General features: G+C 43.3%; 75 protein-coding genes, 1 tRNA gene and 1 pseudogene (1 of these 77 running past the window's edge). 56 read left to right on the top strand and 21 right to left on the bottom strand.

What is annotated here, in order from left to right; all coding sequences use genetic code 11:
• Window positions 1-554: the 5' portion of an EndoS/ChiA family endoglycosidase gene (locus AC1DP6_RS07920; RefSeq protein ID WP_477054340.1), read on the bottom strand. Its footprint begins 733 nt before the window's first position; 554 of the gene's 1,287 nt are visible here — the first part of the coding sequence; the start codon lies at window positions 552-554; the stop codon falls past the left edge of the window.
• A gap of 746 nt (window positions 555-1,300) precedes the next feature.
• Between AC1DP6_RS07920 and AC1DP6_RS07915 the strand changes: the two genes are divergently transcribed.
• From AC1DP6_RS07915 to AC1DP6_RS07875, 9 genes are all read left to right on the top strand, one after another.
• Window positions 1,301-1,882, top strand: coding sequence for an RNA polymerase sigma-70 factor (locus tag AC1DP6_RS07915; protein WP_477054339.1), 582 nt, complete (start codon window positions 1,301-1,303; stop codon window positions 1,880-1,882).
• A gap of 165 nt (window positions 1,883-2,047) precedes the next feature.
• Complete coding sequence (locus AC1DP6_RS07910) at window positions 2,048-2,599, top strand: RNA polymerase sigma-70 factor (protein ID WP_477054338.1); 552 nt, start codon at window positions 2,048-2,050, stop codon at window positions 2,597-2,599.
• Window positions 2,600-2,706: 107 nt separating this feature from the next.
• Window positions 2,707-3,876 carry a FecR family protein gene (locus AC1DP6_RS07905; RefSeq protein WP_477054337.1) on the top strand — a complete coding sequence of 390 codons (1,170 nt, stop codon included), beginning with the start codon at window positions 2,707-2,709 and terminating at the stop codon, window positions 3,874-3,876.
• 146 nt (window positions 3,877-4,022) lie between these two features.
• Entirely contained in the window at window positions 4,023-7,454 is a 3,432-nt protein-coding gene (locus tag AC1DP6_RS07900; RefSeq protein WP_477054336.1) for a TonB-dependent receptor, read from the top strand.
• 12 nt (window positions 7,455-7,466) lie between these two features.
• Window positions 7,467-9,023: a RagB/SusD family nutrient uptake outer membrane protein gene (locus AC1DP6_RS07895; RefSeq protein WP_477054335.1), complete on the top strand. Its 1,557-nt coding sequence runs from the start codon at window positions 7,467-7,469 to the stop codon at window positions 9,021-9,023.
• 15 nt (window positions 9,024-9,038) lie between these two features.
• Window positions 9,039-10,151 (top strand): hypothetical protein, encoded by a 1,113-nt coding sequence (locus AC1DP6_RS07890; protein WP_477054334.1) that lies wholly within the window; start codon window positions 9,039-9,041, stop codon window positions 10,149-10,151.
• Between the two features lie 4 nt (window positions 10,152-10,155).
• Window positions 10,156-11,208 (top strand): DUF6528 family protein, encoded by a 1,053-nt coding sequence (locus AC1DP6_RS07885; RefSeq protein WP_477054333.1) that lies wholly within the window; start codon window positions 10,156-10,158, stop codon window positions 11,206-11,208.
• On the top strand, window positions 11,208-13,121 hold the full coding sequence (locus tag AC1DP6_RS07880; protein WP_477054332.1) for a beta-N-acetylhexosaminidase: 1,914 nt from the start codon (window positions 11,208-11,210) through the stop codon (window positions 13,119-13,121). The genes AC1DP6_RS07885 and AC1DP6_RS07880 overlap by 1 nt, the downstream gene beginning before the upstream one ends.
• Before the next feature lie 9 nt (window positions 13,122-13,130).
• A complete protein-coding gene (locus tag AC1DP6_RS07875) occupies window positions 13,131-16,268 on the top strand; it encodes a glycosyl hydrolase (protein WP_477054331.1) in 3,138 nt (1,045 codons plus the stop codon).
• 243 nt (window positions 16,269-16,511) lie between these two features.
• Here AC1DP6_RS07875 and AC1DP6_RS07870 read toward each other — a convergent pair whose 3' ends face one another.
• The gene (locus AC1DP6_RS07870; protein ID WP_477054330.1) at window positions 16,512-18,710 is read right to left on the bottom strand and encodes an alpha-galactosidase; all 2,199 of its coding nucleotides are present in this window, start codon (window positions 18,708-18,710) and stop codon (window positions 16,512-16,514) included.
• 278 nt (window positions 18,711-18,988) lie between these two features.
• Between AC1DP6_RS07870 and AC1DP6_RS07865 the strand changes: the two genes are divergently transcribed.
• Complete coding sequence (locus AC1DP6_RS07865; protein WP_477054329.1) at window positions 18,989-20,020, top strand: alpha/beta hydrolase family protein; 1,032 nt, start codon at window positions 18,989-18,991, stop codon at window positions 20,018-20,020.
• Window positions 20,021-20,199: 179 nt separating this feature from the next.
• Here the strand turns inward: AC1DP6_RS07865 and AC1DP6_RS07860 are convergent, their stop codons facing one another.
• The 6 genes from AC1DP6_RS07860 to AC1DP6_RS07835 all read right to left on the bottom strand — a co-directional run bounded on the left by AC1DP6_RS07860 (window position 20,200) and on the right by AC1DP6_RS07835 (window position 29,538).
• Window positions 20,200-21,729, bottom strand: a complete 1,530-nt coding sequence (locus AC1DP6_RS07860) for a sulfatase family protein (RefSeq protein WP_477054328.1) — start codon at window positions 21,727-21,729, stop codon at window positions 20,200-20,202.
• Window positions 21,730-21,773: 44 nt separating this feature from the next.
• Window positions 21,774-22,157: a BACON domain-containing protein gene (locus tag AC1DP6_RS07855; protein ID WP_477054327.1), complete on the bottom strand. Its 384-nt coding sequence runs from the start codon at window positions 22,155-22,157 to the stop codon at window positions 21,774-21,776.
• 24 nt (window positions 22,158-22,181) lie between these two features.
• Entirely contained in the window at window positions 22,182-24,023 is a 1,842-nt protein-coding gene (locus AC1DP6_RS07850; protein ID WP_477054326.1) for a RagB/SusD family nutrient uptake outer membrane protein, read from the bottom strand.
• A gap of 17 nt (window positions 24,024-24,040) precedes the next feature.
• Window positions 24,041-27,577, bottom strand: coding sequence for a TonB-dependent receptor (locus AC1DP6_RS07845; RefSeq protein ID WP_477054325.1), 3,537 nt, complete (start codon window positions 27,575-27,577; stop codon window positions 24,041-24,043).
• 112 nt (window positions 27,578-27,689) lie between these two features.
• Window positions 27,690-28,877, bottom strand: a complete 1,188-nt coding sequence (locus AC1DP6_RS07840) for a FecR family protein (protein ID WP_477054324.1) — start codon at window positions 28,875-28,877, stop codon at window positions 27,690-27,692.
• A gap of 61 nt (window positions 28,878-28,938) precedes the next feature.
• On the bottom strand, window positions 28,939-29,538 hold the full coding sequence (locus tag AC1DP6_RS07835; protein WP_477054323.1) for an RNA polymerase sigma factor: 600 nt from the start codon (window positions 29,536-29,538) through the stop codon (window positions 28,939-28,941).
• 357 nt (window positions 29,539-29,895) lie between these two features.
• Here AC1DP6_RS07835 and AC1DP6_RS07830 point away from each other — a divergent pair, with 357 nt between their 5' ends.
• The 18 genes from AC1DP6_RS07830 (at window position 29,896) to AC1DP6_RS07745 (ending at window position 64,880) form a co-directional block, all read left to right on the top strand.
• Complete coding sequence (locus AC1DP6_RS07830) at window positions 29,896-30,486, top strand: RNA polymerase sigma factor (protein WP_477054322.1); 591 nt, start codon at window positions 29,896-29,898, stop codon at window positions 30,484-30,486.
• A gap of 116 nt (window positions 30,487-30,602) precedes the next feature.
• Complete coding sequence (locus AC1DP6_RS07825; RefSeq protein WP_477054321.1) at window positions 30,603-31,766, top strand: FecR family protein; 1,164 nt, start codon at window positions 30,603-30,605, stop codon at window positions 31,764-31,766.
• Window positions 31,767-32,149: 383 nt separating this feature from the next.
• Window positions 32,150-35,497, top strand: a complete 3,348-nt coding sequence (locus tag AC1DP6_RS07820) for a SusC/RagA family TonB-linked outer membrane protein (RefSeq protein ID WP_477054320.1) — start codon at window positions 32,150-32,152, stop codon at window positions 35,495-35,497.
• 12 nt (window positions 35,498-35,509) lie between these two features.
• On the top strand, window positions 35,510-37,252 hold the full coding sequence (locus tag AC1DP6_RS07815) for a RagB/SusD family nutrient uptake outer membrane protein (RefSeq protein WP_477054319.1): 1,743 nt from the start codon (window positions 35,510-35,512) through the stop codon (window positions 37,250-37,252).
• A gap of 336 nt (window positions 37,253-37,588) precedes the next feature.
• Window positions 37,589-39,784, top strand: a complete 2,196-nt coding sequence (locus tag AC1DP6_RS07810; RefSeq protein WP_477054318.1) for a hypothetical protein — start codon at window positions 37,589-37,591, stop codon at window positions 39,782-39,784.
• A gap of 101 nt (window positions 39,785-39,885) precedes the next feature.
• A complete protein-coding gene (locus AC1DP6_RS07805; RefSeq protein ID WP_477054317.1) occupies window positions 39,886-42,396 on the top strand; it encodes a beta-galactosidase in 2,511 nt (836 codons plus the stop codon).
• Between the two features lie 31 nt (window positions 42,397-42,427).
• Window positions 42,428-44,923 carry a glycoside hydrolase family 2 TIM barrel-domain containing protein gene (locus tag AC1DP6_RS07800; RefSeq protein WP_477054316.1) on the top strand — a complete coding sequence of 832 codons (2,496 nt, stop codon included), beginning with the start codon at window positions 42,428-42,430 and terminating at the stop codon, window positions 44,921-44,923.
• Between the two features lie 48 nt (window positions 44,924-44,971).
• Window positions 44,972-47,506 carry a beta-galactosidase GalB gene (gene galB, locus AC1DP6_RS07795; protein ID WP_477054315.1) on the top strand — a complete coding sequence of 845 codons (2,535 nt, stop codon included), beginning with the start codon at window positions 44,972-44,974 and terminating at the stop codon, window positions 47,504-47,506.
• A gap of 968 nt (window positions 47,507-48,474) precedes the next feature.
• The gene (locus AC1DP6_RS07790) at window positions 48,475-51,453 is read left to right on the top strand and encodes a SusC/RagA family TonB-linked outer membrane protein (RefSeq protein WP_477054314.1); all 2,979 of its coding nucleotides are present in this window, start codon (window positions 48,475-48,477) and stop codon (window positions 51,451-51,453) included.
• 52 nt (window positions 51,454-51,505) lie between these two features.
• Window positions 51,506-53,029, top strand: a complete 1,524-nt coding sequence (locus tag AC1DP6_RS07785; protein ID WP_477054313.1) for a RagB/SusD family nutrient uptake outer membrane protein — start codon at window positions 51,506-51,508, stop codon at window positions 53,027-53,029.
• Window positions 53,030-53,041: 12 nt separating this feature from the next.
• Window positions 53,042-53,698 (top strand): fasciclin domain-containing protein, encoded by a 657-nt coding sequence (locus tag AC1DP6_RS07780; RefSeq protein ID WP_477054312.1) that lies wholly within the window; start codon window positions 53,042-53,044, stop codon window positions 53,696-53,698.
• 4 nt (window positions 53,699-53,702) lie between these two features.
• Complete coding sequence (locus AC1DP6_RS07775; protein WP_477054311.1) at window positions 53,703-54,737, top strand: DUF5007 domain-containing protein; 1,035 nt, start codon at window positions 53,703-53,705, stop codon at window positions 54,735-54,737.
• Between the two features lie 50 nt (window positions 54,738-54,787).
• Window positions 54,788-57,901, top strand: a complete 3,114-nt coding sequence (locus AC1DP6_RS07770; protein ID WP_477054310.1) for a SusC/RagA family TonB-linked outer membrane protein — start codon at window positions 54,788-54,790, stop codon at window positions 57,899-57,901.
• 38 nt (window positions 57,902-57,939) lie between these two features.
• A complete protein-coding gene (locus AC1DP6_RS07765) occupies window positions 57,940-59,454 on the top strand; it encodes a RagB/SusD family nutrient uptake outer membrane protein (protein ID WP_477054309.1) in 1,515 nt (504 codons plus the stop codon).
• Between the two features lie 5 nt (window positions 59,455-59,459).
• Window positions 59,460-60,167 (top strand): hypothetical protein, encoded by a 708-nt coding sequence (locus AC1DP6_RS07760; RefSeq protein WP_477054308.1) that lies wholly within the window; start codon window positions 59,460-59,462, stop codon window positions 60,165-60,167.
• Window positions 60,168-60,199: 32 nt separating this feature from the next.
• On the top strand, window positions 60,200-61,780 hold the full coding sequence (locus AC1DP6_RS07755) for a DUF5008 domain-containing protein (protein WP_477054307.1): 1,581 nt from the start codon (window positions 60,200-60,202) through the stop codon (window positions 61,778-61,780).
• A gap of 33 nt (window positions 61,781-61,813) precedes the next feature.
• Window positions 61,814-63,544, top strand: a complete 1,731-nt coding sequence (locus AC1DP6_RS07750) for a LamG-like jellyroll fold domain-containing protein (RefSeq protein WP_477054306.1) — start codon at window positions 61,814-61,816, stop codon at window positions 63,542-63,544.
• Between the two features lie 469 nt (window positions 63,545-64,013).
• Entirely contained in the window at window positions 64,014-64,880 is an 867-nt protein-coding gene (locus AC1DP6_RS07745; RefSeq protein WP_477054305.1) for a helix-turn-helix domain-containing protein, read from the top strand.
• Between the two features lie 43 nt (window positions 64,881-64,923).
• On the opposite strand, the gene AC1DP6_RS07740 is transcribed toward AC1DP6_RS07745, so the two are convergent.
• The gene (locus AC1DP6_RS07740) at window positions 64,924-67,245 is read right to left on the bottom strand and encodes a GH92 family glycosyl hydrolase (RefSeq protein WP_477054304.1); all 2,322 of its coding nucleotides are present in this window, start codon (window positions 67,243-67,245) and stop codon (window positions 64,924-64,926) included.
• A 969-nt stretch (window positions 67,246-68,214) separates the two neighbouring features.
• Complete coding sequence (locus AC1DP6_RS07735) at window positions 68,215-68,832, bottom strand: hypothetical protein (protein WP_477054303.1); 618 nt, start codon at window positions 68,830-68,832, stop codon at window positions 68,215-68,217.
• A 103-nt stretch (window positions 68,833-68,935) separates the two neighbouring features.
• Here AC1DP6_RS07735 and AC1DP6_RS07730 point away from each other — a divergent pair, with 103 nt between their 5' ends.
• The 7 genes and pseudogenes from AC1DP6_RS07730 (at window position 68,936) to AC1DP6_RS07700 (ending at window position 77,019) form a co-directional block, all read left to right on the top strand.
• On the top strand, window positions 68,936-69,823 hold the full coding sequence (locus tag AC1DP6_RS07730) for a winged helix-turn-helix domain-containing protein (RefSeq protein WP_477054302.1): 888 nt from the start codon (window positions 68,936-68,938) through the stop codon (window positions 69,821-69,823).
• A 310-nt stretch (window positions 69,824-70,133) separates the two neighbouring features.
• Window positions 70,134-71,069 (top strand): DUF2268 domain-containing putative Zn-dependent protease, encoded by a 936-nt coding sequence (locus AC1DP6_RS07725; protein ID WP_477054301.1) that lies wholly within the window; start codon window positions 70,134-70,136, stop codon window positions 71,067-71,069.
• Window positions 71,070-71,372: 303 nt separating this feature from the next.
• Window positions 71,373-71,807, top strand: a complete 435-nt coding sequence (locus tag AC1DP6_RS07720) for a hypothetical protein (RefSeq protein WP_477054300.1) — start codon at window positions 71,373-71,375, stop codon at window positions 71,805-71,807.
• Window positions 71,808-71,960: 153 nt separating this feature from the next.
• Window positions 71,961-72,266, top strand: a pseudogene (locus AC1DP6_RS07715) (transposase); the annotation flags it as partial.
• A 167-nt stretch (window positions 72,267-72,433) separates the two neighbouring features.
• Entirely contained in the window at window positions 72,434-72,742 is a 309-nt protein-coding gene (locus tag AC1DP6_RS07710) for an RNA recognition motif domain-containing protein (RefSeq protein ID WP_477054299.1), read from the top strand.
• 1,119 nt (window positions 72,743-73,861) lie between these two features.
• Window positions 73,862-75,283, top strand: a complete 1,422-nt coding sequence (locus AC1DP6_RS07705) for an AAA family ATPase (protein ID WP_133809273.1) — start codon at window positions 73,862-73,864, stop codon at window positions 75,281-75,283.
• A 14-nt stretch (window positions 75,284-75,297) separates the two neighbouring features.
• The gene (locus AC1DP6_RS07700; RefSeq protein ID WP_477054298.1) at window positions 75,298-77,019 is read left to right on the top strand and encodes an SWIM zinc finger family protein; all 1,722 of its coding nucleotides are present in this window, start codon (window positions 75,298-75,300) and stop codon (window positions 77,017-77,019) included.
• A gap of 173 nt (window positions 77,020-77,192) precedes the next feature.
• Here AC1DP6_RS07700 and AC1DP6_RS07695 read toward each other — a convergent pair.
• Together AC1DP6_RS07695 and nfi are read right to left on the bottom strand one after the other, a co-directional pair.
• Window positions 77,193-77,266 (bottom strand) — tRNA-Asp (locus AC1DP6_RS07695).
• Window positions 77,267-77,353: 87 nt separating this feature from the next.
• On the bottom strand, window positions 77,354-78,007 hold the full coding sequence (gene nfi, locus AC1DP6_RS07690) for a deoxyribonuclease V (protein WP_477054297.1): 654 nt from the start codon (window positions 78,005-78,007) through the stop codon (window positions 77,354-77,356).
• Between the two features lie 104 nt (window positions 78,008-78,111).
• On the opposite strand from nfi, the gene AC1DP6_RS07685 reads away from it, so the two are divergent.
• The 13 genes from AC1DP6_RS07685 to AC1DP6_RS07625 all read left to right on the top strand — a co-directional run bounded on the left by AC1DP6_RS07685 (window position 78,112) and on the right by AC1DP6_RS07625 (window position 96,244).
• Window positions 78,112-79,512, top strand: coding sequence for an ATP-binding protein (locus AC1DP6_RS07685; protein WP_477054296.1), 1,401 nt, complete (start codon window positions 78,112-78,114; stop codon window positions 79,510-79,512).
• Window positions 79,513-79,522: 10 nt separating this feature from the next.
• Complete coding sequence (locus AC1DP6_RS07680; RefSeq protein ID WP_477054295.1) at window positions 79,523-81,181, top strand: NAD(P)/FAD-dependent oxidoreductase; 1,659 nt, start codon at window positions 79,523-79,525, stop codon at window positions 81,179-81,181.
• A 9-nt stretch (window positions 81,182-81,190) separates the two neighbouring features.
• Window positions 81,191-81,454: a UBP-type zinc finger domain-containing protein gene (locus AC1DP6_RS07675; RefSeq protein ID WP_441573901.1), complete on the top strand. Its 264-nt coding sequence runs from the start codon at window positions 81,191-81,193 to the stop codon at window positions 81,452-81,454.
• A 382-nt stretch (window positions 81,455-81,836) separates the two neighbouring features.
• Complete coding sequence (locus tag AC1DP6_RS07670; RefSeq protein WP_477054294.1) at window positions 81,837-82,436, top strand: RNA polymerase sigma factor; 600 nt, start codon at window positions 81,837-81,839, stop codon at window positions 82,434-82,436.
• A 47-nt stretch (window positions 82,437-82,483) separates the two neighbouring features.
• Entirely contained in the window at window positions 82,484-83,440 is a 957-nt protein-coding gene (locus tag AC1DP6_RS07665; protein ID WP_477054293.1) for a FecR family protein, read from the top strand.
• A 33-nt stretch (window positions 83,441-83,473) separates the two neighbouring features.
• Window positions 83,474-86,863, top strand: coding sequence for a SusC/RagA family TonB-linked outer membrane protein (locus tag AC1DP6_RS07660; protein ID WP_477054292.1), 3,390 nt, complete (start codon window positions 83,474-83,476; stop codon window positions 86,861-86,863).
• A 20-nt stretch (window positions 86,864-86,883) separates the two neighbouring features.
• The gene (locus AC1DP6_RS07655) at window positions 86,884-88,479 is read left to right on the top strand and encodes a RagB/SusD family nutrient uptake outer membrane protein (protein WP_477054291.1); all 1,596 of its coding nucleotides are present in this window, start codon (window positions 86,884-86,886) and stop codon (window positions 88,477-88,479) included.
• A gap of 138 nt (window positions 88,480-88,617) precedes the next feature.
• The gene (locus tag AC1DP6_RS07650; protein WP_477054290.1) at window positions 88,618-90,045 is read left to right on the top strand and encodes a hypothetical protein; all 1,428 of its coding nucleotides are present in this window, start codon (window positions 88,618-88,620) and stop codon (window positions 90,043-90,045) included.
• Between the two features lie 39 nt (window positions 90,046-90,084).
• A complete protein-coding gene (locus AC1DP6_RS07645) occupies window positions 90,085-90,858 on the top strand; it encodes a patatin-like phospholipase family protein (protein ID WP_477054289.1) in 774 nt (257 codons plus the stop codon).
• 63 nt (window positions 90,859-90,921) lie between these two features.
• Complete coding sequence (locus AC1DP6_RS07640; protein ID WP_477054288.1) at window positions 90,922-92,097, top strand: sialidase family protein; 1,176 nt, start codon at window positions 90,922-90,924, stop codon at window positions 92,095-92,097.
• Window positions 92,098-92,308: 211 nt separating this feature from the next.
• Window positions 92,309-92,740 carry an SRPBCC family protein gene (locus AC1DP6_RS07635; RefSeq protein WP_477054287.1) on the top strand — a complete coding sequence of 144 codons (432 nt, stop codon included), beginning with the start codon at window positions 92,309-92,311 and terminating at the stop codon, window positions 92,738-92,740.
• A 10-nt stretch (window positions 92,741-92,750) separates the two neighbouring features.
• The gene (locus tag AC1DP6_RS07630) at window positions 92,751-93,620 is read left to right on the top strand and encodes an alpha/beta fold hydrolase (RefSeq protein ID WP_477054286.1); all 870 of its coding nucleotides are present in this window, start codon (window positions 92,751-92,753) and stop codon (window positions 93,618-93,620) included.
• A gap of 245 nt (window positions 93,621-93,865) precedes the next feature.
• On the top strand, window positions 93,866-96,244 hold the full coding sequence (locus AC1DP6_RS07625) for an ABC transporter permease (protein ID WP_477054285.1): 2,379 nt from the start codon (window positions 93,866-93,868) through the stop codon (window positions 96,242-96,244).
• A 3-nt stretch (window positions 96,245-96,247) separates the two neighbouring features.
• Here AC1DP6_RS07625 and AC1DP6_RS07620 read toward each other — a convergent pair whose 3' ends face one another.
• The 3 genes from AC1DP6_RS07620 to AC1DP6_RS07610 form a co-directional block, all read right to left on the bottom strand.
• Complete coding sequence (locus tag AC1DP6_RS07620; protein ID WP_477054284.1) at window positions 96,248-97,399, bottom strand: TlpA disulfide reductase family protein; 1,152 nt, start codon at window positions 97,397-97,399, stop codon at window positions 96,248-96,250.
• Between the two features lie 150 nt (window positions 97,400-97,549).
• Complete coding sequence (locus AC1DP6_RS07615) at window positions 97,550-98,455, bottom strand: metallophosphoesterase family protein (RefSeq protein ID WP_477054283.1); 906 nt, start codon at window positions 98,453-98,455, stop codon at window positions 97,550-97,552.
• 146 nt (window positions 98,456-98,601) lie between these two features.
• Window positions 98,602-99,357 (bottom strand): hypothetical protein, encoded by a 756-nt coding sequence (locus AC1DP6_RS07610; protein ID WP_477054282.1) that lies wholly within the window; start codon window positions 99,355-99,357, stop codon window positions 98,602-98,604.
• A 526-nt stretch (window positions 99,358-99,883) separates the two neighbouring features.
• Here AC1DP6_RS07610 and AC1DP6_RS07605 point away from each other — a divergent pair.
• The gene (locus AC1DP6_RS07605) at window positions 99,884-100,075 is read left to right on the top strand and encodes a cold-shock protein (RefSeq protein ID WP_133809298.1); all 192 of its coding nucleotides are present in this window, start codon (window positions 99,884-99,886) and stop codon (window positions 100,073-100,075) included.
• A gap of 114 nt (window positions 100,076-100,189) precedes the next feature.
• Here the strand turns inward: AC1DP6_RS07605 and AC1DP6_RS07600 are convergent, their stop codons facing one another.
• The 4 genes from AC1DP6_RS07600 to AC1DP6_RS07585 form a co-directional block, all read right to left on the bottom strand.
• Window positions 100,190-100,966: a hypothetical protein gene (locus AC1DP6_RS07600; RefSeq protein WP_477054281.1), complete on the bottom strand. Its 777-nt coding sequence runs from the start codon at window positions 100,964-100,966 to the stop codon at window positions 100,190-100,192.
• A gap of 182 nt (window positions 100,967-101,148) precedes the next feature.
• Window positions 101,149-101,799, bottom strand: coding sequence for an immunoglobulin-like domain-containing protein (locus AC1DP6_RS07595; protein ID WP_477054280.1), 651 nt, complete (start codon window positions 101,797-101,799; stop codon window positions 101,149-101,151).
• A gap of 71 nt (window positions 101,800-101,870) precedes the next feature.
• Entirely contained in the window at window positions 101,871-103,325 is a 1,455-nt protein-coding gene (locus tag AC1DP6_RS07590) for a SusD/RagB family nutrient-binding outer membrane lipoprotein (RefSeq protein WP_477054279.1), read from the bottom strand.
• Window positions 103,326-103,353: 28 nt separating this feature from the next.
• Window positions 103,354-106,614 carry a SusC/RagA family TonB-linked outer membrane protein gene (locus AC1DP6_RS07585; protein WP_477054278.1) on the bottom strand — a complete coding sequence of 1,087 codons (3,261 nt, stop codon included), beginning with the start codon at window positions 106,612-106,614 and terminating at the stop codon, window positions 103,354-103,356.
• 1,141 nt (window positions 106,615-107,755) lie between these two features.
• On the opposite strand from AC1DP6_RS07585, the gene AC1DP6_RS07580 reads away from it, so the two are divergent.
• Entirely contained in the window at window positions 107,756-108,694 is a 939-nt protein-coding gene (locus AC1DP6_RS07580) for an ADP-ribosylglycohydrolase family protein (protein ID WP_477054277.1), read from the top strand.
• Window positions 108,695-108,711: 17 nt separating this feature from the next.
• Here the strand turns inward: AC1DP6_RS07580 and AC1DP6_RS07575 are convergent, their stop codons facing one another.
• Together AC1DP6_RS07575 and AC1DP6_RS07570 are read right to left on the bottom strand one after the other, a co-directional pair.
• Window positions 108,712-109,665 (bottom strand): MvdC/MvdD family ATP grasp protein, encoded by a 954-nt coding sequence (locus AC1DP6_RS07575; RefSeq protein WP_477054276.1) that lies wholly within the window; start codon window positions 109,663-109,665, stop codon window positions 108,712-108,714.
• A 39-nt stretch (window positions 109,666-109,704) separates the two neighbouring features.
• A complete protein-coding gene (locus tag AC1DP6_RS07570) occupies window positions 109,705-109,905 on the bottom strand; it encodes a hypothetical protein (protein WP_477054275.1) in 201 nt (66 codons plus the stop codon).
• A gap of 267 nt (window positions 109,906-110,172) precedes the next feature.
• Here AC1DP6_RS07570 and AC1DP6_RS07565 point away from each other — a divergent pair, with 267 nt between their 5' ends.
• The 6 genes from AC1DP6_RS07565 (at window position 110,173) to AC1DP6_RS07540 (ending at window position 114,775) form a co-directional block, all read left to right on the top strand.
• A complete protein-coding gene (locus AC1DP6_RS07565; protein ID WP_477054274.1) occupies window positions 110,173-111,246 on the top strand; it encodes a heparin lyase I family protein in 1,074 nt (357 codons plus the stop codon).
• A gap of 138 nt (window positions 111,247-111,384) precedes the next feature.
• Complete coding sequence (locus AC1DP6_RS07560) at window positions 111,385-111,990, top strand: Crp/Fnr family transcriptional regulator (RefSeq protein ID WP_477054273.1); 606 nt, start codon at window positions 111,385-111,387, stop codon at window positions 111,988-111,990.
• Between the two features lie 79 nt (window positions 111,991-112,069).
• Window positions 112,070-112,438, top strand: coding sequence for an NAD-dependent epimerase/dehydratase family protein (locus tag AC1DP6_RS07555; RefSeq protein ID WP_477054272.1), 369 nt, complete (start codon window positions 112,070-112,072; stop codon window positions 112,436-112,438).
• A 153-nt stretch (window positions 112,439-112,591) separates the two neighbouring features.
• Window positions 112,592-113,002, top strand: a complete 411-nt coding sequence (locus AC1DP6_RS07550) for a YybH family protein (protein ID WP_477054271.1) — start codon at window positions 112,592-112,594, stop codon at window positions 113,000-113,002.
• A gap of 583 nt (window positions 113,003-113,585) precedes the next feature.
• Window positions 113,586-114,149 carry a Crp/Fnr family transcriptional regulator gene (locus tag AC1DP6_RS07545; protein ID WP_477054270.1) on the top strand — a complete coding sequence of 188 codons (564 nt, stop codon included), beginning with the start codon at window positions 113,586-113,588 and terminating at the stop codon, window positions 114,147-114,149.
• Window positions 114,150-114,217: 68 nt separating this feature from the next.
• Complete coding sequence (locus AC1DP6_RS07540) at window positions 114,218-114,775, top strand: YceI family protein (RefSeq protein WP_477054269.1); 558 nt, start codon at window positions 114,218-114,220, stop codon at window positions 114,773-114,775.
• The last annotated feature ends 568 nt before the right edge of the window (window positions 114,776-115,343 follow it).

The raw sequence follows: 115,343 nt of genomic DNA, 5'->3' as shown, positions 1-115,343 counted from the left end.
AGTGCTTTATATACGCCGGCCATATCTGTCAGGGTTTGTCCGGACGGATTATTTTCTATATCAATGTCATACCCGTCAAAGCCATATTTATTTACCGTGCTGTCCATGATATGTTTGGCAGTCATAGCATAACCAACAGAATCATGCGTAGCGTTCGGAACAAGGTCTAATCCGCCTGTCAGAATCACTTTGGTGCCTTTGGTATGTAGTGTATTGATCCATCCGGGTACCTGGCCTGCCACCGGAGAGCTGGAGGAGAAACAAAACAGGATTAATATATCCAGACTGTCGGGTACCTGGGAAAAATTGGTATTAAATGGGGCTGGACCATAACAGGGGCCTTCGAGGCGATAGAAAGCTGCATAAATTTCATGGGGGCGGCTTTTATATGCCAGCAGGCTGTCTGAGGCAACAGTGGCAACAGCTCCGGCAGCCATAGTAAATTCATTGTTGGGTAATACTTCTGAAGGACGTAATTCTTTTGTGCAGCTGGCACCGGAGAACAGGATAATAAATGCGGTTACTAATTTGGATGATAAACACTTCTGTTTCATTTGGATGAATTTTATGGTGAACAATAATGTCCTGCGGTAAAATCACAACCTAACATTGATCACTTCAACACCACTTCCTTTGTGTGCAGCATAACGGGTGTGATAATTAATTGTATTTATCTGGGTGACTGATACCACTGCTCAGACAACTTATTCGGGCAACATACCGGTTTACATAACAATTGGAATGACTGGTTCAGGGTGGCACTTCAGAGATGTTTATATTGTTGTTTCTGAATGTGTTACTACCAGCCAGTGATAATGCATTGCGCTTTAATAGTGAGATAAAGCATAACAATGGCGGGTTAGGCTATACTTCATTATTCATGGAATTAATTTTACGATAACGGTTCTCTTTAAGATAGATAAAATGGGTTCGACAGATAACTGTAATTTACGTTAAAATCATATGCAACTGTTGGATTATATTGTGAATGAAGTAAGATAAGCACTCGGTAATAATATTAATTTTCAGTCGAATTAAAAAAACGATAATTCGGTAGGAGAAAAATAGTTTAAATAAAGAGAACGTCTGTTAACGGGATTTTACCTGAAGGGTCTACTAAAACATTTTGCAGAACGGAAATAATGCCATATTGTACAGCAACTGTATTTTTCCAGTATTTAAGGTCGCTTACGTGAATCCAGGGTAAGCCATTAGGTATTATTTTTCTCAATATTATTATTCCGTGTACTGATATAAAAGCTCGATTTATTTTTATATTCTTGTGTACCATACTAATTGCATGAATCGGTACCAGCAACAAACTGATGCAGACTTAATAATGCTCCTTCGTGAGGATAAGAGGGATGTTTTTGCTGAAATTTACAACCGCTATTGGAAGAAGTTACTGGCTGTGGCATATCATCATTGCAAGGATAAAATGATTGCGGAGGAAATTGTGCAGGAGGTCCTTATCGGCCTTTGGAACAGGCGGAAGGAGCTTTATATTGAGAATGTAAATGCTTATCTTGCTACCGCAGTGAGGTTATCTGTCTTTAAACAATATGTGCGACAGAAGCGGAGAGAGCAGATAACAGCGGAAGTAGCCGATCCAGTAATAACTTCCTGGGAGGAGGAAAAGATCTATGCCAGATTTCTGCAGCAGCATATTAATGGCATAGTGGAAATTTTGCCGGAGAAATGTCGCCTGGTATTTAAACTAAGTAGGAACGAAGGCCTAAGTATACCGGTAATCGCCCAAAGAATAGGTGTTGCCGAGAAAACGGCAGAGGCACATCTTACCAAAGCATTGAAAATACTGAAAAACAAATTGAATCGCCCCTTTTTATGGGTGATCGTCATTTTTCAAATGCTGACTTCTTAAGAGTTTTAAAAAAAATTATTCCGTCACTAAGGGTAAAGGTGATCCTTATGGTACATATCTGTGTAACCATAATATCCATGTTATGATGAGCAATGTATTGGATGGGGTCGAAGAAGGTTTGCGTACGGCTGCAGACAAAGCAGGTAGTGGAAACTTACCCGTTGTATGAGCCGGTACCAGCAACAAACAGATGCTGACTTAATGGTGTCCTTGTGCGAGGGCAATGGTCATACTTTTGCCGAAATTTATGACCGTTACTGGAAAAAATTATTGGCCATCGCGTATGCTCATTGCAGGAATAAAATAATTGCGGAGGAAATTGTACAGGAAGTTTTTATCAGCCTTTGGAACAGGCGCAAAGAGCTTTGTATCGATAACATCGACGCTTATCTCGCTACGGCAGTTAGATTGTCCGTTTTTAAACAGTACCTGCGGCAGAAGAGGAGAGACCAGATAATTGAACAGACTGCCGATCGGGTGATAGCTGCCTGGGACGAAGAAAAGATTTATACCAGGTTTCTGCAGCAACAAATTAATGGTATCGTGGAAACATTACCGGATCAATGTCGCTTGGTATTCAAATTAAGCAGAGTGGAAGGTCTCACCATACCGGAAGTTGYGCGAAAAATGGGTATTGCTGAGAAAACGGCAGAAGCGCATCTTACCAAAGCATTGAAAGTACTGAAACTTAAATTGAATCGTCCCTGCTTATGGTGAACATTTTACCTAGGTACGAATGCTATAAATCCGGCCAATAAAATATTCAATTCCATTAAGGGCAAACAGAAAGTTATGGTACATATCTATATAACGATAAAACCTACATGTTGAAGGACAATCTATATCACCTGATCGGGAAATACCTGGATGGCACGATTACGCCGGCTGAAGAGGAGAAGTTAATGGCCTGGTACCAGGATCATAACCAAGCCGATATTGAATGGCTGTCAGATAATGTTGATGAAGAAGAGGAGGTACGACTGCGTATGTTCACGCGCCTGCAGCAACAAATTAATTTACCGGTGACGAGGGCGATCAACATAAGGCGCCGTTGGTACTACCTGTCGGCGGCCGCATCCGTTTTGTTCATACTTGGATTGGCCGCATATTTTTATTACCCACAGCTACATCGGCCGCCGCAGCAAACCAATATTGTTCAAACCCTTAAAGAGATTGTCCCTGGAGGCAACAAAGCGATATTAACATTGGATAACGGTGATAAGGTGGTGTTGGAAGATGCCCAAAACGGCGTTATCACGCAGCAAGGCAACGCTTTGGTGAATAAGACGGACAGCGGCAGCCTGTTATATGATAATGTGACCAGTAATACAGCAGCCACCATTGCTTATAATACCCTGAGCACGCCCTACGGAGGCCAGTATCAAATGACTTTGCAGGATGGGACCAAAGTGTGGCTCAACGCAGGTTCTTCCCTGCGTTTCCCTGCATCTTTCCCCGGAAATGAAAGAAAGGTGACACTTACAGGCGAAGCATATTTTGAGGTGGCGAAAGATATAGCCAGGCCTTTTTGGGTAACGGTAAATGAAGGATCAGGTACCCCCATGACGGTAAGGGTAATAGGGACACATTTTAACATTAATGCTTACCCCGATGAACAGCACAATGTTGTTACGCTGCTGGAAGGTTCCGTAAAGGTAGGCTGTGGTCCCGCAAATGCCCTGCTGGTTCCTGGTAAGGAAGCCACACTAAATAGAGCTGCTGGCAAAATCAGTATAAAAAATGGAGACACGGAAGCAGCTGTTGCATGGAAAAATGGCTACTTCTTATTTGATAATGAAAAGGTAGAAAGTATCATGAGGCAAATCAGTCGGTGGTATGATGTAGAAATCAGTTATCAGGGTGATGTTTCCGGAAAAGCTATTGGCGGTAGTTTATCGAGGTCGAAAAACGTTGCTGAAGTATTAAATATGCTGGAATTAACAGGTACCGTACACTTTAAAATAAACGGAAGGAGGATTACAGTTATGCCATAAAAAGTATCTGCAAAAAACAGGGAACAATAAAAAACCGGGAGCGTTGCTGCGCCCCCGGACAGTTTGAGCTTACCCTGTGAAAAACAAATTTCGAAAGCTATTGTAGTCACAGTTATCTGATTATTAAACCCAAACATCCAAATGTAATGAAATTTTACATACCTGACGTGTGCCAGGTACAAGCCGGCACTATGTATAAAAAAATCCTGTTGATGATGAAACTGACCTTTGTTTTAATGATCGCAGCGTTAATGGAAGTCAGCGCCTCAGGCTATGCCCAAAAGGTAACGTTATCATCTGAACAAATTACGCTTAAAGAGGTATTCCGTCAGATCCGCAAACAAACCGGTTACAATGTTTTGTGGGATGCTGAAATTTTAAAAGATGCCAAACCGGTAGCCATACAAGTAAACAATGCAACAGTGGAAGAAGTATTGCGGAAAAGTTTCGTCAGTCAACCTTTTACTTACACAATTCATCAAAACACTATCGTGGTGACGCGGAATCCCGAACCAACGATAGTTACTGTTACCGTTAAAGGACGCGTTACCGATATCAATAATCATCCGTTGCCTGGGGTGGCAGTAAGGCTCAGGGATTCACAAATCGGAACAGCCACACAAACTGATGGCATGTATACGCTCAATATACCGGATGCCGGCGGAGTACTGTCATTCAAATACCTTGGTTATACACCTAAAGAAGTACCTATCAATGGTCAGACTGTTATCAACGTGCAGCTGGAACAAACATCTTCGCAATTGAACGAAGTAGTAGTGGCGTACGGCAAACAAAGTTCGCGTGAAATTGTGGGCTCGGTGGCAACGTTATCTTCTGTTGATATTAAAGATCAACCCACCGGTACCTTCGCGGAAAGATTACAGGGCAAGCTGCCAGGCGCCCAGGTGGCGCAAACCAGCGGACGGCCCGGACAAGGAATGGACCTGCGCATACGGGGCGCCGCCTCACTCACCTCCAATGTACGACCATTGGTGGTAGTAGACGGGCAGCCCATGCCCGGCAACCCCGATAATATTAACAACATTAACCCCGATGAAATCGAGTCCTTTACTCTTCTGAAAGATGCCGCGTCCACCGCTTTATACGGTTCCCGTGCTGCCAATGGCGTAGTTATCATTACCACGAAAAGAGGAAAATCCGGTGCTACGCAGATAAACTTTAATTCCTACTATGGAAGCGCCTCATTAATGCGCGAACTGATACCACCAGTCATGAATGCCACTCAACTGGCTACTTACATGAAAGGGTTTTATGAAGATAAGATCAAATACGAAGGCTATACCGGTGGTATACCTGCTGTATATCAAAACCCGGAACAATATGGCGAAGGTACCGACTGGTTCAGTGTACTGACGAGGAATGCACCTGTGCAAAACTATAGCCTCTCTATCAATGGAGGCAATGATAAGGCGGCTTTCAGTGTTGTAGGGGGCTATTTTAATCAGCAAGGTATTCTTGTAAATACCGGCTATAAGCGTTTTTCCTTGCGCGCAAACGGTGATTTCAACCTTGGTAAACGTGTAAAGGTGGGCGTTAGCGTTGCGCCATCCCTGCAGATGGAGCACAACAACAGGCAGGGGACTGGATTTAATGTGGATGGTCAGCGCGCCATTTTTGCCGCTGCCTCTATGATGCCTACCATGGGCTCACCTTATAATCCGGACGGATCATTGGCGCTTGGTATTTCAGGATTTACCAATCAGTTTGTATGGGCGAATCCATTAAGACAACTGCTTGAAGTGAAGGACGATGCTAACCGGTTACGTGTATTGGCAAATGTGTTTGCAGAAATAAAACTCACAGATCATCTGACTTTCCGCACATCCGGAAGCACGGATGTCGGCAACATGACCCGCAACAGGTTTATTCCATCTACTTCCGTGGGTGGATTTAACGCGTTGCCGATGGAAAATCCTCCGCCTGGAAATAATACTGCTTTAGGCCAGACAACGGTTAATAATGATTATACCTGGCTGAATGAAAATACGCTTAATTACCAGCAACAATTTGGCAAAGATCATTCGCTGGGATTACTGGGTGGCTTTACCCTGCAGCGATCTACAGGTTTTTCGAGCGACATGGTGGGCCGCGATTTTCCCGATAACAGCGTCACCTATTTAAGTGCGGCTACCCGTTTTACTACCAATACATCCGGCTTCAATGCCTGGACAATGGCGTCACTACTGGGTCGTTTAAATTATAGTTACAAGGACCGTTACCTGCTGCAGGCCACTATAAGACGGGATGGATCGTCACGTTTCGGAGACAAAAATAAATGGGGTACTTTCCCCTCTATAGGTGCAGGATGGGTAGCGAGTGATGAAGCCTTCCTCAGGAACGTATCACAAATAAGTTTACTGAAACTAAGGGCCACCTTTGGTTTAACGGGTATGGCCGAAATAGATAATTATACTACGGCAGCAGGTATTGGTAATGCCAGTTATTCTTTTTCAGGTAGTCTGGCTCCGGGAAAAGTACAAAATTCATTGGGGAATCAGCGCTTGGCCTGGGAGCGTAACCGGCAATTTGATGCTGGCGTTGACCTGGGACTGTTTGACAACCGGATTAATTTATCTTACGATTATTACAATAAACAAACAACAGGATTGTTGTTTATATTACCTGTTCCGCAATCTTCGGGTTTCTCTACTGTGCAGGATAACCTTGGTGACATCAGTCAATGGGGGCATGAAATTACAATCAGCACTAAAAACCTGGTTAGAAAGCTTAAATGGAACACAGACTTTAATATCTCGCTCAACAGAAACCTTGTTAAACGGATCGGTTTAAATAATATTTCCTTTGCAGACAATCCCACCATAACGTTATCTGAATTCACCGACTACCGGACACTTGTTAATAAACCTGTTGGGCAGTTTTATGGTTATGTGTTTGATGGTATATTCAAAACGCAGGCGGAAGCCGATGCCGGACCTAAATATTATGGAACCGGTTCCACCACACTTTCTCAGGCAGGAACAGTCAGGTTCAAAGATTTAAATGGTGATGGCAAAATCACCTTCCCCGATGATCAAACCGTGATCGGAGATCCTAACCCCACATTTATATTTGGTCTAAGCAATACGTTTCAGTACAAAAACTTCGATATGAACATTGCCGTGTCAGGGACTTACGGCAACAAGCTGAAAAATGGTATGCAGGAAAGTACTTACAACCTGGATGGTGTGTTCAACGGCCCTCCGGAGTTGCTCGATCGCTGGCGTTCTGAGACCAATCCGGGCAACGGACGGGTGGCACGTACTCTGGCTAACACCACTGCGGCCTACCGTACCGACAATACACTGTTTATCCATGATGCTTCACATCTCACTATCAACAATATCACACTTGGGTATATGCTGAGGAAATTCAGAACACCTTATATCAAGAGCTTCAGAGTGTATGCATCTGCACAAAACGTATATATTTTTACCAGCTACCCGGGCAATCCTGAGGTAAGTGCCGGCGGACTGGCACGTGTAACACAACAGGGACAGGACCTGGGCGCTTATCCCCTACAAAGAACATTTACGTTTGGCTTGAACCTTGGCCTTTAAAAATCAGTAAAAATGAAAAAGATTTCCTGTTTAATATTAGTGATACTGAGTCTGACCGAGATATCCTGTAAAAAGTTTCTGACCGAAGACAATCCCAACAATGTAACGTTGGGAAGCTACTTTAAAACCCAGAGTGATTTTGATCTTGCGGTGAACGGCGCCTATAACCAGTTGCGCGGGTTTTATAATAACAAAAGTGCCTGGATCATGGGGGAGATGCGTTCAGATAACACGCATTATGACTATAAATCATCAGACCAGGCAGTAGCTACTGTAAACCGTTATGCAGTCGCTGATTTTCTGGACGATAAATATAATAACCAGACGCCTGCAAAGTGGAATGCTGGTTTTAACGCAATATCGGCAGCGAATGTGATCATAGATCATATCGATGATATCAGGTTGTCCGATGCCAGCCGCAACGCTATTCTGGGCGAGGTAAAGTTCATCCGCGCGCTTGTGTACTTCGACCTGGTGCGTTTTTATGGCGGATTGCCCATCTATAAGCATGCACCACTTACGCGTGACGAGACCTATATCCCGCGTTCTTCCGTGCAGGAAGTATATGATCTCGTCATAGCCGATGCCACCGATGCTGTAGCCAAACTGGACGCACCTGCTTTTCCGCAAACGGGGCGCGCTACAAAAGGCGCAGCGTTGACACTGTTGGGCGATGTATACCTGACCCTGAAAAAATACGACCTCGCGGAAACTGCCTTAAAACAGGTAACAGCAATGGGTTACACGCTGTTCCCGAACTATAGCGATGCGTTTCAACTGAGTAACAAAAACGGAAAGGAGTCTGTATTTGAGATTCAGTTCAACACCGGCTTATCCGTGCCACAGGCTAATACAGATGCTTCTATTTACAATTTCTTGCCGCGTATGGCCAACACCACGGTGGTAACAGGTGTAAACTTCAACAACATTACAACAGTGGGTGGTTTTAATACCCCTACACAGGATCTGATCAATGCATATGAAACAGGTGATCTGCGACTCGACGCATCTATTGCTATTGCAGAGGGTACATTTAATGCGACGGATGATTTTACGGCAACGGCAGTTAAATCAGCCGTAGGTTATACGGCACCGGCAGGCAAGGTGGGCCGGCCATTTCCCAGGAAATACCTGCATACGCATGCTATCGGTAATCAAACCAATGATGACTGGCCGGTATACCGCTATTCAGAAGTTTTATTGCTGCTGGCAGAAAGCCTGAATCAACAAGGGAAATCAGGTGATGCATTGCTTTATCTGAACACTGTGAGAGCAAGGGCCTTCGGCGATGCATTACATAATATCATCACCACTGATCAGGCGGCACTGCAAGCAATTATTTTAAAAGAAAGAAGAGTGGAACTGGCTTTTGAAAATAAGCGCTGGCTCGACCTGGTGCGCACCGGTAATGCCATTAAAGTAATGACCGACTTTGGTGTCAAACAAAAGGCGCAGTACCCTTATCTGCAGGCAGGAAGCTATAATGTTACACAAGACAGGCTGCTGTTTCCGATACCTAACGCTGAAATATTGTTGAATGATAAACTTACCCCTAACCCAGGATACTAACTAAAATTCACCATCATGAAAAATATCAGAAGCATAGCAGGTATTTCCTGCTTACGGGCTACCCGTGTTAATTTGATAGCATTTGTATGTTTGGTATTGGCAGCTTCCTGCAGCCGGCAGGACGAACAAAAAATGCCAGTAAAAGATAAAACACCCGAAAGCCGGCAGGTAAAAACAGAACTGGCTACCTGTTGCTGGGTTGCTATTACCAATCAATCCACGCAGAAAATTGAGGTATACGATCCGGCGGATGCTTCCTGGACTACGCCTAAATGGAGCTGGATGCCAACTACCGCATTGTCGTACAATGCTACCAGTGAAATACCTCTTTGGGAAACGCCTACGGATATCAAGGTCCGGAATAACACCGTATTTGCAAACACCGCGCAGGTAATCACCGCCACCTCGTACAGATTGGCCACCATTGCACGTTATACAGGCACGGGGACCAAGGGGCAGAAGTTGTGGGTAATGGGTTTTAACGATACTACAAGTCTGCATGCGATGGAAATATTACCTGATGGCAATTGTGTGGTAGCCAGTGCGGGAGAGGATTGGCCACAGGGGTATATCCGTGTATATTCATCGTCACAGCCTTCACCCAATCATGGTGTAAATACACAATACCATTTTACCTCTGTTCATGCGGTACTTTGGGATGACACACACCAGGTTCTTTGGGCGCTGGGAAATGAGCTGAGAAAATACACTTATAATGCTGCTATCTCGGGAGGCACTATCACTAATCCCAAGCTGCATTTAGAGGCTACTTATTCACCTTTGCCGGCAGCCTGGGGACACGACCTTTCTGCTGATGTGAATAATCCGGATCAGTTGCTGCTCTCCACCAATGGCGGTGTTCATATTTTCCATATATCCACCGGTACCTTCAGTGATATGCCAGGAGCAGCATACCGAACCTTTGTAAAAGCCATCAGTAGTCAACCCGGTCAGAATACCCTTGTGGAAACACAGCCCAGCACGGGTTGTCCGTTGTATCCTGCCAACAAGTGGTGTACCTCAGTCGTCAATTTTTATAATGCTGCCACTGGTGCCGCTACTGGCTCCCGTACGGTGAGCGGGGCTGCTATTTATAAAGGAAAAACATTTGATCCTAACTATTATTGATCCTATGAGAAGAATAATGCTGATGGGGACTGTCATCTCTTTGATCATTTTTCAAATAGCCTGCAGTAAAAAACCGGGAGCAGATTCAGCTCCCGGCCCCAACACTAATCCACTGGCGGTGCAGTCCTATCCGGGGTTTCAGTTGGCGTTAACCAACGATGCGAGTAAGCAGATAGAGCTCTATGATCCCATGATAACAGACTGGAATTCCAGCAATGCAAAAAAGTGGAGTTGGTCACCAACCACTACGCTGGGTTTCAGTACAAACGATATCAAGACATTTGGTGGCGGCACTGATTTCAAAGTGCGGAAGATGAAAATCCGCGAGGATGCCAGCTATGCGGCTATCAGCGATAATAGTTTTGCAGCTGTGATTGCTTATCCATCCGGACAGCGTGTATGGTCGAAAATAATCAATGGGAATCTGCATGCTGCAGAACTGATACCCAACGGTAACATCGCCCTGGCTGCATCTGATGGTAATTGGATCAGGGTGTACGCGTCCTCGCAGGGCGCTGATAACAACACCTATGCGGAGTTTTCTTTAGGCGCAGCACATGCCGTATTATGGGATCCGGTCATTAATGGCTTGTGGGTTACCGGCCAGGATTTATCCAACAATGCGCACATCCTGACAGCCCTGGCGATTGGTGGAGGCGATGCTAACCCTGAGTTAACAGAATTAAAGCAGTACCGGGTTACACTGCCTACTGTCTGGGGCCATGAAATAAGCGCATACTATGGCAACAGTAACCTGCTGTGGGTAACTACTAATGGAGGAGAATATGTGTTCAATAAAACGACAAAAACGTTTTCTATTTCACCTACCAACAACCTGACCTTTGTAAAAGGAATGGGGAATCAACCAAGCGGACAAATTGTATTAGTGCGTCCCGATGCTAATAAAAACCCGCGTCCTGCAGTCAACTGCCCGCTCAACAGCTGGTCTACCAGTACTGTTGATTTCTATACATCAGGTGGGCAATGGCAGGGATCGAGAATAGTAAATGATGCCTGTTTTTATAAAGTAAAAATAGTTTACGACAATTATCAGTAATGTACTTTAACAAATACGTAAAAATATATACCTGTTGCCTGGCCTTACTGGGTCTTGGTGTGGAGAATACTACCGGGCAGCAAAATACACCGGCGCTGATCCCCATGCCGCGTTCACTAAAGATGGATACAGGCAACTTTGTTTTCGATTCGAATACGGTGATCCGGACTGATGTCAGGGAAAAGCGTGTTGTTGAGTATTTCACGGATCGTTTGTTCTGCACCGGGAAGTTTAGGAACAAGATGATAACAGGTGCTGCAAAAGCATCGGAGCTACTCATTACTACCAGCGGTGCAGAACACCTCCCAAAGGAAGGATATCGGCTGTCAGTAACACCTGCCCGCATCACCCTAACCGGCAATAACGCAGGGTTGTTCTATGGTATGCAAACCTTATTGCAGTTGTTGTCTGCACCTGAAAACGAAGCGGCTACGATTCCCTGTCTCACCATAGAAGACGCTCCTCGTTTTGGCTATCGTGGACTCATGCTGGATGTTTCCCGGCATTTTTTTACAGTCGCACAGATTAAAGACTTGCTCGACCTGATGGCTTACTATAAACTGAACCGTTTCCATTGGCACCTTACTGATGACCAGGGGTGGCGTCTGGAAATCAAAAGCTGTTCTGCACTAACGAAGGTAGGCGCCTGGCGTGTACCACGGATCGAGTTCAGTGGCAATACTTTGCCACCGCAACCTGGTGAACCCGCTACAGATGGCGGCTTCTACACCCAGGAGCAGGTGAAGGAAGTAATTCGCTACGCTGCTGAAAGATATATCGAAATATTACCCGAAATAGATGTGCCGGGACATTCTATGGCCGCCATAGCAGCATATCCTGAGCTGTGTGTTACGCACAATGCGGATACGAGGGTGAATCCGGGAAGCCCCTTTGCCAAATGGTTCTCCACAGGTGGTTTTGAAATGTATGTAGACAATTCACTCAATCCCACTGATGAATGGGTTTACCAATTTCTTGATAAAGTATTTGGAGAAGTAGCCACCTTGTTTCCATACCCCTACATTCATATAGGTGGTGACGAATGCTACAAAGGCTATTGGGAAAAGGATTCCGCTGTGCAGACTTTCATGAAGCAACATCAAATCCATGACACTCACGAGCTGCAAAGTTATTTCATTTCAAGGGTGAACAAGATCATACTGTCTAAACAGAAAAAGCTGATCGCCTGGGATGAGGTAGCAGCAGGCAATATCAGGGAGCCAATCACGGTGATGAGCCGGTTTGGTGAAAAGGCCGCTATCGAACAAATTGGAAAAGGACTGGAAATTATATTGGCTCCTGGTAATAACGGGCTGTATTTTGATTATGCTCAAAGCACTTCAGATCAGGAACCATCCAGCCATGGCGGCGATCAGCCGGCACAGAATGCCTATCAGTATAACCCGGAATACCCTGCATTATCTGCAGGAGAGCATAAACACATTATGGGCGTGGAAGCTTGTATATGGACAGAAAACATCCCCGATGTTTCCAAACTCCAATATATGATGCTGCCGCGTATGCTGGCGCTGGCTGAAACAGGATGGTCAGATGAAACGGCCAAAGATTATCCACGTTTCGCCGGCACAGCATTACCATTACATCTGGAACGATTCGACAAAGCTGGTATTAACTACCGTGTGCCTACGGTTTTTGATTACACGGATACAACACTTCTAACTGATACTTTCAGATTTGAAGTAGCACAGCCTTCTGTGAGGGGAGCCAGAATATTTTATACGCTGAACAACCGACCGCCGGGAGACTATGATCACGAATATAAAGGACCCGTAACCATTACAATTCCCAGAGGGAAGATAATCAACCTGAAAACAATTGTTATCACTCGTGCAGGGCGCAGAAGTATCATCACGCGCACGGTACTGGATAATAGTAAAAAATCTGAAAATTAATATTCACCTATGCAGAAAAGCATCTGCCAATTCTTTTATTGCGCTTTGATTCCCGCTGTTGTATTTGTTGCTTCCAATGTAAAGGCACAACAGCCATTGGAACGTTTTGAAGAGGTGGCTGCCGGGTTTAAAAAACCCGGCCGGGATTATGGAACGGTACCTTTCTGGGTATGGAATACGAAAGTTTCCAAAAGCAATATCGATTCTATGTTGAATGATTACCGGAAAAATGATTTCGGTGGCGTAATCATTCATCCTCGCCCGGGCCTAATTACTGAATACTTATCAAAAGAGTGGTTCGATTTATTTGAATATGCTCTTCAGAAAGGAAAAAAACTGGGACTGAATATCTGGATATATGACGAAAACTCTTACCCTACAGGTTTTGCTGGTGGGTTGGTAGGTGAGCAAATGCCGGAAGCGTACAACCAGGGACAAATGTTGTATATGGAAGAAGTAACCCAACTTCCTGGCGATCTTGCTGCATTCTTTTTATACCTTAAAGAAGAAAACGGAGTTTATAAAGACATCACCAAGCAGGTGCAGGAGGAAGCATGTAAAAGTGGACGTTATCAGTTATTCAGAAAAGTAAATTATCAAAGGTCGGACCGTGGCTCGGTGGCCGGCCCTATAGGGGTGTCTTATGTAGATCTGATGGCTAAAGGAGTTACCGATAAGTTCATTGACATTACCTATAAAGGTTATGAAAAAGCGGTAGGCAAGGAATTTGGCAAAACAATTAAAGGCGTTTTTTCTGACGAACCGACCATCATCAATGAAGGGCACAACTGTGTACGCTGGACTCCTGATTTATTCGATAGTTTTTATAAGAACTGGGGATACGATCTCCGGTTACATCTGCCATCCCTGTTTAAAGAAGTCGGCGATTGGAAGCGGGTTCGTCATAATTATTATCAGGTCTTGCTGGAATTATTTATTGCACGGTGGTCGAAACCTGTATCTGCGTATATGAGCGACCATCAACTTACCTGGACCGGGCATTATTGGGAACATGGTTGGCCAAGTCCCTACCATGGACCAGATAATATGGCCATGTATGCATGGCATCAAATGCCGGGTATTGATATGCTCTTCAACCAGTTTAATGAAGATAAACCTGTGCAGTTTGGTAATATACGCGCTGTTCGGGAATTAGGGAGTGTGGCCAATCAATTGGGTAAAACACGTAGGCTGTCTGAAACTTATGGTGGTGCCGGTTGGGAGCTTACTTTTAAGGATATGAAACGTCTGGCCGATTGGGAATTTGTTTTAGGGATTAATTTTTTGAATCAGCATTTATCGTTTATGACGTTGACGGGAGCACGTAAATATGATTATCCGCCAAGTTTCTCTTATCATGAACCCTGGTGGCCCTATTACCGTTTCATGAATCATTACTTCACACGGCTGTCTTACCTGTTATCCAAAGGGCAGCAGTATAACAATATCCTCGTAATTGAACCCACCACCTCGGCCTGGATGTATTACGCCAGGGACGGTGAGAACAAGCGTTTTTTCGATATCACCAAAAGGTTTAATGATTTTGTGACCATGGTGCAAAGAACGTATCTGGAATATGATTTAGGTTCAGAGAATGTGATCAAAGAGAATGGCCGTGTTGATGGGAAGAGCTTTGTTGTTGGAAAGCGGGCATATCGGGTGGTAGTGATACCGCCAGGCATGGAGAATATAAATAGTGCTACGTTTCGTTTGCTGAAAGAATATATCGCAGCAGGGGGACAAGTGATCTGTTTTGAACAATTGCGATTAGTTGATGGTGCTACCAGCAGGGAGCTTTCCACCATCGTCCAAAAGATTCATGAGGTAAACCGGGATGTCTTGCCGCATCTGTTCCACAATGAAGGGTTTAATATATCCGGGGGAAAAGGCGACAGCATCGGCGGTAACATTTATCACCAACGCCGCAAACTGGCTGACGGTGAGTTATTGCTATTAACCAATGCCAGCATGAATGAGGCATCTTCGGGCAGGATCAACATGCAGGGGCGGGATGTGTTACAGATGGATATGAATTCGGGAAGTATTTCCCGCATTAACTATTCGCTGCTTAATCAGGAGGTGCATTTCGACTTTGATATTCCTCCTGCCGGAAGCCTGATGCTGTTTATTGCTGATAAAAAAATGCCCCTATATAAAACGGCGGTCCGACCAACGGAGTGGGCTACCGTGAACGCCTCAACGGCAGAAGTAAGCAGACTTTCAGATAACACGCTGACGATTGATTTCTGTGATCTTCATTTACATCAGCCGGATTCAAACTATACCAACATACATGTAGGAGTAGCTTCCAATACGGCATTCAAACACCACGGATTTACAGATGGCGTGGGCAACCCATGGAATAACCGTACCCAGTTTAAAGATGCCATCATTAAGCGTGATACTTTTTCTACCCGAACCGGGTACACGGTTGTCTATCATTTTACGGTAAAGGATAGCGTTGATTTCCGGAGCATTAAAGCGGTGATAGAGCAACCAGGGCTTTGGCATGATGTGAAAATTAATGGCATAGACGTTAAAAATGAACCAGGGCAATGGTGGCTGGACCGCTCGTTTGGGGTGTATCGGATTGGCCGCTATTTAAAAGCGGGCGATAATAAATTGGCCGTAAGCGTTTCTCCTATGAGCGTTTATGCGGAAATTGAGCCGGTTTATATTTTAGGCGATTTTAGCCTGGAAGCAACACCATGTGGCTGGAGTATTGTAAAGTCGCAACCATTGCAACTTGGCTATTGGAGCAAGCAGGGATTGCCGCTATATGGTCACGGTATCACCTATACGAAGACATTTATAGTGGCTGCTCCCACCAAATCATATGCGGTAGAATTAGGTAAATGGAACGGTACTGTGGTCGCTGTAAAGGTCAATGATGTATTTGCGGGCATCATCCTGTCCGAGCCTAATAGACTACCTATCGGTGAATTCGTTAAAAAAGGCAATAATAAGATTGAAGTAACAGTAATCGGCAGTTTGAAGAATATTTTAGGACCATTTTACAACAAGCCGGCTCCTGGATTGGTTGATCCGGGTAAATGGTATAATATTAAAACGCAGCCGTCAGGGAATGAATACGATATTTATGATTATGGATTGACTACCGATTATGAAATTAAGGTGATGCGCTAATCTAAATTGCAAAATCACATGACTATTTACTGCGTTATTTTGAATGATATTTCTTTTGCTGCCGGAAGGGAAGAAGGGAAAATCTCAAATTGTAATCCTATCTCAGTAAACGATAGTTAGCCTAAATAAAGCATCATAAAGAAACCCGCTTGATTAATCGGTTCCGATTAGTCAAGCGGGCAGCACAGGATTCGAACCTATCGGCAAATGTATTGCTCTATAGGGTCTGTCGTAATTATTATTTTAAAGTGCCTCCAGTTCCAGTACAGAGCTGGTTTCTATTTTCTTCATATACCATTTCAGTCCCTGGTACATCAGTGCCTCACCGCTGAATACTTTACCACTTTCGGGAAACTGAGGCGGGGCGTCTTTCAATAAATTTATTTCTGTAACCCTGTAGTTTTTCTTTGGATCCAGGCCATTGAATTTCCATTCCGGCCAGGTATCCTGCTGCATTGTTTCCATGTTATAGGCAAATACTACGGCTTTGTTTTTTGCGCTGTCTACATACATCAACGATGAGAAATTAGTAGTATACGGAGATACGAGCCGGTACAGGGAGCCATAATTGATTACATTTTGCAGCCGGTGATAATTATCCACCGTTGTGTGGGCCAGTGCCAGCTCCTGATCATTCAGCTTTTTTACAACAATATCAAAACCAAGCTTACCCGCCATTGCCACATCCATTTTATATTTCAGTGATTCACGGCCGGCAGCGGTTACGTGTGCGCATACGGTGAGGGCAGGATAAAAATAGGAAGTGGCCCATTGCAAACGTATCCGGTCTACAGGATAAGTATTATCACTTGGCCAAAACTCCTGGAAGTACTTCATAGCACCGTATTCTACCCGACCGCCACCACTGGCACAAAGCATCATATCGAGATCGGGATACTTATTGCGGATACGTTCCAGTATGTTGTACCAGGCTTGTGTGTAACGTATATACAAACTGTTTTGATCCTTTTTTAAATAGGGGCTATAAGCATTATCCATAGAACGGTTACAATCCCATTTTATATAAGCAATTCCCGGTGCTTCTTTCATCAGGTTGTCAACTACGTCAAATACATAATCCTGTACCCTGGGATTAATCAGGTCCAGTAACAACTGTGTACGGTACAAATGCTGCGGGCGGTTAGGTGCTATCATCAGCCAGTCCGGATGCTGCTCATACAATTCGCTCTTCGGATTTACCATTTCAGGCTCTATCCATATGCCAAACTGAAGTCCTTTGCTTGTTGCTTCTTTTACCAGGTGCCCGATACCTCCTGGTAATTTCTTTTTGTTAACCTGCCAGTCACCCAGCCCGGCGCGGGAATGATCACGTGGATATTTGTTTCCAAACCAGCCGTCATCCAGCAAAAACAGGTCAACACCTAATTTAGTGGCGTCGTCAAAAAGATTTACAATCGTATCCTGGTTGAAGGCAAAATAAGTTGCCTCCCAATTATTAAGAAGTGTTAATCGTTTTTGCCGTCCGTTCCAGATGCCATAGTCGATCGCCCAGCGATGAAAATTGCGACTTACCTGGCCGGTACCGCTATTGGAATAGGTAAAAATGAAGTGTGGCGTTTCGAATTGTTCCTTTGGTTTTAGCGCGTAGGAAGAAGCATACGCATTGATTCCCGGTATAATTTTTAATGTATTGCCCATATCAATATTCAGTTTCAGCGTTTCAAACTGTATATTGAAATTTCCGCTATAGGCAAGCGTTCCGGCGAAAACTTCACCGGTATTTTCTGTAACATCTTTTGTCGGCGAAATAAGAAATGATGGATTGTAGTTGCAAGCGGTACGTACTCCCAACTTGGATTGTATGCTAAATATGCCGGGTTGCAGCAACGACTGGTTCATTTCCATTTCTTTTTCGTACTCACCATAGAAATAGGTGAGATGGTTTTGAGGCCATAGAATGTTGATAAAAGCAGAGGCGTACCGGTTTAGCACCACCTTGTCTTCTTCACCATGTGAAATAGTCGTCCAGGTATCGATAATATCTTCTGCCTGGAACGATTTATAGTGCAGGGTTACGAAGAATGGGTAAGCGGGATCCCGCAGTTGTATATCTGTTTGGATAATGTCCGGCGATAAATTTTTAGATTGGTGTGAAACATAATTTAATACCAATGACATGTTTCCGTCTACATGCGTCACTTCAATAGCTGGTTCGTTCAGGTAGGTGGAACCGCCGGTGGCATAGGCCGTATTCAATGTCGCATTTTCATTGCGGTAGTCCGGATTTACATCCCGATATACTGATGTATTGCTTAACCTGGGGCCAAGGTATATTTGCTGTACCTGTTTATTGGTATCTACTTCAAAAACAATGGCCGTGTGATTAGTTGTAATGGCAATGGTTTGGGCTGGACTTATTTTAAAGGAACAGATGGCCAGGATAAGAAACAAATATTGTTTTGCTACTGCTGAAATGTGCATATGATTTGTTGTATAAAATAAACAGTAACGAAAATATGCAAAGGGAATAGCATTTTCACTTATGGGGTTAAGAATTGCATAGAATTGGTGAAAATGTAATGAATCAGCGGCATTAGCTGTCTTGCATAGCGCAGATACATTGGTAAACAGGCGTTTAAAACCCTGATAAAATTAAGCGGTATAATTCCATAAATTTGCGGGGAATCCTAAGGCTACCAGAAAAAAATACAAGGCGGAGAGAAAGGCTCTAAAAATGTACTAATTTCATTTATAGCATTATGATGCATAGAAAAATTCTCACTATACTATTACTACTTATTCACCTGAGTATTTTTGGGCAGAACCCACAGTCCTTTAATATAGGCCAGCGTACTTTTCATTTTAAAGATGAAAAACGTAACCGGCCTATAGTTACGGAAGTATGGTATTCAACAACGGATACACTTAGAATAAGTGATAAAAAGTATTCTCCCTTCTTACGCAACTACACCGTACGCGATGGAAGTCTGCCAACAGGTAAGTTGCCCCTCATTATGGTTTCACACGGAACCGGTGGGAACCGGTTTTCTTTAGAATGGTTAGTACAAAGGTTGGTTCAATCCGGTTTTATTGTAGCTGCTGTCGATCACTGGGGTAATACGGCAGATAATAAAATCGCGGTTGAATTTTTAAAGCCATGGGAAAGGCCGCAGGATATCAGCTTTGCGCTTACTCAGTTGCTGAAAGACAAAGATTTTGGTACAGTAATAGATTCACAAAAAATTGGTGCATTGGGTTTTTCATTTGGGGGTTATACCGTGATCGCTTTGGCTGGTGGAATAATTGATTATCCAGTCATGTTACATTATTACCGCACCATAGGTCGTCGGGAGGTTGAGGTTCCCGAATATCCAGGGTTGGCCCGCTTACTGTACGACAGTACTTTGCTTGACGCCACTAAACACGTTCCCAATTTAAAAGATAGCCGCATTAAAGCCTTCTTCGCCTTATCTCCAGGTACGGGACCGGGCTTTATCCGTGAGCAGCAGTTTAAAAATGTTCAGGGACCTGTTTTTATCACCGGCTCACTGGCAGATAGTATGGCACCTGTTAAGAGTAATGCGAGGGTATATCATAAGCTGATCAAAGGTTCCGGTTATTATGAGTTCGGTGGTAAAGTTGGGCATTATGTAATGTTGGGCGAAGCAGATGAGGAATTGAAGCAAGAGGCGCCGATTCCATTTGTAGATGATCCTTCTGTAAGCAGGCACCAGGTACATTTAAAAATAGACAGCCTCGCTACTGATTTTTTTAAGAGAAATTTGAAATGATGTTTATAAGATAGCATATTAGCATTGGGTGGATTGCTGTAATAATGGATACTGAAGAACACTATTTTTAAGTACCGCTTAATTTATCCTTAATCACATACCTTTGAATCTGTTTTCTAAACAAAATGCCTCCGGGAATAACATCCCCGGAGGCATTTTTCATATATCCGTTCCAGTTGTTACGGCTCTACCTTCATCAGCTCCTCAGCTTCCACATCTTCATACTTTTTAATCAATGCCGACAACTGCTTTTTCAATTGCGCTGTAATGGCTTCATAGCCCTTTTGGCCGTATATGTTGTTTATCTCAGACTTATCATTATCAAGATCGAATAACTCCCATGCCTCTATGCGTTTGTAATAACGAATCAGCTTATAACGCCGCGTTCTGATACCGAATTGAGGAGATACCGAATGTTCACCATTTTCATAGTAATGATAATACATTGCTTCTCTTCCCTTTTGCCTGGTATTTTTCAGCAACGGCAGGAAGGACTCCCCCTGCATATCTGCAGGTATTTTAGCACCAGCAGCATCCAGCAGGGTAGGTGCTATATCTACATTCATTACAAAATCACGGTTAACGGTGCCTGGTTTTAACACGCCAGGATAACGCATCACCATTGGCGTTCTGAACGACTCCTCATACATCCAGCGCTTGTCGAACCAGCCATGTTCTCCCATGTAGAAACCCTGATCTGAAAGGTAAATCACGATGGTGTTTTTTGCCAAGTGGTGCTTATCCAGGTAGTCCAGTGTGCGGCCAATATTACGATCCAGCGATGCTGCTGTACTCAGGTAATCACGCATATAGCGCTGATATTTCCATTCTGTAAGCGCATTACCGGAAAGATGCTGTGCGTTCAGGTTGGCATGGATTGCCTTGTAATAGCTATCAAAACGCGCGCGCTGCGCAGGATTCATGCGATTGATATTATCATCTTTGCTGGCCGCCTGATCAGAATCAAACATCTTTAAATCATACCCCATGATCATGGTTTTGGCAATAGACATATCCTGTACTGCCGCCGCCTTTCTCGTATTGTAATCATCGTAGAAATTAGCTGGCAGCGGAAACCTGATATTGTCGTACATACCCATATCGCAGGTGTCTGGCAGCCACACGCGGTGCGTTGCCTTATGGCCAATTACCAGGCAAAATGGTTTGGAAGTATCACGCTGATCGAGCCAGTTTTCAGCCAGATCTTCTATGACATTGGTAGCATAACCCTGGATTCTTATCCTGGAGCTATCCATTTGTATGAAATCAGGATTGTAATACTGCCCCTGACCGGGTAGTATCTCCCAGAAAGTAAAACCCTGTGGCTTGGTTTCAAGATGCCATTTGCCAATCCAGGCTGTCTGATAACCGCTCTTTGCAAGCTCTTTGATGAACGAGTTCTGAGAGCCATCAAAACGGGAATGTTCATTATCGGTAAACCCGTTTTTGTTGGAATATTTACCGGTCAATATTACTGCTCTACTCGGTCCGCAAATTGAATTGGTTACATAGGCCCGATCAAATCTCGCTCCTTCCCTGGCGATTCTATCAATGTTGGGCGTTCTGGTCAGTTTATTGCCGTAAGCACTTATGGCCTGATACGCGTGGTCATCAGAAACGATAATGATTACATTGGGTTTTTTCTGCGCTAAGGCCGTCACAGAAAACGTCAGCGAAAATAACACGCCCATCCAATTTCGTAGTCTCATACTTAGTGTTTTATAGCTTGATTGTTGTTTTTGACGTAGGAAACTTAGTTCAACTGATTCAGTGTTATATTTACCTTAGGTAAATTATAACTGGGATTCAAAGTAATGACTACCTGCCTGGGAACTCCGGTTGTATTGACGCCTATTGTTACGGGTAGCAGGAAATCTCCAGCTCCATATGTTTGCGTAACAGTGCACCATGATGTACTGCTACCCTGGATTGTTACCCACCAGCCATCTGTTCCGGCCGTGATGACAACCGTATCTTTACCTCCGCTTGCAGGGAAGCTGGTGTTTTGCTTCATTGTTGCCGTAAACGGTGCAGGCACCGGTTTTACCGGCTGGTTATCTTTCTTGCAGGCAGTAGCCAGGCAAAACACTAATCCGACTATAACTGCTGCCTTTGAATATCTTTTCAAGTTATACATAATGATCTTTTTAAAGTTTAGAAATTACCAACCGGGATTCTGCACCCATTTAAAACCGGTCAGCTGCAATTGCCGCTGCTGAATTGGCAGGAGGTAATCCCTTTTGAGATTAAATCCAAAACCATTTGGCGCCGATGCCTTGTATGGATCAATATATCGTAAAGCATCACCCGGATTCCCTGAAAGGTATAGATTGACTTTTTTGCCCGCAGATGGTGTATCATAAATCAGCAAAGAAGAACCGTAAAAGCCGGTAGGTGTATTTTGCTGAACGAGGTCACTTCCGGTAAATAACGCGCCCAAAGGTCTTTTGCCCTTCACCAGTACATCAGCTGCACACCAGCGCATAATGTCGTCTAAACGGAATCCCTCACATGCCAGCTCTACTCTTCTCTCTCTCCTGATAGCCTGTAGTAGGGGACTTAAATCATGGAATGGATAATTTACGTCTCCATTAAATTCAGTCGCGACATTCATAACAGGCATGCCTACCCTATCGCGCAGGGGTTTTAAAACAGCAGCAATGGATGCTGGATCATCTCCCAGTTCTGCTGCTGCTTCTGCGTAATTCAGCAATACCTCTGCATACCTGAAGGCAATGGCAGGCGTTTGATCTTTGTTATCGTCTGTATAGGCCACGGGATCATTGTACGCTAAAAACTTAGCCAGCGGATAACCGGTGGTATTCATATTAAAGCTCGTACCATTCAACGCGGGATATGCCGGCGCTATCGTTCCTGGCTTCAATTGCTGCACACGTGGCACTACGACCGTTTGTGATAAACGGGGGTCCCTTATTGTTGGCAGTAATTCTGTTCCATACACCGCCTGTGCATTCGCTCTGGCTGTGGCGGTGAAAGGTGTTCCATTGATCGTAAGATAATCATCTACGAGTGAAAGACTAATTCCCATATTTCCACCGCCGGTAGATACATACTTAGCGATACTGTTACCAATAAGATCACCGACGTTGTATTTTCTCCATAGCAGTACTTCGCTATTGGCAGATAGATCATTGCTGATGAATAAGTTCTGGTAGTCGTTCAGCGGTTTACCGGTATTGAAAATCTTCCAGCGGCCGCTGCTGATAATAGCATTGGCAGCATCTTTTGCCTGTTGGAAGTAATCCCGGATTTTATCACTGGTAATACCCGCAGTAAAGAAAGGATCGTTTTTCGCGCTGTGATATTTCTCCCAGCTTGCTTCATACAATGCTACTCTCGACTTAAGCGCCAGTGCTACATCTTTGTGAATGCGCATGGTGCTGCTGTTGCCTTGCACCGGCAATAGCGCCGCCGCCTGGTCCAGATCAGCCAGAATTGAGTCTACTACCAGCGTGCGCGGATCGCGGGGGACCTCCATCAGGTTCACATCCGCAGGTAATACCTTATTTACCCAGGTCAGATCTCCGTAGTTCTTTACCATACCGAAATAGGTAATTGCACGAAAAAACTTTGCCTCGCCTAAATAATTATTGATTAAGGTCTGATCTCCCTGGGCATTCGTGTAATGCTCCAGGAAATAGTTGATACTTCGTATATTGGAATAGCCGGAAATAGCTACACCGTTAGGCGACAAAGCTCCATTCATCCTGGAATCCGGTGTATTGCCAAAGCCCATATTATCGGTTCCAAAGCCATCGTCAAAAGCAATACCACCACCATTTACATTACCCGGCTGCGCAGGTAGCAGGGCACTATAAAACTGATCTACGTATAGTCGTAGTTCATTGGTGGATGCTAAGGGATTGTCGGTACTCAGGGTATCTAGAGGTGCTTTGTTAAGAAAGTCTTTGTTGCAGCTTATCGACGTGAATACTGTCAGCACCGCCGCCAGCTGCAGGTATCTATATGTTGAAATAGTCATCGTTGAAAATTTGGTAATTAAAAAATGACATTCATACCAGCAGAATAAACCTGCGTTAATGGATATGATTTACCTGTGCCTACCGCAGAGATATTCAGTGTTTCGGGATCGAATATTTTGCTGAGCTTCGTAAATGTCAGCAGGTTTTCACCGGACATAAACACGGAGACCTTTGACAAATGGGCTCTGCTGATTAGTCGTGTCGGCAGGGAATAATTTAGCGTCACGTTTTTCAGTCGCAGGTAAGCTGCATTCTGCAGATACCTGTCAGATACCTGCTGACTTTTGTTTTGGAATGGCCCTACCGCACCTGACGAGTTGGTATACGGCGCAGGATAATATGCTTTGGGATTATCCGGTGTCCAGTAGTCCAAATGCTGCTTAAACACTGTCACCTGCGCATAGGAGCCATAACCCCAGAAATATACATCACCGGATGATGGGGCATAATTTCGTTTGGCTATACCCTGTAGTACAAAAGACAATGTCAACCCTTTCCAATCCACGTCGCCCGTGAATGCATATGCATAGCGGGGATTTGAGTTACCGATAACGGTCATGTCGCCCATACTGTCCAGGCGGTTGGCGCCATTGCTGATTTTCTTATCTCCGTTGAGGTCAATATATTTCACATCACCTGGTTTCCATGATTGCGTACTGACAAATGAATGATCCAGCGCATTAAATGCTGCAGCTTCATCTTCGTTCTGAATCAGGCCGGAAGCACGGTATCCCCAGATTTCTCCCAGATGTTTACCCTCATAAAAAGTGGCGGAAGGATTGAAGAAAGTCGGATTCTGATATTTGGTTACTACTGATTTGTTATCGGAAAGTACGGCGCCTACATTGAATTTCACTTCTTTACTTATATTTCCTTTATAGGAAAGAGATAACTCCCAGCCATTGGTACGCAGATTGGCATTATTACTGGAAGGTACTGCGGCGCCAAACATGTCAGCGATATCGAAAGACGGGCCTAACATATCTTTGGTGTCACGTTGATATATTTCAATGGTACCTGACAGGCGGCTTTGCAGCAGCGCGAAGTCGAGGCCAAGATTTTTTACCTGCACTTTTTCCCAGGTGTTAGATGCGTTATACGCTGCGGGGGCAAAGATATTAGCTTCGCGGCCATTCTGGAAATACCATTTCGGACCAGCACCGTTTATTCCTACATTGGATATACCCATCGTTTGTAGGTAAGAATACATTCCCGCACCGGATTGATTGCCCAGTAAACCATAGGAAGCACGGATTTTAAGGTTGTCAAATACCTTGCTTAGTCCCTTCATGAAGTCTTCCTTCACGATATTATAACCAACAGACGCCGACGGGAAGAAGCCCCAGCGGCGCGATGGCGCAAATCGGGAAGAACCGTCATAGCGGCCATTAAATTCAACAAGATATTTTTCTTTATAGTTATAGTTGATGCGACCAAAGTAACCGCGGGTAGACCAGTGATAGCGGCTTTCAGAAGTGGTTGCCGGCACTCCGGATAAATTGATGCCCGGAGTATTGAGGCTGATCAGCGGCGTAGCAGCAGCGTTCAAGGAACTGAAGTCATAGGACTCTTGCTGAAACCCTGCGAGGAAATTAAACTCATGATCCTCCGTTGGCATATAGTGGTAAGAGGTATAGATATTGGGTGAGATATAAACATTTGTGGCGAGGCCTCTGCCGTAACTACCACTGAGGGGGATACCAAACTCCGAACGATTCACATACTTCTGTTTACCATCAATACCATACTGCTTGCCTGGCAGCAACGTGTTGATACTATCATAGGAACCCCTGTTGATGTTCAGATCGGCAGTTATCTTCCAGTTTTTAATCGGTTCCAGTTCAATGCTCGGCTGCACTATTAATGTAAACACCTTGCCAGTATAAGCGCTTCCTGATTGCAGGTATGGAACCAGGGAGAGCTCATTATAATTCCCATTTAAATCATATGGAGAAACATTTGGTCTGAAGCGGGCGAGGTCATGAAAGAAGTTTAATTCAAATGTACCACCTGGCGTAAAAGGTGCCTGGTATTGATCTGCGGTTACCTTGCTGTTCAGTTTAAGCTTAAACCAGTCATTTACCTGTGATGTTATTGTACTGTTTAAATTATACCGATGGTAATTAATATCTGCAAAACGCATGACACCACCTTCGCCATAGTAGCCACCAGAAACAAAATACTGGGTTGTTTTATTGCCGCCGCTGACGCTCAGGTTATGTTGCTGGCGGAAGGAAGAAGGTTTGTAATTAAAGGCAAACCAATCCGTACTGGCGATACCGTTAGGTGTATTTTCAAAATTGAGGAGATAATTATCCTTCGCCTCAGGGAATGGATTCACATGAACACCGGGATTTGCTACGTAAGCTTTTAGTTGTGCCAGCTTTGCATCTGAATACTGAAGCGCTACACCTGCGTTGGCACATGCTGCATTGAAATAAACTGCGAAGTCGTATGCATTGGCCATTTGCGGCAGGTTTACCGGCCGGGTTACGCCAAAGTTATTGGAGTAATTAATCACCGTTTTATCTGCCTTACCTTTTTGGGTAGTCACCAAGATGACGCCGTAAGGCGCGCGGGCACCGTATATAGACGAAGCGGCCGCATCTTTCAAAACGGAAATAGATTCGATGTCGTTAGGATTGACAGATGCAAGGTCCATTGGGATTCCATCCACCAATACCAGGGGTCCGTCGCCGCCGGCAAGGTTTCCAGCACCGCGGATATTCAGGTTGTAACTTTGACCAGGCTTGGTATTGGAGCCTACTGATACATTCAGTCCGGGTACCAGCCCTTCCAGGCTTTGTGTGGCATTCAGCACTGGCCGGCGTTCCAGCTCTCCTCCTTTGATAGAAGACACAGCACCGGTCTGATTTACTTTTTTCTGGACACCATAGCCTACCACCACTACTTCCCCTGCGGAAACAACATCAAGATCCAACGAGATCGTAAGAAAGTTATCATCTCCAACGGTGATACTTTTTTTCTTATACCCGAGGATAGAAAATACCAGGACATCTCCCCGGGTTACATTGACTACAAACTCACCTTTTTCATTGGTGATAGCACCTTTGGCGGTACCACTAACGCTAATGGTTACACCCACCAGTGGTAATCCTTTTTCGTCTTTGACCACCCCCTTCATAATGATGGGGGCATTTTGCTCCGTGCCCGCCTGCTTTAGGTCGGTAGGTTGCTTTTCCCTGATGATGATATTTTTATCCGATACCGTGTAGGATAATGGCAGATTCTTAAAGCAGATAGAGAGCACCTGCTCCAGTCGCATATTCTCTACATCGATAGAGATTTTCCCTGCGTTATCCAGCAGCCAGTCTTTATAAAATATCTGGTAACCGGTTTGCTCATGAATCTTTAGAAAAAGTTTCTGGAGCGAAACTTTCTTTTCATGTAATGTGACTATTTGTCCATAGCTGTAGGCACTTACCTGGAGACAACTGGCTAATAGCAAGCCTGCGGTTAGTTTCATGGTAATAAATGTGTTAATCACACGTTTTTTCCAGGGAATGGAAAGCGTGACATCCTGTAAATTCATAACTTTGATTTGTAGGAATGAAAAATTGACAATACTTAGGCGTTGTAAAATCAGACCTGCGTTTTAACAGGAAGTGCTGAACCCACTTCCTGTTTTTTTATGGTCTGCCTGTTTACAGTATGATGATGGTTTTATTTTCTATTTTGAATTTAAGTCCGTTGGCTTCCATAATTTTCAAGACCTGCGTCACATCGCTGTTGCGGCTGACTACCCCCGAAAAAGTTTCCCCGGCATGGGTATTATTGTACACCACTTCCACATCATACCAGCGGCTGATCTGCTGCATGATCATGCGGATATCTTCGTGATTGAAGATGAACACGCCATTGATCCATGACATGACCTGGTCCGGATCAACGTTGTTATTGATGGCAATCTGTTCGGTGGTGCCTATAATTGCCTGCTGACCGGGAACGAGCAGCTTGGAGGCATTTCCGCTCACTACCCTGATGCGGCCTTCCAGCAGCGTGGTTTTAGCCGTTGCTTCGTCGTCATAGGCGTGTACGTTGAAGTGTGTTCCGAGCACCTCTACTTCGCTTTGGCCTTTCGCAGAAAGGATTTTTACACGGAAAGGCTTATTGGGATTGCTGGCCACCTCAAAGTATGCTTCCCCTTTAACTTCCACTTTTCTTTCTGCCGGGGAGAAATTTGCAGGGAAACGGATAGAGGAGGCGGCATTCAGCCAAACCTTAGTGCCGTCTGACAGCACCAACTGGTAATGATTACCTCGCTGTGTTGCCACCTGGTTGATAAGCTCCTTATTTACGGGAGTGGCTGCCTGCTCATAGGTAATTGCCCCATTTGACTTTGTGATGCTGGCCCCGTTTTGATGTGCAATCAGGCCATTGGCAGCGCTGTCGAGCACGAGGGTGTTGCCATCTGCGAGCGTTAGTGTGGCCCCAAACTGAGCAGGCTTGATGACGTGTGTGTGTTGATCATTTTTAGCGAGCAGCGTATGTTGCCCGGATCTGTAAGTGAGGAACGCTGTAGTAATGATAATACCCAGAACGGCCGCCGCAGCGGAATAACGGAACCACCGGCGGTGGTATAAATGTATAGGCGCAGCCGTTGGGAAAAGTTTGGACAGTGTTTTTTCATGCATCAGATCGGCTGTTTCCAGCAGGTGTTCCGGAACATTGTCGGGCTCACCCGCTAACAGGAAGTTGCTGATCTGGATTTTCATTTCATCTTCCATTTCCCCTGCCTGGAAATATTCCAGTAGCTGCCGGATTTCTTCCGGGCTGCATTCATTTCTCAGGTATCGTTCGAATAGATCTTTGGTTGAATCAGGCGCTTTCACATGCGTTGTTTCATGCTAATACGGATGGAAATAAAAAAGTCCCTGCTCTGTTGAAAAAAAATCAGGAAAAAAAACGCGAGGCCCAGATAAGGAGGATAATATCGGTAGATTTTATTGCCCGTAACCGTTGCTGGATATACTTGTTAGCTTTCTGAATATGGTCGCTGACTGTGGAGCTGGAGATATTTAATTCCTGCCCGATTTCGTGGTACGATTTGCCTGCCAGCTTTTGCAGCTTATAAACCTGGCGGCGTATGGGTGGCAATTCTTCGATGACATTATGCAGTAATAGCCGTTCTTCCTTGCCAATAACGTCTTCTTCCACGTGCCTATAGTTGGAACTGGCGATGGCCACCAGCTTTGTTTGTAGTTTTTTGTCGCGGGCAATTTTCCGATAGTAGTCATACACTACATTTTCGGTTATACGGAATATATACGATTTAAATGATAAGTTTTCATCAATTGATTCCCGATGTGTCCATATCTTAATAAACACATCCTRCAAAATCTCACAGGCTATGTCATCGATCTTTACCAGCTTCAGAATAAAGCCCAGCAGCCGTTCTTTATATAATTCATATATTTTCTCAAAAGCAGCCTGTTGGCCGGCCCGGAGCAGGGCCACCATTACCTTCTCATCAAGATGATTACTGTCTGTCAATGCAAGCTTTTTACAGGGAGTGCGTGGTAAGTTAAACAAGAATTTATAAAGATGCAAACATAATCGTTTCCGCCAAAAGCGAAACCTTATCAGTTACCGCAACAGCAACAAATCATTAAATGTCTGTTGTAAAATTGGGAGCACCATTGGAGAATATAGTACCATTTGATGGTAAAATTGACTTTGTTTTTCATTTTTAACGGCTCGATATTTACGCACTTAATCCTTATCGGATATTTGCATGTCTTGTTTTTTTAAATGCCTGCTTATTTTAGAAATACCATTTATTAAAATAGAACAATCAGTGTTTAGTCCCATTTTATTACCTTCATAATATCAGTGAACTCAAATTTTAAGATGGACCAGGTACTTGAAAATGAGGAGTTGATAGTGAAAGAAGTCGCCGCAGGTAACAGGGTGGCCTACTCCAGTTTGTATCGACATTATTTCTTCCGGTTAAATCGGTTTGTACAATTTTTTTGCCAGAATCAGGAAGATGCAGAAGAGATCATACAGGATTGCTTTTTAAAGATCTGGGAAAGGAGAGAAACTTTAGTAAATATCCAGTCTTTCGAGAACTACGTGTTCCGTATGGCCCAAAACAGGATATTTGATATTGCAAAGCAGAAAGAGAGACGTCGTGAAGTAATTAAACATGCGTCTTTAAATATACATAATGAAGATAATGTGGTAGAGAAGGAGGTTATTTTTAACCAGTACCACCAATTAAGCCAGAAGGCCATTGAGCAATTGTCTCCCAGGAAAAAAGAAATTTTTCTTTTGAGTACACAGAAGGGGCTATCGTTGGATGAAATAGCAGTCATAACTGATTTGTCAAGGGCCGCCGTAAAGAAGAACCTCTATTCTTCCATTCATTTTATTAAGTCTTACCTGCGGTCATATGCTGACTGGCCGCTGATATTCCTTATATTATCTCTCTTTTTATAATTTTTTTTCAGGAAATGGTATCCAGATTTAACTGAGAACAGTCTTACTCATGTGGGAACGTTTTGAAAGCATAATCTGGAGGTATTGTTTTCACTTTTTCAACTGTCTATTTTACGATGATGGAGCAAAAGAAAGTAATAACGCTTTTAAGAAAATATGAGGCTGGTGTCCTGACTCCGGAAGAAAGGAGGATGTTAAGAGTATGGTTGGAAGAAGTAGATGCCAATACCTTTTATAAAGCATTGGACGAAAGTGGTGTTGGGGAAATGGAGCCTGCTCCTGATCTCGATGCTTTTTCTGCAAGGTTGGAGCACCGGCTGGATGAAATGGATCATCCACGTGTAGGATTATTTGCATGGAAACGCTGGACTTCAGCGGCAGCGGCTATTCTCCTGCTGCTCGCAGTGGGTTATTATTTTGCAGGTAGGGTTAATAAGCAGGAAAAAATTGTAACGATTGCTAAAACCGATCATCAGCCCGGCTCCAATAAAGCAATACTGAAACTTTCCAACGGAAGTGAATTGCCTTTAGATGAGAGTGGAGATCATGTGACCGGTAAACAAACAGAAAATGCTGTTATCGGCAGAGACAGTGGAACGGTGGAATATGCAGCTGGTCAGCCGGCATCGGGAACAGTAGCGTATCATACCCTGATTACGCCAAAAGGTGGACAGTATAAGGTCATCCTGCCTGACGGAACAAAAGTACAGCTGAATGCGGCCTCCTCTTTATATTATCCCACTGCATTTACCGGCGCCGAAAGAGAAGTAGTCCTGACAGGAGAAGCTTATTTTGAGGTAGCACAACAGGTGGCCCAGCCTTTCAAAGTAAGAGTAGGAGAGATGGTAGTAAATGTTTTAGGTACCAGTTTCAATATTTGTGCTTATAAGGAAGAGAAACAGATCCTGACTACATTGGTGAGTGGTGCTGTTAAACTACAGTCTGATCAGGCAGAAGTAACCCTCAAACAGGGACAGGAAGCCAGTTTTGAGGAAGGAACAAATGAATTCATGAAAAAAAGTGTAGATACCGATATAGCTATCGCATGGACGAAGGGGTTATTTAGATTTGAGAATGATGATATAGCCACTATTACCAGGAAAATGGCCAGGTGGTATGATATGGAAGTGCAATTTGAGGGCAAAATGCCCGCCCGGAAGTTTATCGGAGTGCTGAGTCGTCAGGAATCTTTGTCATCTGTATTAAAAATATTGGAAGGAGCAGATGTTCATTTCCGTCAGGAGGGTAAAAAACTGATTGTAACATCTGTACCTCATTAAATTATAGTATTCCGCCAATTTAAAACCGCCACTGTTATGACTATTAAACAAAACCAAAATTTATGATCTAGTAAAAAGCATCTGATTACAAGTAACAAAAAAACCGGAAGCGGCCTAATGCTCCCGGTTAGTTTTGTAATATTTCACAATCGCTCTAACAATTGTTTTCAATTACCTAACAATGCAAATTTATGTTATTTATTGATTTTCGCAAGGGCACGCGAACAGGCTCCCTATGCTTCTCCCTTCCAGGTAATACAGGCGATCAATTTACAACAGGTAGCTCCACGATTAAGACAACCAGGGAAATGAAGAAAGATGATTGGAGAGGAACAAGTAATGTACGTTGTATAAGCCCTTGCATAGCCAAAATCTTTTCAGTAATGAAATGGACAGCTGTTATTATGTTGGCCGCCTGTTTACAGGTCAGCGCGAAGGGCTTTTCACAGGAAATATCTCTGTCTGTAGACAAGGTACCGCTCAAAAAGGTATTCCTGCAGTTGCAGCAACAAACCGGATATTATTTTCTGTGCGATCTTGATCTGCTTTCCAAGGAGGATCTGGTATCGATTCATGTAGAAAAAAGCAGCATTGATAAGGTCCTTAATCTTTGTTTTCCATCAAATAACTATACCTATTCGGTGGTGGAAAAAACGATTCTTATCAAAAAGAAAGAAGCATCTGTAACAACAAATCCCAGAGATTCAGTACCTACATTACGGGGTATCGTTACCGGAGCAAAAGGTGCGCCACTGCCAGGCGTTACAGTAAAGGTCAAAGGGTCCTCTAAAGGTACGGTGACCAATGCAAGTGGTGAATATCTTTTATCAGGTGTATCGCCTGAAAGCGTGATCACCTTTACTTTCATTGGTATGAAAACGGTAGAAGAGAAGTTGGCCGGTAAACGGACACTGGATATCGCCATGGAAGAAGGGGTAGTGGGCATGGATGAAATAGTGGCAGTGGGATATGGTACCCAGAAGAAGATTTCAATGACAGGTGCTATATCTACTATCCAGGCAAAAGACATGGACAAAATACCGACATCTAGTCTGTCTAATGTATTGGCAGGAAGGCTTGCCGGTATGTATGTAAGGTCTTCCACCGGCGCACCTGGTACCGGGTCCAATGTCCGGATACGCGCCTCTGCCTCCTGGAATGCCAGCGATCCCTTATATGTTATTGACGGTATTGTCAGAGATAAAACCAGTTTCGATGCATTAGATCCAAATGAGGTAGATCAGATCAGTGTACTGAAGGATGCTGCTTCTGCTGCAGTATATGGCTCGAGGGCTGCAAACGGTGTTATACTCGTCACTACCAAAAAAGGGACACCAGGCAAAATGCGGGTTGACTACAACTCTGTTTTCAGTATGGAAAGAACGTCCAGCTATCCAAAATACATGGATATGAAAACGGCGCTGAAAACCACGCAGGCAACCCTGGGCGGTATTTCTGATGAAGAAATTGATTGGGTACAGAAAGCCAATCCGGGTGGAATGGCCAACTTTGATGCCGTATACAAGAACCCTAACAGCCAAAAGCATGCATTGAGCTTATCTGGTGGGAGCGATAAGTTTACCTACTATTTCGGAGGATCATTCTTCAATGAAAATGGATTCCTGCCTAATGTCTGGTATAAAAAATATAATCTCCGTTCCAATATTTCTGCTAAAATAACGAAAGACCTTACGGTCAGTTTGAATCTGGCGAATAATTACGGAACCAGTAACCGGTTTAATTTTCTTGACGATAAAAGCGATGATATAAGTGGGCTATGGGGAAAGCTGTTGTATTGGGACGTGTTTGCTATCCCTTACATGGACGGAAAGCCCGTTAACCCGGGATGGGTAGGGAATCTGCCTGAAATGATCAAAAACAGTGGTTATATGAGAAATAATAACCAACAGGTAGATGCCCTGATCAAAGTAGACTATAACGTACCTTTTGTGCAGGGGCTTTCCTTACACTCCTCTTACAGCAGGAATATCAATAATAACTTTCAGAAGGAATTCGGACAGAAACAGACCCTTTATAACTTCAAACGTACCGGTCCAAACAGCCTGATTGTGACAGATGAGATACTTGGAACGGTGAAAAGCGGTAATCCGGTTCTGGAGTATATCAGTAATGAATATACGAAATCAGATGCTTACCAGTTTAATGCACAAATCAATTATGACAAACATATTGGCAAACATTATATAGGGGCCACCGCTGTTTATGAGCAATATGAATATCAGAGTTATTATTTTGGTGCATCCAGGAATAATTTCCCGCTTTTTCCTGTGGACCAGTTCTTTGCAGCCAGCAAAAATAACAGTGATTGGGGAACAGCCGGGGAGGAAAAGCAGGATGCCCGGTTATCATATATAGGAAGATTGATTTATGAGTACGGCGGGAAATACTTTTTCTCCAGCTCCGTTAGAAGAGATGGTTCCATCAAGTTCTCCCCTGATCAGCGTTGGGGATGGTTCCCTTCTGTTTCCGGTGGCTGGCTGGCTTCAGAAGAAAACTGGTATAGGTCTTCCAACCTGTACAAAACTATTAATATGATCAAGCTCCGTGGTTCCTATGGTATTACGGGCGATGATGGTATTGGTGGATGGAAATGGGTGGAGCAATATAACATCGACAAAAATATCTTTTACGTTGGTAATCCTGCCAGTGCCGTGCCACGACTTACCTACGGCGGTATTCCCACCTCTTCTCTTACCTGGGAAAAATCAAAATCAGTAAATATTGGTGTAGATCTGAGAATCCGGGATCAGTTTAGTTTCACGACTGAATTATGGAAAAAGCATACCTATGATATCCTTGGGGAACGTGAAAAGGTGCTACCATCAGAATTTGGCAGTAAGTTACCTGCGAGTAATTACGGAATAGGTGATGCCAAAGGTATTGAATTTGAATTGGGCTATAATAGTATCCCGTCAAAGGCATTTACTTATAACATCAAGGGAACATTTGGTTTGGCTACTACTAAAGTCATTCTTAAAGACCATGCTACCAATGCCCAGCCTTTTGATAACCCGGAAGGCAAAACGTCTTCTTATAGCACCGGGTACCAGGCAACTGGCATTCTGCGGTCTCAGGCCGATATTGATAAATTGCCGGCGGATTACACCATACTGGGAGCCAAACCTGAACTGGGCATGATGAATTTTGAAGATATCAGTGGACCCAATGGAAAGCCTGATGGGAAAATAGATTCCTATGATAAAAAAGTGATCGGCAATTACACGGACCTTAATAAGGCACCGGTGTCTTTTGGACTCATGCTGAACTTCAACTATAAGGGATTTACCCTGGATATGCTTTTTGCAGGCATGGCAGGATTTGACCTCACTTATAATGATTCCTGGGGCAGAAACTTTGGAGGTGGCGGAAAAATTCCGATTTATCATGAAGACTCCTGGTCACCCGCCAACCCCGGAGGCAGCACGCCGAAACTGTATGCCTGGGGAGATTCGCGTGCCAATGGTTATACGGAAACATCCACCTACAATACTTATCGGGCTGATTTTGTAAGAATGAAGTACCTGAACCTGGGTTATAATATTCCCAAATCAGTGTTGAAGATTACGGGTATCAGCAATATCCAGGTGTACGCTTCTGGTACCAACCTTTTCTATCTGTCCAAATTCAAATTCTATGATCCTGAAATAGGCGGCTTTACCAGCTACCCTATCATGAAGAATTTTGTATTAGGATTTAATGTTCAGTTCTAACAATTGTCAAAGATGAGAAGATTATTCATACTACCTATCATAATAGCAACTGCCGGTTGCTTTAGCGGATGCACAAAAATTCTGGATAAACAGAACCTCACAGCAGTTAATCCTTCCGATGTATGGACCAACTCCAGCATTGCCCGCGCGTACCTGGATGATGTCTATGCTAATTTAATGCCGGGTAATCCTTCTGGCAGTGCTAATGGCACCGATGAAGGTGTTGCCTATCAGAAGCAAACAGACCAGTGGTTATCCGGAACGGCTACCTTCGATTCCAACGACGATAGTTACGGCGTGTATGACAAGATCCGCACGGTCAATATGCTGCTGGACAATATTGACAAGGCAACTTTCGATCAGACTTCCCGCAACCAGATCAAGGCACAGTCGCTTTTTTGGCGGGCATGGGCCTATTATGGCCTGGTGAAAAATTATGGAGGTGTGCCATTGATCCTGACAGCACAGGCGCCTACTCAGGATCTGACAGCACTGGCCATACCAAGAAGTAAAACGTCTGAATGCATTACGCAGGTTATTAAAGACCTGGACGATGCTATTGCGCTCCTTCCCGATGCATGGACCAGCGGAGATATTGGCAGGATCGACAAAGGTGCGGCTATGGCATTCAAAGGCCGTGTGCTCCTGTTCTTTGCCAGCCCGCTGTTTAATCCCTCCAATGATCCCGCAAAATGGCAGAAAGCTTACGATGCTAATAAAGCAGCTAAAGAATACCTGGAAGGAAAAGGAAAGGGATTATATGGTGATTATAGCAAAATCTGGGATGATGAACTCAACAAAGAAGTGGTGATGGTAAGAAGATACCATTATCCGGAAGCCGCTTATAGTCAGGCCGGCCTTATCCCTCTTGATTTTTCCGGTGGAAGTGTGGGAGCAGACCGCCCTTCCCTGGAGCTGGTAAACAGCTTTCCTATGAAAGATGGCAGTGCCTGGAATCCGGCAAGCATGTCGTATGATACGTTATTCCGTAACCGGGATGACAGATTTTACGCTAGCATATATTACAATGGCTCGTCTAACCAATACCTGAAGGGTATGAGAGACCATAGCACTTATCTGTGGACTTATTTTTTAAGCATCAGCAATTACTCGGGTAATACCGGCCTGGAAGGATCACATAACCAGATTACTCCGGATCCCCTCTGGTCAAATTCCAGCTTTTACAGAGTGAAAGCGGTTGATAAAACAATCGATAAAGATAACGTAGGGAATTCCGGATTAGACTGGCCGGAAATAAGATTTGCGGAAGTGCTGATGAACTATGGTGAATGTGCCAACGAATTGAATAAATCCAATGAAGCCCTGGATGTATTGTATAAAATCCGTGCCCGGGCAAATATACTGCCAGGCACAAGCGGCCGTTATGGAATCACCGCTGTTGGGCAGGATGACATCAGAACAGCCTACAAAAATGAACGCCTCGTTGAATTCTGCTTTGAAGGAAAAAGATGGGATGATCTCAGACGCTGGAAAATGTTTGGATACCTGCGTAACCTCCATCAACGCCATGGATTAGCCTATCTGCTAAAACCAGGTGAAAAAGATGTACAGCCTATGGATGATATCAATCAGGTGTATAAGAAATTTATCATCACCGTAATAGCAACTGATAAAATGGATATTGCTATTAAGGATCAATACTATATCTACGGCATTCCTAAATCCCGTTTGGATAGAAACGCAAAACTGCAACAGAATAATAGCTGGGGCGGTACTTTTGATCCGTTATTGTAAACTTGTTGTGCAGGGGTGAAAGCCCCTGCATGACTAAGTTGGCTTTGCGATGATCCTCCTCATATGTGTTCATTCCTATAAATTACAGCGCTATAGCTATATCGCCCTGCCTTATAGGTCGTCAATATAACATCAATGGAGGGCAAATTTGAGGTTGTTTTTCCTTTTTAACAATTGGATATTTACATGTTTAGTTTTAGTTGAATATTTTGCCTTGATCCATTGTTGTAAGTTTGAAGGTAATGGTGAATCCCTGATATTATAAAGTATCGTCACCCTTTTTTACTATATATTATTTAGCACATTGCAATGAAAAAAATTAATTGCAGGAAACAGATGCCGATAGCATTAGGATTCCTCTTTTCTTCGCTGATACTCGCAAAGAGTACCATGGCTCAGGATATCAGGCTGTCTACAAAGTACGCAGCATTGGTGGTTAACAAAGACGGTTACATTGTCAGCATTAAAGACCGCATTACCAACAAGGACTACAATCCGGCCGGACTTAGCTCCCCATTGCTTGCATTGGAAAAAGATAAACATACGATTTATCCTTCCGGGGCAAAGTGGCTGAAAAAAGAAAACCATTTACAACTGACTTACCCCAATGGATCTGTAGCGATATTAAAAGCAGACTCCAAAGGAGATTATTTCCGCTTTGAATTGTTGTCACTTACCCCTGCTAACGGAGTGGATAATGTGGTGTGGGGGCCTTACAAAACCAGCATAAAGAAATATATTGGAGAAATCATTTCAGTGGCAAGAGATGATAATTTTGCTATTGGGATGCTGGGCCTGGATGATAATACAACCAGTGGACTTCCCTGCGATGGTGATATGTCTCAGTCGAGTTATATTATTCATACCCCGGATCCTGTGAAATATCCTTTGCCTGCCGATCTGAAGGAAGGGCAGCGGTTCCGCATCGGAGGCGATGGTAATAATGATGTGGCATTCTATTCCCACCCGGAAGAGTATTACAGGTACATGAACGGAAACGGTGCGCAACTGGATCCTGCCTATGGTATCTCCATCGCCATGCATGCCCGCAATCGTAAGAAACCATTTACCATTTTCTATCCGCTTTTCAACGACTTCCCGGGTATTAAGGCGCCCCGGCATATGGAGGTGACTCCGGTAGATGTAGATTATATTGGTTCTTCCATCGCATTATATGCCTGCCCCGATTCACTGGGCCTGAAAGTAATAGAAAAAGTAGTGAAGAATGAAGGGTTGCCTTATGTTACCCGGAACGGTAAATGGGTAAAAGATCCTGCCAATTTTGAAATTGATCTGGCCTGGTCCGGCCCGCACGACAGCCTTGTATCCTATGCGAATCAGCTAGGGCTGAAAGCGGTACAGGATGAAGGAATGGGAGAATATTATGTTAACCCTGCAGACAGATGGGATGGCAAATTTGTGCGGCTCAATAACGAAAAACGTCCTATTAAGGATTTAACAGACCTTACCAATAAATACGGTATTGCTTATGGTTTGCATACACTAACGGAGTTTGTACAGCCTCACAGCAGTGATGTTCACCCGGTACCTAATGCGGGATTATGTACCGTATTGACCACACAGATAGTTAATCCGGTGTCAGCAGTTGATACTATTATACAAGTGGCCGATACCAGCTACCTGAATGAACGGGGTGGCTGGGATCAGAATACCGTGAATGCGCTGAGGGTTGGTCAGGAACTGATTGAATACAAGGGCGTCACTGCCACCAGACCGTATACCTTAACCGGTGTTAAGAGAGGTGCATTTAAAACCAATGCGGCAGCTCATCAGGCTGGCGATAAAATAGCGAAACTCCAGGTGAACTGTTACTCCGGCTTCATTCCGGATGCACAATTCGGCGATGAATATGCCCGGTTTTATGCGCGGCTGCTTCACGATGGAGGTATGAATTTTATTGACTTCGATGGTTTCGAGAGTTTTACCTACCAGGGGCATGGCCAATATCCATTCAAAAGATTTCTGCGTATCCTTTTCGGAGACCTTAAGCAAATGGGTGTGCCCTATCTGAGAGTAATGGGCTCCTGCGTATTTGAAGGCAACTGGCATTACATGAGCGTTTGCAATGTGGGCGGAGGAAATAATATGTTTGATCCTGTGCATAATAAGTGGGGTATTGAAGGAAAGGATATCCGTTATTCATTTAACAGTAATTACTTCCCTTGCACATTTGGTATTCAGAATATACAGAAAGACTGGAATGTACAGGTGATAGAGAATCTGCAGGCCAAGTCAGTTGCCTGGGACGCTACTTATATGTTAGGTATCAGCCAGGGCAGTATAGAACACAGAGCGGATAAAAAAGAACTGTTTACAACCTTCCGGGTATGGGAAGAAGCGAGGAAGGCCGGTGTTTTCAGCCCACGGTTGAAAGAAGAAATGAAATTGGAGGAAAACAAATATCACCTGGAGCAAAAAGATCAAAATACCTGGTGGATGTATGTTGTTAATACAGATGGTTCCTTAGGTAAGAAGAGAATTCTAAAACGTACCAGGACAAGTTTAATATAAGCGTTTTGTTAGATCGGTTAATTTTTGATGGCAGCTTACCCACGTTATTATAACTGGGTAAGTTTTTTTTATGATCCCGGTAATCGTTTCAAATGCGGTTTATGTCAATTATTATTTATACCACGGCGCTGCTACGGCGTATTATTACAACATCGGTTCTTGTCGTAAGCCTGTTTTTGAGCGCTTATGTATTAGCTCCTTTGCAGGGAAATGCCCAGGGCCTTCCTCCTGTAAAGAATTTCCCTCATCCGGAAAGGATCCGTTATGATGGAGATTGTATGACGATTGAAAATAAGGATGTATTTATATATAGCGCGGCTTTCCATTATTTCAGGACCCCTAAGGAATTATGGCGCGACCGGTTCCGCAAAATTAAAGCGGCAGGTTTCAATACAGTAGAAACCTATATTCCCTGGAACTGGCATGAGCGGGTGGCACCGGCTTCTATTGCGGATCAGTCAAAGTTTGATTTCTCTGATCTAAGCGCCTGGTTAAAGATGGCACATGAAGAGTTTGGATTTTATACTATCGTTAGGCCGGGGCCATTTATTTGTGCGGAATGGTCAGGGGGCGCATATCCACGCTGGTTGGCGATGCATGGCCCTGGTAAAGGCGATTTTTGGTTAAGAAGTGCTGACCCGGAACATATTAAATGGTGCATTCACTGGTTTGATGCAGTCTGTAAATTTGTGGCCAAAGACCAATTGACGCGGAAGCCCAAAGGCAGTAAGGGAATCATTATGCTGCAAATCGAAAATGAATATGATGCCGATGGCAGCAAGGATAAAGAAGTTTTCCTGAAGGCCCTGTATCATTCTGCAAAACGCAATGGCATAGAAGTACCGGTATTTACTTGTCTTACGAGTCAATGCCGTGGCAGTAAAGATCCGGAGCTTTCGCAGGTATTTGATTGTGATAATTATTATACTGATCAGAGCGGGGCTGCGGGATGCGCACATAGAATGGTATCTCTCAGGAAAAGACAACCGGATGCTCCGGGTTTTGTAACGGAGATGCAGGGTGGCTGGTTTTCAACGGTAACCGGCAGGCTCAGCGAAGAACATTTTTCCGATGCAAGACATTTTAACGCTATTTCTTTAATGACACTGTTAGGTGGGGGCACGGGCATCAACTATTATATGTTTGTTGGCGGTACCCACTTTGCCGGCTGGGGTGCCAGGGGAATGACCACCACCTATGATTATAACGCTGCCATTGGTGAGAGTGGCATCTGTAGTCCCAAATATTATGCGGCTACCTCCATTGGAAATTTCATTCACCGGTACGAACAACCATTGCTCAGATCCAAAGGAGGTCCTTGCAATATACAGGGTGTTCCTAAAAATATTACGGGGGGTGTCCGTATCGCGCCGGATGGTACAAAATTCATCTTCCTGAATAACAGTGATGCCAAAGTTGGTTACAACGGACAGGCAGACATTGCCCCCGGCAGCATTGCGAAAGCAACCGAACCTATTTATAACATTGATCAGAACGGACAGCATGTGCGGATGAAAACAGCGGATGGTAATCCCGTTGCTGACAGTCTGAAACTGGACAATATATCTATCGCCTGCCACCTGGAACCGCTTGGAGCGAAGGTATTGGTAATTCCTCCCGGCGCTGCTCCTCAGGACGGTGTGTGGTATCCGGAAGCGTTATCCACTACCGCTTCTCAACTGCCTTCCCCGGCAACGATAAGAATTGATGTTGCGCGGAAAATCGAGGATCCGCTCGCTATGGCCAGGTGGAAAGCTTTACCGGAAGGCGCATCATTAACACAGTTGGGTGTCAACGATTTCAGGTATAGTCTTTACCGATCTAAAGTAAAGCTGGATGATCAGCAGGTAAAAAATGAGCGATATCTTCTCTTTAATATGTTCACCCGTGATATTGTCAGTGTTTCGGTAAATGGCATACCGGCCAAACGTTTGTTCCCGGAAAAAGCCGATGCGCAAACGTGGCTAACCCGTGGCTGTTACGACAGGATAAAGCCTGATGAATATGATAATCGCTTTGATGTATCAGGTCTTCTGAAAGCGGGAAATAATGAAATAAATGTGGTGTATGAAGATCTGGGACATGCACATGGTTACGTACCTATGGAGGAATTGGCAGGCATTCGAAAAGCCGGGTTGTCATTAACAGATACAATGCTTACGCATCCATTGAACTGGGAATATGCAGCAGATGCAGCGGGTATTTCACTGGGTTACCAGCTACCAGCTCATGTTCCTGCGGGCTGGAAAATAGTTTTGTTGGATGCTGCCACAGAGATCCCGCGCAAAGGCAATTTTATTCAGCCAAGAGAACCAATGAACGGACTCTTTACCTGGTATAGGGTTGAATTTTCATTACCTGCGGATAAGGCGGCGCTGGAAAGTTCCTGGCTGGCCCGCATCAGTGCTTCGGGCAACGGGTATATGTGGCTCAACGGTCACAATATCGGCAGGCATTGGGAGGCCGGGCCGCAGCATGAATTCTACCTGCCTGAGTGCTGGCTGAATTTCGGGACTGCCCGTAAAAATGTGCTGGTGATGGGATTGCGGCAAACTGAAAGTGGCGCGTTTCTGAAAGCCATGGAAATTCGCCCCTATGCCGCAAATAAATAATTGCAAATTCAATCCGTGGAAATTATAAAGTATGGTTAAAAATATAATCGGCCTATCCTTCTTACTCCTGGTATCAGGAGTGCAGCGCAGTTGGGGACAAGTCACGAAGTTTAATGACAACTGGCAGTTTAAGGGCGTTGAATTTATGGATAAGAACCGGGTAGATTCTTTCCGTAAGCTGGGCGTAAACTGGAGTGACCAGTTTAAGATTGAAAAGGAAAATGTGGAAGGAGCATCGTTGTCATCAAAAGATACGATGCTGTCGGCGGTGTTGGAAACCGTGGAGAAAATGGAATGGCAGTCTATACGGCTCCCTCATACTGCTTTTCCTGAACCACTGGTTATTGTAAAGCCACGTGAAGGGGTGGCCTTTTACAGGAAACGTTTTTTTCTCGACAAAAAATTAACTGATAAAGATATTAGTATTGAATTCGAGGGTGTAATGCAGGTAAGTGATATCTGGGTAAATGGCAGGTATGCAGGCCGCCATGAAGGCGGATATTTGCCATTTGTGATAGAGCTGTCCGGCATGGCTGTCTACGGGCGTGAAAATGAAATCGTGCTGCGGGTGAACAATCAGGCGAATCCGATAGTGCCGCCGGGTAAACCCGTTCAGAAGCTTGATTTTGTTTATTATTCAGGTATTTACAGAGATGTATTTCTGCAAGTAAAAAACCGGCTGCATGTTACGAATGCCGTCAATGCTGGTAAGCCGGCGGGTGGAGGCATTTTTGTCACCTACCCCCTTGTGACAAAGGAAAAAGCGGTGGTGGAAGTACAAACAGACGTGCAAAATAATTATCAGCAAGGGAAGCGGTTCATTATTCAGCAGGAGATTTTAGACAAGAACGGAAAGCGGGTTGTTTTGGTAAAGAGTGATCCATTACAATTGGAGCCGAAAGGAGATAAGCAATATGTGCAATCCCTGAAGATGGATCAGCCCTCCCTGTGGCATCCTGATCATCCTGTGTTGTACACGCTTAAAACAAGTATTTTATCAGATGGTGTGGTAACGGATTCCCGGATCACGAAAATAGGTATCCGGTCATTTGAAATAACAAAGGAGAAGGGGTTGCTGATTAATGGGGAACCCTACCGGCTGGTAGGTACCAACAGGCATCAGAACTATCCGTATATAGGCAATGCGTTGTCTAATGAAGCTTCCTACAGGGATGCATGGCTGATAAAATCAGCCGGGATGAACGCTGTCAGATTGGCCCATTATCCGCAGGGGGCGGCGTTTCTGGACGCAGCAGATGAACTGGGAATATTAATCATCGATTGTATTCCAGGCTGGCAGTTTTTTAACAAGCATCCATCGTTTGAAGCGAATGTGATGAAGGATATCCGGCAGATGGTCAGGACGGATCGCAATCATCCTTCTATCCTGTTATGGGAAACGAGTCTGAATGAAACTTACCCGGACTCCGCTTTCAGATGCAAACAGGCAGAAGTAGCCCGTGAAGAATGGCGGGGCACCGCCAACTTTTTCACCAGCGGAGATTCCTATTTTACAAAAGCTTGTTGGGATGTACCATACGACGACTGGAACGGAGATCCGGGGAATAGAAATAACACTACTTACAAAGACAACGCCTTTCTGATCAGGGAGTATGGAGACTATGAATTTGGCGGAGGAAATAGTTCTACCCGGCAACTGAGAGGAGCAGGCGAAAATGGCATGCTGGAACAGGCGTGGAACCTGCAATGGGAGCATAATAAAAACAGGAAAAGTTATCCCCATTCAATTGGTGACCTGACCTGGGCTTTCTATGATGGATTGGCCGGCTGCGTAGTAGGTATCGAAGGCTGGGGAGTAGCGGATATTTTCAGAATTCCTAAATACAGTTATTATTTTTTTAAAAGTCAGCAACCACCTGTGGTTAATAAAGATGTAACCACTTCCACCGGCCCGGTGATTTTCATTGCCAGCAATTGGGATCAGCCTACAGCTGATTCTAAAGTGATTGTTTATAGCAATTGTGATTCGGTTACGTTGTTACTGAATGGCCGGAAGCTGCGCTCTCAAAAGCCTGACGGCGGACCGGAAACATCACATGAAGGCCGTGGCAATAGACAGGGGTTATATTTTAACGGTGGTAACGCCAATAACCTGGAGCATCCTCCATTTACTTTTGGTAATATCGCGTATGCTCCGGGAACCCTTACTGCTGTGGGATTCCGGTCAGGGAAAGTAATCGCGCAGCAAAGTGTAACTACACCGGGAAAAGCATACAAGGCTGTACTGGAAACAGGAATTAACGGAAAAGCTTTTAATGCCAATGGAGATGTGATCTTTGTATACGTGAAGCTGGTAGATGAACATAATAACATGGTATCTGTTGCTGATCTTCCTGTGACGCTGCATGTGTCTGGAGATGCGGAATTAGTGAGCCCGGAAAGTGTTAAAGCAGAGGCAGGAATTGCTACATTCCTGCTCCGGTCAGGGCATAAAAAAGGGACGGTAACATTGAATGCGGTGGCTCCGGGAATAAATTCGGGCCATCTGAATGTTATTGTTAATTGATTTTTTATATAACAGTATCCGGTATAATAGAACGAAATATTATTTCTTATGATAAACAGGTGGAGAATAGCACAGATAATTGTGTGTCTGGCCTTGTGTACACTTCACGCATCCGCACAGTCTTCTTTCATCCGGGAAGGAAATGAAGACGTGACACTTTTTGATGCTAACTGGCGTTTTGCCCGGTTTGGTACGCAAACAGATGGTACTGTCAAAACAGAAACTGCCGGATTGGAACAATCAGGCTTTGCAGATGGAGCATGGGAGCAGTTGGATCTTCCACATGATTGGGCAATAGCGGGTCCTTTTAGAATTGAATTAAGTGGGAATACAGGAAAACTGCCCTGGAAAGGAATAGGCTGGTACCGGAAGCAGTTTGATATACCAGAGAAAGATAAGAATAAAAAGATCTTCCTGGATTTTGATGGAGCGATGGCATATGCTAAAGTTTGGGTGAACGGTCATTATGTGGGAACATGGCCATACGGCTATAATTCATTTCGCATGGACATTACACCGTACCTGCATTTCGGAGAAAAGAATATAGTAGCGGTAAGACTTGATACAGAAAGCTGGGATTCCAGATGGTATCCGGGCGGTGGATTGTACCGGCATGTGTGGCTGGTGAAAACGGCTCCTGTACATATTGCGCATTGGGGTACATACATCACTACCAGTAACATTTCTGATAACCAGGCCAATGTAAAATTGGATGTCAGGGTAGAAAACCAGGGAGAGGTACCTGTAAAGACTTTTGTAAGTACGGTTATTTATACTTCGCCCGATGGAAAAAAGATAGGAAAGAAGATAGCAGCTATCAGTTCACAATCATTTGAACTGTCTCCTGACAGCTTCAGGAATACCGGTGCTGAACTGACTTTAGACCATCCGGTGCTTTGGTCTTTGGAACATCCTGCATTATACATCGCACAAACAACGGTGTATACACCGGATGGACAGAAGGATATCTATAACACCGTTTTTGGTATCCGAAAAGTGGATTTCACTGCCAGGAACGGATTCCAGCTGAATGGTRAACGTATCGATATTAAAGGGGTATGTATGCATAGCGATATGGGCGCGATCGGCACGGCTATTAACATCACCGCACTTCGCCGCCAGTTGGAGATCATGAAAAGCATGGGCTGTAATGCCATACGTACTTCTCATAACCCTCCTGCTCCGGAGTTATTGGAACTGGCAGACGAGATGGGATTACTGGTATGGGATGAGTCATTTGATGCATGGAAGCATGGTAAGCGTAAGAATGATTATAACAAGCTGTTCCCGGAATGGCATGAAAAAGATCTGGTAGCTTTGGTACATAGAGACAGGAATCATCCTTCTGTTATCATGTGGTCTATTGGCAATGAAGTAATAGATCAGCAGGATGTTGCCCTGACGAAGGAGCTGGCAGATATTGTTCATAGAGAAGATCCGACAAGGCCGGTTTCAAATGCGTATAACGATCCCGATGGAGGAAGGGCGAGTGGTGCAGCAATGGCACTGGATGTAATGGGCGTTAACTATTTCTTCTCTCAACAAGGGAAATGGGATCATGACGAAAGATATAAGAACAAACCCACTATGGGAAGTGAAACCTCTTCCTGTGTAAGCTCCAGAGGCGAATATTTTTTTGGTGAAAATTATAGCAATTACCAGGTAACATCTTATGATGTAGCATGGCCGGGGTGGGGTTGCTCGCCGGATGAACAATTCCGCATTAATGCAAAATATCCACATTTGTTAGGAGAATTTGTATGGACCGGATTCGATTACCTGGGAGAACCTACACCATTTAATTCTGATGAAACGAATTTACTAAACTTCAGAACAGATACGGCCAAGCGGGCGGAACTGGAAAAAGCGCTGGCAGAAATACGGAAGAAAAATCCACCATCCAGAAGCAGCTATTTCGGGATAGTAGATTTATGTGGCTTTCCTAAAGACAGGTTTTATAACTATCAGGCGCATTGGCGTCCCGAACATCCCATGGCGCATATTATGCCCCACTGGAACTGGCCCGGAAGAGTGGATTCTTTGGTGCCCGTGCACGTGTATACTTCGGGTGATAAGGCGGAGTTGTTTTTAAATGGGAAAAGTCTGGGCATGAAAACTAAAACGCCGGGAATAGATTTCCGCCTGGTATGGGACAGTGTAAGATATCAGCCGGGAGAATTAAAAGTGGTGGCTTATAAAGACGGAAAGTATTGGGCTACTGATATAGTGAAAACTACCGGAGAGGCCAATGGTTTGTTGCTGAAGCCAGAATCGGAAACGGTATCAGGAGATGGAACCGCATTATGTTATATCACCTTGCTGGTGGTGGATAAAAATAAGATGATGGTTCCCGGATCTCATCCTCTGGTGAAATTTTCCATAGAAGGCCCGGGAGAGATCGTGGCCACTGATAATGGTGATGCCACCTCGCTGGTATCTTTTAAGAGCAAGGAACGCGCGGCCTACAATGGAATGGCACAGGTGATCATCCATGCGAAAAAAGGTGCTGCAGGTGTTATAAAAGTGACGGCAGAAAGTGATGGGAATTTAAGGAAGGCCGTAACGACGGTGAAAATCAAATAAAGGATATTTACCCCGACGGGGTTTCTATACAACTAAGAGATCACACCCTGGAGATATACTTTTCTACATAATAAACTTTATTGCAAAATTTCACGAATAGCCGGAGCTGATTTTAGCTCCGGCTTTTTTGTGTACTATACATGTGATAACAAACCGTTGGATACCGAACGGTACGTGCCGTTTTTGTGATATCATCAACATGCAATCGATGGTTGAAAAGTTGATCGTTTTATTAAAGAAATAATTTTACATCAAAGCAAAAAAAACATATGTTTCTGTTAAGATGTTGTGAGTGGTGATTGTTTTAATAACATAATTTTATGTCATTGTAATTCCCGTTATGTACGTGTTTAATATCAGCTGTAGTAGTCAGGGTAGGAAAGGGTGTATTGAGCCTGATGTTAAAGCCGGGCGATTTTTTTTTCATTAATTCCAGTTTGATTATTGTTAGGAATAGTAATTTTTTGCCTTGTTCATTTATTAACTATGAGAAACCAATGTTGATTATAGTTTGTTTATTAGTGTACGCGAGGATAGATGTTTCAATAGTGCACTTTGCAGGATGTATTCCTGAAGTGTTGGATGAGTCAACCATATCAGAAAGAAAGTTACGGATCATAATCAATTGCCGCCCAACAATGTTCATTTTTCAGTGAAGTAAAGTAACTGAACCAAAATTTTTATTGCGAATGACAGGTTATTACATTGTTAGATGTGCTGGCAGTCGCTGCTTTTTTATGTGAATTAATGAAAAAATAATCTATGAAGATCAATTGTACACAATTTCATCATCCCGATGAACAACTAATCTTATTGGTAAATAGTAATTCCCGATGTCTGTTTCCCTGGCAATGCCATTAGGTATCATATTTTTCTGACTCCAGGGTCCTTTTTTTAAGGGGATAGTTTTTTATGCAGGTTGCCGTCTACTGCTGCGGTGCCCGTATTAATTTAATTAAATATTGTTTATGCTTTTATCTGTACGTATTTCTTTTACGTGCCTGCTATCGCTATGTCTGCAAAGTACCTCATATGGATGGAGTGGCGGTTCGAGTATGATACCGGGCATCAGGGACTCTGTACCTGCTTTAATGGATACTGTAAATGTGCCAACATTAACAGATCACCGGCCCATAAAAACTTCTTCATCAAAAGTCATCAGGTTAGACAGCACCGATTCCAGGTTAAATTGCCTCCCTTTTCCGGCAATACAACAATTGCTGAAGGGAAATGTCGCAGGGCTGTATGTGCGGGAGTCTTCCGGAGAGCCTGGAACAGCCATTGATATGCTGATACGGGGAAGTGCCGTTCCCTTTATCAATCCTAAGGACGTTTATGAATCTCAGCCGCTGGTGGTATTGGATGGCATACCATTAGTATCGCCTCATCCTTTCGTGTACGATATTCAGAAATACAATTATGTAAGACTGGGTACGGCAACAGATATGCTGAATCGTATAGACGTGAACGATATCGCATCTGTAAGAGTTATTAAAGATGCCGCCGATGCCGCCATTTACGGGCCAAGGGCAGTGAATGGTGTAATAGAAATTAATACCAGGCAGGCATCTTTACAGCGTAGTAGTATTTCCATTAATAGTTGGTTCGGTTTTGCGCAGAAGCCGCATACCAATACGATGAATGCCGCATCTGAAAACAGTTTCCGCAGCACGTTTTATAACAAATATGGTAGCGCCGCAGATTTGAAAAAGTATCCATCTTACCTGCGTGATTCTACGAATCCTGCATACTATGGTCCTGCGGACTGGACAGACCTGTATTATCATAATGCGGCGGTTCGCGGTATTAATGCCAATATCAGCGGCGGTTATCCCCGTGCCAATTTCCGGTTCAGTATAGGCAACGTGCGGAATGCAAATCCGGCAGATAATACCCGGATGGACAGGTATACGGCAAATTTTTCTATTAACATGATGCCGCTGAAGTGGCTGACGATGTCGACGATGCTGAATGGTGCCATGCTGGAGCGAAAAAGAAACACTTACCTGCGCGACAGGTTCGCAGAAATGAGGTACCTGCCGGATCTGACAAACCCATTGTCCCCCAATAAAGAAAATTACGGCGCCTATCTGACGGAAATGAACAAGTCGTACGATAATAACAAGGCAAACGCTTTCGCCGGATTCTTCAGACTAAAAGCCGATGTTATCAAAGGCTTTAATTTTACTTCACAGCTGTCTTTTGATTACAATGAAGATATGAGAGATGTCTTCTATCCGGGAACATTGCTGGAGACCAATAACTTTGCGTCCAATTTTGTAGGATACGGACAGCGTATTATCTTCGACAACGCGATTCACTTTGTTACTCCGTGGACAAAACAGCACTCACTAAAGTTCGATGCCGGATATTCCCTGCAGTTTGATCAGAACAAGTACGACTATATCTATGCTTATAAAGGTCCCAATGACCTGATCAAGATTAATCAGCTTACGCAGAATGATGATGGGTCCCTGACGCCAAAGGCATTCCTGTATCAGTTAACCTACAAATACCTGGATAAGGAAAGACAAAGACTGGCATCACTGTATGGTCGCCTGAGCTATAGTTTTATGCAGCAGTTGGAAGTGTCACTGTTATTGCGTTCTGATGCTTCGTCCAATATGCAGGTGCCCTCCCGGTGGTTTGTGTCGCCTACTGCCAGCGTGAAATGGGAAATGAAGCCGGCATTGCTTGGTAGCTGTTCGTTGATAGACCATGCTGCCCTTTCCGCCGGGTGGGGCCGGATGGGCCGGTTGCTCACTTACGACAGATTTGCCCAGGGGCCACAGTATACCGTTGATATGGGCTGGACAAACGAACCAGTCATTAGTTCTTACGGCGGCATCTCCGCTTTGATGCGTCCCTATACCTATGGTTATATCGGCAATGGCATTTCCTGGCCCTATAGCGACCAGTTTAATGCCGGGCTGGATGTTACCCTTGCCGGTGGGAAAATATCCCTTAATATCAGCGCATATAGCAGAACCGACAAAAATATGCTGATTGGTGTACCAGCCTTCTCTGATTATGGATATACCAGTGAGTTTAAAAATGGAATGGTGGTGAGAAATGCAGGCATTGACCTCACCGTAGCTTACCGGCCATTGAACCCCGGTAGCAGATTGCAGTGGAATACTTCATTTAACGCCGGTTTTAACCACAATAAATTACTGGCCCTGCCGGGAGAATTGCAGCAAATAACCATTGGTGATCGCCACCTGGAGGTGGGAAAAGCGATCGACCAGTTTTGGGTGCTGAAGAACGAGGGTATCTACAATGATAAAAATGAAGTACCTGTAAACCCGAAAACCGGTCAACCGCTGAGTTATCAGGGGGTTCCACTGACTAAAGGTGATCCGAAATGGAAAGATGTGGATGGAGATTTTACGATCGATGATAAAGACAAAACCCTTACCGGCCATTACCTGCCCGTCTTCACCGGTGGATGGAGTAACGATTTTACCTATGGCAACTTCAGCTTCGGCTGCTCCCTATACGCCGTATTGGGTAGAACTATCCTCAACAAGAATATGTCCGACAAGTTTGATTTTATCAACAGGGAAAGTACGCTCGACATGAATGCCGTGAAGGAAATTACTTCCTGGTCCAAAACCGGTAATTATTCGAAGTACCCGGTTTATAATCCCTGGAGCAGTGTGGTGCCTTACAGAACAGATCAGGATCTTTTTCTTGAAAACGGTTCCTTCATAAAGCTCCGTAATGTAATGCTGGGATATGATCTCACCGGTACCGGATGGTGGAAACGCCGTAAACGGCTGGCTGGAATCAGAAAATTATACGTGTATGGTAACGCTGCCAATCTGCTTACAATTACCCGCTATTCCGGACGGGATCCTGAACTGATCAACTTCAACGGGTATGATACGGGCTATGGCCTGCCTATTCCCAGGACTTACACAATAGGACTGAAAGTCGAATTGTAAAGTGTACGCCGGTTTTATTAAAACTGATTAATAGAGATAAATGATTATTCGGATGAAAATACGTAACAAGACGCTGTTTACCGGACTATTAATAATGTGCCTGCTATGTGCTTGTACAAAGAAACTGGATATTGACTCCACTAAAGCTGTTGGAGACAAGAATTTCTGGACCTCTTATAAAGACACACGCGCTGCATTGATGGGTACCTATGGCTTATTAAGAGCCGCATTGTCTGATAATGGCTGTTTCTGGATGTATGGAGAACTGCGGAATGGAGATTTCGTTTCCGTACAGCGACCAGATCTCGATGCCATCATCAAGGGCAAACTAAATGCTGCTTATCCTCTTTTCAACGCATTAACCAACTGGAGAAGATTTTATGCCGTCATTAATGCATCCAATATTTTCCTGGAAAGAGTGGGAGATGTTAAAAAGAACGATCCTAAATACTCTGATCAGAATATGCGTGTAGATATAGCGCAGATAAGGTTTCTAAGGGCCTTTACCTATTTTTATCTGGTTACGGTATGGGGTGATGTTCCTTTTGTTCAGCAGTCGCATGACGGGTCGTTTGAAAACAGGCCAAGAGAAGATAAAGATAAAATACTTGCTTTTGCAGAGAGTGAAATGCTGGCAGCTGCAGCAGATCTGCCATATAATTACAGCTCGGGCGATCCGCAACAGCTGGGCGACTATTACAACGAACCTGGCTCCAGATGGGTGAGCGTGCTGGCGAGGAAATTATCCGTATATGGTGTTTTGGCCCACCTGGCTGCCTGGAAAGGAGATTACAGATCGGCAGCTACTTACAGCAAATTTGTGCTGGACAATTACAACAAGAGCGGAATGTATTTTGAACCGGATACTTATTGGATTTCTGCTCCCAATGGGATGTTCCAGGGGCACAAAACCAATCAGCTTTTCGGTCTTAATTTTGAATTTGATAACCAGGACGCCACCTTCGAAGGTCATATAGAAGATTTTACACTGGCAGAACCTTTTGTGAGGAAAGCATTGCCGGATATATTTGTTCCGAGGGATTCTATTTTATCTGTTTTTTCCGCGCCCTCAGACCTACGGTTTTCACTCGATACACTTACCGGAAAGCCTAACTATACTGACAGATGGTTTTCTAATTTCAATAGCGACATTCCCATCTTCTGCAAGATCAAAGTGATACAGAAAGGTGGAACAGATCCTTCCTTCCGCTTGTATTCCAGTTGTCTTATTTACACCAGGCTGGAGGAAATAGTTTTGTTATATGCGGAATCGCTGGCTGTAACAGGTGATACCAGCGGAGCCATAGACGCCCTGAATAGTATGAGAAGAATTCGAAACGTAAGCAGTTTCAAAGCAGGCGGCAACGAGGACCTGATCGATGCAATTTTCCTGGAACGACGGAAGGAAATGATGGGGGAAGCACACCGATGGTTTGACCTGGTAAGGTATAACAAGATCAAACGTAATAATCCTGCCTTTATGAAACAGATCAGCGAAGGTGGCATTTATTGGCCGGCAGCTGCTGACATCCTTCGTCAGAATCCACTCATTAAGCAAAACCCATATTGGAAATAATTAATCGGAGCTATGATGACAATTAAAAATCCATATCTGCTGATATTGGCAATCGTGCTGCTGACAGCTTCCTGTAGAAAGGATGGTGGCGACTATAGCTACAGTAAAACGCAGCAATTATTCCCGGGAAATACATACGAATATCTGAAAAGCAACGCCGGCCGGTTTGATTCTTTACTGCTGGTGCTGGACAGACTTCATTTGTCGGATACACTGAAAACCGGAAAGTATACGCTGTTTGCACCCACCAATACAAGTTTCAGATTTGTATTGCAGAACCTCAACGCCATCCGGAAATCCAAACAGCTTCCGCCGGTTTATTTACAACAGGCCGATGCTGCGCAGCTGGACACGATGATGACAAGGTATATCCTCCGGAAGGTCTTCAACACAGACGATATGAATTATTCGGATGGTATTACTATGTATACAGTAAGATATAACTACCCCATGAACGGGCGCCGGAGAACCACCAACGCGGAAGGGTTGATAGGTGGAGGACCCTCCTACCTGGAGTATAGTGATACCAGGAACTCAAAGTACAACCGTGATTGGGTAACGACTACCACTCAATCTGTTAACCTTGCCACTACCACCGGTATGGTGCATGTGCTCAGAGAGGATCACGCTTTTGGATTTGACGAATTCGTTCTACGCTTAAATAAATAATAAAATGCCAGTTAATAAATACTTATATGGTTTTTGGTATGCAGCGTTTCTTTTACTGCTGGTATCCTGTAAAAAAAATCTGCCGGAAGATCTTGATTACCTGAGCGACAAGGCGATCTATACTACTACCACATTTAACCCGGTATTGGGTAGAACCACATTTTATGGGAACATCTTTAACCCGGGACAATCTTCGCTTCCGTTGAATTTCAGCGTTGTAAATGTACGCACCAGTAGTGGAAAACTCACCGATGTGTTTAGGGATAGTGTAGATGTATTAGCCTGGAAGAGAGGGTATACGGGCCTGGAGAAGACGTTGGATGAGATTCAACAGAAGAGAGGTCCGGAGAAACACCGACTATGGGAGGTAAGACCCCATTCAGGAGAATTTGTATTGTGGGCAGCAGCAACAGATCAGTTGTTGGCACATTTGCCTGATTCAGGATATATTTTCGATGTAGAAGTAAGTAATTCCGGTGGCCACCGCACTTATAAAGATCTGCGACTGATCCCCTACCGGCAACGGGCATACGAACCTAATCAATTAGACCCGGTTACCGGTGAGATTAAAAAAGATGGCAGTGGTAACTTACTATATGTTAACCCCACTGTCACTAATATTATCGGAGATATCAGCGGGAAGTCATTGTCCTCCTCGCAGGTGAGGGTTTATTTTACGAAGAAGGGAGCAGGCAATAGTCTGACTTTCCGTTTTTTCGACAAAGATTCCCTGCCAATAGATCCGGCAAAGTTTAACCGCACGGTGTGGGATTCCATTGTCCACGGTTTTAATCCCAGAAAAACGACAACAGGTGTAACGTATGACGTAGCTTATCCTGTTCCACTGGTGAAGTTGAAAACACGGTTTACGAACAATGATGGTTCCCAGGCTTCGGTGACATTCACCTATGACCGGCTTGGTATAGGCGGCATCCGGTCTGTATCTTCTTTGTTACTCAATTTTAATCTTTACGAAAAAGGTGATTGGGAAATAGCCTTTCATTTTTATAACGATACCCCCAGGTTCAGGGATGAGTAACATCGGGCCGCATCAGATCATATTTTCTAAAACTTAAATGATTTCGTCAGATGAAATTTATCTATACCCGGTTAATGCTGGCCTGCTGCCTTTTGATGTTAGGGCAGATACTTGCCGCGCAGAATAAGGTGGCCATCAAAGGAGTGGTCAGAGAAGCCACTACAAATGAGAGAATGGTGGGGGTGAGCATTTTGGGCGGTGCCCCTCTCAAACCAATAGGTGTTACCGGCAGCAGCGGAGAATTCTCCGTACTGGTGGATCCCGGTACCGCGTTAGTATTTCGCTTTTTGGGATACTCCGATTTTAAAATAAAGCCGGGTTCCCGGAGGGAGATATCCGTGCAAATGAGCGTGAATGAAAATAAACTGAATGAAGCAGTCATTGTAGGGTACCAGAAGAAAACACGTGAATCGGTAACCGGTGCCGCGGTAATTGTAAGTGGTAAAGACCTGCAGGATATACCGGTGTCGAATGTGGAACAGCTACTGCAGGGTAAAGTGGCGGGTCTTAATATCCAGAATAATACAGGCGCACCCGGAGCCCGTGGTTCCGTAATGCTGCGCGGCTTGTCTACCATTAATGTAACAGGGAAAGGAGATGATGCATTTCTTACACCTACTTCTCCGCTTTACATTGTAGATGGCGTGCCGATCCAGGCAAATACGAATTTTGATTATGGATTTCAAACAGCCGGTCCCGGTGTAAGTCCGCTGTCGCTTATTCCCCCTGAGGACATTGAAAGCATAGAAGTGCTCAAAGATGCACAGGCCACTTCATTATATGGTTCGCGTGGCGCATATGGTGTGATCATTATTAATACGCATCGTGGTAATTCACCGGTGCCTGTTGTAAGATACACCGGGAATTTTTTCCTGAACGCGGTACCTAAGCTGCGGCCAACCATGGGTGGAAAATCGGAGCGGGATTTTCGCCTGGCCGAAATATTCAATTATGGTACGCTGAACGATATATACAGCATTGCCTACACACCGCTCCTGGCAGATAGTCTGAATCCCTATTATAATAACAGTACAGATTGGCAAGGGGTTTTCTACCGGAATACATTTAATCAGACACATAATGTGGGAATCAGTGGAGGAGATCCTACGTTCAACTATAAAGTTAATCTTGGTTACTACAATGAATCCGGGGTGATCAAAAATACCGGCTTTAGCAGGTACTCGCTGAACACCAACATGGAATATAAACCAACGAAGAAGCTCCGCGTTTTTGCCGCCTTGTCTTCTTCTCTTGGCCTGAGAAATAAAGGGTCGGGATCAGGGCTGTTGCAGAAGGGAGTGGCTACAGATGGTAAGTCATCTTCTTTGCTGCCGCCACCCAGTTATTTCCTTAGTACCAGCAGCGCTTTATCATCGCTTAACACAAAGAATGATAACAAAAGCGGCAATTATCACATTAATCTGGATGTGAATTACGAATTGTACAAAGGACTATCGCTGTCGTCCAGCCTGGGCTACGATTATGGTACTAATACGGAAGATAACTTTACACCCGCAGCTGCGAACAATGATTTTTCACAGGCATATGGCTATAACGATCGCTCATTTACGCTTTTTAACAGGAATGCGGTGTCTTACTATAAATCTGTTCATACAACACATAATTTTTTCCTGTCTTTTTCCAACGAAATATATTCTTCCGCTTCCCAACAGGCAGTGATCAGGCAGGAAAAAACACCGAACGATCAGTTCCAGGGGCCATTGGGTGCTGATGGTCTTACCTCCAGGGGAGGCTTGCTGGGGTATAATAAAAGTCATGTGGCGTCTTTTGCAGGTATTTTCAGTTACGACTTTAAGAAGAAATATATTTTTGATTTTAGTTACCGTATGGATGGATCTTCCGCCAGTGGACTGTCTAACAGGTACTCTGCCAACCCGGCCATGGGATTACGCTGGAACTTCAACAAAGAGCAGTTTGCAAAAGACCTGTCATGGCTCACATTTGGCTCGCTTCGTTTTAGCTGGGGAAGAAACATTGTGCCCAATGGCGATATTTTTTCCTCTTCGGGCCAGTATGACCTCAGGCAAACGTATAATAATGTGCCAAGAATTGGTATCAATTTCGGGACTTTACCTAATCCTTCCCTGAAACCAACTACAACCAGTCAATACGATATAGGCATAGAGGCCGGCTTTTTCGACAGTCGTATAGAGCTCATATTCGATACCTACTACAAGCAGGTGGATTTTCTCACACGGGGCAAACCGTTGCCTGATATCGCCGGATTCGATCAGGTGATCACTAATGAAGTAGGGATGGTCAATTATGGATATGAGCTGAGTCTTACTTTCCGCCCTTTACCAAAGAGTAGCGCTTTTCAGTGGACTTTTTCCGTCAACGGAGCGTTGAATAAAGACGTGTTAACGCGGTTACCTGGCAATGAACGTCAATTTCTGGCCGCTGATAATATTTATCTCCGGGTAGGGCGTAATACCTTCAGCAATTACCTGTATCAGAATCAGGGTGTTTACGGCACAAACGACGATGTGCCTTTGGACCCCGCCACTGGTATCTATCTCCATACTCCGGATGGTGTTCCTTTCCGCGCAGGAGATGCTAAATTCCGCGACGTGGATGGCAACTATATTATTTCAGACAATGACCGTGTTATTATGGGAAATAGTATGCCATTGATCACCGGTGGTTTTAGTTCTTATTTCAAGTATAAAAGTGTTTCACTGAATATAAATGGCTCATTCACGCTCATCAGAGATGTTATCAACAGCGCGTTGGTGGAGCGGATGCAGTTTTTACAGGATCCGTTCAACGGGAAAGCCATTACGGTGCTGCCACCGGATGTAACCTACTGGCAAAAGAATGGCGACAATGCTGGCTTTGCCAATGTTTATGATTGGAAGCGTGCACCGCTCACCAAGCCTTACAGGTCTGATCAGAGTCTTTTTCAGGAAAGAGGCAGTTATTATAAACTGAATACCGCCTCTTTGTCCTATACTTTCAACAGGGAAATGACAAAGCGTATCGGCTTGAGTTCCGTCAGGGTATATGGTTCTGTCAATAACCTGTTTACCTGGTCAAAATACCGCGGCCCTAACCCGGAGAATGTAACGGATCTGGGACGTGACCGGTCGGATGGATATCCTGTACCACATACTTATAACCTGGGCCTGAACGTAGATTTTTGAGTGGAGAGTTGATCATATGTTCCTTCAATTTTTTAATTATGAAACTGAAATTAACTGCTGTTATATTCCTGAATTTGACATTGTTTTCCTCGGGATGCAAGAAGTTCCTTACTGTTCAACCGGTGGATAAATTATCCGGAAATGCTTACTGGAAGTCAACTTCGGACGTTGAGTCTTTTGTTAGTGATATTTATGGCCAGTTCCGCGATAAGCTTCAGAGCACTTCTTTTATTGCCGCTTCCGGAGAACTGAGAGCAGGCCAGGTGAAAATGTCGCCTGAAACGGATCAGAATGGCCGTGCCTACATAGATATGTGCGGACAAAACAACCTGCTGGGCCTGATCGCTGACAATGCGCCGTGGAACGGGGGATTTAAATTTGCCACCATGACCCAATGGAAAGATTTTTACCGGGTCATTCAATCGGCAAATATCCTGGAAATAGAACTCGGCAGAAACCCTATCCCGGGACTATCAACTAACGATCTCCGTCAGTATGAAGCGGAAGCGGTGTTCATCAGATGTCTCACCTATCTGTTCCTGGTAAGGCTGTATGGAGACGTACCCTACTATACAGAGGCTTATTTAAGTACTCCTTTACCCCGGATGGATATGGTGATGGTCATCAATAATTGTATTGCAGAACTGGACAACGTGAAAGATGATCTTCCATGGACGTACAAAGATCCCGCTAAAAGAGCTGTCAGGGCTACTAAAGGAGGAGCACTGGCATTGCTGATGTACATGCATTTGTGGAATGCCGGATTTGATAAAGCGAATAAACAGGATCATTTCGGGAAAACGGTCGCATATGGTAAAGAGCTCATTCAAAGTGCTTCCTACAAGTTGCTGCCGATAGATAATTCCCAGCTTATCTTCAAAGGAAGGAGCGAAGAAGGATTGGTGGAAATTGCACAGAATTTCAATTATGGTGAAACGTTGACCGCCTATGCCCCGTTTTCGGATATGGTGCAGCACTACCCCTACAAGCAACCACGGTCCGGACATGAATATAGTTTTGGCTTTTTTCGTGCCTCGTTTCTTCACATGCTTTATCCCGATGGCCAGACGGATCGCCGGAAGGATGTTTGGTTCGACCAGTCGATGTTTGCAGATAACGGACAATTTCAGTTTATCAAATTTTCGAGCGTTTTTTCGCATGGTGAGGACGTGAACCCCGACAACAATATCATCATCTTCCGGTATGCCACCGCATTACTGATGACTGCCGAAGCAATGGTGGAAACCGGGCAGACAAATGAAGCAACGGGCCTCATGAATATGGTCCGGGACAGAGCTGGCGCACCAAGATATAACGGGCCTGGCGGAGATGACCTGCGGCAGGCAGTATACCAGGAACAAGCTAAAGAACTCATGGGAGAAGGACTGTACTATTTTGATCTCGTTAGAACAGGCCGTGTAATGGATCAGAAATGGTGTTATACCCCCCTGACCGTTGATCAGTTCGCACGTGGCGGATGGACCTGGCCACTTGCCAAGTCTGTGATGGACAACAACCCTTTGATGACACTGAATAATTACTGGACAAACTGATTTCCATGAAGAAGACTAATATCCTGAGATATTTTGGCGGATTAATGCTGATGACATTGATGGCTATATCCTGTAAGAAAGACAATTATTATAAAGACGGAGGAGTTACTTCGCCGGTGTTTAATGGAACGGTCATGGACTATTTACATGCAAAACCATTTTATTTTGACTCCGTCGAAACAATTGTCAAACTTGCCGGGCTTGATTCCATACTGAACAAGGACTCCCTGACATTTTTTGCACCTACCAACCGGGGTGTTTCTAACCTGGTTAGACTACTTAACAGCAATCTTTACCTGTTGGGAAAAGATACGATTAAAACGCTTGCGGACGTGCCTCCGGTAGTCTGGAAGAAATATATGTCTATGTATATTTTCAGAGGAATAAACCTGCTGAAAGATTACCCGCAGATTGATTTTGATTTATTGCAGGTGTATGGAGGACAGAATTATCTTTCTATCAATAACACTGTCATGAATATCGGTGTTACTTATGCCACATCCGGTGGCGTTAAGTATGTTGGTTATCGCCAGTTGAATCTATCGTATCAGCCGGATCCTTCCGGCACAGGGAATTATTTTACCCGGGTGATGGTGGCTTCCTGCAATATTCAGCCTAATCATGCTGCCGTTCATGTACTGGCAGATAACGACCGGTACTTTTCATTTGATATGGGAAATTTTTTCAACGACTACCTGCATTACAAGCAATAACAATATCAGCAGACCCTTAGAAGCATCAATATATGAAGAAACATCTCTGTTATATACTGCTCCTGCTGTTGGCATATAGTTGCCGTCAGAAGGACGAAACATTCCAGAACCCTTATGAGGGAGGTAAATCGCCTTTGGGCATAAAATTTTCGAATGAGCCGCCCGCTGTGACGACGGCGCCACCAGGTACGATTGTAAGCTTTAAAATTACCGGGTTGCAGCCTTACAGGAACCAGGCGGTATTTTCCTTCAATGGGCAACCCGCACAGGTAATGGAGCTCGACAGCCAGCATATTAATGTGAAGGTGCCCGATCTGGCAAGTACTGGCAATGTGCAGGTGGTAGTAGGAGACCAGATTTTTTACGGACCAGTTTTTAATGTAGCCGGTAAAATTGAAAAGGATATTACCTTCCACGTTACCACAGGTACTAATGGCCCAGTAAACAAAATGGAGGAACTCCCGGATGGCCGTTTTTTAATGGTAGGTGGGTTCACTAATTATGAAAATAAAGGCGTCGTGAATCCACTGAACGGGATTATTGTTATCAGCCGCAGTGGGGAGCTGGATCGTTCTATGCTTTTTGGCAGGGGCGTTAACGGATCCATATCGGATGTAGTGATGCAACCAGACGGTAAGATGATGATTGCCGGCGGATTTTCTGCATTCGATAAACAGAGAGGTGGCGTACACGGGATGTTTAATATTTGCCGCCTTAATGCTAACGGATCTCCAGACACCATCACCGTGCAGTCATTCACTAAAAAGGATACCGTACCTGCTTTTAACGGAGGAACGGACGACTATATTCAGGCGTTGTTCCAGGATGCGCAGGGAGGAAGCATTGCTGTGGGCAACTTTAAGTACTATCTACGGAAAAGATACGGCGTTTCCACATCAGATCACCTGAAAGACTCACTGGTTGTTGACAGTATTGAAGCAGGGCAATTGATCCGGTTCAAACAGGATGGCGCCATCGATTCATCTTATCACTATGATCTTATCGCGCATAAGGGGCGGCCTGCTACCAATGGTTACATCTCGGGCGCAGTGATGCAGCCGGATGGTAAGATCATCCTGTTTGGCAGATTCAGTAAATATGATGGTATGTCTGTTTTAAATATAGCCCGTATCAACGTGGACGGAAGTCTGGATCCTTCCTTTACCGCCGGCGCTGATAATGCGGTTACCTGTATTACCTATAATGTCACAACAAAGCAATACGTTGTTACCGGCGGCTTTATCAATTATAACAACAAGAAATTTAACGGGATAGTGTTGGTCGATGACTCTTTCAATCCGGTTAATGGCTTTTCAACCGGCGTCCTGGAGGATGGTGGCATCAGTTATGGGTTCCAGTTAAATAATGGGTTGATCATTGCTGCTGGCTACTTTGGCCGCTATGATAATGTACAGCGTAATGGCTTTATGGTAATAGACAACAAAGGGAAATTAGTTCCCGGCTATAATTCTACCGGTAAATTTCAGGGCAGTATATCAAATATGCTGGAAACAAAAACAACTAATGGTGATATACAGTTAACGCTGATGGGCTTCATTACTACATTTAATGGACAGGCTATCGGAAATATTACCCGCTTGCTGCTAAAATAACCCGTATCGTTTCATTGCTAATATGCTATATACATGAATCAATATAAAAAAATAAGCAGACTGCTTTTACTGGTGATCTTCATCGTCATTGCAGCATGTAACAAAGACGCAAAAATAATGCGTCAGACACCTGGAGGTAATGATATTATTGCAAATGATCCGCTTCCCAAAGTGCTTTATGTGATTGTTGATGGAGCCAGAGGGGCATCTGTAAATAAGGTGGCTCCTCCATTTCTGACGTCCATGACGAGTAATGCCATTTACTCCTGGAATTCGCTTACAGATACCTCCGCGGTGCAGGCAACTTCCTGGGCGGATATGCTGACCGGCGTTAGCCGGCAGCGGCATGGGGTCAGCACCAATGATTTTTCGGGTAATAACCTGGCCGCTTATCCGCCGGTTACAAAACTGATCAAATCCCGTTTGCCCAACTATCCTATTAATTTTTTCTGTGCGAAAAAATCACTGGCGGATTATCTTTCTTCCGGTGCAGATAAAACCGGGTATTTTGAAAATGATGATAGGGCAGTTAAGAATGCCGCACTGGAGGCATTGGGGAAAGACACTGCCGGATTAATTATTGCGCACTTCGGAAATGTGGATGCAGCGGGTGCCGCTTATGGTTATGATGCCACTGTTCCGCAATACCGCGATGCTATTAATAACATGGATCAATATCTGGGAGAGATGCTGGGGAAACTGCGGCAGCGGAAGAATTTTGCTGGTGAAAAATGGCTGGTAGTGGTTACGTCCAGTATGGGAGGCCCATACCCTATTGATCCGCAACAGGATGATAATACGGTATTCAGCAACCCCCGGTTAAATACATTTACTATTGTTTATGCTCCCACCTTCCAGCCGTTTTTCCTTGACCGGCCGTTTAATGGTACCAGGTTTTCCGGAAGTACTGTTCGCCTGTTTGGTAAGGATAGTGCCGTTTTTGCCACAGTGCCTGATGCCATTGATGCCTATAATTTTGGCGATACCACTTCTTTTACGGTGGAGTTGAATATTAAAGTAAACCAGCGCGCAGATGGAAGCTATAATTACACCTGGCCTTCCATACTTGGCAAACGTGCTTCTTTCGATGGTGGCGTGCCGGGATGGGTTATGTTCCTGGAACAGAATTACTGGCAGATAAATTTTGGCCAGTCAGGCAAAGGAAATATCCAGGCCAGAGGCGCTGTTATCGGGGATGGAAAATGGCATAACATTGCCGCGGTGATACTTTCCAGGAATGGAAAGAGATATGTCAGAACCTATACGGACGGCAAGTTCGGTGAGGAAAAGGAAATAACCGGCCATGGTAATATCAATAGCCCGGCCCCGCTGAGAATGGGATATCTGCCCGGCTCCGTTAATCAACCGGCCGATGTATATATGGCGGCAGTAAGAATATTTAAATGCGCTATAGATGACGCAACAATAGCCAAAGATGCGGCTGCCATAAGAGTAGACGATAATCATCCTTTCGTTGATTTCCTGTTGGGGTACTGGCCGGCTACTGATGGTGCGGGTGGCATATTTAAAGATAAATCTGCTCTGGGGCACCCTTTCATATTGCAGGGTGTACCCTCTGGCAATTATAGCTGGGATCCGTTTGCAACGGTGTTGCTTCCTCCATCTTCTGCCAATATACAGACCCTGGTGCCTGCCGGTAAAGATATTCCTTTACTTGTATTGACCTGGCTGAATGTTATTCCCGATCCGGCATGGCAACTGGAAAGCAAGGTATGGACTACAGGACAAATAAATGTAAAATAGCTACACCAGTATATCGCTGAAATTATAAACGGAAATAGCAGTATAAATAGCCTGACATAAGCCGACCAGAAATGTGCCCGCATTCCTGGTCGCATATTTTATAAAAAAAGCAGGCAAAGGGTATCCAATTTCATTCGCCGGCAGTCTTATACCATATACTATGGCAATATTGATGGGACACCTGAGGGGGCCAACAGTTTATGATCATAGCAAAGGGTAGGAAATCCTTGAATGATATCATTAAGAGAGTGAAAATCAATGGTGTTGATTTGCCTGATTTCCGGATCAATCATAATATGTTAACCAAGAGCGAAATACTGGAACTGTTTTACTGATGCATATTTATTTAATATAAATGGGGTAGTACAGGTTGGGTATCTTACATCATCTGCAGAGGCGGTGTAAGACATACCTGTTTATGTCCCTGTGATTACTATATCCATGTTCGTTAATCTCTAAGATCTGAACAATGAAATATTTATATGAGAATTTCACATTCCCTGCCGATCAATCGTTTACAATCAGGAAAGAGGTATTGGAAATGGAGGAGTATAATACATTTAAAAGTCACGTCAATTTTGAAATTGCGCTACTGGAAAATTGCCTGGGGAAAAGGTTTATCGGAGATCACATCGCTGATTTTGATGGGCCGGAGCTGGTACTTTTAGGGAGCTATCTGCCGCACTGCTGGCAGTACCAGGACGTACAGGATTTCAGGCAGCCCCCCATGGCTTATATAGTGCACTTTTTCCCGGATTTTATAGGTACTGCGATCCTGGAAAGACCGGAGGCAAAAGAATTGAATATTTTGTTCAGCAGAGCAGCAAGAGGTATTTTATTTTCAGGAGATACGATTATCCAGGCCCGGTTTATTTTAGAACAGATGCTGGGTGCGAAGGGACTCCGGAAAATTGCCTGGATGATAGAATTGCTGGATGTACTCGCTCATTCAGAAGAAAGCACGGTGCTGGCTTCCCCTTATTTCAACATTATGGGAACATCAACCCAGGAGCAGCGGATCACACAGATATTTGACCATATATATAAGAATTTCAAGCAGGACATAACCCTGGAGGAGACGGCGGCAGTCATTCATATGTCCCCCAGCGGTTTTTGCCGTTACTTTAAACAAAAAACAAACAAAACATTTATCGAAATTTTAAAAGAGATAAGAATTGGTCATGCTGCCAAACTATTGCTGGCAGGTACCCATAACATATCTGCTGCCTGTTATGAAAGCGGGTATAATAACCTCTCTAATTTTAATAAACACTTTAAAGAAGTAGAGGGACTATCTCCCAGTAATTTTTTGAAACAATATCGTGTACATTACTAGAGAGCTGTGATTAGAAGTACGAAGTTGTAAAACCAGGGGGTATTTAATTTTCCATACCCCAGTTTTCCTTCGGCTTATCACCCATATAAAGTTCGAGTGTATCGCCGTTGATGATATTCGTATAATTAATATAACACTTGTTATACACCTTGCCGTTTAACCTGGCCGATTGTATGTACCTGTTCGTAGCCGAATTATTATGCGCTATAATGGTAAATTTCCTGCCATTGGCATATCCGGCATCTGTTTGTATTGTTATAGTACGAAACAACGGGCTGAATATTTCGAACCTGTTTTCCCCGGGACAGGAAGGGTGCAATCCACTTGCAGCCAGTACATACCAGGCTGACATTTGCCCAACATCTTCATTGCCTACTAATCCTTCCACCGAGTTATGATAGGCCCTGTTACATATTTCTCTCACCCATTTTTGGGTGAGGTAAGGCTTTCCTAATTTATTAAACATAAACGGAACAAGGTGTACGGGCTCGTTAGCATGGTTATAAAAATTATTCCACTTCATAGATGCCGGCGTTTTCTCAAAAAAGGACTGGAGTTCCTTTACTGTGTTTTCACGACCACCTAGTAATTCTGACAACCCTTTAATATCATGTGGTACAAACCAACCTTGCTGATAAGGATTACTTTCTGTACACCCAAATCCCATGGCCAGTATGCTGTCTTTAGGAAGCGGAACCCATCGCCCTTCATCGGTTTTGGGCCTGAACCAATGGATCGAAGTATCAAAAATATTCCGATAGCTTTTTGAGCGATTGAAATATAGCGCGGCGTCCTCTTTTTTACCCAGACTGTCTGCCAACATAGACAGGCTCCATTCAAAATAAGCATGTTCCAATGTTTCAGAAATATTATTGGAATGTCCTTTGTCACCGTTGCCAAACCTTTCGCAGGAATTTCTTGCATAACGGTATGCCTTATCAATATTGAATTGCCGGATACCTTTATTATACGCATCCACCAGCACAGATACTGCCGGATTGCCGTTCATACAACCACTATACGCATTTAAAAATTCCCAGCGTTCCAGGTATTGCTTGCCACTTTCGTCAGCCAGTTCCACCAGTGAATTAATCATATCATTTACAACGGAGGGGTTAATGATATTCTGTAAGGGGAATTGACTCCTGTATACATCCCATCCGCTGAAAATAGTGCGTTTTACAAATTTGCTGGTTTGGTGAATTTCATTATCGCCTCCCACATAACGCCCATCTACATCGGTATAGCAACGTGGATCAATCATCGTATGATACAGTGCTGTATAAAAAATTGTTTTTTCATCTTCAGTACCACCGTCTACCTTTATTTTATCCATGGCCTTTGYCCAAAGTGCTTTTGCCTGGTGATTAACGGCGTCAAAGTCGAAATCTTTTATTTCAGTCTTCAGATTCTTCTCCGCGCCCTCCATGCTTACAAATGAAATACCTGCTTTTAGAAATACTTGTTCATCCTTGCTGGTTTCGAATTCAGAGAAAAATCCAAGGTGCTTTCCCTGCATTTTTTTTGCTCCATATACTACTTTAGCATTTGCCACCATGTCCTGGTATGCATCGCTGGTAACATCTTCTCTTTTTCGCTTCATGCCTTCTGGAATATCAGCTGTCCATACTCCAAATTTTTTGAGTGGCTTACTCATCACAGCAAAGAAGTAAACGGTATAGTTTGGCTTTCCATCTCCATTTCCCCAGCCTCCGCCTTCGGGAGTGCATTTCATCCAGCCGCGGATAGTATGTTCGTTCACGACCTCCATATATTGCTCTGTAGATGTACCTCCTACGCGGCGGGCCAGATCGATCTGTATACGTGACTGTTTACCCGCCGGATAGGTAAACCGGAGTATACCACTATGTGGAGCGGCTGTAGCTTCCGCTCGTATGGAGTAATCTGTTAAGGTAGCGGCGTAATATCCGGCCTCCGATCTCTCACTGTGTTTATCGAAATGAGAACGATATCCCTTCTTTTCACCATTTTCTTTGCCGGAAAAAGTTTTCAAAGGCCCGTTAGCAGGCATCACCAGGAAGTTGCCAAGGTCTCCATACCAGCCAACACCACTCATTTGAGTGAAAGCAAAGCCTTCTATTGTTGTATGCTCATAACTGTAGCCACTACCGTTATCGCCTCCTGTAATGGTATTGGGACTTAATTGAACCAACCCAAATGGAGTTGCTGCACCGGGAAATGTTTTACCAAGGCCGGCGCCATCTCCGGCTTTGGCAATGCTGGTGCTGGCGCCAATAAATGGATTAATATAGTCTACCGGTTTTTTTTGGGCAGCAACGAAACCGCTTACAGCAGTCAAAAAGCCTCCCAGGAGATATTTCTTTAACGATCCGTTCTTTAGCATTATATCATTAATTATTTTGCAACTTAAGCCTGTTCAAGGTTTGATATGTTGAGGGAATCTACAAATGTCTACATTCTGTATTCATTGAATGACAGTTAATTTAGCCAATTTTGGTGTTATTTTGACTTTTATCGCTTCCTCCACCTCGTTATTATCACACGCAAAATAATAGACTGTTGTTACCTGTCTTTTGGTGTCAATAACGGAAGGAAATCAGGAGGGAAAGATATTTATGGACATTTCATCAACATGAAAAAACTATCTGACATAAAGCGATTTGAGTGCCAGCTGCCCGAAAGCCTTCATCACGGATATTTTAGAAGGAATTTTATCTTCATTGTCGCTAAATACTCTTTTAAGATATAGTGCCTTAAGACCCCCCATTATTATAGTCAGCATTACCTTTTCATTATGTAGGCTCCGTCGAGCACCCGCTAAGTACCTATAGAAACAGTGCAGGAAAGGTGGCCTTGATGCGGGGGTGAGTTTCGGATGTATAACCGGGATGAAATTGAATCAGCAGATGGATGGAGGTGAGAAGTGGCCATAGCAGGGCTGCTTCAGTACCAGGGGGGAGCATAAACTGATCGGGGAAAATTAACTCGACAAGCTAATCGACCATAAAAGAGAAACCCGCGCATTGCGCGGGTTTCTGGTGATCCTTGCGGACTACCGGGGACAAAGTTCGAACCAGTTTATAGATGATTTATCTGATATTCAGACATTTATTAAGCAAACTGGTTTCTAAACATGCTACTACTGTGTAAAAATAGATGATCAGAATATAATTTAAATAGCGATAAAATGATTCCCTACTTTTATATTATATAAATTGAATATATGAAATACATTACCCTATATTTATTACTGTTTGCCAGTATCTTATTTTCAGCATGTGGTAAAACAGACTCCGTTTCTCTTAATATCAATAAGCAGGACTCCACTATACGTATTTCATAATTTATTTGCTCAGCAGCCGCCTTTGCGAGGGACACGTTTAAAAATTACTTTACTATCTCGTTCTACATATTCGCCCGATACTATTGGGTATGAATACTTGGGCGCGTACGATACGTAATGGCTTCTTATAATTATCTTGTCGTTAACTTTCAGGCTATGCAATTGCTCAAGTTGAGACTTTTCCGGCTCAAATTTTACAATGTAATCGACACCATTAATCCTGGCCATCACACCGAAACCTAATCTTGATCCTGGCGGAAGAGAAAGAGAGGTTATAACAGCCTCCATATTGGTAAAATCACTTAAATGCTTACTTATTTTAGCAGCACCGGCATATACTTTTTTACCTGCGGGAGACGCTTCCCATTTTTTGAACTTTACACCCTCAGGGGTAGCCTCCCATTTTTTCAGTTCGGCTTCCCTTTCAGCAGCTGAGAGTGGTTTTTGGGTTGGCCTTTTAGAAGTTTCATTTTTAATTTCGCGATTAGCAAATACTAGTCCGCTTACCACAACCAGCAGTAAGATCAGCGCATAAATAACTTTTTTCATATTTTTTGTGGGTTTAATTAACATAGATCTATCTGTTGATAAATCAGATCCATTTAAGGCATTTTTTTTATTTTTCATATTCTTTTAGAATTGGTGCAACAAAAATACTTTGATATGTTTCAGCCTGAGGAATTTGCATTGTAAATAAAAATGTAACCTTTGTAAATAAATTGTAAATGGTATGTTTTATGGCCGAAATCTACTTTCCGGGAGACGCGAGTACCTGTGGGGAGTGATATTACTCTCATTTATCTCTGTGATTTGCGCGGCATTCAGTATGACTGGCAGTGACGATTTTGATATCGCCAGGAGAGAAGTTTTGCTTCGGAGGATAGGAGATGAACTACTCACCGAGTCGGGCGACAGTAAATCAAGGGTTCTTCCGGTAAAAAAGATCGCGGAAAATGAGTACCAGATCAGGTTTGAGAATGAGCTTACTTTTCAACCGGACTCGCTGGTGAATACTACCCGGCGTTTGTTGGCCAAAGACCCTCTCGCAAGTGACTATGTAGTTAACGTTCTGAACTGTGGCAACTCCAGTGTAGCCTATGGATACGCTATATCCAACAATAAAAAAGATGATATTATAGCTTGTAGAGGAAGGGTGCAACCCAAAGGATGTTACATGGTCAACATTAAATTTAAACCGACAGGAATAAATACAGCAAATGGGTATCTTCTGGGCAGCCTGTCGGTTTTAGCATTTGTTGGTTTTATTTTTTTTAGGTCGGTTAAACCGCGAAGCGCCGCGCCTGTAGATCAAAATACTGGCATTTTAACTTTGGGCGCGGTGTTGTTCGATGCGAAGAATCGGCAATTGACAATAAATGGGAAAACCATAGATCTGACAGGAACTGAAACACGTCTGCTGCTTATTTTTGCGTTGTCTCCTAACCAGACTATAGAGAGAAGCCGGCTGCAAAAAGAGATATGGGAGGATGAAGGTGTTATTGTAGGGCGTAGCCTGGATATGTTCATATCAAAACTTAGAAAAAAACTGGAATTTGATCCGAATATCAAAATTGCTGTTGTACGCGGCAAAGGATATAAGCTTGAGATTAGTTCTTAAGAAGCATCTCCTCGCCAAAACTGATCTTATTAGGCTTCAATCTAGCCTTTGTAAAATTCTATCGTGAACTACTGGTACTGTATCATTAAAGAATTACCCTTACCGGGCCAGGGGGAATCAAACTTTTGGGTTTTAGTAACAATCTCATTTACAATAACTTGAAATTTTAAAATAGCTGTTGAAGAAAATTTCAGATTAGTTTTTATACAATTTCCCAATTGCTATCAAATGCTATTACGTAGCAAATCAGGCATCATTGCTTCTTCTCTTTTTTTAGGTATATTTATATACTCCCTTAACCCATTATTACATGCACTTTTTCAAAAGTTCCATCATTTTATCGCTAACATTATTTGTTACAACAGCTATCCGCGCACAAACGAATATTTACTATTCAGACATAGACCTGTTTTGGAAAACATTCGATAGCATACATACTGTTAATGACGCTGCACAGCAAATACGACTGATACAGACCATGTATCTTGATAAGGGGACCAAAGGATTAAAAGAACTGGCCCGCATCAGAAACTGGACACCCTCGAAATTTCATAAAAGCATTTTTGCTCATCCCGATTTCTGGGCATCTATCAGACCTAACACACTGAAAGTAAAAGAGAGCAAAGCAGATATCGAAAAATTAATAACGGCATATAAAAAACTATACCCCCCATTTAAAACACCAGCAATTTATTTTACTATTGGATATATTGGAACAGGAGGAACTACTACACAAACGGAGGTACTAATAGGAACGGAGATTGGGGCATCAGACAGCACCACCAACTCAGCGGGACTTAACCCTTTTTTACAAGGTTATTTTAAAGACAATAAGGGTATTTTGCAGATTGTGGCACATGAACTCTCCCATACACAACATAAAGGAGGGGACATGGAGGACAAAGCCCACACAAACCTGCTTGGATTTTGTATTGCGGAAGGCTTATGCGATTTTATCGCAGAGTTGTTGTTACAGCACCCGTTAAAAACGCCATACATGCATTATGGTAAGGAACATGAAAAAGGAATATGGCAAAAATTTAAACAGGAAATGCATGGGACTGAGTTAAAAGACTGGTTATATAATGGTATTGATCTGGGATATTTTGTAGGATACGCCATTTGTAAGTCTTATTATGAGCATGCCACAGATAAGGCTAAAGCGATCGGGTATATGATAAATATAGATAATGAACAGATTGCAGATTTAGATAGGTTTTTGGCTGCTTCCGGGTACATGCAGTAGGTCCTGATCTGTAATTATAATCCTATCTCAGTAAGTTATAGTTAACCTTAATGAAGAACGATAAGCAATGAGAGAGAATTAATTGGAACCCGACTAACTAATTGAGCGGGTTTCCGGTGATCCTTGCGGGGTGGAGGGGGACAATGGTCGAACTTATTTGTCGTAGACCTGAAGAAAATTTCCTTGTTGGCCCACGAGATTATTTGAACAAAATTGTAATTTAAAGGAAGCAATTTTTTGATTAGATCTAGTTAAGAATATTCTTATTGTATTGAAAACCAGTTACCTGAAATTATAGCCAGGATGGAAATTGAAGCTCAGAAATCCATTCAGAGAAAACTTGAATGGAAAAAGCAGGAAGAGGAGCGAATAGAAGAAGAAAAGCAGCTTAAGGCAAGAAAACAGCGAAAGAAACTTGAATTGGATGAATTTAAAAAATTGATAGTAAGCGCTGACCGGTGGAATACAGTACAACAACTGCGGAGTTATATAGAAGAAGTTAAAAAATATTCAGAGAAAACAAACACTTTAACCGATGAATTAAAAGAATGGCTAAGCTGGGCGGAACAAAAAGTAAATTGGTATGATCCCCTTATTAATGCGAAAGACGAATGGTTAAGCGATGAGGATAAAAACAGCATTTTTACTCAGGAAAGAACCACGGTAAATGAGTTTTTCAATCATTCCCCTGATACGTCTTATTTCCCTCGTCCATGGTATGCTTCCCGAAATAGATAACAGTAGCGATCTGTATATAGATAATTTATAATGTGGAAACGGAAATTAAAAGCCACAATAGTAGTTTTAATTTCTGTGCTATTCAGATTTTGTAAGGGAAACTATTAACTCAAAAACCTAATTTCAAAGTTATAGCACGAGGATGAAAAAAACTTAAGCTATTTCCAGTACAACAAAGACATCCGAAGAATCATGTATACCACCAATATTATAGAAGGTTTCCACAGACAACTCCGTGCTGTTACAAAGTCAAAAGGCGCTTTCCAATCAGAAGAAGCCTTCATGAAACTTTTATTCCTTGTTCAGGAAAATATATGTGCCAAATGGAACAAGCCTGTTTACAACTGGAATCAGACTCTTGGCCAATTATCGATTATATTTAGTGATCGATTAAAACTTAATCTCCTATTCGCCAACAGCCATTTTAGTTTACAGGGCGTTAGAGTTGTAGGAAGCTAACTTTTAACGCACTTGTAATATCCCCATAAATTAATCCTGTAATACCCAATTTATTGCTCTAACTTTAGCAAGGTTGCATTTGACTTCTTCTGATTTAGTTTGGGTTTCTTTTTCTTCCTTAGCCCCTGTTTTTTCAGTAGTATGCATATTTAATTAAAATTATATTTGTGAATATTTTTGTAGGTAATATAAGTGACAGAACAACTGAAGATGAGATATGGTCTTTATTTGACCCATTTGGAGTTGTATATAGTATTAATGTGGCTTATGATAAGTACAGTGGCCGTTCTAAAGGCTTTGCATTCGTTGAAATGCCAGACGATTCCAATGCAGTACTGGCAATTAAGGAATTGAATAATTCAGTAGTTGCTGGCCATACAATAGTAGTGTATGAGGCTCGTCCAAAACCTGAAAGACCAGAAAATAATCGTTTCTCCAGATCTGGCCCACGCCCTGGATTTAAACCCAGATACTAATAGTTGGATGTTTTAAAACGTCGGTTACCTTTATCTGGTAGGAGAACAAAAGAGCAAAGCCACAGAATACGTTAAGTAGTTTGTAGCTTTGCTTTTACTTTTCTATGTACCGGATGGCAGCAACCCAAGCTGAATTTTCCATTGAATTTTCTAATTATACCCTTAATAAACCTCAGTAACAAGAACTGTTAGCAACTGGGTTCCGCCCATGAGGTGACGATGAAGATTTGTATCATCATGTTAGTTGTGTGAGTTCGGAAACTTTAGGCTTTACGAGTTCTTCGGTCTGTATGAATAGTGCATTGTTTCCCTAAGCTTGATTTCGAAATAATGTGATTTACCACACACTGAATTTGCGATTTAGTTCCTGTGCAGTCATTATACTTCTATAGACTTCTGCATTGTCAAATCAAGTATAAGTTGTGTGAAGAAAACAATATTGTCAATCGCAATGGGTTGAATGATTGTTGATGTAGGCATCATTCTGCTTACAATCCAACAGTAGTACAAACTAAAAAGCGGGAAAAAATGGGAAAAAGGATTTTGTTTGTGGTTACAAGCCGTGATTCTTTTCTTTTGGTCAAGTGTCGTTTTTAACGGTTTTTACCGCTTTCTCCCACTATTATTGACACGTCAAATGCCCCCAAAATTGCAGGCATTCGATCAACATACGCCATTGGGAGAATCACTAACGAGGAGAGAATTAATCGGAACTCGACTAAATACTCGACTTAAAATAGAAAAACCCGCGACTAGCGGGGGTTCCTTCGAGATTTTGCGGGGCGAAGGGGACAATGTTCGAACTTATTTGTGGCAGATTTGCAGAAGATGATAGTCTATGGTTCTTAAGCTTAAGATGGCGGCAGATCATTGTGGTGAGATTGTTTTACGTAGCTAGTACTGGTTTTCTTATTACATTAATGTGTAATGATATGATAGTCAATCGTAAATAATATGATGAAGCTAATTTAGGAAGGATAAATCACGGATATTATAAAATCATTCCATGAGTTTGCCAATTGGGCTTTACCAGTATATATGACTAGGTTTAGAGCGAATTTGATGTCCAATTTGGCTTTAAGTGTTCGAATTTGTATATTTAAAGCCAAATTGCAAGAAATGAGTAGAATAATCGGAAGAGAGAAGGAATTGAAAATTCTAGAACAGGCGATGAAATCTGAGACCTCCCAGTTTATTGCAGTATATGGAAGGCGGAGGGTGGGTAAAACTTTTTTAATCAGAGGAGCCTTTCAACAGGATTTTGCCTTTTACCTTACTGGCGTAGCTAATATAAATCTACAACAGAATTTGTCCAATTTTCAAAGAGCCATGCAGAAATATCATCCTGATGAATCTGCTCCTTTTCCGGAAAATTGGTTTGCCGCTTTCGGTCAACTGGAAGAATTATTATCAAAAAGCGGGAAGCAAAAAAAAATAGTATTTCTGGACGAACTTCCATGGTTGGATACTGCACAATCTGGCTTCATTCAAGCACTCGACTATTTCTGGAATTCATATGCTAGTGCAAGAAACGATATTATTCTGATTGTATGCGGATCTGCCGCCTCATGGATGATCAATACACTTATTCATAATAAGGGAGGATTACATAACAGGGTTACTCACAGGATACGTCTCGAACCCTTTTCATTGGGGGAATGTGAGACTTTCTTTCAGAGCCGCGGAGGAGTATTTAGTAGATACCAAACAATTCAATTATATATGGTGATGGGAGGTGTACCTTTTTACCTTGATTATGTAGACGTAAGTATGAGCGCCTCTCAAAATATAAATCGATTATGTTTTCAACGGGACGGATTATTGACAGAAGAGTTTAGGGATCTTTATACTTCTTTATTCAATAAAGCAGAAAAACATCTTTCGGTCATAGAAACGTTAAGCAAGAAAGCAAGAGGATTAACACGTTCCGAAATTATTCACGATACAGGATTACCAAATGCAGGAAGTACGACAAGAATATTAAATGAACTGGAGGAAAGTGGCTTTATACGTAAGTATTTCTCATTTGGCAAGAAGGAGAAAAGTAGTCTTTTTCAGTTATGTGATTTTTATTCTTTGTTTTATATCAGATTTATACGCGGAAATCATGCGTTGAACGAGAATGCCTGGATTAATGGACTTGATTCACCTCAACAGAGGTCCTGGAGTGGTTATGCATTTGAACAGGTGTGTCTTGCTCATCTGACAGAGATTAAACATGCGCTTGGTATCAGTGGTGTCCAGACAAGTAGTTCTTCATGGATCAATACAGGTGAGGGGAGCAAGCGACAAATAGATCTGGTTATAGATAGAAAAGATGATGTTATCAATATATGCGAAATGAAGTTCTCTATTAATCCTTTTACTATTGATAAAAAGTATCAAACAGAATTACAGGATAAAATAGACACATTCCGAACAGCAACACGTACTAATAAGTCCATTTTTTTGACTATGATTACTACTTTTGGAATAGTGAGAAATATGCATTCTAATAGTATAGTTCAGAATAGTTTAACTATGGATGATTTATTTCGATGATTTAAATATTACTTATGTTCACATTGAGAAAATTTGAATTACAGATAAGTGATACAATCGTATATAGAGGAAGGGAATATTATGAAAATGGAGCTGTTGTTGATGTGGAGGAAACAGGAAAAGACTTCTGGCAAGCCGATGTGATGGGAACCGAACTATATACAGTGAGCGTGGAGATTTTAAAAAAGGATAGAATAAAATCATATTCATGCGACTGTCCTTATGACGGTGATATTTGCAAGCATGTTGTAGCTCTTTTATTTCTTCTGAGGGAAAAAATTATAAACACTGCTGCTCGCAAAAATGTAGTCCCCAAAACAGATTTTTATAAGTTAATACAAAGAATAAGCTTAGAAGAGCTCCAGGAATTTATTTTGACCCATGCAACAAAGGATGAAACCTTCAAATCTCTCTTTGAGCGGTACTTTTCGGATAAGGATAGCAGTATTAATATAGAAGATAAGTATACGAAACAGCTTAAAAATTTCATAGGGAGTCATTCGAGCGGAGATTTTTTTGATTATCGATCCATTCACAGGCTGGCAAATGAGGTTAATGGATTGCTTGATGAGGGCCGGCAGATGATACAAAAAAGCAATTTCCGCGGTGCTTTTATTGTAGCGAGATCTGTGTTAACAGAAGTTATCGAACTTATTACTTACTGCGATGATTCCAGTGGATATATTGGAGATATTATCAACAGTTCTATAGAACTGATAAGGGTTGTCGCAGAGGCAGAAAGCTTAGCCGTGGATTTGCAGGAGGAAGCCCTTTTTTTCGCACAATCAGCATTAAATCGTCCTATATACTTTGATTATGGTGATTTTGGATATGAGATAGTTGATCTGTATCAAACTCTTGCCATAAAACTAAATAGAGAAAAATCCTATTTGGAGTTTGTTGATGGTCAGATTAAAATGACTTCAGCGGATGAATATCCCTACAGAAAAGAATATTTCATTGTACAAAAAATAGCCTTTCTGAAAGCTATAGGAAATATTAGAGGAGCTCAGGAGCTTGTTCGTGAAAATTTAGATATTGTTGATGTCAGACGTGGGGAAGTAAATGGTTTAATAGAAGAAAAAGATTTCTCTCCGGCGAAGAAATTTATAGCCGAAGGAATTAAAGTTGCTGAAAAGAAAGCCCATCCAGGAACCGTTGCGGAGTGGCAGAAAGAATTGCTGCGCATTGCTGTTTTAGAAAACGATAAAAAGACGATCAGGCATTACACGAAGTATTTTGCTTTTAATCGGGGCTTTGATAAAGTTTACTATAATCAATGGAAGAATACCTTCACCATTGATAAATGGGAAGAGGAAATAGAAAAATATATTGAGGAAAGAATAGCAAGTGTAGAACTGCAATTTCAAGAAAATAAGGGCAAAGCATGGTATTCGACCGATACATTACTGCTTGATTTACTTGCCCCTATTTATATTGAAGAAAAATATTGGGACAGGCTACTTGCACTTATGAGCAAGGAAACAGATTTGGACAGATTATTACAGTATCATAACCATTTGATAAAGATATATCCGGTACAGCTATTGGCAATATATATTCCTGCATTTGAGCGTAAAGGAGATGTGGTTGGGAACCGTAGGGAATATGCAGATTTGGCTACTAAAATGGAAAAGGTAATTAGAGCTATTCCTGAAGGAGGAGATGAAATTATAACCGTGGCAGAGGAATTAATCCGTAAATACCCCCGCCGTCCCRCTATGTTGAAGAACTGAATGCAGTCGTTTGTTTTAATAGATACCCTTCGCGGAACCCAAATGATAATATTGTAACTTAATAAACGAACCTTAATCCAAGTAAAGTAATATAAACTGATCGGGGGAAATTAAAGGGAAATCGACTATAAAAGAAGAAACCCGCTCATAGAGCGGGTTTCTTCAACATTTTGCGGACCGGACGGGACTCGAACCCGCGACCTCCGCCGTGACAGGGCGGCATTCTAACCAACTGAACTACCGATCCTTCCTACAGGCAGGCTTTTCAGCCATTCCGTATTCCCCGTTTGGGGTTGCAAATATATAAATAATAATTCCAAATAACCAAATATTTCTATTTTTTGTGTTCCAGCAATGCCAGACGCGCATAGTGATCGGCCAGCCGGGTGGTTTCCGGCAGCCGGTACTGGGTGCATACTTTGAGGACAATGTCCGTGGCGGTAGCCAGAGATATTTTATGCCCGGTGGATACAAATACCGGGTTAATACCGTCCTGTGTTCTTAATGCATTGCCGATATGTTCCGGGTCCAATAGTGGGGCGATGCTCCCTCTGGCGGCTCCCAGGTCGTTATATTCGCCGCAAAGCTTTGTTTTGCCACAGCCAATCACCGGCTTATCCAGGATAACGCCAAAATGAGAAGCCAGCCCGAAACGGCGTTGATGCGCTACTCCCTGTCCATCACAAATAATGAGGTCGGGATGTAGTGGTAGTTTTTCGTAGGCGCGTAACAGTGGTGGCATCTCCCGGAAGGAAAACAAGCCCGGGATATAAGGAAAGGTGACTTCCATACAATGGGAGGCAACGGCGATTACCTGTAAGGTATCATAATCCAGCAGTACAATGCTGCCGGCAATCAGGTTGGAATCTTTGTCGTATTCTACATCTGTGCCGGCAATAATTTTTATAGGGTCAGGTAATACATCTGTGGTGATCACCTTTGCGCGTAACTCTTCCTGTATGGCGATGGCTGCATCTTCAGTAAGCATCGGATAATGGTTTATGGATAGCTGCCAAAGCTACAGGAAATTATTATAGTTTTGAGGTGCACTGAAAGCTTATATTTGGTAATATACCGCAATCCTATTTTTTTATGGAACCTATAACAGCAACACAACTAAAGAATATTCCGGCGCTTAAGGATGTACCATTGGAACAGCTGGACTGGCTGATTTCGCAGTCGGAAGAGCGGGTGGTGCCGGAAGGTGAGCCGCTGTTTAAAGCCGGCGATCCGGTGGTCACCACGGTGATTGTCATCACCGGAAAGGTGCGTATTTCCTCTACCATTAATGGTCATTACCGGGAAGTAGCAGAATTAAATGATGATAGCATCACCGGATGGTTACCTTTTTCCAGGGTAAAGAATGCGATAGGAACTGGTCTCTGTTTGAAAGAGACGCGGGTGATTTCCTGTCATGCAGATGTATTGAAGAAAAATATAGAGCAGCATTACGAACTCACGGAAGCGCTGGTACACATCATGACCAGCAGGGTACGGGATAATACGTCTTTCCAGCAACAGAATGAAAAGATGATGGCGTTGGGAAAATTGTCTGCCGGGCTGGCGCATGAGTTAAATAATCCGGTGGCAGCGATTACGCGTAGTGCTACTGCTTTGTTTGATAATATCCGGAACCTGCCGGCTATTTTCAGGCAGATGTCGGCAATTTGTTTATCAGACAAAGAGGCCGGCGTATTAGTAGATCAGTTATTGCATATGCAGGGAAGCAGGCCGGAGAAAGCGCCGGGTATGCTGGCATTGTCTGATAAAACGAATGAGCTGGAAGACTGGCTGGAAAGCAAAAATATAGATCAGCTGGAAATAGCGGAGGTACTGGCGGAGTATGATCAGGATAAAGATGCATTGGAGAAGTTTTGTCAGCAATTCCCGCCCCAGCATCTACCGGTAATATTCAGCTGGATACATAGTGCCCTGGTCGCCAACAGGATGGTAACCGATTTGCAGTTATCTGCCAAAAGAATAGCTGACCTGGTAGCCTCTGTGAAAAGTTATACGTACATGGATCAGGAACCGGATAAACAATTCATCGATATACACAGCGGTATACGCAATACCCTGGCGATGCTGAATTTCAAAATCCGAAAGGGGAATATTGAGATTGTGGAACAGTATGATACTACCTTGCCAAAGATAAAAGCATTGCCGGGAGAATTAAACCAGGTATGGACTAACCTGGTAGACAATGCCATTGATGCCATGGAAGTCAATAAAAAGGGGAGCCTGGAAATTGCTACCACCAAAGACCGGCAATATGTACACGTTACCATTACGGATAATGGTCCTGGTATTCCGGCGGAAATTCAATCGAGAATATTTGAACCTTTTTTTACTACCAAAGAAATGGGAAAGGGCACTGGCCTCGGACTCGATGTGGTGATGCAGATAGTGCAAAGGCACCATGGGATTGTAAAGCAGGTATCTGTTCCGGGGAAAACAATTTTTACCGTTTCCTTTCCTATAGAAAATAATTAACTTAGAAGCTATGAGTCTGCCTATAATATTTGCAATTGATGATGACAGACAGGTGCTGAATGCCATTACCCAGGACCTGAAAACCTACTACAGAAAATCTTACCGTATACTGAGTACGTTGTCCGCCACGGAAGCATTACAAAGCCTGATAGAACTGAAAAACCGGAATGAAACCGTGGCACTTTTCATCTCTGATCAGCGGATGCCTGAAATGGAAGGCGTTGATTTCCTGCAACAGGCGATCGCTATTTACCCTGCTGCCAAAAGGGTGTTGCTGACCGCGTATTCTGATACAAGTGCCGCCATCAAGGCGATTAACGAGTTAAGACTGGATTATTACCTGATGAAGCCGTGGGATCCACCGGAAGAGAAGTTGTATCCGGTGATCAATGATTTGCTGGACGACTGGCAAAACAGCTACCGGCCGGAGTTTCAGGGTATTAAGGTGCTGGGGCATCCTTATTCTTCCAAGGCTTATCATATTAAGGAATTTCTGGCCAGTAACCTGATACCTTATCATTCTGTGGATGCCAGCGGGGAAGAAGGAAAGTTGCTGATGCAGATTAATCAGGTGGATACTGCTGCTTTGCCGGTGGTCTTTTTTGAAAACGGGGAAATGGTTTCCTGTCCACCGATCATTGATATTGCCGCCAGGATTGGTTTGAACCCTACCCTGAAAAATGAAATCTATGATGTGGTGATTATCGGTGCCGGCCCTGCGGGTTTAGCCGCCTCAGTTTACGGCGCTTCTGAAGGACTGAAAACATTGCTGGTAGAGCGGCATGCGCCAGGTGGACAAGCAGGTACCAGCTCCCGTATAGAGAACTATCTTGGTTTCCCTTCTGGTTTGAGTGGTGCAGAACTTACCCGCCGTGCCATTACACAGGCAACGCGATTTGGAACAGAATTTTTGTCGCCCCAGTCGGTGAAGGAAATTAAGCTCAAGGCAGATTATAAAATTGTTTGCCTGGAAAGCGGTACGGAAATCAATACACGTGCGGTAGTAATTACCACAGGTGTTGATTACCGTAAACTGGATACTCCCGGCATTGCACAATTTACCGGGGCAGGAATTTATTACGGGGCTGCCACTACAGAAGCAGCGTCCTGTAAGGAAAAAAGTGTGTATGTGCTGGGAGGAGGTAACTCCGCGGGCCAGGCAGCAGTGTATCTTTCCCGGTTTGCCAAAGAAGTCTTTATCATTATCCGGAAAAGTGACCTGACGGCTACCATGTCTTCTTACCTGATTGATCAGATCAATGATATCCACAATATTGTGATACTGAATCATAGCGAAATCGTGGAGGCTACCGGTACCGACAGGTTAAATGGTCTGAAAATAGAGGACCTGAATACCAAAGCAATAAAAGAAGTGACTGCCGATGCCTTATATATATTTATTGGTGCAAGGCCATATACAGATTGGCTGGGGGATCTTATTATAAAGGATGAGAAGGGGTATGTACAAACCGGCAGAGAAATGAAGTCGTTTGACTATTTTGGTAAACTATGGAAGCTGGACAGAGAACCCTATTTACTGGAAACCAGTTGTCCTGGCATATTTGCTGCCGGTGATGTGCGCTCCGGCGCTATGAGCCGTGTAGCCTCTGCGGTAGGAGAAGGGTCTATGAGTATCAGCATGGTGCACAAATATTTAGCGGAAGTTTAAATCTTTTTTATGTCAATATGTTCACACCTGGAAGCCATTACAGATATCAGAATCGGGACGGAGCATGTATGTGAGGAATGTATAAAACACAACGGTACCTGGCTGCATTTGCGCACCTGCCAAACCTGTGGCGCCACGCTTTGTTGTGACGATTCTCCTGCACGGCATATGACACAACATTACCATGCTACCACGCATCCGGTGGTTGCTTCTGCAGAACCCGGCGAACAGTGGTTATGGTGCTATGTGGATAATTCTTTTGCAGAATATTAATCAGGGAGATAAAAATAGCTACACAGCAGCCGGCAGGAACGAACTCCTGCCGGCTGCTGAATATTTAGCACGCAGGTATATTTTTATAATTTTAAAAATTATAAAATATATACAAACTTTTCTCATATTCGAAAAGTAAATTTATATTGCTTCCATAAATGATTGTAATGGGATGTAACGTTATGAAATCCACATCGACTTTCAACTTTAGGTAAAACCAATTCAATACAGAGGCCGTTTTTATACAATAGTTCACCGTTATAGTTACTTGTCGAACTAAGCTAAATCGATTTTTAACAGGAGTATCAGCCAGGAATCAGCAAAGTTAATATCCACGTAATATTAAGCGATTACATTTGTAGGGACTTGTTATTTTCCAACTATGTTCGGGCATAAGAAATTATCTTTCCAAAATACATCCGCTACTTCGCGTCAGCAGGATTTTGAATCATCTGTAACTGCTTACTGGGACAAGCTATTAGGCATTGCCGTGGCTAAAACCAATGCGCACGATGCATTTGATATTGTACAGGATGTATTGCTTTCTCTCTGGGAGAAATGGGAAGAGGTGCCCAAAGATGAAACACTGGAGTTTTACCTGCTCAACGCCCTGAAGTTCCGCATATTTAAATATTACCGCACCAATGGCCGCTATCAGGCACATCTCAGAAAGCTGGAAGTATTACTGAATGATACACTTGAAATCCCCGGTGCGCTGGCTCCGGAAGATTTATACGGTCTGAAAGAAGGCATTATAAAGGACGCTATGGAGATCCTTTCTCCCAGCCAGCGTCAATTATTTGTACTACGCGTACAGTATCATTATTCCTACCAGAAAATAGCGCAACAACTGGGTATAGATCCTGCATCAGCAAGGGTTTTGTACAGTCGCGCCTTAAAGCAGGTGAAAGCACATATCAAAGAAAATCCTGCCTTGTCTGCCAGCCTCGTTTCTTCTTTTTTGCTGTTTACAATTTCTTAACATTCCCCTTAGTTAACATTTTTTGCTCTCCGGGTATTCACCTATAGATGGCACCGAAAAAATACCCAAGGGCTCATGCTCTGTTAGAAAAATTTTATGCAGGTAAATGTACACCGGAAGAACTGGCCATATTAGACAGCTGGTATGACGGTTTAGGTAATGACGCAGATATGCCTGCGGCAGATGCCAGCCATTACCAGCAACAGTTTCTGGCTAATTTCCGTAATGGGCTGCCCGGCGCAAAAATCGTCTGGTGGAAACAATCTGCTATTAAATGGACCGCCGCTGCTGCCAGCATTTTATTACTGTCAGGTGCAGGGTATTGGTGGATACATCCCGCTAAACAAAAAACAAATCCATCCGCAGATAATGCGGCTTTCCTGGTCACCAACGAAACCAATCACATCAAACTGGTGATATTGCCAGACAGCTCCCACATCTGGCTGAATGCTGCCGCCTCGCTGCGCTGGAAAGAAGACTTCAATCAGAAAGTCCGGAGCGTACAACTGACCGGCGAAGGATTTTTTGATGTACACGGACAAACAGGTAAACCTTTTATTATCCACACCAGGGACCTGACCATACAGGTATTGGGCACACAGTTTAATGTAGAAGCTTATCCGGCAGAAGGCTTGACACGCGTATCGCTCGTACAGGGTAAAGTAAAAGTGCGTGCAGGAAAAGATAATACCATTCTGAAGCCAGGCTATGCAGCGGTTTATAACAATGAAGAAAAAGGAATAGCTGTCAATGAAACAGATGCCGGTAAAGTAGCGGCATGGAGAGAAGGCGCATTCAGCGCTACAGATCTGCCGCTCAGAGATGCCGTAATGCGCTTGTGTACCCGCTACGGATACAATGTTCGCTGGGAAAATGCACAGGGCGCAGACAAAAATATTTCTGTGATGTTCAGAACAGACACTTTCACAAAGATGCTCGACAACCTATGCTACATCAGTCGTAAGCGATATCGCATTTCCGAAAGACAGGTTACCATTTATTAATACACGTGCGAACACTCCTGAAAAAATCAACACATGAAAATGAAATGTACCATTTCAGATCAGTACTCCCGTAGAAGCGGGCCAACTGCATCCCGTATTAAACGATTCCTTTTATTGGGATGCACCCTTTTGCCGGCTACATTTGGCTACGCACGGCAAAGCGGGTTGAACGAAAAAGTAAAACTGGATATTTCCCGTGCCTCCCTATCCCAGGTGTTGAATGCATTGGGCTCCCAGAGCTCTTTTACGTTCAACTATGTAAAACAGGATTTCGACAAAATTATGGTCAGCGATTTTAAACCGGACAACATCACGTTGAATGAAGCACTCAACCTGCTCCGGAATAAATCAGGCATAGAGTACAGCGTAAGTGACAAGGCGATCCTGCTGAGAAAAGCAGAGAAAGACCCGGTAACACAAACTACCCAGGTAGCTGCCACCCATAAAATTACCGGTAGAATTACCACCGAAACCAAGGAGCCTATTCCTGGTGTTTCTGTATGGGTGAAAGGAACAAAAACAAGAACAGTAACAAATGCAGATGGAAGATATGAGATCACTGCGGAGAACGAAAAGTCAGTACTGGTTTTTAGTTTCGTAGGATATGAAACCATAGAAGCAGTGGCAGGTAGTGCTGAAACGCTGAACTTCACGCTCAAAATAAGCAGCAGTGGTTTGAATGAAGTAGTGGTACTGGGTTATGGTACTGCGAAAAAAGGTGACCTGTCTGCTGCGGTATCTGTAGTACCGGATATGAAGCAGATCAAAGAACGTCCGGTGATGGATGTTGCCGGCATGATCCAGGGTAGAGTACCTGGTATTACGGTGGTAAATAACGGTGGTCATACCAGCAGCCCCAATAATATAGTGATCCGCGGTGTGGGATCTCGTAAGGATGAAAGTGTGTTGTACGTAGTAGATGGGGTACCTGGTGCACCTTACAATCCGGCTGACGTGGAATCTATCACAGTGTTGAAAGATGCGGCTTCAGCTGCCATTTATGGCGCATTCTCTGGTTCTGCAGGTGTAATATTGGTTACTACCCGTCAGGCGGCTAAAGGCCAACCTTCTGTTCAATATACGGGCTTTGTAGGTGCAAAACAGGCATGGCGTACATTACAATCACTTACTTCAGAAGATGCAGCGAAAGTCAGTAACCTGGCACAAACCAATGCCGGCGCCCGGCCATTGGATGGTTGGGATCCAGCCAAGAATCCATATGGCGCGGTAACCCGCACCGACTGGATGAAAGAAATTTTCCGTACCGGTTTGATACAAAGACATAACATCAGCGTAAATGCCGGAACAGATAAATTTTCTACGCTCTTTCAGGCCCGTTATGAAAATGAAGAGGGTACCCTGTTAAATACCTATAATAAAAATATTTCCTTAAGATTTAATACTACTTACGAGTTTACTAAAAATGTAAAACTGCGTCAGGATATCTTCTGGAATAATAATGATAACAGGGATGCAGAAACAGCCAGTGGTTACACCGGTGTTATTACATCTGCCATCTATATGCCGCGTTCTGCTACTCCTTACTATGAAGACGGAACATTTGGTGGTGTTGGTCCCAGAGGTAATATCTACAACGGAATCTATGGTGATGCGGTAAACCCGGTTGCCAGCTTGCTGAGAAACCAGCCTTATAATAAGAAAAGTGACCTGCAGTCAGTAACAGAGTTTACGATTTCAGATATTATTCCAGGCCTAACCTATTTGTCTCGTTTTGCCTATCGTCAGAACAATGGCTTATGGAAAAATTTTGAGCCCAAGAGAACAGAGCCAGGCAAGCCTAATGATCAGAACAGATTAAGTTACTCCTCTGATAAAGGGTATAAATGGATCTGGGAAAATACACTGAACTATAACAAAATAATCCAGAAACATAACATCGGAGCAATGGTGTCTATGACGGCACAGGAAGAGTCCAATCGTAACTTTTCTGCATCGGCATCGGGCCTGGAATACGAAGCGGATTGGTCCCAGTTCTTTGTAAATGCAAGTATTTTTGATAAAGAACGGCCAAAGGATGATCAGTGGAAAGACCGTTCCGCGTCTTATGTAGGAAGAATTGCCTATAGCTGGGCTGATCGTTATTTTGTAACAGGAAGTTACCGGTATGATATTGCTGGTCGCCTGGCGGAAGGCTATCGGGCCAAAGGTTTTCCCGGCGTTACAGCTGCCTGGAAAATCAGTTCTGAACCCTTCTTTAACGTAGCGGCTGTAAATCTGCTTAAAATCAGGGGTAGCTGGGGCCGCATTGGCAACATCGGATCTATTGACCGTAATTATGGGTATCCTACGCTGCTTCCAGGTTCTACTTACCAAATCGGTAACGGAGCACCATTAACCACTTCTTTATCAAACCCAGGGTTATTTAACCCTGCGCTTTCCTGGGAAACTTCTCAGCAAACAGATCTCGGTATCGATATCAGCATGTTCAGACAGCGTCTGAGTATTACTGCCGATTATTTTGATAAGCTCACGTACGATCTCATCAAACAACAGGATACCAAATGGCCTAATACCTTTGGTTATGATGCGCCTTATCTTAATCAGGGTAAGATCAGCAATAAAGGAGTGGAAGTAGCCGCCACCTGGAGTGACCATATAGGAGCAGTAGGTTATAGTCTGGGTGCTAACATCGCCACCTTAACCAATCGCGTAACTTATATTGATGATAACAAAGGGTCTTTCTGGTCGCATGGTGATAGTTACAGAGGTGTACTTACACCCTTCCGTTCTACAGTAGGACAACCATATTACTCTTACTGGTTGATTCAATCAGCAGGATTGTTCCAGTCTGATGCAGAAGCTGCGGCTTATCAAAAAGGTGGTCAGGCGATTCAAAAAAATGCAAAAGCCGGCGATATCAAATTTGTTGATCAGAATGGAGATGGAAAAATTGATGATGCAGACCGTGTATACATGGGCAATGCATTCCCTAAACTGACTTATGGATTTAACGCCAGCTTTACCTGGAAAAATTTTGACCTCAGCATATTTATGCAGGGAGTAGGTGGTGTGAAACTGTTCAATGCTTTCAAGATGACTACCTTAAGTGGTTCTGAACAGGGATACAACCGCTGGGATAAAATTAAAGATGCCTGGACGCCGGAAAATACAGGATCCAATATACCACGGGTTCGTGCGAATGATCCCAATGGTAACTTCGGTACTAACTCTGACTGGTACCTGGAAAATGGGAACTACCTGAGATTGAAAAATCTGCTGATAGGTTATACTTTCCAGAAGATGAGCTGGAATAAAGGACTGCGTGTGTATTTCAGCGGCGACAACCTGCTCACCTTTACCAAATATTCCGGTATGGATCCGGAAGTGGGTGGTATAGGTCTTGACGGTGGTCAATTCCCTGTTTCCCGTGTGTTATCTGTGGGTGCTAATGTTAAATTCTGATCAAGCCAAACTGTATTATTATGAAATCAAGAATCAATTATATATGCCTGCTGGCATCAATCACCGTTGGTTTAAGTGCCTGCACCAAATGGGTAGACTCGAAACCTTACGGTGCGCCTTCTACGGCATTTTTCTGGCAAAGCGATAATGACCTTGTGAAGGCAACAACAGCTATGTATGAAACCATGCCCAACGAATCTACCTGGGGCAGGAATCTTTTCTGGGTGCAGGATGCGAGTGATGACCTGATTGTAGGAAGAGCAAAGGCCGATGGTGAAAATATTAAGAACTTCATTCCAAGTGGCCGGGAAGGTTATCTGACAGGCGGTTGGGAAGATTTGTATAAAACCTTAAACAGGGCTAACCAGGTAATACAGGGTGTGCCTACTTCTAAAAACACCTCAGAAGCTGCGCGTAACCAGGCACTGGGCGAGGCGTATTTTATGAGAGGATTTGTACACTTCTGGATTGCCTACGTATGGGGACACAAAGACCAGGGCGTTCCTTTTGATGGACCTGAAAATCCGGAGTTCGGAAAACGTATACCTCCGCAATTAGCATCTGTAAAAGATAACTATGCACAGGTAGTCAGTGATATGCAGAAAGCGGCTGACCTGTTGCCTCTCTTTGAAACATATACCGCCAAAGATCAGGGTAGGGCCCATAAAGCGGCTGCCTGGGGATACATGGTGAAAGCATATGCTTATTGGGCGCAATACGATCAAAGCAAATGGGCGCTGATACCTGCCCTTTGCGATAAGATCCGTGATCAAGGTCATCGCGCGCTGATCAAAGACAAGCCAGATGGGAAACAAAACTACAAAGCAGTATTCGCCATTGCTAATAACTGGAGCTCAGAATATATCTGGTCTGTTACTTCCGGTACACAGGGCGGATCTGAATTTCCTGGTGTAGTATTGGAAAATAAAGGTTGGAATAGTTTTAACGGCTGGGGCTATTTTCAGCCTACAGAAGAATTGTATGATGAATATGAAGCCAATGATCCCAGACGTGAGGCAACCATCCTTAAATTTGGAGATAAATTCACTTATTTCGGACTAAATTTTTCCTATTACTCCACCAACAGCTTGTCAGGCTTCCAGATCAATAAATACATGGAGCCATACTCCTATGGAACTGATGGTAAGTCAAGCACCAATCCTAATATTAACCAAAGTCCTGATTATCCTACTACCGCACTCAATTTGCCTTTAATGCGCTATGCTGAAATTTTGCTGTTTAAAGCAGAGGCGCTGATTGCACAGGGTAAGAACGGTGAAGCGGCCGCTCCTTTAAATGAAGTACGCAGCCGAGTTGGGTTGCCTGGTATCGCCAGTCCTACCATGAATGACCTGAAGCATGAACGCCGGGTAGAATTAGCCTGCGAATGGACAGACAGATTTCAGGACCTGAAAAGATGGGGAGACTATGCGAAGATCAATGCGCCATTACATGGACGTCTCCACACTAATAGCTCAGATCCGGTATCTCCGTATACGATTAAAGAAGTATGGCCTGCACGTCATTTCGATCCGGCTAAACATATGGCGTGGCCTATGAATCCGGACGTGGTGAATAAAAGCGATGGTGCTTACAAACAAACACCAGGATGGTAAAATAGAATTACGAATTAGGAATTACGAATTACGGATTTGTGGGTAGACAGTAARCGYTTACTGTCTACCCACAAATCCGTAATTCGTAATTCCTAATTCGTAATTTATGTTGTACTTTATAGGGTAATGCTAATTGCCATGCCCAAAATATTGCTCTTTACCATTATACTGTTCTGTTGCTTTTGTCTTGAAATGAGCTGCGCTACCTCCGGGGCAGAACATCCCCCTGATACGCTCTCCGTGGTCGTAAAGCCGCTGTTTAAGGACTTCATGGGCATTAACGGGCATATTACCTTCAAGCCGGCTTTATATGGACAGGTTTGCCGCCTGGTGCGTAATTATCATAACATCAACTGGGATGTAAACGCAATAGGCGATTCTCTGGCGATACCAGTAACGGTTAATCATCTCAACTGGAAGAATGATGTATACGGCCCCTGGAAAAGTGCCGGCTTTGAAACAGATATCTGTTTGCAGYTTCTGAGTTTTGGAGTAGGCTCACCGGATTACCGGCAACGCTGGACCGGCCATGAACAGTGGGCATATGATTATGGGAAAGCTATGGCCACCTACTACGGCCCTTCTGGTAAGGAAAAGCTAAATACTTCTTTCGAAATAGATAATGAACCCGGTAACAGGTTTGATCCGGCATTATTTAAAACACTCTTTACAAAAATGGCGCAGGGGATCCGCGACGGTGATTCCATGCTAAAGATTGTAACACCGGCAGTGGTAGCCGGTAAAGGGGATAATTATTCACAGGGTTTAAATAATTTTTATGGAGATAAAGACATACTACCCCTGTATGATATCATCAATTTACATACCTATGCTACCATAGAAAAAACGCTTACCAATGACAATTCCTGGAACAGGAGTTTTCCGGAAGATAATTCCCTGCAATACCTGAAAGTAATAGACGATGCCATTACCTGGCGTAATGAGCATGCACCGGGGAAGGAGGTATGGGTAACCGAATTTGGATATGATGCCTGTACACCGGCGGCCATGAAACAACGGAAAGACTGGGCACTGAAGCTCAACTGGCAGGGTGCCAGCGATTTGCAGCAGGCACAATACCTGGTGCGTTCTTTCCTGGTATTTGCTGCCCGCGATGTTCAACGCGCCTACTTATACTATTACAATGATGAAGATGAAGCTTCTTTCCATGCGGCTTCCGGGCTGACACGCAATTTTAATCCGAAACAGTCTTTCTGGGCAGTGAAGCAGCTGTACCAGACACTGGGCGATTATCGCTTCCGCCGCATCGTACAAAAGAAAGAAGGAGAGTTGTACGTATTTGAATTTGAGCATAGCAAAGATTCGCAGTCGCTGATATGGGTGGCCTGGTCGCCTACCGGTGCCAGTACACAGTATAAAGACAGCTATCAGCCGCATGTAATAAAAGCAACACTCGATAAGCTGCCGGGACTGCCGGAGCGTATAACGGGCATGGCTACTGCAGATGCACCTGCCCCCCCGGTTGCCTGGGAAAAGGCGGGAGACAGCAGCATCCAGGTAACGGTAGGCGAAAGTCCTGTCTATATTACAATCCGTAAAAAATAAAAATCCCCGGTCTTACCGATGGTTTTTTAAATTAGCGGGATGAATCACCCAAAGACCAATACCCGGCGCCCGTTTGTTTTATCCGGAGGTGGCGCCCGTGGCTATGCCCATCTGGGCGTGTTAAAAGCATTTTCAGAGCATAACATTTTCCCGGAAGCCATTTCAGCTACCAGCGCAGGGTCTATTGCCGCCGCCTTTATATGCGACGGCTACAGCACCGATGAGGTGAGAGAAATATTTAAGCAACATAAGCTCGGGCTGTCTATGCAGTGGCGGAACTGGCGTGCCGGTTTCCTGTCTCTCAAAAAAGTAGAAGAAGTACTGAAGCAAACACTACGACATAAAACATTCGAAGAACTAGACATTCCTTTATACATTACGGCCACCAATTTTGTTACCGGCGATCAAACCATTTTCAGCGAAGGAGATCTGATTCCGGCTATCCTGGCAGCATCTTCTGTGCCGTTGCTCTTCCCTCCGGTAGAAATTGCAGGTGCCCAATATGTAGACGGCGGCCTGTCCGGCAACCTGCCCATAGAACCACTGATGGCACAATACAGGGATATCATTGGTGTACATGTAAACCCGCTGACGCCTTATAGCCCCACCAACGGTTTCCTGGCTAATGTAGAAAGAACGCTGCACCTGGCTATCCGCGAACCGGTGCTGAAAAACAAATTGCTGTGCAGCTATTTTATTGAACCCACAGAATTGGGAAAGTTTGGGATGTTTGAGTTCAACCACCTGGAATCGATCTATACTATCGGTCTCGACTATACGCGAAATTTATTGCAGCAGGAACCGGTGATGTAAGGGGCTAAAGTGAAAATCTAAATTCCCTCGTATGGCTTCCTGGTATACATTCAAAATGAATCGATGAAAAAAGTAATAGCAACGCTTATACTATTGATTGCCTTGATGGCCGTCCATGCGCAACAAAAAGAAGTCCCCGTATTTGTGTCGGGTACGGATGGCTATAAAGCATTTCGTATTCCTGCTTTTATCCGTTTGCCCAATGGAGAACTGCTGGCTTTTTGTGAAGGCCGGGTAAACGGTATGGATGATTATGGAGACATTGATATGGTGATGAAGCGAAGCACCGATGATGGAAAGACCTGGTCCGCCCTGCAGGTGATAGCAGAATCAGGAACATTGCAGTTGTCCAACCCCGGACCGGTAGTAGATCTCACCGACCCGGCCTATCCCGGCGGCAGAATATTCTTTTTCTATAATACCGGCACTGTGCGGGAAGGTGATATTATCAAAGGCAAAGGCATCAAGCGTTGTTACTATAAAACCTCGGCAGACGGTGGTCATACATGGGATGCGCCGGTAGATATCACCTTGCAGATACATCGTCCTAAACAACCAGGAATAGATCCGGCATTTAATTTTGCGGAAGACTGGCGCTATTATGCCAATACACCAGGGCATGTGATGCAGTTTCAGGAGGGGGCTTTTAAAGGCCGGATTTTTATAGCGGCCAATCATACTGCTGGTCCCGCCGTAGCGCATGCGGCACACTATGTGGCGCACGGCTACTATACAGATGATCACGGCAAAACATTTAAGGTGGGCAACAACATCACAGTACCAGGCAGCAATGAATCTATGGCAGTGGAGCTTTCCGGTAATAAACTGATGATGAACAGCCGCAATCAGAACCGGCAGGATATCCACGTACGACTGGTGTCAATAAGCAGCGATGGCGGCGCGACCTGGGACACCACTTACCGCGATATGCAGCTCACCGATCCTGTTTGCCAGGGCAGCATCCTGAACATAGGCCGCTCCGGTAAAAAGAATATACTGGCATTTTGCAATGCGGCCGACTCACTGGAAAGAGACGACCTGACGCTCCGCATCAGCTTCGATGACGGGCAAACCTGGAAAAAAAGTTATCGTATTTATAAAGGCAATGGTTCCCGTAAAGCAGGTTATGCATATGCTGCTTATTCAGACATTGTAAAGCTGGGCAGGAAAAAAATAGGCGTGCTATATGAAAAGGATCAATATACCTCCATCGTTTTTACAGTGGTGAACTGGAAGTAATTGCAGTGCCTTCGGGTCGGTAGTATCCCTGCCATATAAGTTTATTTACCTCAAATATAGGCTGGCAGCTCATTGCCGGCCTTTTGTTTTATACCCCCCTGCATCATTGTCGCAAAGTCTACTCTATTTTGTCGTATTCCCCCTTCCTGCGTGTTGAATAGTCATGGTATGTTTGCATTAACAAAAACGATCACAATAAAAACTTATAAAAATGAACACAGCAACAAAAAACATGATCACCGTATCTGCCATTGTAAATGCACCAGTTGCAAAAGTTTGGGATGCCTGGACAAACCCCGTACACATTGTTAAATGGAACAGCGCCTCCGATGACTGGCATACGCCTAAAGCAGAAAACGACATCCGCACCGGTGGAAAATTTCTGTCACGTATGGAAGCAAAAGATGGCAGCTGGGGCTTTGATTTCGCAGGAGTATATGACGAAGTAAAAGATCATGAACTGATTGCCTATACGCTCGGTGATGGCAGAACGGTAACCATTACTTTTGAAGGCGAAGGTAATACCACCAAAGTAACAGAAGCCTTCGAAGCAGAAGCGGAGAACTCCCTGGAAATGCAGCAGAGCGGCTGGCAGGCCATCATGGATCATTTCAAAAAGTATACAGAATCCATTACCAAATAATATTATCCTAATGAAAACACTGATTGTTACACTCGCGCTGATCGGTATCTTCTTTATTCCAGGTCATGCACAATCATCGAATGGTAATCATATGAGTACGTTAAAAACATCTGGTTATGCACCTGTTAATGGACTGAAAATGTACTACGAAGTACATGGTGCAGGAAAGCCACTGGTATTGTTGCATGGCAGTTATATGAATATTGACCTGAACTATGGGCAGCTGATACCAGAGCTTGCAAAAACACACCAGGTGATAGCACTGGAAATGCAGGGCCATGGCAGAACAGGAGATATCGATCGGGCATATTCGTATCCCGCAATGGCCAGCGATGTAGCAGCATTATTACAGTACCTGAAAATAGACAGTGCCGATGTGTTAGGCTACAGCCTGGGAGCTACCGTAGCACTCGAACTGGCTATTGAACATCCATCTCTCGTAAATAAACTGATTATTATTTCCTCCGTGTATAAATACGATGGATGGGTACAGGCAGCGAGAGATATTTTCTCCACCATGAAACCTGAGTTCCTGGAACAAACACCGCTGAAAAAGGAGTACGACAGACTCAGTCCGGATAAAAGTCATTGGAAAGCATTTGTAGCCCAAATGATCAAATTTGATACCGCCACTTTTGACCTGGGTGCAGATAAAGTAAAGCAGATAAAATCACCTGTGCTGATTATTAACGGAGACAACGATGGTGTAGACCTGAACCATGTGGCGGAAATGTACAGACTTTGTGGCGGCGGTATTTTTGGTGATATGACAGGATTACCCAAATCACAGCTGGCAATTATACCCGGCGCTACCCACGTAAGTCTGATGATGGAAACCGGTAAGTTAACCAACCTGATAAGCCCGTTCCTGGCTAAATAATCTTCCCTCTATATATTTTCAACGGCCGCATGAATCGTAGATTTATGCGGCTGTTTGCTGTAATGACCGGAAATGGACACCGCTGTACTAAAAGTGAACATCCATAAAGGCAGAGGAGTTATAAAATATTGATTATCAAATAATATTCATCAGGTATTGTATTTGTGGAATGGATAGTCCTTGTATCGTAGCTTAGTGCTTTTGCAAAAGAAGCGCATTCATTTTATTTTTTTAATAGCTGTAAAATGCTCAAAAATAATATCAGGATCATTTGGCGAAATCTCTTAAAGGATCGTCAGTTTACTTTGCTGAATTTATTAGGTTTATCTACCGGCCTGGCCTGCTCCTTATTACTATGGTTATGGATCAGTGATGAGCGCCATGTGAATAAATACAATGAAAAAGATCAGCACTTATATCAGGTGATGGCGAATGTGAAAAGTAATGATGGTATTTATACCATGAACAATACACCAGGGCTACTGGGGAAAGCATTAAAGGAAGAAATACCTGAAATTGAACATGCCGTATCTGTACTCCCCGCCTCCTGGTTTCCTTTCAAAGGGATCATTACCATTGGCGATACCCGTATAAAAGCAGGAGGACAGTATGTAGGGAAAGATTACTTCAACGTATTTACCACTCATTTGATAGCAGGAGATGAAAGCCAGGTGCTGCAGGATAAATCCAATGTGATTATTTCTGAAGAGCTGGCGCGTAAATTTTTTAATACTACCACAGGCGTGGTGGGTAAAACATTAAAATGGGATGCAGGGGAATTCAGCGGTTTGTATACCATCTCCGGCATATTCAAAAGCAATCCTCCATCTGCTACAGAGCAGTTTGACCTGATGTTTAATTACGACCTGGTACTCGAAAAGAGGCCAGGATTATTGGAATGGGGCAATAATGATCCAAACACGTTTGTAATTGTAAAGGATAAAACAAACATTGACCAACTCAATCATAAGATCGAAAATTTTGTAGCGAACAAAAATAAGGATGCAGGCATTAGTTTGTTTCTTGGAAGGTTCTCCGATCAATACCTGTATGGGAAATATGAGAATGGCGTACAGGCTGGTGGAAGAATTACTTATGTCAAAATGTTTTCTATTATTGCGATTCTCATATTGCTGATTGCCTGTATCAATTTCATGAATTTATCTACGGCAAAGGCTTCGCGCAGAATGAAAGAAATAGGCATTAAGAAAGTAATGGGCGCCAGTCGGGGTACTTTGATTGCACAATATATGGGAGAGTCTATGTTGATGACTTTCCTGTCGATGATCCTGGCCATCATTTTTGTTGTCTTCCTGATACCTGTTTTTAATGAAATTTCCGGTAAACAGTTAAGTCTGCATTTCAGTATGGAACTGATGTTGACAGTATCAGGCATTGCACTGATCACTGGTTTGGTGGCCGGCAGCTATCCTGCTTTATATCTCTCCGGATTTAACCCGGTAGCGGTTTTAAAAGGAAAGCTCAATACTTCTTTTGGAGAGGTGATGGTACGTAAAGGGCTGGTGGTATTCCAGTTTACGCTATCTGTAGTATTCATTGCAGCTGTGTTGATCGTTTATAAACAGTTGAGTTTTATCCAATCAAAGAACCTGGGATATAACCGGGAGCATTTGATCCATTTTGAAATTCCATTGGAAGAAGACTCCGTAAAAATGAGTCATGCGGCGGCTTTCGTAAACGAGTTGAAAGCTATTCCAGGCGTGGTAAATGCCTCCAGCTATTATCATAACCTGATGGGCGCACACGGTGGAACTTCTTCGCTGAAGTGGCCTGGAAAAGATCCTCACGCTGATATCGATTTTGCAAATATTGAAGTAGGATATAATTTCCTGGAAACAGCCGGTATCAATATTAAAGAAGGACGTAACTTTTCTGTGAGCAATAATGCGCACAGGGAAATTGTCTTTAACGAAACCGCTATTAAAAGAATGGGATTAAAAGAACCTGTTGGCAAAACCATCCGGCTGTGGGGAGAAGACCGGCAGATAGTGGGTATCGCAGCTGATTTTAATTTTGAATCATTGTATCAGTCGGTACAACCCTGTTTTTTCCAGGTGTACCCGGTAATGCCCAATATCATGGTGAAGGTGAGCGGCGACAGGGAGGAACAAGCGATTGCTGGTATCCGTAAAGCGTTCCAGCGGTTTAATCCGGGAATGGCATTTGAATACCGCTTCCTCGACGATGACTATCAGGCCATGTATGTCGCCGAAATGCGAATCGGTAGCTTATCCCGTTATTTTGCTGGTTTAGCTATCATCATATCCTGCCTGGGCTTATTTGGACTGGCTGCTTTTACTGCCCAAAGGCGACAGAAGGAAATCAGTATCCGCAAAGTGATTGGTGCATCTGTGAGTAATCTTACATTATTGCTATCCAGGGACTTTTTTAAACTGGTATCCCTCGCAGTAGTCATCGCATTCCTGCTGGTGTGGTGGGGAATGAATCACTGGTTGGGTTATTTTGCTTATCGTATTCATATTGGGCCGGATGTATTCCTGATCACCGCCGGTGTTATTACAGCCATTACGCTGTTGACAGTGAGTTTTCAGGCCATTAAAGCGGCAGTAGCTAACCCGATAAAGTATTTGAAAGGGGAGTAGGTATTACTCCCCTTTTTCAGTAAGCCGCTCTTTTAATAGTCGTTGCAGCAGAGGCAAACTATCAATTTCGGAGGTGAGTTCTTCATTTCGCTCGTAGATTATTTTGCCGGATTTATCTATGAGTAATAATAAAGGCAGGGGAGCCGTATATGATTTGGCTAATGCCTCATCATTAAAGACTTTTATCCAACTGATCTTGTACTTTTCCACCGCAGCTAAAAAAGCAGTAGAATCATCGTGTACGGTATTGCTGATTATTTCCAGTTGGTCTGTGTTATAAGTGTCCCTTATTTTTTTGATGGTAGGTAATTCTGCTACACAAGGACTGCACCAGGAAGCCCAGAAATTAAGCAATACATATTTATTGCGGTAGTCGTGCAACGTTATTTTATGATGATAGATATCGGTAGTCGTAAAATCCAGTGCCATCGCATCTTTGCGTACATCTCTTCCTGCGAGTATTGCTAATACCGTTGCTCCTTCCACTGAATTTTTTAGACTATCCGGAAAAATGGAATGGTATAGTTTTCTGAGTGTGGCTACTGTTATATGTTGGTATCCGGGAGGAACACTCGCCCCCATATATACCATTTCAGTACGAAATATCCAGAAGGAATAGTATGCTGATTTATTGTCGATGAGGAATTGAAGTTTTTTGTCTTCTACTGCTTTTATTTTATCAAAAAATATTTGCCGTTCCGGACTGTTTAAGTCCATAATGGCGATGGCATGCGCTTCCCAATAGTCATCTTTGTCTTTTTGAACTGCCTCAATAAATGCTTGCAACTTTTCTCCTCCTGTCTTTTTTATATCCAGCGTGTTCACTAAGCGCGGATATTTTTGTGCTGGTGAAAAATCGATGACTGCAGCTTTGTTTACTACCCAATAAGAGCCACCATTGAATTTTTCGCCTTCCTTTGGATAAATACGGATAGTAGCATAACGAGAGAAATAGTTACCTGAAATTGTCATTTCATGATTCACAAAATTCGGAGTTATGCTAATATCATCTTTTCCATCGTCATATTTAATGACAAGGTTTTTTTCATTGACGGTAGCCGGGATAATTATTTTAACGGTAAAGTGTTTTCCTCCGGTAGCGGAAGGACGCAGGAATGCTAATAACAACAGGCATTTAAGCAGGATACTCGGCATGTTTTTTTCATTGTTGCACCGAAAGTAGGGGATTCATTGTTTTGTTGTAGAGGGGCGTGTTGCAATTTTTTGTTAAATGTACTTTTACCAGGAGTCACGGTATTTTTCATAAAAAAGCTTCCTGTGCATTAACAGGAAGCTTTTTTAGTCTTAGTAGTTTATATATTTTTCATCAAACGTTCCATCTGCGTATAAGTCGATCAGTCCATAACCCGGTGCGGTTTCCCGGTTGTTGCCTTTCCACCAGCCTCCGCTTACGGCACCATTACAGAGATAGGTGACATTGTTGTACACTACCTTGTCACGTAAGTGTATATGTCCGCTTAAACACAGCTTTACATTAGGATGTTGATAGAATAATTTAATGATAGCGGCGGTATCGGTATGCATATCACCACCCAGCATTTCCCATTTGTTCACAATGTTATCTTCAATCATCAGGGTAGCGGTAAGAATAGGAATATGTGATAGTACACATACGGGTGTGGTGGGTGGTGTATTTTTCAATTCATTCTCCAGCCAGTTGAATTGCTCCGGCCCTAATTTCCCGATGTACCAGGTGCCGTCAATATCAAGGTGCACACTATCCAGACAAATGAATTTCCAGCCATTTTTGGAAAAGCTGTAATAAGGTTTGGGTAGTTGCAGTTGTTCAAGGGAGTATTGTTTACCGTATAAGGCCTGGGTTTTGTTTTGCTCCTGCCACCAGATGTCGTGGTTGCCGAGCACATAATGTACCGGCAAACTGCATTCTGCAGTCATTACCGAATGCAGCAGTTGCCATTGGTTGCGGATGGTGGTTAGTTCTTCCTTGTTCATATCAAACACAATGTCGCCGCCATTCAGAATGAAATCTACTTTGGGTGTTTGTTGCTGTACATGGTGGAGGCAATCACGCAGATGCCTGGGGGCATCGAAATCATTTTTTAAGTGAATATCCGTCAGGTGCGCTATTCTTAGTGCGGGTGTTTCTTTAGAAAGCAGCTTTGAATAGGGAAGGGCAGGGGCCAGTAGCAGGCCTCCCATTTTCTTTAGCAGAGATCTTCTTTGCATCATGTATGGATCCGATTAGCATTAAAAAAGCAGGCAGCTCGTTACAACTGCCTGCAAAAAAATAATTTATCAGTTAACCGTGCTGGTTATGTGAGCAAAGTTAGAAATATGTGGAAACCCTGTATATTATGATCCTGTTAAAAAACTGTTTATTCCTTTACGGGAGCTTGCATGATGGCTTCCTGTTTTGATTTATAGATGTAGGCGGCTATTGTAGCTGCTACCAATGTTTCCACGAGCATATAGGCCAGTTGTGTGGCTATTTGCTGTGGCCGGAAGAAGATAAAACCGGATACCTCTGACAGGCGCTTGTAATATTGTATGAAAAAGAGAAGGTTCCCTAAAACGTTTCCGAAGAAATAGGAAGCGGCGGTAAATATAATGGCACTCCTGAAAATTTCATTTTTCTGGATAGATGCTTTGATACGCTGTAAATACAAGAAGGTAATGTAGGCCATCACCGATATAGAAATCACAACGCCCACTGCCGGCATGATTATTCTTACAGCTGGCTGATCATAACTCACGATGTCGTCTTGTAGCAGCATGGTGAATATCTGGGAATTCAGGTTACCCAGAAATACGACTACCAGGACTGTTTTAGCGATATAGAGGATCTTTAGATTATTTCCGGCTGCCGAATTAGATCTGTATTGTAGTAGCAGAAAAAATAGTAACAGGATAGGATAAAAGAAATAATTGGGAATCCCTTCTGTCTCAAACTTACCGCTATATGCAATGCATTGGTCCAGTATAAGCCACAAGCCGCCGCATATCCAGGCGATTACTTCGTGTACTTTGCTTTTGGTATAGAAAACAATAATGGAAAATATAAGTCCTGCTAATAGCACTGATAGGATAGCAAAGCCAATAATTAAGAAAAGGGAAAGGTAACCGGAATACATATTCTATATGGTTTAACGATGAATGAAGTCCGCCGCATATTCCACCCCATGGTGTTGAACACATGACATTTATCGACATAGATACAATAAAAATAGATGTTGAGTCCGTTTTTTCGCTAAAAAGGCCTGCAATTTCCGGTTTTTGTTCTTCGTCCAACAGGGTCAAAACGCCTGATTTCGGCTGTTTTTGTGACAACGGCGTTATATTTATAATACTAATATTAATATTTTTTAATGTAGAGAGCAAAATGACTTATTTTGCATGTAACTACTTGATTATGAATTAATTTTTGATATAAATGGTGGCAGATCTTCCTGACAATGGGTTACAGCGGGTATGCAGAAGGGAAATGACCTGAAAGGCAGCACTAGCCTGTATTTAATGGGGAGTATTGCGTTGCGGTAATCATAAAAGATTAAAAGGAAGCGAGAAGAGCAGTATAAAATAAATTTCGGGATATTTAAAACTATTTAGGTTGTTAAACTATATAAGTGTACCTTGGGCATAATTAATAAATAAAATATAATGCAACAAGGTACAGTTAAATTTTTCAATGAATCCAAAGGATTTGGTTTCATTACTCCATCTAATGGTGGTCCAGACATCTTCGTTCACATATCAGGTATTACTGGTGAGCTGCGTGAAAATGACAGTGTAACGTATGATGTAGAAAATGGTAAAAAAGGATTAAATGCAGTTAACGTAAAAGTTATCTAATTTTATATATCTTACTCATTGAAAAAAAGTATGCTGAAAAGCATACTTTTTTTTTGTGCTTTTTTTTGAAAAGCACGTGGCCGGTTTTTCCACTCTTATAACTAAAGCTAGCTACTACATTTTATGCGGCACCGCATTTAATAAGATATACTCCCGTTGATGTCCTTTAAAATGGAGGCTGTCTGCCGACAAGGTGACTGTTCTGGTGACCAGCAATTCATCACTGATAACTATCCCATTTTTAAAAGTGGTGTAGCCGGTCCAGTGCGCGGGGCCTGGCTCAACATCCACTTTCAGTTTTTTAGCCTCTTTTTTAGTGGTAATAGAGAGCTGTTTCAGGTCGTTGTCGAAGAAGCCTTCACTATTTCCTTCCCGCTGTAACGTAACGGTTTGATGGCGTTCATCCAATGCGATCACTTTTATCACCTGGATACCAGGTCCACCAAGTTCCCATGGCTGGGAAATGGTATGTTGCCAGGAATCGCCTTCGTGCAGTGATGTCCGGATAGGTCCCCATATCAATTCGCTGTAGAGTAAGCCACTGGCGCTGGTGTTGACGAACGACTTGCCATCATAACTGTTGGTGCCATTAAGCCCAATAATAGCTACAGCTTTACTTTCCGGCTGGCCGTCATAGAGGTCTGTTTCGTTAAATACAGGATTTGATCCGTCATTATTTACTACTTCATACCTGCTGCTGCCACTCACCCTGTATACAACAGGCAAAAAATCATCTCCCGAGTAAGCCATTGTCCTGGAATACACATTTGCCAGGGTATCTCCTTTCATTAATTTCAGTGTAAAATAGCCGGGGGCTGTAGTATGCTGGGCCTGACCGCTATAGGTGAGCCCCATTAATAGAAGTAAAGGGAAAAGAAGTATATGCTTCATAAAAATGGTTTAACTCATGGAAGGTGGGGGTAAAAACGGGTTAGGGAAAATCATTTAAATGGATAGTGGGATATTTTCAATTATAGCGCTGCCCCATTCAACAGCTATTTGGGAAGGGGCCATAAAAAGAAGAAGCTGTCTCATTTTGAGACAGCTTCTTCTTTTATCAGATGTAGTGATGATTATTGTTTTACGAAGGTACGTACTGATGTACCGAAGTTTCCATTAATGACTACATACTTAAGTGTTATAGTACTACCTGAACGAATGATGACAGGATTTGACAGCGATAACCCTCCAAGTGGAGTGGTTTGCTGTGGTCCCTCAAAAGTATTCACATCAGTAAATCCGATATAATACGGAAAAACAAAAGCAGCCGGAGCGCCTGCTACGCCGCCCACATTATCAATGGTATATAGCCCTGTACCAGCCTTTACAACATGCACAGGTTCTCCATTGGTATTACGTACATAGGTACCACTGATATCATCACTGGGAGGAACCGTGGTAACCAGTACCAGTCTCGCAGCGCTTGTCCGGTAGCCCCACAGATTTTTTGTGAGAAAATTAACCACATAGAAACCTGCATTAGCTGCGTCTACATTGTTGGATACCGGTGTGAGCTGAGTGGTGGTATTAGTGAGACTATCGAACCCGGTAGCGCCAGCATCCGTATAAGTACCACCAACACTTAAGGTAACCACCGGTGCGCCTTTCAGTGTAAGTTTAGGATAAACCGGTGTCACCATTTTCGTGTACACATTTTCCGATTTTTTCGTGCAGGCGGTGAACAGCAAGGAGCCTGCAAGGAAGATATATAATAACGCTTTCATGCCAAACAATTAATAGTTAAAAGAATGTTGAGGATGAAAAGCCAGTGGTATTATCACCAACGGCCTACTCCTTAATTTGCCCACCAAACTTTGTCGTATACCAGGTGATTGGTTTTAGGGGCATTTGGGTTCCTGGTCAACTCCGAAGAGGGGTACAGGAATATGCCCGGCCACCTGCCAGCACCGATAATAGACGCTTTTGAAATAGTAAAGAAGGAAGGATATCCGGTTCTTCTCCATTCGGTCCAGGCTTCTATTGTTTGGTTACCGTTCATGGCTGCCCATTTTTGTGTAATAATGGCCTTTATCTGTGTTTCCAGGGGAGCTCCGGTGGGATACGCGATCGCTGTCTGAGCAATATAGTCGGCGGCTCCATCTACCTCATAGGCAGCAAAGTTATCAGTAATACCCTGTTCGTACATAGCCTGCGCATCGCCTGTCAGCCATCCTCTTGCAATAGCCTCGGCCTGCAGGAAATCAGCTTCATAATCCGTAATCAGTTTTACGGGAGCCAGTGCAGAAGCAGCGTCCGTTGCATTAGCACCAGTAGCTGCGGATGGTGAAGAAACCGTAGTAGTGGGAGGATTATTGAAGCTACCCTGTGGAATGCCTACTACAGTGGTTCCTATCGGGGCATAAAACGCGTTCAGCCTGGGGTCGCTGTTACCACTATAAAATCCAACAGCAGTGGAGCTGGCAACCAGGTTAGGCGTTTTTGCCAGCACAGTACCTGCTAATGCGCCATAAAGCGGATTTTGCTGGCCACCGGTAGAGTTAAAGGTTTGCAAAGCTGATTCTCCAGGTTGAACAAAGTCAGCCCCCTGTAACGATTTCACAATAGTAGCTGCTCTGGCCGCATCTTTTTTCGCCAGGCGCAAACCCACTCTTAATTTGAGGGTATTGGCAAAGCGGTGCCATTTATCCATGTCGCCCCCGTAAATGAGATCGTCATTGCCAGGAGTGGCCTCATCCGGGTTGATTAATTTCGTGGCGTCATCAATCATTTTTACCAATCCGGTATAAATATCGCTTTGCGATTCATATTTCGGATTCAGGATCGATGTAGCAGCATCGCCCTGTAAGGCTTCACTGAAAGGTACATCACCCCATAAATCCGTAGTAAGCTGAAAGGAGTATGCTTTCAACAACATAGCAATCGCCACATATTGTTTCTGATTGGTAGTATTTCCTTTATCAATTACCTTCTGCAAATTTTCGAGGGCATCTATCTCAAGATTGCCCCACACGTTGCCAAAATCGCCTTCAGCAGGAGAATATTGGTCCAGGTTTTTGTATTGAGAAGAGTTGGGACTCTGCGTCCAGTATTGTGACCAGATACCACCATTGATTGATAGCGTATTGCCAACAGCATATGTAAGTCCCGTTTCGGCAGACGGAAGCAGCACGTTCACCGGCACATCTACTGCATTGTTGGGATCTTTATTTACATCCAGGAACTTTTTGCAACCCACTGACGAGAGCAGTAGGGTTGACAGAAAGAATAGTGCTATTATATTCGTTTTCATCAATTTTAATTTTTAGGCCCGGTTGAAATTAGAATGATACATCTACTTTAATACCCATGTTCCTGAGCGAAGGACTGGATAAGAATTCATATCCCTGTACGTTACTGGCTCCCTGCCCGTTGATTTCCGGATCAGCAAACTGGTTGGATTTAGGTACCCACAGGAACAGGTTATTGCCATAAAGCACTATACCCAGTTTGGTGAATGGTGTATGTCTTAACATAGACTGGCTGAAAGTATAGCCTATAGAAGCCTCGCGCAGTTTAACATAGCTGGCATCTATGATGTTTTCTCCGGCTGGCAGAACACTTGTAAAGTAATCGTACGGACGGAATTTGATACTGGTATTATTTACAAATTTACCGGTACCATCATCGTATACGGAGTTTGGAAATACATAATCCTGTCTGCCGTTAACAGCCGTTTCCTTTGCATATCCACCAAAGTCAATTACGCTCTTGGTGTTTGAATAGAATACACCACCTTGTTTGGTATCAAACAGGAATTTCAGCATAAATCCTTTGTAGGAAACACTACCACCGAAGGAAGCCATATAATCAGGCAGGTAAGAACCATAGTAGTTGGTGGCGTTGTTAAGTGGTTGTCCTGTTGCTTTGTCAATAATCACTTTGCCGCTCGCCGGATCAATAGCGAGACCGGTGCCATAGAAAGTACCGTATTTTCTTCCTTTGGCAGCTACCTGTGCCATCGCAGTAGTACCACTGATACCGGCGCTAATAGCTACCTGGTCCAGTTTATCGTTGATGTCAACTACTTTGTTATCTAATTTACTGAAGGTACCAAAGAGGTCTACGCGCAATCCGTAAGAAGTATTCACGGGTGTTGCCTTTAAACCTATTTCCAGCCCCTTGTTGGTCATTTCTCCCACGTTCAGGGTAATGTTATTAAACCCGGAGCTGTTAGGAATAGGAACGTCTACGATCTGGTTGGTGGACTTAGTACTGTAGTAAGTCACATCCAGGTTGATGATGTTTTTCAGAAGAGACAACTCAGTTCCTACTTCAAAGGAAGAGGTAAACTCAGGCTTCAGGTCAGGGTTTCCGATGAGCGTACGACGTGCAAAGCCGGGAATAGTGTTGTTGTTGCTCGAAATTGGAAACAAGATTTCACCAAAGTCACCATTCACATCAGTTTTGGTATAAGTGGTTTGCAGGCGGTAAGGAGGAGCATCTGCGCCTACTTTCGCATAACTAACCCGTATTTTTCCGAAACTCAGCACATCTGCAAAAGCCTGGTCTTTATACAACTCTGAAAATACAAAAGCACCGTTTACACTTGGGTAAACATAAGAGTTGTTGTTGGTAGGCAGGGTAGAGGAAATATCATTACGGATAGTTCCACCCAGGAAGAGCATGTTCTTGTAGTCGAAATCAGCTTCTCCGTAAAAGCCATATAATCTTCTTTGCGTAAGCGTATTGGTAGAATTAATAGGGCCGTTGGAGTTATCCAGGTTATAGAAATCAGGCACTATCAAACCGCCGGTGGTATTGGTTGCCGAAAAAAGATTGTTAACGGTGGTCATCCTCACGTTATTACCGCCTAACAATTTCATGTTCAGGTCTTTGGTCAACGCTTTGGTATACGTGATGATCAGGTCATGGTTGATCTGGCTGTAGTTGGTAATATCCTGAGAATATTTACCATTATCGTTCCAGTTATTTCCGTTATAAAACGGATCGGCTGGCTGATAGGAATATTTGGCGCCTTTTTCATACCTGCGATCGCTGTATATATCCGCACCTATACGTTCTGTGATATCCAGTCCCGCAATAGGTTTGTAGCTCAATGAAACTGTTCCGTTCACACGCTCTACAGAGTTGTTGTTTTTATAATTCTGCAGCAGGAAGTATGGGTTTTTCGTATAGGCACCATAGTATCCGTAGCGGGGTACACCTGCGTCATCTATAAACGTACCGTTGAAAGGATTGCTGAGATCTTTGAAATCAACGATAGGGGCATCCCGTGGCTGCTGGAATATGGAGTTGTAAACAGAGTTGGTTTGTCCGCCTAAAGGCAACTGGCTGGAGATATTGGTATATCCGATAGACGCCTGGCTGGAAAACTTCTCAGAAAACTCAGAAGAACCACTGAACCTTACACTATACTTATTGTAGTTGGTGGTAGGAATAATTCCTTTATTGTTTAATGCACCTACTGACAAGAAATAAGTAGATTTTTCATTACCACCGGAAACAGTGAGGTTATTATTAAAGGTCTGACCCTTGTCAAAGAAATCCTTCACATTGTTTGGAATGGCCTTGTATTCTCTTAGCTGTTGTTTGCCATTAATAATCTGGCCCCATGGTCTTTCTTTACCATCAAAAGGCTCACCCCAACTGAAGTTTTCCCTTCTGTCATCCGCAATACCTGCGTAAATGTTACCCTGTCCAAATTCATTCTGGAAATCAGGATATTTCAGGATGCTGGACAGTTGATAGCTGGTGCTGAAGTTGATCTGTGCCGGTGAGTTCTTTTTACCTTTTTTGGTGGTGATCAGGATGGCACCGTTAGACGCGATACTACCATACAATGCGGCAGCAGCAGGTCCTTTCAGTACAGTGATGCTTTCAATATCATTCGGGTTGATATCATTACCCCTGTTACCATAATCCACCTGGTCGTTCAGGAAGTCGGCATTCCGGATGTTATCATTGCTGACAGGAATACCATCGATAACAAAAACCGGCTGGTTAYTACCACTGAAAGAAGTAGGACCACGCAGGGTAATCCTGGAAGATGCACCCGGTGCATATCCTGAAGTGATGCTTAAACCGGCTACCTTTCCTGTAAGCGCATTGATCGGGCTGGTGTTGTCGCCAATGTCTTCTTTATTGATAGTGGCTACAGCATAACCAAGACTTCTTTTTTCTCTTTTTACACCCTGACCTGTTACCACTATTTCTGTTAACGAAGTGCGGATAGACTGTAAAGAAATATTGTATTTAAGACTGGAAGTAACTGGTACTTCCCTGTCGGTGTAGCCGATGAAAGTAAATACAAGGACATCGCCTTGTGATGCTGTTAATGAAAAATCACCTTTGGGGTCTGTTGCAGTACCCGTATTGGTGTTCTTAATTCTCACGCTTACACCCGGTAAGACAGATCCATCTTCCTGCGCCGTCACTTTACCGGAAATCTTTTGCTGGGCAAAAGTGAGTAGGGGCACTATTAACATAACCAGTGCCAGGAAAGCTTTGCGTAAAGCCCTCTTTGGATCCTTATTTGCACCAGAGATGAAAATAATAAGATGAGTTGTTTTTTTCCTCATAAACTTGATTTTGGTTGTGGTTTATTTAATGAAATTTTTTAATCGTGCTGGCAAATTCAACCCGTGATACGGAGGGCCATTAGAGGGTAAAAATGTATTATAGTATGGGATCATTGATTGATCATTTAATGATGAGAGCGGTAGTATTTTAATTAGAATTTTAGTTGTTACACGAATCCCATGTATAAAGGCATAACACAGCCCTTACAGCTTTTTCTTTGCTGAATTTTATACGAATGAATCTTCCGTTAGTACAGTAATACCATTAAACAAGACTATAGCCGAAAAAGTTTTTTAAACTTAAGGACCTTCCTCTTAGTATAACTCATTCTTCGTTCATTACACGTATTGTTTACATGGTGGAGGACAAAGGCGTAAACAGAGGGAATGCTTTACGCGAAGACAATTTTCTCATAAGCAATATTGATTTCTCATAAGCCAATTCTCATAAGCGATTTTTAAGCAATGCAGTGGCTAAATACACCGCTACCATCCTGATTACGTTCGTCGTCTCTTAGGTTAAAATGGTAATAACACTGCCAGAAATTAATAGCTGATGCTTCAATGATTAGCTATTAAGAGTGTGATCGTACTGGTATTCAAATTTTGGTAGTTGTTATGCGCAGGACATTTTTCACTAATAGAAACATCTTGCAGACATTAGATTTTGTTTGTTGATAATAAATTTAATCTCGTTTTTCCTTTTCTGTTGTTACTATTTTCTCAAAGCTATTTTTTAAACCTGGGCTCTATGACAGTTTTTTCTGTTGAAAGTTTAATCTGAAATTACTTGCTATTCTTAGTCAAGTGAACTCTATTTCGATACACTAAGATAAGCCTTTATTAGTAAAAAACTAATATCACAATAATTTTATCTGGGTTAGCATCGAAAGAAGTTTAAAGTATTGATTTTTAAGTCATAGTGAAGGTTTGGCTGTTTTATTTGTCAGCGGTTATAGTGGGGATAAATAGCGCCCAGGCTAAAGAAATGGCCGGTATCTTCTTATCAGTCATTTTCAGTGTAATGCCACAGTAGCGCACCTGTAGCGGTAAAAATTATACCGGATAGCCATGATTGCAGGAGCGTATTGCAGTTGGAAAGCGGAAAAATTTTATCTTGAAGAAAATTCAGTAGCAAAAAATGGATCAGATTAAGGCGGCTTTATTCGGACTGGCAGTTGGAGATGCATTAGGCGTACCGGTAGAATTCAGAGAGCGGGAAGGGCTGGAGCTCAGCCCCGTTACCGACATGGTGGGATACGGATCGCATCATCAGCCGGCAGGTACCTGGTCAGATGATAGTTCCCTGGCCTTTTGTCTGGCAGAAGCACTCACGACAGATTTTAGTCTGTCCCTGCTCGCAAAATACTTGGTTGATTGGCGATATAAGAATTTCTGGACAGCTCATGGAGAAGTATTTGATATTGGGGTTACTACCGCTGAATCGATTGAGCGACTGGCGAAAGGCATTGCACCAACCATGGCCGGCGGATTTTATGAATCTGAGAATGGTAATGGCTCGCTGATGAGAATCCTGCCATTGCTTTTCTATATAAAAGATAAACCCATTGCAGAACGGTTTGAATTAACCAGGGATGTATCTTCCCTTACACACGGACATATGCGTGCCGTTGTTGCCTGTTTTTATTACCTGGAGTTTGCCCGGCTGATCCTGCTGAAAAAAGATAAGTTCGAAGTATTTCTTTCTCTGCAGAAAACATTGCCCGCTTTCATCGTGCAGCAAGGAATCCATGCAGATGAAATAGCAAGGTTTAATCGCCTTTTTAAGGAAGATATTCATTTTGCACCTGCATCCATGATCAGTAGTGGTGGATATGTGCTACATACTTTAGAAGCAAGTATCTGGTGTATTTTGAACACCGATAATTACGCGGACGCCGTTTTGAAAGCCGTGAACCTGGGCGGGGATACGGACACTACAGGAGCCGTGACCGGCGGTCTGGCGGGGTTAATATATGGTCAGGAAGGTATACCGGAGAAGTGGATCGGCGAATTGGCGAGAAAGGAGGACATTGAGCTGTTGGGGGAAAGAATGGCTTATTTGGTAGCAGACAAATAATATAATAATGATACCCATCAGGACTTCATAAGTAATATAGCAACTGCTCCACTAATATCTAATTTCAGGATAGTCTCCAGCCAAAGCCATTGCCCCAATGGATTTACCTCGAGGAATGTATACGTGCCATCCTCTTCTACTATAAAATCATATGCGCCATAAACAAGTCCCATGGCCTGATGGAAGGCAAGTAGTTTTTTTTCAAACGCTTTTTCCAGTATAATGGTTTCATATTTCAAATCAAGCTGTTCTCTACGCCAATCCAGCCTGGCGTTGGTGTTTTCCTGGGAGTATATCTTTACAGGAAAAATGTGATCGCCTGCAATGGTTATTCTCAGTTCATATTTCTTATCAACATATGTTTGGAAGATACACGGCGCTATGGATATATTTTCCTTGTGTGAGGGGAGCGCTTCCACCGATACCGAATTCGCGTATAATATTTTTTTGGGGGGCGACACGAAATAGCTAAGCGGTTTATACAATACCTCCCGGGAGGTAGAGAAATGTGCTTCTATAGCATTGTAACTATTACTGATGATGGTTCTCGGTATTTTAAACCCGAAAGATTGTGCCTGATGTAATTGAAATGGTTTACTTCTAAGGAGGTGGTCAGTTTTGCGTGGGTTTACCCAGAAACAATGATCCAGGTAGCAACTCAGTGTTTCCAACAAAAGCATCCATTCCCGCTGAATAAAATTCTTCGAGGCTACTTCTTCTAAATCTTTAGGAAGCTTAGAGAAGTCAGGTTTTACTCTCCACCAAACAGCAATAATTTCATGTGAGGTGATGGAGCTATACTCATTTTCAATCTCAATCCTGAATGGATCATAATAGAACGACACCTTTCCCATTGCGCCATCCAGAGGATTCAAATAAAAAACGCGATATTTTTCCTTGTCGATTTTACGCACGACTTCCATCACATGGGGATCATGTTTGTCCCCAATGATTAATATCACATTTTTCATAGTTATGGAGTATAGGGTATTGTTGATTTATTTGTCCGTTTACCAGTCAATTCCGGCGTCTACGCCGCCATCTGTAAAAGGAACATCCGTAGAGTACGTAGTGGGTATAGTAGCAGAAAGGTCGCGTTCTTCGGTACTGGTAAGCGCTTTGGGTGTTTCAGATAGTTTTTCTCCCAGTGGTTTTATTACAACTGTTTGATCCGGGTCTACTTCGAGGGTGATTTTAATTTTCTTGCTCATGGGGTGTATGTTTATAATAAAAGTTACTAAAGATATTTAACATAGCAATAAAATGGAGAATTTCTATTTTAATTATCTCCAGGTAGTGAGGATACATAACTATTTATACTGCATACTGATAGCAGGTATTTTGCCTACTGACGGGTTTTTCGTGGCTTTAATGCCTTTAATGAATCCAGTATCTGTCTCTGTGAAGATCCTATGTGTTTGGATAAAGTGGAGGTATTATATTTAGTAAGAACAATTAACCCTTTATAAACAACCCTTATGAAAATAACACTGGCGATTGCCGCTTTCCTGTCAACCAATATACTTGCGCTGACCAGCTGTACCAAAAGTTTACAGGATCCCAACGTAGCAAAAAACAACGTGGTAAATGTAGCTGGAACCACCGGTAACCTGGGTATCCTTTCGCTGCTCTGGGATGGAGATGCTTCCCTGTCCAGCACCAATGTATGGAAGATCCTTAATTTTGAAGGTAGTGGTACCATCACTGCTGAAACCGATCCTGTATATGGTAAGGTCTGGAAGTTTTACAAACCTGCCGGCAGCCATCGTACAGAAGGTCATGGTGCGAAAAATTTCCAGGCCGCAGAAGGAGATGATATCTACATCGGCTGGCGTTCTAAACTGGATATCCCGCAAAACCAGAACACTAATGCGGTGTTTCAATGGAAGGCATATGGCTCCGGTCAGCCGATGACACAAAACTACCCTATTGTACTCAGCACCACTACCAATGGTAACTTCCACCTCATGCACTTTGCGCCGGACAAAATAGGAACGGAAGTATGGGTAGCTCCGTTGAGCCGCAATGCCTGGAATGCGATGGTGCTGCGCATTAAGGTCTCCCGGGATGGGGCAGTTGGATTTATTGAGTTCTGGTACAACGGTGTGAAACAAACGTTGGTAAATGGCACGCAGCGTTATCCTGCACGTACCCTCGATGCTGACTTTTGTGATCCTAAATTCGGGGTGTACGGCGGCGATGCCGCAGAGATTACCAACTATGTTCAGGGCGCCAAAATTGCATCTACTTATGCAGAAGCAGCACCCGGTGGTACCGGTCCTGCTTTACAGGCGCAGGTCTTTCAGAACTGCAGTTATGGTGGTTGGTCTGCCTCCTTTGGTATTGGCAATTACAACACCGCCGCCATCGTGGCCAACGGTGGTGTGAACAACGATGCTTCTTCCCTGAAAGTTCCCGCCGGGCTTAAAGTAACGCTGTATGACGGCGATAATTTCACCGGTGATTCTCTTGTGCTGACTGCTGATGGCAGCTGCCTGAAGAATAATAATTTTAATGATAAGGTATCTTCTTTTAAAGTAGGTACGAACTGATGTTAATAGGTCGTGGGGCATTTTCTTATCGGAGAATGTCTCACGATTTTACTTGCGTAATGTGAGTGGATGCAGGATTGAACTGATTTATGAGTAAATTGCGGCTTACCGGTTTGTGAAAACAGACTTCCTGTAAATATGAAAGCATCCAGCCAAATGAAGACAACGGCGTCACTAACAAATGATGAATTACTGGTAAAATGTTTTAAAGATCATTTTAATTTTATCATAGAAGATTTATCCTCTATCCGGACACACTTTAGTTTTTACCACAAGAAGAAAAAGGATTTCCTGGTCAAAGAAGGTTATACTTCTACCAACTATTTTCTCATCCTGGAGGGGTATGTTCGTGCATACTACAGCATCGAGAATGGAGAAGAAGTGACGATTGATATTTTAAGTCGCGGCGAATTTGCATCATCCATGTACAGCATACTAAAGAAAGCTCCATCCTTTGAGTCCATCCAATGTTTAACTGATTGCCTTGTTTGTAAAATATCAGAAACCTCTTTCGAAGCATTAGCTATTGAAAACCCTGCATGGATTCAATTAGGTATGCAATGCCTTAAATCAGCATTGCTAAAAAAGGAAGAAAGGATATTTACTTTTGGAAAACTAAAGGGAAAAGAACGCTATGCGAAATTAATGGCAGAAAGACCTGATATAATTCAACATGTACCGCTGCAGTATGTCGCTTCTTATATTGGTGTTAAACCGGAATCGCTAAGCCGGATAAGAGGATAGAATATATAAAAATAACAATTGTTATTTTTATTGCTTTTTATAGCCGTGACTTTTGTGTTGCAATAAATGTAACACAACAATGACGGAAACATCATTAATTACCGGCGTTAACGGCCATCTTGGAAATAACTTACTCAGACATCTCTTACACAAAGGACAAAAAGTAAAAGGAACCGTCAGGAACCTGGATAACACCGCCCCATTTGAAGATTTAGATTTTACTCCAATCTATGCGGATCTGCATGATAAAGCCTCTCTTTTAACAGCATTGGATGGAGTAGATATTTTATACCAGGTAGCCGCAGTGTATAAGTTGTGGGCTAAAAACCCGAAGAAGGATATCTATCAGGCAAATATGATCGCTACACAGAATGTCATGGAAGCGGCTGTATTACGGAAATGCGTTATTGATGGAGCTAACATCCCGCATAACAGGCAAAAAACCTAAGCTGCTGGTTAACCAGGTAAGAATGTACTTTAACGTTCATCAGGATATGGATATAAGTAAGTCTGAAAAGGACCTGGGATATGCCCCTGTAGCACCAGAAATAGCTATAGAAAACGCTTTAAAATACTTGTATCACCATAAATAATTTTAATAATGGAAGGATTCGATAGAAAAATGCCTGCTGGCACAGTGGCTTATTTTCGTAGTTGTATAAAACAGGGAGATGTTAAAGGCGCCATGAGTTGCTTTGATGTTCGGGGTGTATATATAAACAGAGATGGCATATCCATCTGCGGACTACAACAAATTGAAAAGACCATTGGGCAGCTGTGTGTATGGCGCCCGGACATAAAAGGCGGCAGGCAGCATTTAACCATTATTGATGATGTGGCGATCTGGCTGGATAAATGGGAAATGACAGGTACAACACCTGATGGCACTATCTTTAGCATGAGTGGTCATACCTCCTGCCTGATGAAAAGAAATGAAGCTGGTATTTGGTTATGGTTGGTGGATAATCCTTTTGGGGCAGCAGTGCTTGAAACTGAAGAGGTAACGGAGTGAAAAAAATGTTCGGAGATCATATCTTTTTAGAATTTTGGAGAGGTCTTATATTTCCCTCTTTTAATTCTGAAAGTTAGGATACCTTCTAAACACAAAGAACGCTACCGCAAATATATTGCAGTGGCAAATGCTATTTTGCAATAACTGAATTGTTGATACTGTAGTTCTTTTATAATATCTTCTCACGTAATATTTCTTATTAAAAACCTAAAAACCCACACATGAAAAAAGTAGCACCAAAGAAAATGCGACTCTCTACCATCAGGATCGCCACACTGAGTAACACAAAACAAGGGCAAATTAAAGTTACCGGAACATCCACCCCTTGTACACTTTTTGATCACACCTATTGTGGATGTCCTCCATCTGCGATTTGTTAATGACTTTTGTAAATTTAAGCAACAGCCCTGGCGAAATAGTGATCTTCTCTTTACGTCTGTGATTACAGTCTATAGGAGATAGCTATATTCACAGGGCTTTTTCATTTTTCCACCTGTTGAGTTACAGGGACTTTGTTACCCCGAAGCTTCCATACAAAAGTATTTTCAATACTTTATATTTGCAGGAACAGATAAGGCCCACTATGGCAGATTTCCTCCAATTCATAAACGATTTTTCACCGCTTGACGAAGCGGCTACTGCCGGACTATTCCAGGGGTTAAAAACAAAGACTTTAAAGAAGGGGGATCATTTACTCAGGAACGGTACAATTTGCAGCCACCTGTTTTTTGTGAATGAAGGGCTCGCAAAAATGTATTCAGTTAAAGAAGACAAGGAATTCATCATGCGTTTCTTTTCAGAGAATGTGCTGTTTACTGCTTTCGATAGCTATCTCACGCAAACGCCATCAGACTATACGATAACCGCATTGGAAACAACCACGCTGACCCTGATAGATCATAAAGCAATGGAAGCGCTTTGCGAAAAGCATCATTGTATGGAAACCTTTTTTAGAAAACTGATTTCCAGGGCATCGATCAAGATGGTGAAGCGGATAAATGAAATGCTGGAAGAAAATGCAACGGAGCGGTACAATCAATTTGTGAGAGAAAATAACCTGATCCTTCAACGAATTGCACTTGGTGATCTGGCAAAGTATCTTGGCATTACCCAACAGTCATTAAGCAGAATCAGGGCGCAAAAATGATTTTTTACCCTTTGGTAAAAATAGATAATGCTGGCAGGAGTAATTTTGGAGAATAAAATCTCTTTATTATGACTGAACGTAAGAAATTAATATGGCTGGTGGATCCTAAACATTCTGAAGTGCAATTTAAAGTAAAGCACCTGGCGATATCGAATGTTTCGGGGACTTTCAAATTATTTAATGGTGTTGTTCAAACTGACAATGAGCATTTTGACAATGCTGAAATACACTTTGAAATAGATACCAATAGCATTGATACTAATAACAGTGAAAGAGATGGTCACCTGAAGTCATCTGCTTTCCTGGACACGGAGAAATTCCCGAAAATCGTGTTCAACGGAACTTTACAGCAGGACAATGACGATCTTACACTTGCAGGTAATTTAACGATACTTGAAACTACAAAGCACATTGAAATGACTGCTGACCATACAGGCACTGGTGCTGGCAGATTTGGCGATATAAGAGCTGGATTTGAAGTGAACGGAAAATTTAACCGGAAGGATTTTGGATTGAGCTTTAGCCTGTTAACAGAAGCGGGAAGCCTCGTTGTTGGTGAAGATGTGAAGCTTCATTTTGATATACAATTAATAAAACAAGCCACAGAGGTATTATCAGGAGAATAATGTGAATGGTCCTTTTCTGATAAGTGCTAATAGCCCCCTTCAATAATTTTTCAATGCAGGAACCCCAGTATTTTTTACGGAGGTGAAGAGGGGGTAATTATAATTGCATTATCGTTAGTGATAGTTGGGATTACCTCTTCACTATGTAGGCTCCGTCAAGCCTATACTTAGCACCAGCTTAGCACCTATAGAAGCAGTGCAGTAGAGGTGGACTTGATGCGGGGATGAGGTTCGGATGTGTAACCGGGATAAAATTGAATCAAAAGATGGATGGAGGTCAGCACAGGCTATAGCAGGGCTGCTTCCCTACGAGGCTGTAGCTGCGGAAAGTGATATTTTATTTAAAGAAAGCAGGTATAAAGGGTTTATTCATCAAAATATCTCCAGGGGGCAAGGTCGCTTTATTCCAGTTGAATGATAGCTGGATATGCGTGTGTATAGATAAGTTTGGGAAGCAATTTCGTCCGCTTTGGGTAAGTACGTTTATGAGCATATTTGGGTGCTTGCGGGGCTGCCACCGCAATAATATCGGCGGCCATGTATTTTTTGTTGCCCGATGGGCCATCTT

It is taken from the genome of Chitinophaga sp. 01L420 (genome assembly GCF_056399985.1).
Note: the sequence above shows the minus strand (reverse complement) of the source record. Positions and strands in the feature narration are given on the sequence as shown.

Excerpts from the sequence above, each read along its gene's own strand:
- AC1DP6_RS07915 (WP_477054339.1), top strand. The coding sequence starts at position 1,301 with ATGAATCGGTACCAGCAACAAACTGATGCAGACTTAATAATGCTCCTT.
- AC1DP6_RS07905 (WP_477054337.1), top strand. The coding sequence starts at position 2,707 with ATGTTGAAGGACAATCTATATCACCTGATCGGGAAATACCTGGATGGC.
- AC1DP6_RS07900 (WP_477054336.1), top strand. The coding sequence starts at position 4,023 with ATGAAATTTTACATACCTGACGTGTGCCAGGTACAAGCCGGCACTATG.
- AC1DP6_RS07895 (WP_477054335.1), top strand. The coding sequence starts at position 7,467 with ATGAAAAAGATTTCCTGTTTAATATTAGTGATACTGAGTCTGACCGAG.
- AC1DP6_RS07890 (WP_477054334.1), top strand. The coding sequence starts at position 9,039 with ATGAAAAATATCAGAAGCATAGCAGGTATTTCCTGCTTACGGGCTACC.
- AC1DP6_RS07885 (WP_477054333.1), top strand. The coding sequence starts at position 10,156 with ATGAGAAGAATAATGCTGATGGGGACTGTCATCTCTTTGATCATTTTT.
- AC1DP6_RS07880 (WP_477054332.1), top strand. The coding sequence starts at position 11,208 with ATGTACTTTAACAAATACGTAAAAATATATACCTGTTGCCTGGCCTTA.
- AC1DP6_RS07875 (WP_477054331.1), top strand. The coding sequence starts at position 13,131 with ATGCAGAAAAGCATCTGCCAATTCTTTTATTGCGCTTTGATTCCCGCT.
- AC1DP6_RS07870 (WP_477054330.1), bottom strand. The coding sequence starts at position 18,710 with ATGCACATTTCAGCAGTAGCAAAACAATATTTGTTTCTTATCCTGGCC.
- AC1DP6_RS07865 (WP_477054329.1), top strand. The coding sequence starts at position 18,989 with ATGATGCATAGAAAAATTCTCACTATACTATTACTACTTATTCACCTG.
- AC1DP6_RS07860 (WP_477054328.1), bottom strand. The coding sequence starts at position 21,729 with ATGAGACTACGAAATTGGATGGGCGTGTTATTTTCGCTGACGTTTTCT.
- AC1DP6_RS07855 (WP_477054327.1), bottom strand. The coding sequence starts at position 22,157 with ATGTATAACTTGAAAAGATATTCAAAGGCAGCAGTTATAGTCGGATTA.
- AC1DP6_RS07850 (WP_477054326.1), bottom strand. The coding sequence starts at position 24,023 with ATGACTATTTCAACATATAGATACCTGCAGCTGGCGGCGGTGCTGACA.
- AC1DP6_RS07845 (WP_477054325.1), bottom strand. The coding sequence starts at position 27,577 with ATGAATTTACAGGATGTCACGCTTTCCATTCCCTGGAAAAAACGTGTG.
- AC1DP6_RS07830 (WP_477054322.1), top strand. The coding sequence starts at position 29,896 with ATGGACCAGGTACTTGAAAATGAGGAGTTGATAGTGAAAGAAGTCGCC.
- AC1DP6_RS07825 (WP_477054321.1), top strand. The coding sequence starts at position 30,603 with ATGATGGAGCAAAAGAAAGTAATAACGCTTTTAAGAAAATATGAGGCT.
- AC1DP6_RS07820 (WP_477054320.1), top strand. The coding sequence starts at position 32,150 with ATGAAATGGACAGCTGTTATTATGTTGGCCGCCTGTTTACAGGTCAGC.
- AC1DP6_RS07815 (WP_477054319.1), top strand. The coding sequence starts at position 35,510 with ATGAGAAGATTATTCATACTACCTATCATAATAGCAACTGCCGGTTGC.
- AC1DP6_RS07810 (WP_477054318.1), top strand. The coding sequence starts at position 37,589 with ATGCCGATAGCATTAGGATTCCTCTTTTCTTCGCTGATACTCGCAAAG.
- AC1DP6_RS07805 (WP_477054317.1), top strand. The coding sequence starts at position 39,886 with ATGTCAATTATTATTTATACCACGGCGCTGCTACGGCGTATTATTACA.
- AC1DP6_RS07800 (WP_477054316.1), top strand. The coding sequence starts at position 42,428 with ATGGTTAAAAATATAATCGGCCTATCCTTCTTACTCCTGGTATCAGGA.
- AC1DP6_RS07790 (WP_477054314.1), top strand. The coding sequence starts at position 48,475 with ATGCTTTTATCTGTACGTATTTCTTTTACGTGCCTGCTATCGCTATGT.
- AC1DP6_RS07785 (WP_477054313.1), top strand. The coding sequence starts at position 51,506 with ATGAAAATACGTAACAAGACGCTGTTTACCGGACTATTAATAATGTGC.
- AC1DP6_RS07780 (WP_477054312.1), top strand. The coding sequence starts at position 53,042 with ATGATGACAATTAAAAATCCATATCTGCTGATATTGGCAATCGTGCTG.
- AC1DP6_RS07775 (WP_477054311.1), top strand. The coding sequence starts at position 53,703 with ATGCCAGTTAATAAATACTTATATGGTTTTTGGTATGCAGCGTTTCTT.
- AC1DP6_RS07770 (WP_477054310.1), top strand. The coding sequence starts at position 54,788 with ATGAAATTTATCTATACCCGGTTAATGCTGGCCTGCTGCCTTTTGATG.
- AC1DP6_RS07765 (WP_477054309.1), top strand. The coding sequence starts at position 57,940 with ATGAAACTGAAATTAACTGCTGTTATATTCCTGAATTTGACATTGTTT.
- AC1DP6_RS07760 (WP_477054308.1), top strand. The coding sequence starts at position 59,460 with ATGAAGAAGACTAATATCCTGAGATATTTTGGCGGATTAATGCTGATG.
- AC1DP6_RS07755 (WP_477054307.1), top strand. The coding sequence starts at position 60,200 with ATGAAGAAACATCTCTGTTATATACTGCTCCTGCTGTTGGCATATAGT.
- AC1DP6_RS07750 (WP_477054306.1), top strand. The coding sequence starts at position 61,814 with ATGAATCAATATAAAAAAATAAGCAGACTGCTTTTACTGGTGATCTTC.
- AC1DP6_RS07745 (WP_477054305.1), top strand. The coding sequence starts at position 64,014 with ATGAAATATTTATATGAGAATTTCACATTCCCTGCCGATCAATCGTTT.
- AC1DP6_RS07735 (WP_477054303.1), bottom strand. The coding sequence starts at position 68,832 with ATGAAAAATAAAAAAAATGCCTTAAATGGATCTGATTTATCAACAGAT.
- AC1DP6_RS07730 (WP_477054302.1), top strand. The coding sequence starts at position 68,936 with ATGTTTTATGGCCGAAATCTACTTTCCGGGAGACGCGAGTACCTGTGG.
- AC1DP6_RS07725 (WP_477054301.1), top strand. The coding sequence starts at position 70,134 with ATGCACTTTTTCAAAAGTTCCATCATTTTATCGCTAACATTATTTGTT.
- AC1DP6_RS07720 (WP_477054300.1), top strand. The coding sequence starts at position 71,373 with ATGGAAATTGAAGCTCAGAAATCCATTCAGAGAAAACTTGAATGGAAA.
- AC1DP6_RS07705 (WP_133809273.1), top strand. The coding sequence starts at position 73,862 with ATGAGTAGAATAATCGGAAGAGAGAAGGAATTGAAAATTCTAGAACAG.
- nfi (WP_477054297.1), bottom strand. The coding sequence starts at position 78,007 with ATGCTTACTGAAGATGCAGCCATCGCCATACAGGAAGAGTTACGCGCA.
- AC1DP6_RS07685 (WP_477054296.1), top strand. The coding sequence starts at position 78,112 with ATGGAACCTATAACAGCAACACAACTAAAGAATATTCCGGCGCTTAAG.
- AC1DP6_RS07680 (WP_477054295.1), top strand. The coding sequence starts at position 79,523 with ATGAGTCTGCCTATAATATTTGCAATTGATGATGACAGACAGGTGCTG.
- AC1DP6_RS07675 (WP_441573901.1), top strand. The coding sequence starts at position 81,191 with ATGTCAATATGTTCACACCTGGAAGCCATTACAGATATCAGAATCGGG.
- AC1DP6_RS07670 (WP_477054294.1), top strand. The coding sequence starts at position 81,837 with ATGTTCGGGCATAAGAAATTATCTTTCCAAAATACATCCGCTACTTCG.
- AC1DP6_RS07665 (WP_477054293.1), top strand. The coding sequence starts at position 82,484 with ATGGCACCGAAAAAATACCCAAGGGCTCATGCTCTGTTAGAAAAATTT.
- AC1DP6_RS07660 (WP_477054292.1), top strand. The coding sequence starts at position 83,474 with ATGAAAATGAAATGTACCATTTCAGATCAGTACTCCCGTAGAAGCGGG.
- AC1DP6_RS07655 (WP_477054291.1), top strand. The coding sequence starts at position 86,884 with ATGAAATCAAGAATCAATTATATATGCCTGCTGGCATCAATCACCGTT.
- AC1DP6_RS07645 (WP_477054289.1), top strand. The coding sequence starts at position 90,085 with ATGAATCACCCAAAGACCAATACCCGGCGCCCGTTTGTTTTATCCGGA.
- AC1DP6_RS07640 (WP_477054288.1), top strand. The coding sequence starts at position 90,922 with ATGAAAAAAGTAATAGCAACGCTTATACTATTGATTGCCTTGATGGCC.
- AC1DP6_RS07635 (WP_477054287.1), top strand. The coding sequence starts at position 92,309 with ATGAACACAGCAACAAAAAACATGATCACCGTATCTGCCATTGTAAAT.
- AC1DP6_RS07630 (WP_477054286.1), top strand. The coding sequence starts at position 92,751 with ATGAAAACACTGATTGTTACACTCGCGCTGATCGGTATCTTCTTTATT.
- AC1DP6_RS07625 (WP_477054285.1), top strand. The coding sequence starts at position 93,866 with ATGCTCAAAAATAATATCAGGATCATTTGGCGAAATCTCTTAAAGGAT.
- AC1DP6_RS07620 (WP_477054284.1), bottom strand. The coding sequence starts at position 97,399 with ATGCCGAGTATCCTGCTTAAATGCCTGTTGTTATTAGCATTCCTGCGT.
- AC1DP6_RS07615 (WP_477054283.1), bottom strand. The coding sequence starts at position 98,455 with ATGATGCAAAGAAGATCTCTGCTAAAGAAAATGGGAGGCCTGCTACTG.
- AC1DP6_RS07610 (WP_477054282.1), bottom strand. The coding sequence starts at position 99,357 with ATGTATTCCGGTTACCTTTCCCTTTTCTTAATTATTGGCTTTGCTATC.
- AC1DP6_RS07605 (WP_133809298.1), top strand. The coding sequence starts at position 99,884 with ATGCAACAAGGTACAGTTAAATTTTTCAATGAATCCAAAGGATTTGGT.
- AC1DP6_RS07600 (WP_477054281.1), bottom strand. The coding sequence starts at position 100,966 with ATGAAGCATATACTTCTTTTCCCTTTACTTCTATTAATGGGGCTCACC.
- AC1DP6_RS07595 (WP_477054280.1), bottom strand. The coding sequence starts at position 101,799 with ATGAAAGCGTTATTATATATCTTCCTTGCAGGCTCCTTGCTGTTCACC.
- AC1DP6_RS07590 (WP_477054279.1), bottom strand. The coding sequence starts at position 103,325 with ATGAAAACGAATATAATAGCACTATTCTTTCTGTCAACCCTACTGCTC.
- AC1DP6_RS07580 (WP_477054277.1), top strand. The coding sequence starts at position 107,756 with ATGGATCAGATTAAGGCGGCTTTATTCGGACTGGCAGTTGGAGATGCA.
- AC1DP6_RS07575 (WP_477054276.1), bottom strand. The coding sequence starts at position 109,665 with ATGAAAAATGTGATATTAATCATTGGGGACAAACATGATCCCCATGTG.
- AC1DP6_RS07570 (WP_477054275.1), bottom strand. The coding sequence starts at position 109,905 with ATGAGCAAGAAAATTAAAATCACCCTCGAAGTAGACCCGGATCAAACA.
- AC1DP6_RS07565 (WP_477054274.1), top strand. The coding sequence starts at position 110,173 with ATGAAAATAACACTGGCGATTGCCGCTTTCCTGTCAACCAATATACTT.
- AC1DP6_RS07560 (WP_477054273.1), top strand. The coding sequence starts at position 111,385 with ATGAAAGCATCCAGCCAAATGAAGACAACGGCGTCACTAACAAATGAT.
- AC1DP6_RS07555 (WP_477054272.1), top strand. The coding sequence starts at position 112,070 with ATGACGGAAACATCATTAATTACCGGCGTTAACGGCCATCTTGGAAAT.
- AC1DP6_RS07550 (WP_477054271.1), top strand. The coding sequence starts at position 112,592 with ATGGAAGGATTCGATAGAAAAATGCCTGCTGGCACAGTGGCTTATTTT.
- AC1DP6_RS07545 (WP_477054270.1), top strand. The coding sequence starts at position 113,586 with ATGGCAGATTTCCTCCAATTCATAAACGATTTTTCACCGCTTGACGAA.
- AC1DP6_RS07540 (WP_477054269.1), top strand. The coding sequence starts at position 114,218 with ATGACTGAACGTAAGAAATTAATATGGCTGGTGGATCCTAAACATTCT.